General features: G+C 53.9%; 103 protein-coding genes and 1 pseudogene. 53 read left to right on the top strand and 51 right to left on the bottom strand.

What is annotated here, in order from left to right; all coding sequences use genetic code 11:
* Nucleotides 1-113: 113 nt before the first annotated feature.
* From KEHDKFFH_RS14350 to KEHDKFFH_RS14330, 5 genes are all read right to left on the bottom strand, one after another.
* Nucleotides 114-470, bottom strand: a complete 357-nt coding sequence (locus KEHDKFFH_RS14350) for a hypothetical protein (protein WP_104322531.1) — start codon at nucleotides 468-470, stop codon at nucleotides 114-116.
* A gap of 471 nt (nucleotides 471-941) precedes the next feature.
* Nucleotides 942-1547: a LysE family translocator gene (locus KEHDKFFH_RS14345; protein ID WP_104322530.1), complete on the bottom strand. Its 606-nt coding sequence runs from the start codon at nucleotides 1545-1547 to the stop codon at nucleotides 942-944.
* A gap of 55 nt (nucleotides 1548-1602) precedes the next feature.
* The gene (locus KEHDKFFH_RS14340; protein ID WP_104322529.1) at nucleotides 1603-2496 is read right to left on the bottom strand and encodes a dihydrodipicolinate synthase family protein; all 894 of its coding nucleotides are present in this window, start codon (nucleotides 2494-2496) and stop codon (nucleotides 1603-1605) included.
* A gap of 453 nt (nucleotides 2497-2949) precedes the next feature.
* Nucleotides 2950-3492 carry a cysteine hydrolase family protein gene (locus KEHDKFFH_RS14335; protein ID WP_104322528.1) on the bottom strand — a complete coding sequence of 181 codons (543 nt, stop codon included), beginning with the start codon at nucleotides 3490-3492 and terminating at the stop codon, nucleotides 2950-2952.
* A 43-nt stretch (nucleotides 3493-3535) separates the two neighbouring features.
* Nucleotides 3536-4414, bottom strand: a complete 879-nt coding sequence (locus KEHDKFFH_RS14330) for an MBL fold metallo-hydrolase (RefSeq protein ID WP_104322527.1) — start codon at nucleotides 4412-4414, stop codon at nucleotides 3536-3538.
* 144 nt (nucleotides 4415-4558) lie between these two features.
* Between KEHDKFFH_RS14330 and KEHDKFFH_RS14325 the strand changes: the two genes are divergently transcribed.
* Nucleotides 4559-5512, top strand: a complete 954-nt coding sequence (locus KEHDKFFH_RS14325; RefSeq protein ID WP_104322526.1) for a GlxA family transcriptional regulator — start codon at nucleotides 4559-4561, stop codon at nucleotides 5510-5512.
* Nucleotides 5513-5748: 236 nt separating this feature from the next.
* Here KEHDKFFH_RS14325 and KEHDKFFH_RS14320 read toward each other — a convergent pair whose 3' ends face one another.
* Nucleotides 5749-6306 (bottom strand): MSMEG_1061 family FMN-dependent PPOX-type flavoprotein, encoded by a 558-nt coding sequence (locus KEHDKFFH_RS14320; protein WP_104322525.1) that lies wholly within the window; start codon nucleotides 6304-6306, stop codon nucleotides 5749-5751.
* Between the two features lie 146 nt (nucleotides 6307-6452).
* Here KEHDKFFH_RS14320 and KEHDKFFH_RS14315 point away from each other — a divergent pair, with 146 nt between their 5' ends.
* The 5 genes from KEHDKFFH_RS14315 to KEHDKFFH_RS14295 all read left to right on the top strand — a co-directional run bounded on the left by KEHDKFFH_RS14315 (nucleotide 6453) and on the right by KEHDKFFH_RS14295 (nucleotide 12596).
* The gene (locus KEHDKFFH_RS14315; protein WP_241956517.1) at nucleotides 6453-7391 is read left to right on the top strand and encodes an iron-siderophore ABC transporter substrate-binding protein; all 939 of its coding nucleotides are present in this window, start codon (nucleotides 6453-6455) and stop codon (nucleotides 7389-7391) included.
* Complete coding sequence (locus tag KEHDKFFH_RS14310; RefSeq protein WP_104322523.1) at nucleotides 7388-8428, top strand: FecCD family ABC transporter permease; 1041 nt, start codon at nucleotides 7388-7390, stop codon at nucleotides 8426-8428. The genes KEHDKFFH_RS14315 and KEHDKFFH_RS14310 overlap by 4 nt, the downstream gene beginning before the upstream one ends.
* Nucleotides 8428-9468 (top strand): FecCD family ABC transporter permease, encoded by a 1041-nt coding sequence (locus tag KEHDKFFH_RS14305; protein ID WP_104322539.1) that lies wholly within the window; start codon nucleotides 8428-8430, stop codon nucleotides 9466-9468. The genes KEHDKFFH_RS14310 and KEHDKFFH_RS14305 overlap by 1 nt, the downstream gene beginning before the upstream one ends.
* Complete coding sequence (locus KEHDKFFH_RS14300) at nucleotides 9465-10292, top strand: ABC transporter ATP-binding protein (RefSeq protein ID WP_104322522.1); 828 nt, start codon at nucleotides 9465-9467, stop codon at nucleotides 10290-10292. Before KEHDKFFH_RS14305 ends, KEHDKFFH_RS14300 begins: the two co-directional genes overlap by 4 nt.
* 267 nt (nucleotides 10293-10559) lie before the next feature.
* Nucleotides 10560-12596: a TonB-dependent siderophore receptor gene (locus KEHDKFFH_RS14295; RefSeq protein ID WP_198412787.1), complete on the top strand. Its 2037-nt coding sequence runs from the start codon at nucleotides 10560-10562 to the stop codon at nucleotides 12594-12596.
* Between the two features lie 188 nt (nucleotides 12597-12784).
* Here KEHDKFFH_RS14295 and KEHDKFFH_RS14290 read toward each other — a convergent pair whose 3' ends face one another.
* On the bottom strand, nucleotides 12785-13276 hold the full coding sequence (locus KEHDKFFH_RS14290) for a winged helix-turn-helix transcriptional regulator (protein ID WP_104322520.1): 492 nt from the start codon (nucleotides 13274-13276) through the stop codon (nucleotides 12785-12787).
* A gap of 100 nt (nucleotides 13277-13376) precedes the next feature.
* Between KEHDKFFH_RS14290 and KEHDKFFH_RS14285 the strand changes: the two genes are divergently transcribed.
* The 4 genes from KEHDKFFH_RS14285 to KEHDKFFH_RS20590 all read left to right on the top strand — a co-directional run bounded on the left by KEHDKFFH_RS14285 (nucleotide 13377) and on the right by KEHDKFFH_RS20590 (nucleotide 15783).
* A complete protein-coding gene (locus KEHDKFFH_RS14285; protein ID WP_104322519.1) occupies nucleotides 13377-14117 on the top strand; it encodes an SDR family oxidoreductase in 741 nt (246 codons plus the stop codon).
* Between the two features lie 13 nt (nucleotides 14118-14130).
* Nucleotides 14131-14715, top strand: coding sequence for a 2-hydroxychromene-2-carboxylate isomerase (locus tag KEHDKFFH_RS14280; protein ID WP_104322518.1), 585 nt, complete (start codon nucleotides 14131-14133; stop codon nucleotides 14713-14715).
* A gap of 351 nt (nucleotides 14716-15066) precedes the next feature.
* On the top strand, nucleotides 15067-15519 hold the full coding sequence (locus KEHDKFFH_RS14275; RefSeq protein WP_104322517.1) for a PaaI family thioesterase: 453 nt from the start codon (nucleotides 15067-15069) through the stop codon (nucleotides 15517-15519).
* Nucleotides 15520-15624: 105 nt separating this feature from the next.
* On the top strand, nucleotides 15625-15783 hold the full coding sequence (locus KEHDKFFH_RS20590; RefSeq protein ID WP_422385695.1) for a hypothetical protein: 159 nt from the start codon (nucleotides 15625-15627) through the stop codon (nucleotides 15781-15783).
* On the opposite strand, the gene KEHDKFFH_RS20240 is transcribed toward KEHDKFFH_RS20590, so the two are convergent.
* Both KEHDKFFH_RS20240 and KEHDKFFH_RS14265 read right to left on the bottom strand, forming a co-directional pair.
* Nucleotides 15713-15931, bottom strand: coding sequence for a hypothetical protein (locus tag KEHDKFFH_RS20240; protein WP_192875790.1), 219 nt, complete (start codon nucleotides 15929-15931; stop codon nucleotides 15713-15715). The two genes, KEHDKFFH_RS20590 and KEHDKFFH_RS20240, sit on opposite strands and share 71 nt — an antisense overlap.
* 86 nt (nucleotides 15932-16017) lie before the next feature.
* Nucleotides 16018-16911, bottom strand: coding sequence for a LysR family transcriptional regulator (locus KEHDKFFH_RS14265; RefSeq protein WP_104322538.1), 894 nt, complete (start codon nucleotides 16909-16911; stop codon nucleotides 16018-16020).
* Between the two features lie 182 nt (nucleotides 16912-17093).
* Between KEHDKFFH_RS14265 and KEHDKFFH_RS14260 the strand changes: the two genes are divergently transcribed.
* Nucleotides 17094-18083, top strand: coding sequence for a zinc-dependent alcohol dehydrogenase family protein (locus KEHDKFFH_RS14260; RefSeq protein WP_104322516.1), 990 nt, complete (start codon nucleotides 17094-17096; stop codon nucleotides 18081-18083).
* 408 nt (nucleotides 18084-18491) lie between these two features.
* Here the strand turns inward: KEHDKFFH_RS14260 and KEHDKFFH_RS14255 are convergent, their stop codons facing one another.
* The 3 genes from KEHDKFFH_RS14255 to KEHDKFFH_RS20235 form a co-directional block, all read right to left on the bottom strand.
* Nucleotides 18492-18986, bottom strand: a complete 495-nt coding sequence (locus KEHDKFFH_RS14255; RefSeq protein ID WP_146084217.1) for a Mov34/MPN/PAD-1 family protein — start codon at nucleotides 18984-18986, stop codon at nucleotides 18492-18494.
* A gap of 12 nt (nucleotides 18987-18998) precedes the next feature.
* Nucleotides 18999-20732, bottom strand: a complete 1734-nt coding sequence (locus tag KEHDKFFH_RS14250; protein WP_104322515.1) for a ThiF family adenylyltransferase — start codon at nucleotides 20730-20732, stop codon at nucleotides 18999-19001.
* A gap of 416 nt (nucleotides 20733-21148) precedes the next feature.
* Nucleotides 21149-21298, bottom strand: coding sequence for a hypothetical protein (locus KEHDKFFH_RS20235; protein ID WP_192875788.1), 150 nt, complete (start codon nucleotides 21296-21298; stop codon nucleotides 21149-21151).
* A 510-nt stretch (nucleotides 21299-21808) separates the two neighbouring features.
* Between KEHDKFFH_RS20235 and KEHDKFFH_RS20080 the strand changes: the two genes are divergently transcribed.
* Nucleotides 21809-22189 carry a hypothetical protein gene (locus tag KEHDKFFH_RS20080; protein ID WP_146084216.1) on the top strand — a complete coding sequence of 127 codons (381 nt, stop codon included), beginning with the start codon at nucleotides 21809-21811 and terminating at the stop codon, nucleotides 22187-22189.
* On the opposite strand, the gene merA is transcribed toward KEHDKFFH_RS20080, so the two are convergent.
* Genes merA through merT form a run of 4 tightly spaced genes read right to left on the bottom strand, consistent with a single transcriptional unit; the run spans nucleotide 22149 to nucleotide 24476 of the window.
* Nucleotides 22149-23555, bottom strand: coding sequence for a mercury(II) reductase (gene merA / locus KEHDKFFH_RS14245; RefSeq protein WP_104322514.1), 1407 nt, complete (start codon nucleotides 23553-23555; stop codon nucleotides 22149-22151). The genes KEHDKFFH_RS20080 and merA overlap by 41 nt on opposite strands.
* Nucleotides 23545-23805, bottom strand: a complete 261-nt coding sequence (merF, locus tag KEHDKFFH_RS14240; RefSeq protein ID WP_104322513.1) for a mercury resistance system transport protein MerF — start codon at nucleotides 23803-23805, stop codon at nucleotides 23545-23547. The genes merA and merF overlap by 11 nt, the downstream gene beginning before the upstream one ends.
* Nucleotides 23802-24104 carry a mercury resistance system periplasmic binding protein MerP gene (gene merP, locus KEHDKFFH_RS14235; protein ID WP_104322512.1) on the bottom strand — a complete coding sequence of 101 codons (303 nt, stop codon included), beginning with the start codon at nucleotides 24102-24104 and terminating at the stop codon, nucleotides 23802-23804. Before merP ends, merF begins: the two co-directional genes overlap by 4 nt.
* Nucleotides 24105-24119: 15 nt before the next feature.
* Nucleotides 24120-24476 (bottom strand): mercuric ion transporter MerT, encoded by a 357-nt coding sequence (merT, locus tag KEHDKFFH_RS14230; protein ID WP_104322511.1) that lies wholly within the window; start codon nucleotides 24474-24476, stop codon nucleotides 24120-24122.
* 73 nt (nucleotides 24477-24549) lie between these two features.
* Here merT and merR point away from each other — a divergent pair, with 73 nt between their 5' ends.
* A complete protein-coding gene (gene merR / locus KEHDKFFH_RS14225) occupies nucleotides 24550-24984 on the top strand; it encodes an Hg(II)-responsive transcriptional regulator (RefSeq protein ID WP_104322510.1) in 435 nt (144 codons plus the stop codon).
* A gap of 195 nt (nucleotides 24985-25179) precedes the next feature.
* Here the strand turns inward: merR and KEHDKFFH_RS14220 are convergent, their stop codons facing one another.
* The 8 genes and pseudogenes from KEHDKFFH_RS14220 to KEHDKFFH_RS14180 form a co-directional block, all read right to left on the bottom strand.
* Nucleotides 25180-25902, bottom strand: coding sequence for a cytochrome c biogenesis CcdA family protein (locus tag KEHDKFFH_RS14220; RefSeq protein ID WP_104322509.1), 723 nt, complete (start codon nucleotides 25900-25902; stop codon nucleotides 25180-25182).
* Nucleotides 25903-25927: 25 nt separating this feature from the next.
* Nucleotides 25928-26404, bottom strand: a complete 477-nt coding sequence (locus KEHDKFFH_RS14215; protein ID WP_104322508.1) for a hypothetical protein — start codon at nucleotides 26402-26404, stop codon at nucleotides 25928-25930.
* Nucleotides 26405-26455: 51 nt separating this feature from the next.
* A complete protein-coding gene (locus tag KEHDKFFH_RS14210) occupies nucleotides 26456-26860 on the bottom strand; it encodes a c-type cytochrome (RefSeq protein WP_241956514.1) in 405 nt (134 codons plus the stop codon).
* 43 nt (nucleotides 26861-26903) lie between these two features.
* Entirely contained in the window at nucleotides 26904-27758 is an 855-nt protein-coding gene (locus KEHDKFFH_RS14205; RefSeq protein ID WP_104322506.1) for a WD40/YVTN/BNR-like repeat-containing protein, read from the bottom strand.
* Nucleotides 27759-27768: 10 nt separating this feature from the next.
* On the bottom strand, nucleotides 27769-28281 hold the full coding sequence (locus KEHDKFFH_RS14200; protein ID WP_104322505.1) for a DUF411 domain-containing protein: 513 nt from the start codon (nucleotides 28279-28281) through the stop codon (nucleotides 27769-27771).
* Between the two features lie 94 nt (nucleotides 28282-28375).
* Entirely contained in the window at nucleotides 28376-28681 is a 306-nt protein-coding gene (locus KEHDKFFH_RS14195) for a hypothetical protein (RefSeq protein ID WP_104322504.1), read from the bottom strand.
* 655 nt (nucleotides 28682-29336) lie between these two features.
* Nucleotides 29337-29471, bottom strand: a pseudogene (locus KEHDKFFH_RS14185) (transposase domain-containing protein); the annotation flags it as partial.
* A 164-nt stretch (nucleotides 29472-29635) separates the two neighbouring features.
* Nucleotides 29636-30523: a LysR family transcriptional regulator gene (locus KEHDKFFH_RS14180; protein ID WP_104322503.1), complete on the bottom strand. Its 888-nt coding sequence runs from the start codon at nucleotides 30521-30523 to the stop codon at nucleotides 29636-29638.
* 133 nt (nucleotides 30524-30656) lie between these two features.
* Between KEHDKFFH_RS14180 and KEHDKFFH_RS14175 the strand changes: the two genes are divergently transcribed.
* The 4 genes from KEHDKFFH_RS14175 (at nucleotide 30657) to KEHDKFFH_RS14160 (ending at nucleotide 36760) form a co-directional block, all read left to right on the top strand.
* The gene (locus tag KEHDKFFH_RS14175) at nucleotides 30657-32627 is read left to right on the top strand and encodes an alkyl/aryl-sulfatase (protein WP_104322502.1); all 1971 of its coding nucleotides are present in this window, start codon (nucleotides 30657-30659) and stop codon (nucleotides 32625-32627) included.
* Nucleotides 32628-34070: a coniferyl aldehyde dehydrogenase gene (locus KEHDKFFH_RS14170; RefSeq protein ID WP_104322501.1), complete on the top strand. Its 1443-nt coding sequence runs from the start codon at nucleotides 32628-32630 to the stop codon at nucleotides 34068-34070.
* A gap of 75 nt (nucleotides 34071-34145) precedes the next feature.
* The gene (locus tag KEHDKFFH_RS14165; RefSeq protein WP_104322500.1) at nucleotides 34146-35771 is read left to right on the top strand and encodes a GMC family oxidoreductase; all 1626 of its coding nucleotides are present in this window, start codon (nucleotides 34146-34148) and stop codon (nucleotides 35769-35771) included.
* Nucleotides 35772-36097: 326 nt separating this feature from the next.
* Nucleotides 36098-36760, top strand: coding sequence for an HAD family hydrolase (locus KEHDKFFH_RS14160; RefSeq protein WP_104322499.1), 663 nt, complete (start codon nucleotides 36098-36100; stop codon nucleotides 36758-36760).
* 66 nt (nucleotides 36761-36826) lie between these two features.
* Here the strand turns inward: KEHDKFFH_RS14160 and KEHDKFFH_RS14155 are convergent, their stop codons facing one another.
* From KEHDKFFH_RS14155 to KEHDKFFH_RS14115, 9 genes are all read right to left on the bottom strand, one after another.
* Nucleotides 36827-37732, bottom strand: coding sequence for an EamA family transporter (locus tag KEHDKFFH_RS14155; RefSeq protein WP_104322498.1), 906 nt, complete (start codon nucleotides 37730-37732; stop codon nucleotides 36827-36829).
* A gap of 19 nt (nucleotides 37733-37751) precedes the next feature.
* Nucleotides 37752-39512, bottom strand: coding sequence for a putative 2-aminoethylphosphonate ABC transporter permease subunit (locus KEHDKFFH_RS14150; RefSeq protein ID WP_241956513.1), 1761 nt, complete (start codon nucleotides 39510-39512; stop codon nucleotides 37752-37754).
* An 18-nt stretch (nucleotides 39513-39530) separates the two neighbouring features.
* A complete protein-coding gene (locus KEHDKFFH_RS14145) occupies nucleotides 39531-40601 on the bottom strand; it encodes a putative 2-aminoethylphosphonate ABC transporter ATP-binding protein (protein ID WP_104322497.1) in 1071 nt (356 codons plus the stop codon).
* A gap of 86 nt (nucleotides 40602-40687) precedes the next feature.
* On the bottom strand, nucleotides 40688-41701 hold the full coding sequence (locus KEHDKFFH_RS14140) for a putative 2-aminoethylphosphonate ABC transporter substrate-binding protein (RefSeq protein ID WP_104322496.1): 1014 nt from the start codon (nucleotides 41699-41701) through the stop codon (nucleotides 40688-40690).
* 130 nt (nucleotides 41702-41831) lie between these two features.
* Nucleotides 41832-42659 carry a phosphonoacetaldehyde hydrolase gene (gene phnX, locus KEHDKFFH_RS14135; RefSeq protein ID WP_104322495.1) on the bottom strand — a complete coding sequence of 276 codons (828 nt, stop codon included), beginning with the start codon at nucleotides 42657-42659 and terminating at the stop codon, nucleotides 41832-41834.
* Between the two features lie 19 nt (nucleotides 42660-42678).
* The gene (locus KEHDKFFH_RS14130) at nucleotides 42679-43827 is read right to left on the bottom strand and encodes a 2-aminoethylphosphonate--pyruvate transaminase (protein WP_241956519.1); all 1149 of its coding nucleotides are present in this window, start codon (nucleotides 43825-43827) and stop codon (nucleotides 42679-42681) included.
* Nucleotides 43828-43847: 20 nt separating this feature from the next.
* The gene (locus KEHDKFFH_RS14125; protein ID WP_104322493.1) at nucleotides 43848-45080 is read right to left on the bottom strand and encodes an NAD(P)/FAD-dependent oxidoreductase; all 1233 of its coding nucleotides are present in this window, start codon (nucleotides 45078-45080) and stop codon (nucleotides 43848-43850) included.
* 97 nt (nucleotides 45081-45177) lie between these two features.
* A complete protein-coding gene (locus KEHDKFFH_RS14120; protein WP_104322492.1) occupies nucleotides 45178-45906 on the bottom strand; it encodes a UTRA domain-containing protein in 729 nt (242 codons plus the stop codon).
* Nucleotides 45907-46366: 460 nt separating this feature from the next.
* The gene (locus KEHDKFFH_RS14115) at nucleotides 46367-48754 is read right to left on the bottom strand and encodes an EAL domain-containing protein (protein WP_104322491.1); all 2388 of its coding nucleotides are present in this window, start codon (nucleotides 48752-48754) and stop codon (nucleotides 46367-46369) included.
* A 484-nt stretch (nucleotides 48755-49238) separates the two neighbouring features.
* On the opposite strand from KEHDKFFH_RS14115, the gene KEHDKFFH_RS14110 reads away from it, so the two are divergent.
* The 4 genes from KEHDKFFH_RS14110 (at nucleotide 49239) to KEHDKFFH_RS14095 (ending at nucleotide 56562) form a co-directional block, all read left to right on the top strand.
* A complete protein-coding gene (locus KEHDKFFH_RS14110; RefSeq protein ID WP_104322490.1) occupies nucleotides 49239-50792 on the top strand; it encodes a methyl-accepting chemotaxis protein in 1554 nt (517 codons plus the stop codon).
* Nucleotides 50793-50794: 2 nt separating this feature from the next.
* On the top strand, nucleotides 50795-52849 hold the full coding sequence (locus KEHDKFFH_RS14105) for a putative bifunctional diguanylate cyclase/phosphodiesterase (protein ID WP_104322489.1): 2055 nt from the start codon (nucleotides 50795-50797) through the stop codon (nucleotides 52847-52849).
* A 21-nt stretch (nucleotides 52850-52870) separates the two neighbouring features.
* Nucleotides 52871-55225: a sensor domain-containing phosphodiesterase gene (locus tag KEHDKFFH_RS14100; protein WP_104322488.1), complete on the top strand. Its 2355-nt coding sequence runs from the start codon at nucleotides 52871-52873 to the stop codon at nucleotides 55223-55225.
* Nucleotides 55226-55287: 62 nt separating this feature from the next.
* Nucleotides 55288-56562 carry a sensor domain-containing diguanylate cyclase gene (locus KEHDKFFH_RS14095; protein WP_104322487.1) on the top strand — a complete coding sequence of 425 codons (1275 nt, stop codon included), beginning with the start codon at nucleotides 55288-55290 and terminating at the stop codon, nucleotides 56560-56562.
* A gap of 3 nt (nucleotides 56563-56565) precedes the next feature.
* Here the strand turns inward: KEHDKFFH_RS14095 and KEHDKFFH_RS14090 are convergent, their stop codons facing one another.
* From KEHDKFFH_RS14090 to KEHDKFFH_RS14080, 4 genes are all read right to left on the bottom strand, one after another.
* A complete protein-coding gene (locus tag KEHDKFFH_RS14090) occupies nucleotides 56566-56958 on the bottom strand; it encodes a globin family protein (RefSeq protein WP_104322486.1) in 393 nt (130 codons plus the stop codon).
* A 290-nt stretch (nucleotides 56959-57248) separates the two neighbouring features.
* Complete coding sequence (locus KEHDKFFH_RS20135; RefSeq protein ID WP_158253203.1) at nucleotides 57249-57431, bottom strand: hypothetical protein; 183 nt, start codon at nucleotides 57429-57431, stop codon at nucleotides 57249-57251.
* Between the two features lie 27 nt (nucleotides 57432-57458).
* On the bottom strand, nucleotides 57459-58139 hold the full coding sequence (locus KEHDKFFH_RS14085) for a hypothetical protein (protein WP_104322485.1): 681 nt from the start codon (nucleotides 58137-58139) through the stop codon (nucleotides 57459-57461).
* Complete coding sequence (locus KEHDKFFH_RS14080; RefSeq protein WP_146084215.1) at nucleotides 58136-58633, bottom strand: hypothetical protein; 498 nt, start codon at nucleotides 58631-58633, stop codon at nucleotides 58136-58138. The genes KEHDKFFH_RS14085 and KEHDKFFH_RS14080 overlap by 4 nt, the downstream gene beginning before the upstream one ends.
* A gap of 460 nt (nucleotides 58634-59093) precedes the next feature.
* Between KEHDKFFH_RS14080 and KEHDKFFH_RS14075 the strand changes: the two genes are divergently transcribed.
* The 4 genes from KEHDKFFH_RS14075 to tnpC all read left to right on the top strand — a co-directional run bounded on the left by KEHDKFFH_RS14075 (nucleotide 59094) and on the right by tnpC (nucleotide 63474).
* Nucleotides 59094-60596: a tetratricopeptide repeat protein gene (locus KEHDKFFH_RS14075; protein WP_104322483.1), complete on the top strand. Its 1503-nt coding sequence runs from the start codon at nucleotides 59094-59096 to the stop codon at nucleotides 60594-60596.
* Nucleotides 60597-61147: 551 nt separating this feature from the next.
* Nucleotides 61148-61522 (top strand): IS66-like element accessory protein TnpA, encoded by a 375-nt coding sequence (gene tnpA, locus KEHDKFFH_RS14070; RefSeq protein WP_104322482.1) that lies wholly within the window; start codon nucleotides 61148-61150, stop codon nucleotides 61520-61522.
* Nucleotides 61519-61854 carry an IS66 family insertion sequence element accessory protein TnpB gene (tnpB, locus tag KEHDKFFH_RS14065; RefSeq protein WP_146084214.1) on the top strand — a complete coding sequence of 112 codons (336 nt, stop codon included), beginning with the start codon at nucleotides 61519-61521 and terminating at the stop codon, nucleotides 61852-61854. The genes tnpA and tnpB overlap by 4 nt, the downstream gene beginning before the upstream one ends.
* A gap of 75 nt (nucleotides 61855-61929) precedes the next feature.
* The gene (gene tnpC, locus KEHDKFFH_RS14060) at nucleotides 61930-63474 is read left to right on the top strand and encodes an IS66 family transposase (RefSeq protein ID WP_104322481.1); all 1545 of its coding nucleotides are present in this window, start codon (nucleotides 61930-61932) and stop codon (nucleotides 63472-63474) included.
* Nucleotides 63475-63645: 171 nt separating this feature from the next.
* On the opposite strand, the gene KEHDKFFH_RS14055 is transcribed toward tnpC, so the two are convergent.
* The 4 genes from KEHDKFFH_RS14055 to KEHDKFFH_RS14040 all read right to left on the bottom strand — a co-directional run bounded on the left by KEHDKFFH_RS14055 (nucleotide 63646) and on the right by KEHDKFFH_RS14040 (nucleotide 70772).
* Nucleotides 63646-64548 carry a GGDEF domain-containing protein gene (locus tag KEHDKFFH_RS14055; protein WP_104322480.1) on the bottom strand — a complete coding sequence of 301 codons (903 nt, stop codon included), beginning with the start codon at nucleotides 64546-64548 and terminating at the stop codon, nucleotides 63646-63648.
* Between the two features lie 589 nt (nucleotides 64549-65137).
* The gene (locus KEHDKFFH_RS14050) at nucleotides 65138-66967 is read right to left on the bottom strand and encodes a GAF domain-containing protein (protein WP_104322479.1); all 1830 of its coding nucleotides are present in this window, start codon (nucleotides 66965-66967) and stop codon (nucleotides 65138-65140) included.
* Between the two features lie 16 nt (nucleotides 66968-66983).
* Nucleotides 66984-68687, bottom strand: a complete 1704-nt coding sequence (locus tag KEHDKFFH_RS14045; RefSeq protein ID WP_104322478.1) for a putative bifunctional diguanylate cyclase/phosphodiesterase — start codon at nucleotides 68685-68687, stop codon at nucleotides 66984-66986.
* Nucleotides 68688-68846: 159 nt separating this feature from the next.
* Entirely contained in the window at nucleotides 68847-70772 is a 1926-nt protein-coding gene (locus tag KEHDKFFH_RS14040; protein WP_104322477.1) for a methyl-accepting chemotaxis protein, read from the bottom strand.
* Between the two features lie 295 nt (nucleotides 70773-71067).
* Here KEHDKFFH_RS14040 and KEHDKFFH_RS14035 point away from each other — a divergent pair, with 295 nt between their 5' ends.
* From KEHDKFFH_RS14035 to KEHDKFFH_RS13995, 10 genes are all read left to right on the top strand, one after another.
* Entirely contained in the window at nucleotides 71068-72399 is a 1332-nt protein-coding gene (locus KEHDKFFH_RS14035) for a methyl-accepting chemotaxis protein (protein ID WP_241956512.1), read from the top strand.
* 12 nt (nucleotides 72400-72411) lie between these two features.
* On the top strand, nucleotides 72412-72633 hold the full coding sequence (locus KEHDKFFH_RS20395) for a methyl-accepting chemotaxis protein (RefSeq protein ID WP_146084213.1): 222 nt from the start codon (nucleotides 72412-72414) through the stop codon (nucleotides 72631-72633).
* Nucleotides 72634-72695: 62 nt separating this feature from the next.
* Nucleotides 72696-73523: an alpha/beta fold hydrolase gene (locus tag KEHDKFFH_RS14030; protein WP_104322476.1), complete on the top strand. Its 828-nt coding sequence runs from the start codon at nucleotides 72696-72698 to the stop codon at nucleotides 73521-73523.
* Nucleotides 73513-74475, top strand: coding sequence for a sensor domain-containing diguanylate cyclase (locus tag KEHDKFFH_RS14025; RefSeq protein ID WP_146084212.1), 963 nt, complete (start codon nucleotides 73513-73515; stop codon nucleotides 74473-74475). Before KEHDKFFH_RS14030 ends, KEHDKFFH_RS14025 begins: the two co-directional genes overlap by 11 nt.
* Before the next feature lie 171 nt (nucleotides 74476-74646).
* A complete protein-coding gene (locus KEHDKFFH_RS14020) occupies nucleotides 74647-77220 on the top strand; it encodes a bifunctional diguanylate cyclase/phosphodiesterase (protein WP_104322474.1) in 2574 nt (857 codons plus the stop codon).
* Nucleotides 77217-79184, top strand: a complete 1968-nt coding sequence (locus KEHDKFFH_RS14015; protein WP_104322473.1) for a sensor domain-containing diguanylate cyclase — start codon at nucleotides 77217-77219, stop codon at nucleotides 79182-79184. Before KEHDKFFH_RS14020 ends, KEHDKFFH_RS14015 begins: the two co-directional genes overlap by 4 nt.
* Before the next feature lie 24 nt (nucleotides 79185-79208).
* A complete protein-coding gene (locus KEHDKFFH_RS14010) occupies nucleotides 79209-80036 on the top strand; it encodes a type 2 periplasmic-binding domain-containing protein (protein WP_241956511.1) in 828 nt (275 codons plus the stop codon).
* Nucleotides 80037-80775: 739 nt separating this feature from the next.
* Nucleotides 80776-82785, top strand: a complete 2010-nt coding sequence (locus KEHDKFFH_RS14005) for an ATP-binding protein (protein ID WP_241956518.1) — start codon at nucleotides 80776-80778, stop codon at nucleotides 82783-82785.
* Nucleotides 82782-83453 carry a response regulator transcription factor gene (locus KEHDKFFH_RS14000; protein WP_158253201.1) on the top strand — a complete coding sequence of 224 codons (672 nt, stop codon included), beginning with the start codon at nucleotides 82782-82784 and terminating at the stop codon, nucleotides 83451-83453. Before KEHDKFFH_RS14005 ends, KEHDKFFH_RS14000 begins: the two co-directional genes overlap by 4 nt.
* 118 nt (nucleotides 83454-83571) lie before the next feature.
* Nucleotides 83572-85593 carry a hypothetical protein gene (locus KEHDKFFH_RS13995; protein WP_104322470.1) on the top strand — a complete coding sequence of 674 codons (2022 nt, stop codon included), beginning with the start codon at nucleotides 83572-83574 and terminating at the stop codon, nucleotides 85591-85593.
* Here KEHDKFFH_RS13995 and KEHDKFFH_RS20585 read toward each other — a convergent pair.
* Both KEHDKFFH_RS20585 and KEHDKFFH_RS20580 read right to left on the bottom strand, forming a co-directional pair.
* A complete protein-coding gene (locus KEHDKFFH_RS20585) occupies nucleotides 85540-85878 on the bottom strand; it encodes a nucleotidyl cyclase domain-containing protein (RefSeq protein WP_422385697.1) in 339 nt (112 codons plus the stop codon). The two genes, KEHDKFFH_RS13995 and KEHDKFFH_RS20585, sit on opposite strands and share 54 nt — an antisense overlap.
* Complete coding sequence (locus tag KEHDKFFH_RS20580; RefSeq protein WP_422385696.1) at nucleotides 85785-86171, bottom strand: GGDEF domain-containing protein; 387 nt, start codon at nucleotides 86169-86171, stop codon at nucleotides 85785-85787. The genes KEHDKFFH_RS20585 and KEHDKFFH_RS20580 overlap by 94 nt, the downstream gene beginning before the upstream one ends.
* 434 nt (nucleotides 86172-86605) lie before the next feature.
* Here KEHDKFFH_RS20580 and KEHDKFFH_RS13985 point away from each other — a divergent pair, with 434 nt between their 5' ends.
* The 18 genes from KEHDKFFH_RS13985 to mscL all read left to right on the top strand — a co-directional run bounded on the left by KEHDKFFH_RS13985 (nucleotide 86606) and on the right by mscL (nucleotide 106684).
* Nucleotides 86606-88249 (top strand): HAMP domain-containing sensor histidine kinase, encoded by a 1644-nt coding sequence (locus tag KEHDKFFH_RS13985; RefSeq protein ID WP_241956509.1) that lies wholly within the window; start codon nucleotides 86606-86608, stop codon nucleotides 88247-88249.
* The gene (locus tag KEHDKFFH_RS13980; RefSeq protein ID WP_104322467.1) at nucleotides 88249-89637 is read left to right on the top strand and encodes a sigma-54-dependent transcriptional regulator; all 1389 of its coding nucleotides are present in this window, start codon (nucleotides 88249-88251) and stop codon (nucleotides 89635-89637) included. Before KEHDKFFH_RS13985 ends, KEHDKFFH_RS13980 begins: the two co-directional genes overlap by 1 nt.
* The gene (locus tag KEHDKFFH_RS13975; protein ID WP_104322466.1) at nucleotides 89634-90923 is read left to right on the top strand and encodes an ABC transporter substrate-binding protein; all 1290 of its coding nucleotides are present in this window, start codon (nucleotides 89634-89636) and stop codon (nucleotides 90921-90923) included. Before KEHDKFFH_RS13980 ends, KEHDKFFH_RS13975 begins: the two co-directional genes overlap by 4 nt.
* Before the next feature lie 236 nt (nucleotides 90924-91159).
* Entirely contained in the window at nucleotides 91160-92440 is a 1281-nt protein-coding gene (locus KEHDKFFH_RS13970; RefSeq protein WP_092029950.1) for an ABC transporter substrate-binding protein, read from the top strand.
* Nucleotides 92441-92575: 135 nt separating this feature from the next.
* Nucleotides 92576-93472 (top strand): branched-chain amino acid ABC transporter permease, encoded by an 897-nt coding sequence (locus KEHDKFFH_RS13965; RefSeq protein WP_104322465.1) that lies wholly within the window; start codon nucleotides 92576-92578, stop codon nucleotides 93470-93472.
* On the top strand, nucleotides 93472-94422 hold the full coding sequence (locus KEHDKFFH_RS13960; protein WP_104322464.1) for a branched-chain amino acid ABC transporter permease: 951 nt from the start codon (nucleotides 93472-93474) through the stop codon (nucleotides 94420-94422). Before KEHDKFFH_RS13965 ends, KEHDKFFH_RS13960 begins: the two co-directional genes overlap by 1 nt.
* The gene (locus KEHDKFFH_RS13955) at nucleotides 94419-95222 is read left to right on the top strand and encodes an ABC transporter ATP-binding protein (protein ID WP_104322463.1); all 804 of its coding nucleotides are present in this window, start codon (nucleotides 94419-94421) and stop codon (nucleotides 95220-95222) included. Before KEHDKFFH_RS13960 ends, KEHDKFFH_RS13955 begins: the two co-directional genes overlap by 4 nt.
* Complete coding sequence (locus KEHDKFFH_RS13950; RefSeq protein WP_014577372.1) at nucleotides 95209-95865, top strand: ATP-binding cassette domain-containing protein; 657 nt, start codon at nucleotides 95209-95211, stop codon at nucleotides 95863-95865. Before KEHDKFFH_RS13955 ends, KEHDKFFH_RS13950 begins: the two co-directional genes overlap by 14 nt.
* Before the next feature lie 9 nt (nucleotides 95866-95874).
* The gene (locus tag KEHDKFFH_RS13945) at nucleotides 95875-97032 is read left to right on the top strand and encodes an iron-containing alcohol dehydrogenase (RefSeq protein ID WP_104322462.1); all 1158 of its coding nucleotides are present in this window, start codon (nucleotides 95875-95877) and stop codon (nucleotides 97030-97032) included.
* A gap of 33 nt (nucleotides 97033-97065) precedes the next feature.
* The gene (locus tag KEHDKFFH_RS13940; RefSeq protein WP_104322461.1) at nucleotides 97066-98535 is read left to right on the top strand and encodes an NAD-dependent succinate-semialdehyde dehydrogenase; all 1470 of its coding nucleotides are present in this window, start codon (nucleotides 97066-97068) and stop codon (nucleotides 98533-98535) included.
* 119 nt (nucleotides 98536-98654) lie between these two features.
* Complete coding sequence (locus KEHDKFFH_RS13935; RefSeq protein ID WP_104322460.1) at nucleotides 98655-99047, top strand: acyl-CoA thioesterase; 393 nt, start codon at nucleotides 98655-98657, stop codon at nucleotides 99045-99047.
* A gap of 20 nt (nucleotides 99048-99067) precedes the next feature.
* Nucleotides 99068-99532, top strand: coding sequence for a DMT family transporter (locus KEHDKFFH_RS13930; RefSeq protein ID WP_104322459.1), 465 nt, complete (start codon nucleotides 99068-99070; stop codon nucleotides 99530-99532).
* A 776-nt stretch (nucleotides 99533-100308) separates the two neighbouring features.
* Complete coding sequence (locus tag KEHDKFFH_RS13925) at nucleotides 100309-102252, top strand: TonB-dependent receptor family protein (protein WP_241956508.1); 1944 nt, start codon at nucleotides 100309-100311, stop codon at nucleotides 102250-102252.
* Nucleotides 102252-103175, top strand: coding sequence for an ABC transporter substrate-binding protein (locus KEHDKFFH_RS13920; RefSeq protein WP_241956507.1), 924 nt, complete (start codon nucleotides 102252-102254; stop codon nucleotides 103173-103175). The genes KEHDKFFH_RS13925 and KEHDKFFH_RS13920 overlap by 1 nt, the downstream gene beginning before the upstream one ends.
* A complete protein-coding gene (locus KEHDKFFH_RS13915; protein ID WP_104322457.1) occupies nucleotides 103172-104176 on the top strand; it encodes a FecCD family ABC transporter permease in 1005 nt (334 codons plus the stop codon). The genes KEHDKFFH_RS13920 and KEHDKFFH_RS13915 overlap by 4 nt, the downstream gene beginning before the upstream one ends.
* A gap of 1 nt (nucleotide 104177) precedes the next feature.
* On the top strand, nucleotides 104178-105254 hold the full coding sequence (locus KEHDKFFH_RS13910) for a FecCD family ABC transporter permease (RefSeq protein WP_104322456.1): 1077 nt from the start codon (nucleotides 104178-104180) through the stop codon (nucleotides 105252-105254).
* A 14-nt stretch (nucleotides 105255-105268) separates the two neighbouring features.
* Nucleotides 105269-106087, top strand: coding sequence for an ABC transporter ATP-binding protein (locus KEHDKFFH_RS13905; protein ID WP_104322455.1), 819 nt, complete (start codon nucleotides 105269-105271; stop codon nucleotides 106085-106087).
* A 126-nt stretch (nucleotides 106088-106213) separates the two neighbouring features.
* Complete coding sequence (gene mscL / locus KEHDKFFH_RS13900; RefSeq protein WP_241956506.1) at nucleotides 106214-106684, top strand: large conductance mechanosensitive channel protein MscL; 471 nt, start codon at nucleotides 106214-106216, stop codon at nucleotides 106682-106684.
* Nucleotides 106685-106805: 121 nt separating this feature from the next.
* Here mscL and KEHDKFFH_RS13895 read toward each other — a convergent pair whose 3' ends face one another.
* The 8 genes from KEHDKFFH_RS13895 to KEHDKFFH_RS13860 all read right to left on the bottom strand — a co-directional run bounded on the left by KEHDKFFH_RS13895 (nucleotide 106806) and on the right by KEHDKFFH_RS13860 (nucleotide 114453).
* Nucleotides 106806-107789 (bottom strand): sensor domain-containing diguanylate cyclase, encoded by a 984-nt coding sequence (locus tag KEHDKFFH_RS13895; protein WP_104322453.1) that lies wholly within the window; start codon nucleotides 107787-107789, stop codon nucleotides 106806-106808.
* A gap of 387 nt (nucleotides 107790-108176) precedes the next feature.
* Nucleotides 108177-108791, bottom strand: coding sequence for a tyrosine-type recombinase/integrase (locus KEHDKFFH_RS13890; RefSeq protein WP_104322452.1), 615 nt, complete (start codon nucleotides 108789-108791; stop codon nucleotides 108177-108179).
* Between the two features lie 272 nt (nucleotides 108792-109063).
* The gene (locus KEHDKFFH_RS13885) at nucleotides 109064-109396 is read right to left on the bottom strand and encodes a tRNA-binding protein (RefSeq protein WP_104322451.1); all 333 of its coding nucleotides are present in this window, start codon (nucleotides 109394-109396) and stop codon (nucleotides 109064-109066) included.
* Between the two features lie 21 nt (nucleotides 109397-109417).
* Entirely contained in the window at nucleotides 109418-110317 is a 900-nt protein-coding gene (yddG, locus tag KEHDKFFH_RS13880; protein WP_104322450.1) for an aromatic amino acid exporter YddG, read from the bottom strand.
* 85 nt (nucleotides 110318-110402) lie between these two features.
* Nucleotides 110403-111134, bottom strand: coding sequence for an AraC family transcriptional regulator (locus KEHDKFFH_RS13875; RefSeq protein ID WP_104270549.1), 732 nt, complete (start codon nucleotides 111132-111134; stop codon nucleotides 110403-110405).
* Nucleotides 111135-111556: 422 nt separating this feature from the next.
* The gene (locus KEHDKFFH_RS13870; protein WP_104322449.1) at nucleotides 111557-111868 is read right to left on the bottom strand and encodes a hypothetical protein; all 312 of its coding nucleotides are present in this window, start codon (nucleotides 111866-111868) and stop codon (nucleotides 111557-111559) included.
* A 102-nt stretch (nucleotides 111869-111970) separates the two neighbouring features.
* Nucleotides 111971-112594 (bottom strand): hypothetical protein, encoded by a 624-nt coding sequence (locus tag KEHDKFFH_RS13865; protein WP_146084210.1) that lies wholly within the window; start codon nucleotides 112592-112594, stop codon nucleotides 111971-111973.
* 158 nt (nucleotides 112595-112752) lie between these two features.
* Complete coding sequence (locus KEHDKFFH_RS13860; protein ID WP_104322447.1) at nucleotides 112753-114453, bottom strand: BMP family ABC transporter substrate-binding protein; 1701 nt, start codon at nucleotides 114451-114453, stop codon at nucleotides 112753-112755.
* Nucleotides 114454-114783 lie beyond the last annotated feature (330 nt).

The raw sequence follows: 114783 nt of genomic DNA, 5'->3' as shown, positions 1-114783 counted from the left end.
GTCCTTGGCCAGCTCGGCGGCCATAGCTTTAAGTTTTTCTTGGTCCAATTGCGTACCCACGATGGTATCCTTTTGAAAAGATTACTCAGTCGTGGGCAGTTACACAATTTGGTTTACAGCCTCACGTCAGAAAACTGGACCGTCAAATATAAGCGATTATTTGAAATTCTCATATCATTCCAAGCTGTATATTCATTCAACATCATCGGGAGGTTTGATATGAACTCAGCCTCGATTCTGTTCTCCAACTCTCGCTTGAATGCAGCTTCCTGCTGTTGCGACCAGCTTTGTATTTCTCTTTTTAGCATTTTTCGGGCTTCAGGATTGGCAAGTGCATTATACATTGCCTCCTCTTTTCTGACTGGCTGCGCTGAGCCCTCTTGTGGGGCCGAAATGAGCACGGCACCGATTAGGATCAAAACACCTCTAAATATTGTTCTGTATCGAAATCGTGCGTTCTCTTCACTCACTTCGATTTCCCTCAGCTTTCTCAAAAAGTTTGGGGGCATACTTTGATATTAGAAAGCTCACTATTAGCACTGCGATAAATCCCGCAGCGCCAATATCAACCCGGCCGCCTTGGGTAACCAACGCAAAGATTAAGAAGAGTGCGACGATAAAAATTAGTACTTGTTTCATAGAAAACGTCCGGGGAGTACTGAAGGCATTGTGGCGAATTGGCAGTTTAAGGTTGGCATCGCTCCTCATAATATAGTTCGCGTGAGAGATCTTTGCACAGGCGACTTTGTAAACATCCCTGTTTCAGTTGCACTGCTGATTCGCGTTTTCGGCGCGCTGGCGCTTTGCCAGGTATTCCTATGGTGCCAAGCGCCATAGTCGATCCTAGGCGGGCGAATGTTCGCTTTTGTTTAGCTGAGTTCGGAGTGTGCTCTGGTCGCAAAGCGGACATTCAGATCAAAGGCCGAAGGGCCCGCTTTGAGTTATGTTGATTTGGAAGCCAACACACCAGCTGCACCCAAATAGAACGACGCAACGATCTTATTGGCCCATTCGCTCCTCCGCAAATGCTTGCCCAGCTTGGATGCTCCCACTATGTAGGTCGCGTATATGGAAAAAGAAATCGCCATTGCGACTGTCATCAATGCTAACGCTTGAGAGATATAAGTGCCGGAAGACGTGATGAATAGCGGGTAGATCATCAGACTCGCCAACAGTGCTTTAGGATTTGTCAGTGAGACTGCCATTGCGCTTAGCATCATTTTGCTTACGGTCATTGTCTGAGAGGAAACGGTTACAATATTTACCCCGGACCTGAACGCCTGTAGGGCGAGATACACCAGATAAGCAACCCCACACCACTTCAGCAATACCAGTGCACCTGCACAGCGTTGTATCAGTACGCCCAGTCCGGATAACACGAGTATCCCGTGGACGCAGGTTGCAAGCATAAAACCCACTGCGACTGCCAGCGACTTTCGTGCGCCATACCTAAGGGACTGTCCTACGGCAAATGCAGCGTTCGGCCCAGGCAGAGCCAGGATTGACGCGAAGGTTGTAGCGAAAGTGATTAAAAGTCCCCAATCCACTCAAAACCCTCCGCTTTTACCCCGTTGTATTGACCGTCGTGGAGCGCCATTTGCCTCATGATAAATCCAGTTCATCAATCAAGTTAGCGAGTCGTCGACGCCCCTCTTTATCCAGGGTTTTGAGCGGCAGCGGTAAACACGGGGGCTCGGCAAGTCCCTGCAATTCTGCAGCAGCCGCAACAACCCGCAAGCTTCCTCCAGATTCGTTGAACAATTCCCATAAGGGCTGTAATCGTTTCGATAAACGTGTCGCTTCCTGCGCGTTCCCGGCCTGAGCTGCGCGGGTAATCGCAAGTGCTGTAGCGGGAAACACGCCCCCGATCACTGAGTACCAGGCGTCACATCCGGCATTCAGACCGGTCGCGGCGAAGGCATCTCCGCTTACCCCCAAATTGACATTTGATGGAATGCGTGCTCGAAGCGCTTCAACCCGCGACCTTGCTTCAGTCGGGTCCTCAGGCACTCCGGGAATCTTAATGGACGCCACGTTCGGAAGATGCGCGATTTGTCCGTGAAGCTCGTCGCTGAAAATAAACTGAGTAGTGCCGGGATTGTCGTAAACACAAAGCGGGACCGACAGTGCGTGCGTTACGGTTTTATAGAGCCCGAAAACTTCGTCTGGAAGCAGTTTCTGATAGGACATTGGCGCCAGCAGTACCCCGGAGGCACCAGCTACCTCGGCATCCTCGGCCAGCGTAAGTACATCGCGCGTACGCAGCGCACCGATACCTACCATCACAGGGACATCCCCTGCGTGTTCAATGGCAAGTCTTACGACACGTGCACGCCCGTCCATGGTCAGATAGGCATAGTTTCCAGTCGAGCCCAACACGCCTATTGAATCAACGTTGGCAGTAACGAGCTGTTCGATCAATCGAACAAATGCCGCCTCGTCTATACCTTGCTCACTCATAGGGGTTAAAGGAAATGCGCTGAGGCCCGAAAACATGATGAATCCTCCGAAATCATGGAACAGACGGATGTCTTACCCTTTAAAGCCAGCCTATCAGAACAGAGGCCGATTAGTGCCCATATGCTAATTCAAATGCCGCTTGCCAGAGACTGGACTACCAACGACTTACAGGCCTGGCTGGCGATTGAGTGTCATTCGACGAAAAATCTTTCCCATGAGGAGCAATGATAGGCATCCCAGATTGTCATCCTGAAGGTGCGCTACAAACTCAGATCGCTCTGAGTGGTTGGCATGTTTCGCCAAATCCAGAAAGCACTGGTGGTCGCGAAGCGAACGTGCAGATTTTTGGAATCTGCACTCAACAAATGAGGTCGTCCAGCAATAGATCCGGGCCGAACGATACCACTGAAACGACCGGCTGAAATGTTTCTAGCCGGTCGGCCTCAGTTTACGATAGCAACCACCCGACAGACCCGAAGAGCAGGATCTTCACAGGTAATCCCGGGTGGACTGGACACTCGCATAGGCAAATCCAAGAGCCGCCATAGCCGTGGCATGAACCTGGGCCGCAGGCACGGTCATACCGTTGAACTCCAGATCCATCGTGGCGCAGGCATCTTCCAGCACAGTAACCTTGTAGCCAAAGTCTGCAGCCGCGCGGCTGGTGGCTTCGATGCACATGTGGCTCATGGCACCGATCACCACCACTTCCTCAATATTGCTGGAATCCAGCAGCTCTTTCAGGTTGGTTTTCAGGAATGAGTTGGGATAATTCTTCAGAATAACCGGCTCATCGCCTTTCGGTGCCACGGATTCGTGGATGTTGATGCCGTCTGAACCCGGCGTGAACACAGGCGCGTTCGGGTCCGGGAACTCGTGGTGGACATGCACCAGTAGGTCTTTGTTCTGACGCGCTGCGTCTATCACTTGTGCAGCCTTGGAGGCAGCCTGTTCAATGTTCACCAGCGGCAGTTTGCCGGAGGCAAAGTACTCATTCTGGATATCGACAACAATAACGGCTCGCTTGCTCATCAGACTACTCCTCAATTTGGTCACATGTTTCTGGTGTGTAGGTTTAGAAAGAAAGAATCTCACCATCCGCCGGTATCAAAACCTGTCGGGCAATACCCTCGTTCTCGACGAACTCTGCCAGATCTTCGCGGCTCAGGGTCATATGGTTCACCGCTTCCATATGCACGGCGACAATGTCTGCATCCGGTAACGCGCGGTTTACTCGCAGGGTATCTTCTTTGCCCATGATGATCGGGTCGCCCTCAAAGCCGGTGAATTCTGCTGCACCGGCATTCAGCACAACAACATCTGGCTCGAAGCGCTCCAGCGACTGCACCACTTCATCACGCCATACGGTATCGCCTACCACGTAGGTGGTTTCCTGCCCCTCGGCCTCAAAAACCACGCCCATGATTTCACCCAGCGCCTTGGCCAGCTCAGGAATGGCATAGAGGGTATCGGAGCCGTGCTGCCCGCCGGTTTTGTGGAGTGTCACGCCGCCAAACTCAGCCTGACCATCCAGAATGCGCACATCCTTGAAGCCCTGCAAACGGATCATCTCGGCATCCGCCGCGTTCTGCACAAACAAGGGAAGGTCTTTCGGCAACAGCTTTTGCGCAGCATCGTCCCAGTGGTCCAGGTGGGTGTGGGTCACAATCACCGCATCAGTACCCTCGATGACCTCCTCTGCCGTTATGGGTAAGCCCACCCGCGGGTTGCGCAGCTCACTTCGATAAGTGTTCTGAAAGCCCGGGTAAGCCCCTTGATCCGCCAGCATAGGGTCGATCAGAAAAGTTGTTTCTCCGTAGCTGACCTTGATGGTGGCATTACGGATTTGCTGTATCTGGTGGCTGGATGCCTGAGTGCCAGGTTCCGCGAAAGCAGCGCCAGTAAAAACGGTCGAAGCCAGCACCAGAGCGCCAGCAAAGGTTTTAATCAACATGGTATTCATCCTCCAATAGAGTGTTCGTTGATGGAATAAGTCTACGGAGATCTGATCACCAGCAATATTGACCTGAAAGACAATGATCGAAAGAATTGGGCCAAGCAGTTATCATCAGGTTAAATGAACCTCAGGAGTGACATCGTGGCACTACCTAGAGTCGGCCTTATCCTTCACCCACAATTCAGCCCCTTCCATTTCTCCGTGCCCTACATGGTGTTCAGCATTGCCCTGCCCGAAGGCCCGTTGTTCGAGTTGCTGCTTATCACCCCGGACGGAAAGCCCCTGGCATCCGAGCGGGCCATGACCGTGCAGCCGGATGGTGGGCTGGAACTATTGGATGCGGTTGATATTGCGTTGGTACCCGGCTGGCATGATTTGAACGAAGCACCACCCCCTGAGTTGTCTGAAGCTCTTTTCCGCCGCCATGAGCGCGGTGCTCATGTGGTGGGCCTTTGCTACGGCACCTATGCATTGGCCTATGCGGGGTTGCTGGATAACAAACGGGCCTCAACCCACTGGTTGGCGGAGCAGGACTTCCTAAAGCGGTTTCCACAGGTGAATCTGGATACCAACGCGCTCTATGTGGAGGATGACCGGCTGGTCACCTCCGCTGGCACAGCGGCGGGGCTGGATTGCTGCCTGTTTCTGGTGCGGGAGTATTACGGTGCCAAGACCGCCAATACCCTTGCCCGCCTTATGGTGGTTCCGCCGCACCGGGAAGGCGGCCAGGCCCAGTTCATCGAACAGCCGGTCGCGATGTCCACCCAAGACGCGCACATCAACCGGCTGCTGGATTACCTGCGGGGACATCTGGCCGAAAACCACACAATCGGTGATCTGGCTGCCCGCACCAATATGAGCCGGCGAACCTTCACCCGCCACTTTCAGAAGGCAACGGGCATGACGGTGATGGAGTGGTTGGTGGGTGAACGGCTTCGACAAGGTCGGGAACTGCTGGAAACCACGTCACTGTCTGTGGAAGCTATCTCGGAAAGAATCGGGTTCCATACCGCAACTTCGTTCCGGCAGCATTTCAAGCAGCGTCACCACGTGAGCCCCCGGGACTGGCGCAGGACCTTCGGAGATGTGGCCTGATAATCCAGTCACCAGTTCAGCGATGTTACACTGAAGGGGAGCGACTAATGTCCGCTTTTGTTTAGCCGCAGTCTCAACTATGGCTCATATCCTTCCTGGTACGAGTTCGTTGAGAAAAGCGGTTACTGGCGACAAAAAAACAAGCGGATATCGTCCGTGTGGTTACCGCTGGAATTTGAAAATCTGTACTTCACACAGTTATCCAGTGTTTGGGAAATCAAGGAGTTGTCAATCCGTTACTCCGAGCCAACCTGGCTTTTAACGATCTCAGCTAGAGATGGGAGAAAAGAGCGTTCCACCCGATAGTCGTCCTCCCACAGCTTCCCAACAGTGAGCGCTTTCGGGCAGTGAAAGAAGACGCTTTCAATACAGACTTTGATAACCACCTTGGGTGCTTTTTCGCCGTCCGGGCACAGCCGGAAAAGTTCCTCATCCCGGTGAATACTCGCGCGCCCCTTGACTCGCACAACTTCATTTACGCCATTGACCATAAATAGCAGGCCCACTCCGGGATTACAGAGAATGTTCCTTAGGCTGTCCACCCGATTGTTGCCAGCGCCATCCGGGATAAGGAGTGTGCGATCGTCTGCCACTTTTATAAAACCTGGTACACCGCCTTTCGGGGATATGTCTGTGAAGCCATCGGAATCGATGGATGACAACAGGGCGAATGCGCTGTGTTCAATAAACCGGGTAGTGTAGGTGTCTAGAGTCGGCCTGACTTTTTGTCTGACAATATCCCGCGGTTGAGAATACACCTCATTCAACTGTTCTATCGACCGAATTTCACTCATAATGCGCCACTCTATTTGAGAAAAAGAGTCGTTTACATTAAGTTTCGAATCCCGTCAACCAATTCTGACCGATTACTATGCTAACCATCGCCCGATTCGTCCCGAGTTCTGTGCCGTTTTTGCTTTTCGTTTTGCTGCTCTTTCCCGTGTCGGGTTTTCCCCGCGACACTGGCCAATCCTTCCCGATTCGCATCGAACACGCGTTTGGTACCACCGTGATTAATGAAACGCCCGAACGCGTTGCCACGGTTGCCTGGGCCAACCATGAAGTACCGCTTGCTCTGGGAATCGTACCGGTTGGCTTTGCGTCGGCCGGATTCGGGGATGACGATGGTGATGGCGTGCTGCCCTGGGTCAGTGCACGGTTAAGGGAGTTGGGCGCGGAGACGCCAGTGCTCTTTGACGAAGGCGACGGCATTGATTTTGAAGCGGTCGCGGCAACCCGGCCTGACGTCATTCTTGCAGCCTACTCGGGGCTGAGTCAGGCGGATTACGACACACTCAGCCTCATTGCGCCGGTCGTCGCATATCCCGACTCACCGTGGTCAACAGGCTGGCGTGAGATGATCCGCATAAACAGTACTGGGCTGGGAATGGCTGCCGAAGGCGATGCTCTGATCGCAAGACTTGAGGCGCAGATCGCTGACAGCGTTGCGGAGTATCCCGAAATCCGGGGAAAGTCAGCCATGTTCATCACCCATCTTGACCCCACCGATCTAAGTATCATGCGTTTTTACTCGGCGAACGACACGCGGGTGAGTTTCTTTGAGGATCTCGGGATGCACACGCCGGACAGCGTCAAGCAGGTAACCGGTCAAGGCCAATATTCCGGTGAGGTCAGTATCGAGAAAATCGACTTATTCAACGATGTCGATATCTTTGTGACCTACGGCAGTGAACAACTTCTTGGACCCCTGAGGTCCAATCCGCTGACGTCGCGGATGCCTGCCATCAAGAGCGGAGCCATCGTTGTACTGGGCCGTGGGCCGGTTGCCACAGCCGCCAATCCGACTCCCCTGTCTATTCCCTGGGTGCTTGACGATTATGTCGCGGCGTTGGCAGAAGCTGCCCGCAAGTCTGAATGATGGGGCAGCCAGAATCCAAGAGCGGATTATCTGCGATTTACCGCAACAACCTTGTGAAATCCGCGTGGCTGGTTGCACTGGTCCTGCTTCTTGCAACACTTTGCCTTCTGTCTATCTCAGTTGGTACGCGCCAGGTGCCTTGGCAAGACGTTTTTACTGCTGTGCAGGGCCAGATTAACAGTGTTGATCAGGCGGCCGTGGCCATGCGGATTCCGCGTACCGTCCTGTCGGTTATTGCCGGCAGCGCATTAGGTCTTGCCGGAGCGGTCATGCAGGGCGTGACCCGTAATCCGTTAGCCGATCCCGGCATCCTGGGTGTGAATATCGGCGCCTCGCTGGCGGTAGTCATCGGCCTGGCCTGGTTTGGCATGAGTGTGGCGTATGCGTACGTCTGGACGGCCATCCTGGGTGCCGGTCTGACGGCTGTCTTTGTCTACACCATCGGATCGATGGGGCGTGGTGGGGCAACCCCGCTCAAACTTGCGCTGGCGGGGGCTGCGACGTCGGTTGCTTTGTCCAGCTTCACCATTGCAGTAGTTTTGCCCAGAAACGACATCGCCGGTGGAGTGAGATCCTGGCAAATCGGTGGGGTCGGCGGTGCGACCTTTGACACGATCCAGTTAGTCCTCCCGTTTCTGGCAGTGGGTTTTGTGATCAGCCTGCTATCAAGCCGAAAACTGAATACCCTGGCCCTCGGGGACGATCTGGCGGTGGGCCTGGGTGAAAAGGTTGCGCTGGCCCGGGGGATGGCGGGGCTGGGTGCGATCCTGTTGTGTGGCGCAACAACGGCGGCCTGCGGACCAATTGGCTTTGTCGGGCTTGTCGTGCCGCATCTGTGTCGCCTGTTGGTGGGTGTGGATCACCGCTGGCTGCTTCCATTTTCCGCGCTCAGTGGCGCCAGTCTGTTGCTGCTCGCCGATGTGGCCGGACGCCTCCTTGCCCGACCGAGTGAGCTTGAGGTCGGCGTGGTCACGGCCTTCATTGGCGCGCCTTTCTTTATCTGGATTGTCCGGCGGCAGAGGGTGCGAGAGCTATGATGGCAGGCGATAACCGAATCCTCAGCCAGGTCCAGGCGGGACGGCAGCGCCGAGCCCGAACCTGGTATAGCATCGTCGCCGTATTCGCATTGATTGTGATCGCCGTCGTTGCCCTGACACTGATGCTGGGCCAGTCCTTTACACCACCCCAGGATGTGCTGCGCGTTTTGATGGGAGAGAAGGTCCCCGGCGCCAGCTTTACGGTTGAGCATTTGCGTCTGCCCCGGGCGGTTTTGTCGGTGCTGGTGGGTATGAGTTTTGGGCTGGGTGGCGTGGCCTTCCAGATCATGCTGCGTAATCCGTTGGCAAGCCCGGATATTATAGGTGTCAGTTCCGGCGCAAGTGCCGCCGCCGTTTTTGCCATAGTAGTTCTGCAGATGAACGGTGCGGCGGTGTCGGTGTTTGCAGTGATTGCTGGGCTCGGAGTTGCTCTGCTGGTTTATGGGCTTTCCTTCAAGAACGGCGTGGCAGGCACACGACTCATCCTCATCGGCATTGGCGTAGCCGCGATGATCGAAAGTTTCATCGCTTATATCCTGGCCCGCGCTCCTGAATGGGATTTGCAGGAAGCCATGCGCTGGCTGACCGGCAGCGTCAACGCGGCGCAACTGGAACAAGCTGTGCCCGTGCTGGTGGCGCTCCTGTCTTTTGGTGGCATTTTGCTATCCCGGGGGCGCGACCTTGAAGCCCTTCGCATGGGTAATGACGCGGCTTCGGCGCTCGGTGTCCGGGTCAACCTGACTCGCATCACCATTATGGTTTGTGCAGTTGGCATGATTGCCGTTGCAACCGCAGTGACCGGCCCCATCGCTTTTGTCGCCTTTCTCTCAGGGCCAATCGCAGCGCGTATTGTCGGCACGAACGGGTCGCTTCTGATTCCTTCCGCACTGATCGGCGCGGCCCTGGTCCTGATCGGCGATTACATCGGGCAGTTCCTGTTGCCAAGCCGGTATCCGGTCGGTGTAATCACCGGCGCCCTCGGCGCCCCCTATCTGATCTATCTGATTATCCGGGTGAACCGAAAAGGAGGCTCACTGTGACCGACACACATCGTCTGATTGTTGAAAACCTGTCCGCCGGTTACGGCGATCGCACGATTCTCGATGGGCTTGATCTGGCCATTGTTCCCGGCCGCATCACCTCGATTGTCGGAGCCAATGCCTGTGGCAAGTCGACGCTACTGCGAACCATGTCCCGATTGTTGGCGCCCAGCAGGGGGCAAGTCTTGCTAGATGGTAAATCCGTGCATCAGTGCCCGACCCGCGAACTGGCCCGCACGCTGGGCCTGTTACCGCAGTCACCGGTGACCCCTGAAGGAATCACCGTTGCCGATCTGGTCAGCCGTGGTCGCCACCCTCATCACGGACTGATGTCTCGCTGGAGCCCGCGTGACGACGAAGCCGTAGCCAATGCGTTGGAAGTGACGAAAACCGCTGATCTGGCCGACAGGGAAGTGGATGAGCTCTCGGGCGGACAACGGCAGCGGGTCTGGATCGCGATGGCGCTGGCACAAGAAACGGATGTGTTGCTGCTGGATGAGCCAACCACTTTTCTGGATGTCAGCCATCAGGTGGAGGTGCTGGATCTGCTCACAGATCTGAACCACCGACGCAGTATCACCATCATTATGGTCCTTCATGATCTCAATCTGGCCGCGCGTTATTCCGACCACCTCGTTGCAATGGCAAAAGGACGATTGTATGCCCATGGTCAACCCGAGGATGTCCTCAATGAAGAGACCATTCTTTCCGTTTTTGGCCTGCGGAGCCAGGTTGTCCGGGATCCGATTTCGGGTTCACCCATGATGTTGCCAATTGGACGCCATCGGTTGGCGGAGGGTCGACCGGAATCTCATAAGGTCTGAGTCCATCAGGACGGCATTCACGCCAGATCTGCGCATAGTAAAATAAATGAGTTAGATTCGCATTGACATCAAGATTCTGCCAACAGAGAATATAAAATTCTTGTAACAACAACTCGTAACAAGAATAAGACGGCGAGTGGCTGAGACTTCTAACCATCAAGGATGTCAAATATGACTCATAGCAAGACCCCGGCTGGTGCGTCCCGCAAAGGGTGGCAGCGCGCAGCCGCCGCCTTTGTGTGCTGCGGCCCTCTGGTCGTTTTTCCAATGAGCGCGAATGCGCAAGATGAAAGTAATAAGACCAGTGAAGAGGAGGTGTTCCGGCTCACCCCTCTGATTGTAAATGCTCAGGCTCCCGCCGATGACGACGCCAACAGTGTTGTTGCGCAGGAACTCTGGGTGGGCGGTAAAGTGGCCACCAGCCTCCTTGATACGCCCGCTTCTGTCTCAGTCATTACAGAGAAAGAAATCGAGCAACGGAACGCGACGACCACTGAGGAAGTGTTGCAATACTCACCGGGGATAGTTACCGACTTTTACGGGACGGACGACCGTAATGATTATTTCAAGATTCGCGGGTTTCAGGCGACGACCTATCGTGACGGCCTGACACTTGGCTCCATGCGCGGCGTCCGCGAAGAGCCGTACGCCTATGAGCGAGTTGAAGTCCTGCGCGGCGCCAATTCTACACTGTTCGGCCCGGCAGACCCGGGCGGGTCGGTAAACTTCGTGAGCAAGCAGCCAAAGTTTGAGCGTTTCGGCGAAGGTTACGTGCGGTACGGCTCGTTTGATCATAAAGAGGCCGGCCTTGATACCGGGGGCGCTCTCAATGATCGCGAAACGCTTGCCTATCGCTTCACCGGTAAGGTCAAGGACAGCGAACGCGAGTACGATTATTCCAAAGATGACGACCAGTTTGTGATGGGTGGCCTGACCTGGGAGCCGACAGCCTATACATCGGCTACGCTGATCGTCGATTATCTGAACCGCGACAATACGCCGAACAGTGGTGGCTATCCTCTGGACCGGGAATACGATCGCAGCAGTTTCTTCGGTGAACCCAGCTTCAACTACCATGACGTGGAGCGCACCAGCGTGACCACACTCCTCACGCATGATTTCAACAATGGGCTGACCCTTCGGGGCAACCTGCGTTACAGTGATCTGAGTGACGACTTCGGTTACGTCTATCTGACGGACTTCGCCGGGCGAACAGGTACGGTTGTTGAGCGGGATTATTTCGGAACCAACAGCCAGGCCCGAGAGTTGATTGGTAATGCCATTGTGCAATACGACGCCCGTTTCGATCGTGTCGACAGCAGCACGTTGGTCGGTGTCGAATATCGCGATGCGTCAAGCGAGGACAGTTCGTTTTACGGAAATGCGAGTTCGATCGATGTGGCGAACCCTGTCTATAGCGGCGGCCCGAGCAACCTTAACGTCTACAGCGACAATGAGCAGGACTACAAGACCAAATCGGTCTTTCTGACACAGAACCTGGCGTTTTACGACCGCTATATCGTGACCGCCGGGCTTCGTAACGATTCACTGGACTTGTCCAGCACAAACATGAGCGGACTCACCGAATCAGACGACTTCTCAGAAACTTCGGCTCGGGGCGCATTGACCTTCAAAGTCAACGATGAGTTTTCGACCTACGTGAGCGTGGTTGAATCCGTTGCGCCGCCTTCGATCGGAGTGAAGCCTGAGCGCGGTGAACAGTATGAGCTGGGCGTGAAGTATTCTCCCATTGCTATCAACGCCCTCTTCTCAGCGGCCGTGTACGACTTGACCAAAAAGGATGTCAGCATCCGGGTTGTCCAATCTGATGGAACCATCGAAAGTGAAACCATTGGCGAGTCCCGGGTGCGTGGCCTGGATCTGGAAGCTAGGGCTGAGCTGACCGACAACTTGGATCTGACGGGCGGGTATTCCTATATGGATTCAGAGGTTGTTCGCAGTAATCCGCTAAGGGACGGCACGGTTATTGAAGGCAACGAATTCGCTGTCGCGCCGCAACATACGGCCTCACTCTGGAGTTACTATACCCTGGCGGACATGGGTATGAGCTTTGGGCTGGGCGCCCGGTATATCGGCTCCTATTACTTCAATGCCGCCAACACAGCCAAAAGTGAGGCTGCCACGCTCTTTGACGCAGCCTTCGCCTATCAGCTCGCAAAAGCGACCGAGCTTTCTGTAAACGTCAGCAATCTGCTTGACGAGCAGCACGTCGTCGGTTCTGGCACTGCTGATTATTACAATCCTGGCCGGAAAATCACTGCAACTCTGAGTTATAACTGGTAAGTAAAGATATCCCGAGTAACTCTAAGACGCAGCGCTTGTCCTTCGGTTACTCGGGATTCCGAAGGGTCGCAAAGCGGACAGTTAGGCGGATAGACCAACAGTTCCCTGGAGAAATTGAGCTTTATCCAATTGAGCTCTAACCCAGTAAATGTGAGGTTCCCCGAAAATACCAACGAAACCCGTCATGATTAGCAACAGTCTTTTTCAGGTATCAACTCACTCGAACGATCCTGCCACCCGGAGCCCACCTCAACCCGGATATCCCGTGCAGTCACCGGCTCGCCGCAACAGGAACACACAGTCACAGGCTGCATAAACTGACCACACTGCTTGTGCACGTGGACGATCGGCGCCCCGCGCTCATCTGCCATATGCTGGTCACCCCAATGAACCAACGCCATGACAACTGGGTGAAGTGCCAGCCCTTTCTCTGTTAGCCGGTATTCTTCCCGAACCGGTTTCTGCTGATAGGGAGTCTTGTACAGAACACCGTGCTCCACCAACTTCTTCAGGCGGTCTGCCAGCACATGGCGGGTAATACCCAGGCGTTTTTCAAGGTCATCGAAACGCCGCACACCCAGAAAGCAATCCCGCAGTATCACCAGGGTCCATCGGTCTCCAACCACGGACAGGGCTCGGGCCAACGAACATGGCTGTTTGTCCAGATCATCCCACTTCATAGCACTCACCTCCTCCATACGCCCGGGAAGAATAACTTGACAGGTTCCAAAAAGGAACTCAACCTATTCAGGTTCCAAAAAAGAACCCAGGAGAAGCGGCATGAACGAATCACAAAAGAGGCCCCCCGTAGCGGTCGTTATTGGTGCTGGCGATGCAACCGGCGGGGCCATTGCCCAGCGGTTTGCCCGGGAAGGTTATATCACCGTGGTTACACGCCGTCACCGGGAAGCACTGGACTCGCTGTTGGAGTCTATCGAAGCCGAGGGTGGGCAGGCTCACGGGTTTGGATGCGACGCCCGTGACGAAGATGCCATGGTTGAGCTGTTCAAGCATGTAGAGCAACAGATTGGCAACATTGAAGTCATGGTCTTCAACATCGGCGCCAATGTCCGTTATTCGATCACGGAGACTACCGAACGTGTATACAGGAAGGTCTGGGAAATGGCCGCTCTAGCCGGGTTTCTGGCCGGCCGAGAGGCCGCCAAAGCCATGCTGCCAAGAAACAAAGGCACCATCATTTTCACCGGCGCAACCGCTTCACTTCGCGGAGGCAGCGGTTTCAGCGCATTTTCAGGGGCCAAATTCGCCCTGCGCGCACTGGGACAGAGTATGGCCAGAGAACTTGGCCCTAAAGGCATTCACGTTGCCCACCCGATTATCGACGGTGCAATTGATACTGACTTCATCCGGGACAATTTCCCCGACATGTACGCCCGAAAGGAGCAGGACGGCATACTCAATCCCGAGCACATCGCAGAACAGTACTGGCAAATCCACTGCCAGCCCCGGGACGCCTGGACGCACGAGCTGGACCTGCGCCCCTGGATGGAAACTTTCTGAGAAGGACAAAATCATGAGCAAAACCATTGACGTATACTTCGACGTTGGCAGCCCTGCCAGCTACCTTGCCTGGACACAGTTGCCTGCTCTGGCAGACCGGCACAACGCCACGATCAACTGGAAGCCCATGCTTTTGGGCGGTGTATTCAAGGCGACTGGCAATCAGTCCCCGATGACTATTCCCGCCAAAGGGCGATACACAGCGGTGGATTTTGATCGCTTCGCCAAAGCATACGACGTCCGGTTTGAGTTCAATCCACACTTCCCGATCAATACCCTCCAACTGATGCGTGGAGCTACCTGTTACCTCCATAGCCCACGATTTCAGGACTACCTCTCCATCATCTTTGCCGCTCTCTGGGTGAACAAGAAGAATCTTAACGACCCGGAGGTTGTGTCTGAGGTGCTCAGTGATGCGGAGTTTGATCCATCCGAAGTGCTGACCCTCTGGAATAACCCGGAGGTGAAGGAACGCCTTAAGCAGACAACAGAGGAAGCGGTTTCTCGGGGCGTTTTTGGCGCACCTACCTGCTTTGTTGAGAACGAAATGTTCTTTGGTCAGGATCGGTTGGACTGGGTGGAAAAAGCCCTCCAGTAGCAGTCAGACACTGAAAAGGAAGGGTTAATGCGCGCCAGTTTTGAGCTTGTGAACTAAAATTTCGCGCGCAATCTTCTGCCGCGGGCCACGAGCGCCGACAGATCCGTGCACTTTCATGAAGGCATTCGTTATCGATCTCTACAAGAGAGCGACGACTCGATTCGCCCGATGTTCGATCGAACGTTTCTTTTCGCTTGGACCAAAGAGGCTTTCAACTGTGTCGAATCCGGTCACGCCAAAGGAAAGTTGTCATCAGCATGTTTTTAAGTCGCCTTTGTTGGAAACGCGCAGCATTCTGTTGCTCAAGCGCGTTAACAAATAGGCCTTTCATTGATTCAGGAGAGCGGTTCTATGAACGTAAATAATATCCATCCCAAGCTTAGCGGGCTCGAACAACTCCAGGCAATGCTGGCTAACGGGAACGGCGCCCCGATTGGCGAAACACTCAAGTTCCGTCTTGTCGAAGTTGATGACGGCCACGCTGTTTTCGAAGCCGAACCGGGCCCTCATGCCTATAACCCCATCGGCAGCATACACGGCGGATTTGCCGCAACGTTGCTCGACAGCGCTTGTGGCTGTGCCGTCCACTCAAAACTCAGAGCTGACCAGATTTACACGACCCTGGAACTTAAAACCGCCTACCACCGTGGCATGACGACCGAAACCGGTACGGTGCGAGCCATCGGATCCGTGGTCACGATGGGCCGGCGCACCGCCTTCGCGGAGGCGCGTCTTGTTGATGGCAATGACCGACTTCTGGCGTCCGCAACGTCGACCCTGCTCGTCATGGATCGCCAATCCTGAAATCTGGTTGTTGCCTGGAGTTGAACCGACACATGGAGAACCGACGGTATGAGAGATATAAAGTAATGGGCCCTCATCACAGGCACCTCAAGTGGTCTCGGCAAGGTGTTTGCCCAGGAATACGCGAAGAAAGGTGATAACCTTGTTTTAACGGCTCGGCGAATTGACGCCCTGAAAAAGCTGGCTGATGAGCTCAGCACATCGCATCGAATGTCACGTCGAGCCAGCGGATCTCACCACCGTTGGTGCGGCGGCCAAGCTTAAGAAAAACGCTTGGCGCCATCCCAATCAATGTCGACGTCCTGATCAACACCGTCTCCGTCTGCAATCGCACGCAGATCTGTTTTGGCCTCGCCAGATAATTCACCGTCATCGCCAGCGGAATCCACTTGCCATTGCCGGGGATGAACACATCCTCATCACTCCAACCATCGCTACGAATGTTCGCTTTTGTTTAGCCGAGTCGACCGCCCCAAGGAGAATCAAGCCAGATCAATATCATTTATTTCGATCTCCGAATGTCACTACGGAGAAATCCAGGAAGCTGCGTAGTTTAGGAGTCATCCGGCGGTCTGGGGTGTATAAAATGTGCAACGGCGACGCAGGCACAGAATATTGACCAAGTAGCCTCACAAGAGTCCCATTTCTCAGCGCCTCCCCGACTAATTCTAGTGGCTGCAGAATAACACCTAGTCCAGCTACGGCGGCCGCCAGTAAGGGGTCACCCTGATTAATGGTTAATCGGCTTGTAATTGGTACATCTATCCGTCCCTCAGGACCGTCAAAACTCCAGCTCGAACGACCATCGGAGTAGCCGAAGCCGAGGCATTCATGTTGCTGGAGATCCCATGGTGTGTTGATCGGGGGCCACCTCTCCAGATAGGACGGAGCGGCGCACAGAACGAGCTGATAGGGCACCAACGGAATTGCCTTTAGGCCACTGTCTTGCAGCACACCGATCCGAAACACGGCATCGTAACCGTCATCAACCACGTCGACCAGTTCGTTCGACAGTGTCAGGTCCAGTGACACCTGTGGGTATTTGACCATGTACTCAAGAAGACGCGGGGACAGGGCATGATTGCCAAAGGTGACGGGGGCGTTGATCCGCAAGCGGCCGCTGGGTGCACCACGGGCCTCAGCAGCTAAGCTCTCTGCAGCTTGCATATCTGCCAGGATCATCTTTGCGCGCTGGTAAAATGTCCGGCCGAAATCGGTGAGACTCTGCCTACGTGTCGTGCGATTCAGCAGAGAGACTCCCAGGTGCTGCTCAAGCATCTTCACCTGCTTGCCAACCAGTTGGGGGGACATTTTGAGGTCGTCAGCAGCGGCACTGAAAGATCCCAACTCCACGGCTTTGACAAACGTAGCCATTTGAGAGAGGCGATCCATTATAAAACCCATGTTTCTAATCTTGAGCCAACATAGGGCTTTATCCATTGCCTGGCAACCTCTAAATTGTCACTTGCATTATGAGAGCGTACGGAACCAGTGACGAATATATGAGAAATATTCTCACCACACTGCCCGATGTACCCTCTTGCCTGGCCTTAACGACGAAAGAGGTAACCTCAATGGCACGAATTGTAAGAATCCATGAATACGGTGACGCTAGCGTCCTCAAGTTGGAAGAATTGGACGTACATGCACCGGCAGCAGACGAGATCCAAATTGGTGTTAAAGCCATTGGCTTGAACCGCGCCGAAGTGATGTTTCGTAATCACGCTTACCTGCAAGAGGCCGACTTTCCAAGTCGTCTTGGCTACGAGGCCGCAGGCCTTGTAACGGCCGTTGGTAGCGAGGTAACGGATATCAAGGTGGGAGATTCCGTCGCCTTGATTCCCCCACTGGATATTGCCCGTTGGGGTACATACGGCGAATTGGCCAATGTGCCGGCTCACCTTGTGGTCAAGAACCCAGCGAACCTGTCCTTCGAAGAGGCCGCTGCATCCTGGATGCAGTACGTTACGGCCTGGGGCGCCCTTATTGAGCAGGCGCAACTGCAGGAAGGCGACTTTGTTCTGGTCACTGCCGCTTCCAGTAGCGTCGGCCTTGCTGCCTTCCAGATGGCTCGCATGGTCGGCGCTACACCAATAGCGATTACCCGCACTCGTGCAAAGAAACAAGCGCTTCTGGATGCTGGAGCAACTCATGTCATTGTCAGCGATGAAGAAGATATCGTAGAGCAAGTCATGGCGTTAACTAACGGGCAAGGTGCCCGCGTAGTATTCGATCCTGTTGGTGGCCCAGCTTTCGAGCCACTCACACAGAGCATGGCCCGAAGCGGCATTCTTCTGCAATATGGTGCGCTGAGCACCGAGCCAACCCCGTTCCCACTGTTTACCGTTTTGGGGAAGAGCCTGACTCTCAAGGGCTACCTTTATGCAGAAATCGTTGCAGACCCTGAAGCTCTCGCGCGAGGCAAAGCATTTATTCTAGAGGGTTTGAAATCTGGAGCTCTCCGTCCACTCATCGCAAAAACGTTTGCGCTGGACGAGATACAGGAAGCACATAGGTTTCTGGAAGCCAATCAGCAGATTGGAAAAATTGTAGTGACTGTTTGATCATTAAAATTGAGGCTGGCACCCGCTCCTAGCGAATGAGCGAGCTTTCAAGGCGAGGGCTGGGTGACCAGCGTCAAAGACCAGACCAGACAAGACGATGAACATGAAAAATGGCTGTAAGTGGGTGGCTCTGAAATGTTCGCTTTATTCCCAGGGATACGGGACAGTCGCAGAGCGAACATTCAGACCGAGCGATAACGCCGACGTATAGCGGTTTGGACTTCCCCTGTGGCGCTCATTCTAAGTCTCGACCCGATTGGCAGGGGTGTCGAATACTGAAAGAAGACTCGCCTATGAGCTGGATTCCACCGAATACCGGTGCTCTGGCGCTAGCAATTGGGGTAACTGCCATCGCTTCCGGCTCTAATCACTGCGGGCTAAGTGTGTCAAATATTTTCGCGTAGGTAATCACTTGAAGAAGCGAGGTTTCAGCGTTCTGCTTTTTCTCATAATCCTGAACACATTGGGACTCCAGGCGTGAATGTAAGCACCGTAATCGGCTGCTTCAATCTCTCCGCCAATGATCAGCATGAGAGAAAGGAATCCGAGATGATCAGACCGCCTGGCATTACGATAGAGGGTCACTTTATCCAAGACGCTTGGGAGACAAGAGCCATTCGGGTGTGTGTGCCAATCACCAATGTAATACTCATGGCCACCGGTTTGATAATAATGCCTTTTGGCCTCGTTGATATGGTGATCATCATCGGGCGTGAAGCGGTACCGGCCGTGTTCCGCAAATTTACCAGGTCCTGCTGCCGCGGTTATCACCCAATAACGTATATTATTGTTTTCATTGGTGTACCCCAGCAGGATTCCACCGGTTTCCAAGGGAAATACTTCCGTCCGATACCGTAGCAGGTCTGCTCGAACTGACTCCTGGATCCAGACCGTTTCGGTCACGTATCCGCCACTCTAGTTGCAGTCACAGCTCGGATGATAAGGCATAGTATACGGAGTGAATTCTGGCCCAATGTAGTCGCCCGTCTCACCTCTTAGATTCATGACCATGGCGTTCCAGTTGGGCGAGGGATACCCATTGTCATCCGGTGTCAGCAAGCCAATCGCCGCTCGCACCGTGTTCAATGCATAAATATCGGCATCAAATCCGTTCCCTGTGGTCGTGAGCTGGCTACATCCCCCGACTTGAAGGCCTCGATCCGCATCCCCGTTCGGCATCGGCAGGGACTCATCGTTATTGTGAGCCTCCAGACACGACCAGCATGGCCCCCCGGGCTGCATGATCCAGGTTTCCCCTCCCCACGACCCTGGTCGGGTAGTAACAGTCATCCAGGGCTTCCCTAACGAGAACAACAGATCATTCAGGTAGTAGCTGACGTTTTTTTCAGCGGCTGCATCAATGACAAGATCGGCTGCCTCGACAGCGGCAAGAAACTTCTTGTGATTATGACGTTCACCGGGGAACGGGACACCAAGCCGATACTGGATCGGATCTACCTGGACAAATAAATAGTTCTGTCGAATATAGTCTTGCAGGGCTTCGACTTTTGCTCTTCCTGCGTAGTCGGCCCCGAGGCCATAACGGATGATAGTGGCCAGCTCCACATAGTCTGGATCCACGATAGATAGTCGGCCGACACCCGCCCTAGCAAGCTGAAGTGCGATGGGGCTGCCGAGCATCCCCGCCCCCACGAGGCAAACATGCGTGTCTTCCAAGGCTTGTAGCTCGGGTGATCTCGCCCATCTAGTCTTCGTGTCGTATCGGGCCCCAAATACAAATTGACCTTGTTTATTAGACGATCCGCCCTTCTTTTTGCCTTTACCTCTACTGTGGTTAAAGACCGTTCTCAACTGAATTCCAAGCCAAGCATCCGCAAAAGTCCCCTGCTGTACTTCCTCCTGAAATAACGCAAGCAGAAGATCTTTCGAAGTTCGTTGCTGCCTCTCGAATGTATGCCACGTATGCCAGTCGATTTTTGCCGCCAGAGTGGAAAAATCCCTTTCATTCTTAGGAGCATTTTCTAACCCAATCTCCAAGCGCCTCCACTTCCCTCTCTGTATTGGGTAGCCTTTAAGGGATTGGATTAGTTTTTTAGAGGCCGTGATAGATTGGCCGTCCAGGGCATTGATGACTTTTGTGAGAGCGTAGCGTGATCCATTGCGGTCAGAGGCAAGGATGCTTGCCTCGAATGTACCGTGAGAGAAGTCTTCAGGGATCTCCATGTCCTCGATCAAAAGGAACGAGCCATTGTCTTTAGTAAAGTAGCCGGTCAATGGTTCGCCCTGCTCTACCTCCTGCTCCTTCGCGTATGGACCATGCGGGTCTTCGTGAATTTTCAGGATCTTAGGCAACATGGTGATAATCTCATCGCCCATCAAATGACTGGGCTGCCAACTTTGTCCCGCATTCAATAGGCACAGTTCACCAGTTGTCGGATTTTGATGTCGCCGTAGAAGCATCATGTTTGGATCAAGAAAGGCGAACGCCATGAAGAAAGGATACTCGGGAGGGAATTTGATCGAGACGGGAATCGGCTGGCCGTCCACAAACGGATAATCAATCACAATAGATCGATACCCAGCTTCCATTTCTTCAGCCGTGGAGGTGTCCACAGGACCAAGGCCATGGGCGCTCAGACACCTCATTTCATGGTCGAAGCGATCAGGCCAGCGTTCCCACCACTTCATGTTTAACCTACCTTTCTTCCCTTGCCGGGCGTAGGGGGATCTTTCGGCCCCTGCGGATCACCGGGATTCTCTGGCCGTCCGGGTGACTTATTTTGTCCAGGTGCGTCGTCTTTACCGCTCATAATTCCTCCTTGCTAGCTTTTACATTATTTACTATGCATCTTAAAGGCTAGATCAATATGTAGTTGTGCTCAATAATTTCGCGTCCATATATAGTGATTTGACTGCTTTTGAATACTACACCTTCCTAAAGACTTTCAGCATTTGAACTTGTGAGCGAACGCCTGTCGATGGACATTGCCATTAACCAAAAGAATCTGGAAATTACCTCCTGAATTGAATTGCTGGTTAACCTGGTTTGCCCCCCGTTTGACTTCATCTCAAGCTAACTGTATCAGGAGCAAACCATGTAAGAATCAATTTTTGCAGCCGTTTTTGCCGCAAGTGATCCTTTCATGCGATGAAACCCTGTGGCTTGGGTTGTCACGGGTATCGAAACCGCAACCAGTTTTACCGCCTTTGTTACCGCTGTGAACTTCACCTGTTGGTGTATGCTTGACAGCCATCTTGAAGTCTCCTCATGGGTAAGAACATTCTAGGATTCTGACCGATCAGTGTACATTTTCTGTACACGAAACCAGCCTACACCCTGACCTGAAACTGTTCAAGCATACAGGCTGTATAAATACACATATCACTTGAGCTTTGCGTTGCCCTGACAGTGCGTCCGGAACGAAAGAGACTTGCAACTGCCCACAAATTACTCCTTGTCTATGATTGGCAACAATCGCCCTGCCAGGGTTTTGGCAAAGCCATTGATTTGGGACAACCAGAAGCCGTCCTCAAAGTGAGGGTCTTGAATATTCGTCTTTGTTTAGGTATCGCCTGGGATGCGGGTCGATAGCAAGTATTTAATCAAACTGCTGACCTGTCCAGAATCGTTGAACCATTAGACTGGTTAGGTTCTAAACGAGTTGAAAACGAGTTCAAGTAGGTGAAGTATTAACAAAATCTGATGCATTCATCGTTTCATATGGTGTCGAATCAACTTGGACTGAAGGGATGCCACTCAATCCATGTTACTAAGACTGTGTGTTTTCACCCTGGTGATTATCGGGGCTGCTTGCAGCGTCCAATCGCAACCCGTGAACGCTCAAGAGAGCGAAGGCCTGACGGTTAATTTAACCAGCGAGGCCATTGAAGCTGCGGTTATCTCTGAGGGGGATATTTGGCTGAAACTTACACCAAGTGGAAGTAGCCAACTGGCTGCCACAGCAAAGGACAACCTGGGCAGTCAGGTAATGATCCACGTGCTCGGCCATGAGGCTCTTTCAATGATGGTCGTGCAAGATATGGCATCGGAACGATTGGTCATTAGGCACCCATCACCAGAGCTTAAAGCCGTGCTCACATCATTTATCCGGCACAGCAGGACAACTGTTTTACATCCTTGGTGAACGTTTGCGCACAGAGCTTGAGTCCTTCAACCATGGTCAGATAAGGGAACAAGTCATCGCCGATTTCCTGAACGGTCAAACCTGCTCGTAACGCCATCACTGCCGTTTGAATAATTTCACCACCTTCCGCTGCGACAACCTGCACCCCGAGCAAACGGCCTGTGCTGGGCTCTGCCACCATTTTAATAAATCCATGGGTGTCAAAGTTGACCAGTGCACGCGGCACGTTTGCCAAGTCGAGTAGTCGGGTGTCCACGCTATAGCCCTGTTTAAGAGCCTCAGCCTCGGTGAAACCAACAGTGGCGACCTGAGGATCGGTAAACATGACTCCCGGCATGGCACTGAGGTCGAGTTTGGCCTTGCCTTCCGTCATGTTGATGGCGGCCCGGCTGCCTCCGGCAGCGGCGACATAGACAAACTGCGGTTGGTTGGTGCAGTCTCCGGCAGCGTATATTTCGGGGACAGTGGTTTGCAGATGCTCATCCACCTGAATTGCGCCGTGTGAGGTTTCCACGCCAATGCTCGCCAGGTTCAGGGCCTCGGTATTAGGCGTTCGACCGGTCGCCACCAGCAGTTGGTCGGCTCGCAAGATGCCGGCAGGCGTCTCGACGATGAACTCGTTGTCGCTATAGTCCACGTTGCTGGGCAAGGTCTGGCGAAGCACCTCAATCCCTTCTCGTTTAAATGCTCCCGCTATGGCCTCGCTGATCGCTGGATCTTCACTGGACAACAAACGGCTCCGGGCCAAAACGGTAACCTTGCTGCCGAGTCTGGCGAACGCCTGAACCAATTCCAGGGCAACGAAACCGGCACCAATCACGATCAGCCGTTTGGGAACGGTATCCAGCGCTAAGGCACTGGTTGATGTCAGGTAAGGAGTGTCTGCCAGCCCCGTTATTGGCGGCTCTGCCGGTCTGGCTCCGGTTCCAATAAACGCGCGATCAAATTGAACCGGTTCTTCGCCGCCCTTAGCTAAGGTGACTAGCAGGCTATTTTTATCGACAAACCGGGCCTCACCGTTAACGACTGTGATGTCCTTGTGTTCTCGAAGTATCTTTTCGTACTTGGTGTCACGCAGCTCCTCCACTCGTGCCTGCTGTTGCTGAAGCAGTTTCGCTCGGTCTACCTCAGGAGCCGCAGCACTGATGCCCGCGTCAAACGGGCTTTCTTTTCGTAGGTGCGCGATATGTGCTGCACGAATCATAATCTTCGAGGGCACGCAGCCAACATTTACGCAGGTGCCGCCGACAGTTCCACGTTCAATCAGGGTGACGCGGGCACCGCGCTCTGTTGCCTTCAAGGCAGCCGCCATGGCGGCTCCGCCGCTACCGATTACCGCAATATGCAGTTTGTTGTCATTTTTCACTCGGGAAACTCCTTGGAGCTTTGGAATTGCTCTCGTAGCTGGCGTCATAGTGTTTTTTCCGCCAGAACGCATAGACCGTAAGGCCGATTAATACCGCCAGTGCCGGGAGAAGCACATAGTCGAGATAGCCCGTCAGAGCGGCCAGTCCCACGGTGGTCATCAGAATGACCAGAATCGGTGTGAAGCAGCATAGTGCAACCAGAATAGTCCCTGCTATGCCAACCCTGACCAGGTTCTTCGGATTCTTCATCGCCCCTCCGGGGTCGCCTCTGAAGCCGTGGGAGTGGAGGGGTAGCCAGCGTCGCTCGTGGCCTCGGTGAGTGCCTTTACGGAAGTGAGCGCATCGTCAAAGGTGACGACGGCTTCTCGATCTGGGTAGCTCACGGAAACTTGCGAGACCCCTTCCACCTTATTTAGAGCCAGCTTGACGGTGATCGGACACGCGGAACAGGTCATGCCAGGTACCTTAAGCGTCACTGTTTGAGACGCAGTCCAGGCGGGCAGGCTGAGCAACGCAAGAAACAAGGCAAGAACCAACCGTTTACGCATGAACAAGATCTCCTTTTAGTAGAATAGAGGCAAAACGTAGGGGAAAACTAAAGCGACCAGTATCAGTGCCGTAACTACCCAAAAGATCACTTTATAGGCCCTTCGCACTTGAGGAGTGGCACAGGTTTCTCCGGGCTCACACTGCTCCACAGGCCGATAAATTCGTCGCCAGGCGAAGAACATGGCGACGATGGCCGCGCCAATGAACAGCGGTCGATAGGGTTCCAAAGCTGTCAGGTTGCCGATCCAGACACCGGAAACCCCCAGCGTGATCAGTACCAGCGGCCCGAGGCAGCAGGCTGAGGCAAGAAGCGCCGCAATACCCCCGGCAGCGAGAGAAGCACTTCCAGATTTAGATTTGAATTTCGACATGACGCTGACACCTGTTACCCATGGACTCGATGCGATAAGGTTACTTCCGTAGTCAAGTACGGAGTCAAGCAGCATGTCGGTTAAAGCTAATGCAATGACTATTGGTGGCTTGGCCAGGGCGGCCAACGTAAATGTCGAGACGATCCGCTATTACCAGCGGCGAGGTCTGTTATCAGAACCCAAGCGGCCTCCGGGTGGCATTCGACACTACGGTTCTGCCGATATTGATCGGCTGACCTTTGTGAAAACGGCGCAGCAGCTGGGTTTCAGTCTCGACGAGATAAGCGACCTTCTTCGGCTGGAAGATGGCACCCACTGTGAAGAAGCCAGTGCGCTTGCCGAGCATAAGCTGAAGGATGTGCGTGAAAAGATCGAAAGGCTGGTAAAAATCGAGAAGGCTCTGAGTGAAATGGTCAGTCAATGCCACGCAAAGCCGGACAGCATCGCGTGCCCGCTCATTGCATCTCTGCATGAGGGAGGCATTGGCACAGGAAGCCCAAGGGGTTAGCTACTGAACCTATCCACCTTTTGAGAGCATATAAGGTTCTGGATTACAGGGATATCCCATCTACCACGTAATCCTGGACCCCGCCAGACTCGCTCAGCGCCCAGGGCCGGATAGGCTTTTTACACTCAGCTACCCTGGCTGAGTCAGGATAGCGTCCACTGAAACGATCCCCACGAATTAAAGAATTAGAGAGGATCAGCCAAGCCTTCCAAGAACTGGAAACGTCGACAACATCCATGACGCGAATAGAGTCATCTGACCGGTGAGCACCAACACGCCCATGACAACGAGTACCAAGCCTGCAAACGCTCTCAGCAGTCGACTCCAGCGACTGAACCCGCGCACTCGTTGGCGAAAGTGCTCAATGAATAGGGCAGTTCCCAGGAAGGGAAGAGCCAGCCCTAACGAATACGCAGCAAGATACAACATACCTGCCTCGGCATTGGCATGGGTGGAGCTGAGCGCCAATATAGCCCCGAGTATGGGACCTATACAGGGTGTCCAGCCGATGGCAAATGCTATCCCCAGAAGAAAGGCGGCAGTGGGACGTCCGCCTTCAAGTGACTGTCCAATGCGCCATTCGCGCTGCAACGCCGGCATGCTCCACCAACCCAGCATAAACAGACCCATTAGAACGATGAGCACGCCGGCCACCAGGTTGGCCTCTTCACGATAGGCCATCAACCATTGGCCTAAAGCACTTGCGCTTGCTCCCAGGGCAACAAAGATCAGACTGAACCCCATCACAAAACACAGGCTCAGCCAAAGGGCCTTCAACCGATTCGAAGTCTCGGTCAGGGCACCTCCGGTAACAACCGACAGGTAGCCGGGAACCAGAGGTAACGTGCAGGGTGAGAAAAACGACACGAGACCACCGGCAAACGCGGCGGCAGTTCCCCAAGTTGCAAGATCAGGCATTTAGCCCCCAAGTTTTGTAAGTCCGTCAAATTGCCCGGAAATCGAATTTGATGCCTTCACTGGACGTGCCGTTGTTTATGATGGCCCGTGCTCGCCATAGCATCTTGCCAGTACCACACTCCGGCAAGGTAATAGTTCCCTGGTAAACACCCGGGGCATTTGCTATCAGCTGGGTGCGAACCACGCCCATGTACATTTCAAGCCCTTCAAAATCCACGATCAGGGAGTCGGCCGTCATGTTGTCGAGACGCACGCGAATGGGGATTTCTGTCATCGATTCGATGGCTTCGTTACCCAGATCCACTGTGATGGTCTTATCGCCTTTTTGGCCGATACACTGACCTTGAAAAGGTGCGCATCCTTGCGTGGCGTAATAAGTGATACCGGTATCCAGATCAGGCTTAAAGTACTTCGGCAATACGAAGATTGCCGCAGCTACCGCACTGAAACTGGCGATACCAAATAACCATGACCACTTCTTGAAGTGCTGTTTCAATGACATCTTTGAGTTACCCGAGACCTAAAGTGACTGTTGTCTGTCATCCTTGAGAAATCAGGAAGGGTTTTCAGCCTGATTAGCATCCTGACTTTCACTCTGTTGGTAGCGCCGCTGGTCGTCCGTCCATAACGTTTTCAGGTACTCAATGACCGATTGAATTTCCTGGTCGGTGAGAATGTCCTTGAACGCTGGCATCGTCAGCCGGTTCGTTTTGTTGAAAGGATGCCGCCACCCCTCTGCGATCATCCTGAACAACATGGCATCGCTGTGACGCCAGGTATGTCCTGACTCATCGTGGGATGGTGGCGGCATTTCGCCTTTCTCATCCGGTTTGCTCCAGTCGGCAGTGGCTTCGCCCTGCCCTCCGTGGCAGGCGGCGCAGTATTGCTCATAGATCTGGCGGCCCTCGGTCACTTCGACCGGTATTCTTTCACTGGTTGTTGAACCAACCTTAGCCATCGCCAGCGCCGGGACAAGGACAAGGACCGCCGGGAAAAGGCACCTATTCATTAAGAGGCACCCATTTGCCAGAGACGTTCCGCGACAGCAGATCTCCGTTTTCAGTGCCCACCACGAGCCCTTCCGTGGATGAGAACGTCAGAGCGGTCACCGCCTGGGGTGTATCAAGGCCAGCCCAGGTTTCGCCACCGTCAGGACTGTGGTGAAGTTGTCCCTCAATCACGACGTAGACGTTTTCCGGTGCCGATGGGTCGTAATCAATGGCCGAGACAAGCCCTCGCAATTCCCCCGCATCGCCCCAGAAGCAAAAACAGTCCATCGAACGTGCAACGCCTCGGGTGGTGCCTGCGAACAGCCAGCCACTTTCCATGCTGCCGGGCATGTCCGAGTGCAGGAACGCCTGCACCGGCTCTCGGGGGCCACTGTCAACCTTCACCCATTCGGCACCGCCGTCCCTGGATCGGAGCATGCCAGCTTGGCTGTGATAGGCGTAGAGCGTGCCCGGCTCGGTTGCGTGTGCGGCAACGGCGGTGATTCCGAGATCTGGGAGGGTGTCGTTGAGGGATTGCCAACGCTCGCTGACATTGTCATAACGCCAGACACCTAAGCCAGGCCCCCCAATGTATAGCTGTCCGTCTGCGCCCTTAGTCAAAGAGCTAGGGCGGAACGCTGAAGCGGACTGGGGCAGTGGAATTGCGGTGGCACTATGACCGTCAAAGGCAAACAGCCCGCTGTTCCGAAGTACGAGTAGGACGCTTGAGGAGTTGGTCGTCATTGCCCTCACAGACTGGCCGCCATTCGCGGTCTCGGCTTGAAGCAGAGCAGGCATCACAGTGGCCAGCGTAAACAGCAAAAAACCTGACACGGCGGAGTTCAGGCGATAAGGAATCACTTTCATAGAGCTGACCTCAGTAATCCTTGTGTTCACGGAAAACACGTTGTTGGCCGTTGGTGTTGAAGGCGATGACCTGATAATCGTCCTTCCGGCCCGTTTCCATGCCGGGGGTACCATGGGGCATTCCGGGCACGGACAAGCCAACCGTGTTGAACTGCGGATCTGCGAGGTAGGCAAGGATGTCGTTGGCCGGCACATGTCCCTCAATCACGAAGTCACCAATCAGTGCGGTGTGGCAGGACGCCATATCGCGCGGCACCTCGTGCTGCTGCTTGATGGCATTAAGGTGGTCGGTTTCAACAATGCGGGTCTCAAAACCATTGGCCGCGAGGTGTTCGGCCCAGGACTGGCAGCAACCGCAATTGGGGCTCTTGTAGATGGTGATGGCTTGATCTATCTCTTTACTGGTGGTTAAAGCAGCTGATGTCTGAGCCGATTGGTCGGCCTGGATAGCCAATGTGGTGGCTCCAGCGCTGACAACGATAGCGGCTACACCCGCATACAGAGCGAGCTTCTTGGTCTTCATGAAAAATCCTCGAAACGAATCATTTTTGAGCAAGGTCAAGCCCGGGGTGTGGATCCCCGGGCCAGAGCTTCCGTTAGAAATGGTGCCCAAATGGCTATTTGGCGGTGGTACCTTTGTCTTTCGTACCATCGTGCATGCCGTCGTCACCATGAGCCTGCATCATTTTCATGCACGCCTCAGTCAGGGCTTTGCGGTCTTCGGGGGGCATATCGGACATCATGTTCATCATCCCCATCATGCCGCCCATACCCTCCATGCCGTGCGAGGACATCATGCCATTATGCTCGGAATGACCGGCCATCATGCCTTCGCCTTCGCCATGGGCAAAGGCAGAGAATAAGGCGACGCTACTGGCCAGAACGGCTGCGGTTACGGCGAGATTGAGTTTTGAATTACGCATGTGATTCACTCCAAGTAAAGCCCCGTTACGGATGAACCGAAGTACGAGACTTTGTTGCAAGAACTAACGTTAGTGAGCTTGCCGCGATGGGCAAAAACTCCGGTTAAGACTCAGGAGTGATGTTCTGGAGGGGGTGTAATGGAGGCCAGGAAGGGGTCCTGATAGAGGGCCGCCTGTGCGGCTAAAATCGGCTGGGAGCCAGTATCGGTAAAACCTGTGAAGTTCCCCGGCAATAGGACAAAGCTGACACTGACGCCGCATTTGACCAGCCCAGAGGCAGTTTGGCAGGCCCTTTCAGGGGCAGAAACGCAATCCGTTGCTGTGTCTGAGGAGGAAACAGTGCTTTCGGCCTGATCCATCATCATGGAGCCGCAATCCGCCATCGCAGACTCCGCCTGGCCGGCTGCTACTTTGGACAAAGCAAACGCCGGCCCACTGATCACCAAAAGCAGTGTCAGTAATACAACAATGATGGGGCGGTTCTTTGCGGACATCTTGCTTTCAAGCACCAAGCTGTGACGTTGGGAAGCTACGACATACGATCTACCGATCAGTTCCCTAAAGCCTACCACCATTTCGTTCCATTGTAAGCGCCCACAGTTGAGAGTTTTCCTAGGTACCCCATAACTCTCTGCGTTAAAAACGTATTTGACCATCACACCGTATCGAGTAGCGCCGGCTTCCAGTTGTGGGGCAATAGCTCGTCGAGGGCGTTGTTCTTCTGCGTCGGAAGGCGGGTTAGCACATCTCTCAGATAGGTATAAGAGGCATGCCCGTTCAGCTTCGCCGATGTACTCCAAGGGCTTGGCCGCCAGTTCGCTCTTGTTGAGATCTAGAGAAGGCTGCGAGGGTCGCAAAGCGAACATTCAGATCGACCACAAAGCGCATCTTTAAAGCTCATTTGCGAAGGCGTGTTTGAAAATATCTGTATTCATTGACAACCACGCCTCGCGTTCAAGCCTCATCGCGAATGATCGAGCGAAAGGCCGTTGCGGCTGGGGAAAGCGGGCGGCCATTGCGTTGCACCACACCATAGCGGGTGCGTAACGCCTCGACCCCTTTGACGTTCAGCGTGGCCACTTGTCTGCTGGTTAAAGCGGAGGCCACGACCCCTTTTGGCGCAATGCTGATCGCTCGGCTGCCAGCCACAATAGAGACGAGCATGGCTACGTTGTCGCACTCAATTCGCTTTTGAAGACCTCCTTGTGGGGCGCTCATTGTCTGGAACTGGCGCTCCATGTCTTCAGGTAACCGAGTCATGGCCATGGGGTAGTCAAGCAAATCAACCCATTCCAATTCATCCCTCTGCGTCAGAGGATGACCCTCCTGACAGAACACCACCACCTCAGGTTGAGGCAGATGGGTGATCTCAAGATCGGGATCGCCTGACAGGGCTCCGGTGTCGGCCACGAACAGCTCCAGTTCATGATCCAGCAATGCAAGGCGCAACCCCTGCCAGTTATCCGTGCGGATGTTCAGACGAATACTTGGATAACGTTCCACGAATCTGGCAGAAACCCGGTCCAATAATGACAGCGCGGGATATGGACCTGTACCAATACTGAGTTCCCCGGTCTCGAGATCATCAATTGCCTCGACTTCCTGACGTAATGACTCTGCCGCCGCCAGCAGGCCACGGACATGTGGCAAGGCTGCCCGGCCGTGAGCCGTCAGGATCGCGCCAAAGCGTCCGCGCTCGAACAGCGTGGCGCCGAGTTGGTGCTCAAGCTGCTTGATACTGCGGCTCAGCGCCGGCTGAGACAGGTGCACTATCTCGCAGGCGCGAGCAAAGCTGCCGGAGTCGACCAGTGCCAGGAAGTGTCGAATGTGTCGTGTATCCATCTCACCATTCATGCGCAATACGCATGGATTGTCAATAAAGAATGCATTTGAGTACTTCCTCGCGACGGCTCAGACTGTACTTCACAGGTAGTGAACCCCTGAACAACACACAACGACATTCCAGAGGTCCCGCATGCGATCCGCTATTCAGAAACTTGCGGTCAGCGCTTTCAGCGTAGCGCTAATTTTTCCCGTTTTGGCCCACGCTGACACTCCCAAACCGGCAAGCGACGTGACAGCGCAAGCCAATCAGGCGGTGCTCGATGAACTACCGTTTGCGGATACGCAGTCGTTTGACGATGCTCGGCGGGGTTTTGTGGGGTCCCTGCCGGACGGCAAAGTGCTGGACGATAATCGACATGTTGCCTGGGACATGTCGCCCTATACTTTCCTGGAAAAGGACGAGGCTCCCGACTCCGTCAATCCAAGCCTCTGGCGCATGGCACAACTCAATAACATGCACGGGCTGTTTGAGGTAGTCGAAGGCATGTACCAGGTCCGCAATATGGACCTGTCCAACATGACCATCATCGAGGGTGACAGCGGATTGATCATCATCGATCCCCTTCTTACTCCTGCCACGGCCCGGGCCAGTCTCGAACTTTACTACCAGCACCGGCCCGAGAAACCGGTCGTGGCCGTGCTCTATACCCATAATCACGCCGATCATTTTGGCGGCGTAAAAGGTGTGATCAGTGAGGAGGATGTGCGTGCCGGTAAGGTGCGGGTTTATGCACCGGAAGGTTTTATGGAACACGCAATCGCAGAGAACGTCGTCGCCGGCAACGCCATGACCCGGCGGGCTACCTACCAGTTTGGTGCCAGCCTGCCTCCGGGAGCTCGCGGACACGTTGACACCGGTCTAGGCAAGGCTCTGGGCAGTGGTCCGTTGAGCCTGATTGCGCCGACAGATACGGTTCCGGATAACGCTAACCTGACCATTGACGGCATTGAGATCGAATTCCAGATGGCTCACGGCACTGAAGCCGAGTCGGAAATGATGATGTACTTTCCGCAGTTCAGGGTTCTGAATACCGCGGAGATTACCAGCCAGCATTTGCACAATATCTACACTATCCGCGGCGCCGGCATCCGCGATGCCAGCGCATGGTCCAAATTTATCGACAAGGCGATGGTGCGCTTCGCCGATCGCGCGGAGATCCTGGTGGCCCAGCACCACTGGCCGATCTGGGAAAGGGAAGAAATCAAGCACTTCCTGGCCGTGCAGCGAGACCTGTACAAGCACATCCACGATCAGACCGTGCGCATGATGAACCAGGGCATGCTGCCAGGTGATATCGCTGAAAACCTGCAGCTACCAGAGAGCCTGAGCCAGGAATGGTCGGCTCGCGGCTACTATGGAACGGTGCGCCACAATTCCCGAGGTGTTTACCAGCGGTATATGGGCTGGTACGACGGTAACCCCGCTAATCTCAATCCGTTGCCGCCACGGGAAGAGGCAGGACGGGCGATTGATTACATGGGTGGAGAGGAAGAAGTCCTGCGGAAGGCGCGCAAGGACTTTGAAGCTGGCGACTATCGCTGGGTCGCCTCGGTGATGCGCCAGTTGATCTACGCGAACCCCGACAACCAGGCAGCCCGGGAACTGGCAGCGGACGCCCTTGAGCAACTGGGTTACCAGGCTGAGGCCGGTACATGGCGGAGCGCCTATCTGGTCGGCGCCCATGAATTGCGCAACGGCGTCGAGACTCCCAAACACGTCGGTTTGCAGCCGGATCTTATGCAGGCGCTGGAAACCAGCATGTTCTTCGATGCCATGGCGGTGAGGCTGAACCCGAGCAAAGCTGCTGGGAAGCATCTGGTGATTAACTGGTCGGTGACGGACCAGGAAGAGGACTATCGCCTGAATCTCCAGAACGCCACACTGACCTATCGCGCCGGAGAGCTGGACGACGAGGCCCACGCCAGTGTGCGCATGACCCGCGAAGTACTCGACAGCATTCTGCTGGAGACAACCACCTTTCCGGCGGCTGTGCAGGCAGGTCAGATTCAGATCGACGGATCCACGGAAGCCTTCTTTGACCTATTGCAGATGTTTGAAGAGCCGTCTGCCGACTTTCCTATTATCGAGCCGGTGAACTGAATGAACGCGAAAACACCGACCCCGCGCGAGCATACTGTTCGTACGTTGACGCAGAGTTTTGAGAGCCAGCGTCGCGCCTATCTGAACGACCCGGTACCGGGCCTTGCAGCCCGGATTCAGCACCTGCGGGCTCTGTCCCGTCTGGTGCAGGACCATCAGGACGCCATTATCAAGGCCATCAGCGATGACTTCGGTAACCGGTCGTCCACGGAAACGCTTTTCTGCGAGATCTTTCTGGTACTTGACGGCATCAAGGATACCATCAAGCACCTCAAACGCTGGATGAAGCCCCAGCGTCGCCACGTCAAACAGATGCTGTATCCCGGGTCGAAGAATAAGGTCATCCCACAGCCGCTGGGCGTCGTTGGCGTGATTGTGCCCTGGAACTTTCCGGCCAACCTGACCTTTGCGCCCCTCACCTCCATTTTCGCCGCCGGTAATCGGGCCGTGGTTAAGCTGTCCGACCGATCCGGTCACTTTGTCCGACTGCTCAAACGGGTGGCGGGCGATTACTTCCCACCGGAAAAACTGGTTTTCGTTGAGGATGAGCACGAAATCGGGCCGGACTTTTCGGCGCTGCCCTTTGATTACCTGTTGTTTACCGGATCAGGGCAAACCGGTCGGGCGGTGATGACTAGTGCCGCCGCCAATCTGACGCCGGTGACCCTGGAATTGGGCGGTAAGTCGCCGGCTATTGTGGCAGAGGACTTCCCGATCGAAATCGCAGCAGAGCGGCTGATGTACTGGAAGCTGCTGAATGCCGGTCAGATCTGTACCAGTGTCGACTACCTATTCCTGCCGGAAGCCCGGGTAAGTGCATTCGTCGACAAGGCAAAACAATTAGTCAATCAGCGTTACCCGGATCTTCAGAGCAATGATTACACCTCAATCATCGATGAACGCTCCTATCAGCGCCTGTGGGCCACCGTCGAGGATGCACGAGAAAAAGGAGCAACGGTGATTAACATGTCTGAGGGCGGTGAGGGTGATGGCTCACTACGGAAGTTCCCACCCCATATTCTGCTCAACGTCACCGACGACATGCTGGTGATGCAGAGGGAGATCTTCGGGCCATTATTGCCGATCAAAGCCTACCGGGAGCGGGAAGAGGTGGTGGAGTATATTAATGGACGAGACCGCCCCCTCGCCCTTTATCCCTTTACCAAAAATACGCAGACACGGGATTACTACATTGACCGGATCATTTCCGGCGGGGTTTCAGTGAATAACTGCATTCTCCATGTGGCCCAGCACGATATGCCATTTGGCGGGGTGGGTGCCAGTGGCATGGGCCATTATCACGGCTACGAGGGATTCACGACCTTCTCCAAACTCAGGCCGGTGTTCCAGCAGGGGTTCTTTGATGGTTTGAAGCCGTTGATGCCCCCCTATACGACGACAACATCGAAGATCCTGAATTTCATGATCAGGCTCGCGAAATAGCCAGTGGTATTAACGCAAGCTACGTCCCAAAACGCAGCCAGGCCTTCAATAAGCGGAGCCGTTTGAGGTGCAACGATGAATGAACAATATGACTACATTGTGGTTGGTGCCGGCTCGGCCGGAAGCGTACTGGCCAATCGACTGTCAGCAAATGGCCGATATTCTGTGTGCGTATTGGAAGCAGGTCCGGGCGGAGATTCGGTCACTGTCCGGACGCCCGGCGCCTTTGCAGCCCATATGTTCTTCACGAAATATAACTGGGCATTCAACGCCAAGCCTGACCAGAGATTGCGTGGTGGCCAGCCCCTTTTTACTCCAAGGGGAAGAGGGCTGGGTGGCAGTTCTGCCATTAACGGCATGCTCTATGTGCGTGGTCAGAAAGAGGATTACGACGGGTGGGAAGCCCTCGGCAACAAAGGCTGGGGCTATCAGGACCTATTGCCGTATTTCAAAAAATCGGAACATCACGAAAAGCTAGCCGACGACCCCTTTCACGGCCAAGGTGGCAATCTCCATATCAGCGCGCCTGAGACGGCTGAGTACCCGATGTCTGAAACGTTCGTTAAAGCGGCCGTCCAAGCTGGTTTTCCTTACAGCAACGATTTCAACGGCGCCAACCAGGAGGGCGTTGGGTATTATCATTTGAATATCAAAAACGGCCGTCGCTTCGGTGCCGCCGATGGGTACCTCAAGCCGGCCATGAATCGCACCAATCTGACAGTGCTGACGGGAGCACAGGTGAAAAAAGTGGTTCTCGACGGCACTCGGGCGGTGGCCGTAGCGCTGCGGTACAACGACAAAGACCTTGAGCTGAAAGCTAACCGGGAAATCATCCTGAGTGGTGGTGCCATCAATTCACCACAGCTGCTTCAGCTGTCTGGCATTGGAGGCCGCGAGGCACTTGAAAAGGTAGGGATTCGTTGTCTGCATGACTTACCGGGCGTAGGCCGGAACCTTCAGGAGCACGTGGACGCCTGTGTGCTGGTATCGAGCAAAAAGAATGATGGTTTCACCGCCTCGGTCGGCGGCATGCTGAAGATGCTGCCGGACACGATCAGGTACATCGCCAAAAAAGAGGGCAAGCTGGCCAAATCCGTTACCGAGGCCGGTGGTTTTATCCGGTCGAATGACAGCGTTGATCGCCCGGACGTTCAGCTCCACATGCTGCCGTTGCTGTTCGACGATAGCGGTCGTGATTTGAAACTCATGTCCAATCCGGGTTATTCGGTGCATGTCTGCGTGCTTCGGCCCAAGAGCACTGGCACCGTCACCATCACATCGCCCGACCCCTTTACTGTCCCTGAGATTGACTACAACTTCTTCGCCGACCCTGATGACTGCAAAGTGATGTTGGACGGTATTCGCCAGGCGCGCCGCATTCTGGGGGCGAAGGCGTTTGAAGATTACCGGGGTGATGAAATCCACCCGGGCGCAGATTGTCAGTCAGATGAGCAAATCATTGAAAAAGTGAGGGAGAAAGTGGGTCTCGTCTACCACCCGGTGGGCACCTGCAAAATGGGTATTGACGAAATGGCAGTGGTCGACCCGCAGCTCAGGGTTCATGGCCTGGAAGGTTTGCGGGTGGTGGACTCTTCCATCATGCCAAGGCTGACCAGTGGCAATACGAATGCGCCCACAATTGCCATCGCTGAAAAGGCCGCTGACATGATTCTTGAGGACGGCGTTGAGAACACGATGTGAAAAGGGCGCCCACTATGAAAACCGCAATGGCAACTTTTAGTCTGGGCGCGATCGCAATTTGGCGTGGCTTGAATACATAGAACATTTCATCAGCTGGAGCACACTCAGCCTTGCCTAATGGCCAACCTCGGTGAGGAAAAGGTTCGCTTTTGTTTAGCTGAGATCCTTGAGTCGCCTTGGTCGCAAAGCGGACATTCAGGCTGATAGACCAACACTTCCACTTGGAAAAGTTCAGCCTATTTTTCGGAATGAGTTTTGGACCCTATCCCGTAACAAACTCGTAACAGGCTTGAAGCACAATCTGGTGTATACCAAAGGAGTGCTACATGCTTGCGATTTTCGACCTAGATGAAACCCTGATTCGCGGAGACAGTTCACAGCTGTTCACTGAATTTCTCCGCACTGAAGCCATTGATGCCGCCCCCGATTCCGAGGCAAGGGATAGGGCGTTCATGAGTGCCTATACCAACGGCGATCTGGATCTCCAGGACTACATGGAATACAGCCTGGCTCCTATTCGGGGTTGGCAGAGGAGCCAGGTGGAAGCGCTGATTGATCGGTTCGTTAGGGCAGTGATTCCTCCCCGAGTGCTAACAACTGGCCGGGAACGTGTAGCTTGGCACAAGACCCAAGGGCACGATGTACTCGTTATCTCCGCAACGGGCGAGCATCTGGTCTCGCCCATCGCCCGACACCTCGGCATCAATGACGATATAGGCGTGCAGGTCGAATGGCAGGACGACACCCTCAAAGGCACCATCGGAACCCGACGCCCTTTCAGGGAAGGCAAAGTGGCTGCCTTTAAAGAGTGGGTCTCGGCGCGACGCGCCGTCCCGGAGAAAGTCTGGTTCTACTCAGACTCCCACAACGACCTTCCCCTTTTGAGATCTGTGGACTATCCCGTTGCCGTGAATCCGGATCCCATTCTGGAGCGCTACGCAAGGCGAAAAGGCTGGCGTGTACTCATTGACGAGGTGGCCCGGGCATGACCCTTCGCCACCTCAACCTCGCAAGAGCGAAACTTTGCCTCTTCTGCACGGAGTCAAGACGAACCATCACCCCAGAACCACCAGCAGCAAGCCCGCAAGAATGGTCAGCACGCCGAGTAATTTGGGCGCGTGCAGAGGTTCTTCAAGGAAATACCAGCCCAGTGCAACGCCGATAGGAATGCTGACTTGCCTGAAGGCTACCACGTAGCTGACGTCATCCGCATAGGCCATAGCCCAAACCACCAGCGCGTACGTTCCAAGAATCAGTACTCCCGCCGCCATCGTACTGCGCCAGTTAGAGATCAGTACCCATAAAAGCCGTCGTTCGGCTGCCTGCAAACTCAGACCAAGACTCAGCCATATCAGAGCCGACCAGGCCTGGAGGATGACAAAAACAAACGCCACCTCCCCATCCAACGCGATGCCATCAAGTAGCTCTCGCATCTGATTCGTGGCGTTATCGTCAATGAGCGAGTATCCGGCGGTACTGGCAGCAGCGAGAAGGGCGAACAGGGTGGCGAGGTTGCGGTAGTTAGTTAGACGGAAGTCCCGGAACCGGTGCATTGGCAAGATGATGCACCCCGCCACAATCAGAACGATACCGGCAACGGCCGCAACCGTGATGGTTTCAGCCGTGCCCAGGAAAAGAGTGCCGACCAACAGGATCAACAGGGGCGAGGAGCGCGCCAGGGGGTATACCACCGACAGTTCGCCATGGCGGTAGGCCGCAGCCAAGCAGCTGAGATAGGTCGCCTGGAAAAAACCGGTGGCAACCACCAACCACCAAATGCCCGAATCCAGTTCGCGCAACAGGGAGCGGTAATAAACCAGCACTGGCAAGGTCAGGAGCGCGCCCCACAGGGTGCTGTACCAAAAGAACGCGCCGCTGGGGCTGACTTTCTTGCCAAAAAGGTTCCAACCCGCATGGGCGAGCGCGGACACCAGAACAATAACAATCGCCGTAGAGGTCATAAGGTTTCAGGCTGTCGGCTCACTCCGTGCCCTGCCGCCACACCCTGGTTGAACGATCCACCCAGAAGCGCAGCAACCCCTGGATGAGCTTCGCCGTTGCACAGGTTACTGTGATCAGGATGGCCATTGCAGCCGCAGGGGCGATGTCACCGGCCTCGTCCATGTTCAGCACCGCCACCGACGCCAGCTGGGAGTCGTGGCCATAAAGAAACACAACCGCTGATACGGTGGTCATTGCGTTCACGAAAAGGTAAAGGGCAACATCCAGGATCGCAGGTAAACACAGGGGCAACGTGACTGTGAACAGCACTCGCCACCGAGAAGCATTGAGCGATTCCCCTACTGCCTCAAACTCCTGATCCAGTTGCTTCAGCGCCGTGACGGCCGTGAGATGGGAAACCGCGTAGAAATGGGTGACGGTACAAAGGATCAGGATGAACAAAGTACCGTAAATTCCGTTGATAGGGTTCTCCGGATGATTGAAGAAAAAAATGTAGGACAACCCCAGTACTAGACCTGGGACCGCCAGGGGCAGCAGCGAGAGAAACTGGAACACGCCTGTCAGCAGCTTCGGCTGCGGCGTCCGCTCCATCAGCCAGGCGTTGAAGAAAACCAGTACAGTTCCGAGTACCATGGTGCCCAGTGCCATCTGCAGGCTGTTGGTGTAAGCCCCCCAACCACCGCCATCCATACGGCCGAATTGGTAGTTGTTCAGGCTAAGGTCGAGGTTGTAGGGCCAGAAGGTAACGAATGATGCGTAGATAGCCATGCCGATGATGGCGAAGATGAACACCACGGTCGGTGTCAGCATCAGTGCTCCCAAGGCGTCTCGCTTGCGATCCTGGCGGGGCCTGTAGGGCACGGATCTGGCCGTAAAGCTTGCAGATTGTTTGCGCTGCACATAGCGGTCGGCGATGAACGCCAGCATGGCCGGCAACAGCAACAGCACGCTGACCACCGCGCCCATCTCAAATTTCTGCTGCCCGATCACCTGCTTGTAGATATCCGTGGCGAGTACATCGAACTGCCCTCCAATGACCTTGGGTACGCCGAAATCCGTAATCACTAGCGTAAACACAACAAACCCGGCACTTACCAGCCCATAGCGGGCACCGGGCACCGTTACTGTCCAGAAGGTTCGCCACGGGCTGGCCTTCAAGGCGGTAGCGGCTTCGTAATGGCGCCCATCGGCGTTGTCCATCGCCGTTAGCAAGATCATCAAGGCGTGGGGAAAGGTCCAGAAGCAGGAACCCATGATGATGCCAATGGGCCCATAGATTTCAGCGCCGAACAGCCAGCTTTTTAGTACGCCCTGGTTGCCGAACAGGTACACCAGGCTGATCGCTGGCAACAGCGACGGCGCCAGGATCGGTAATACCAAGACACCACGAATCCAGCCGGTGATTGGCAAACGCGTGCGGGTCAGCGCCCAGGCCGCCATGAAGGCCAGCGAAACCACAATGACGGTGCTGAGCCCGGCCACCCACAGGGAATTGAAGAACGCAGATTCGATGCCGCCGGTACTCAGGTAGTGGGCAAAGTTTTCCAGCCCGACAAAGTCACCGGCTTTGCTCTCGACGCTCTTTGAAAGCAGTGTGTATAGGGGCGCTAGCACCAGCAGGGTCAGAACCCCGCAACCGGTTACCAGAAGCAGTGCAAACACCCAACGGCCGGCAAGCCTCCGGCGTAATTCTGCCAAGGCTGGCCAGTTGCGTGTGGTCGGTGTCGAAAGCGCGGGAGAATCAATCATGGAGAACTTACCAGGGTCAGACTCAGACATTTGGAGCTCCGCAGCCCGTCATGCGGCGAAGCAATGCAGGGCGTCGGAAGGCAGGTTGAGGCAGACGCAGCCGCCAACGCGAAGATCAAGCCGACGCGCGGAACGTGGGTCCACATCCACCACCAAGTCCAGCTCAATATCACTCAAGCGAATGTGGGTGCGGATGAAAGCGCCCAGATAATCCAGGGCCTGGACCTCCCCTTCCCATTCACCATCGCCACTGGGTAACAGGTGAACATCCTCTGGCCGGATCGCCAGTTGGATACATCCCTCGGCTCTGGGCAACGGCCGAACCAGGTCCAGCTCGCGATTCCCGACCTTTACCCGTTGTCCATTAAGTGGGGCGCTGTCGATAAAGTTCATGGCACCGATGAAGGAAGCAACAAACGCCGACGCGGGTTGCTGGTAGATGTCCAGCGGCGTTCCCACCTGTTCGATAACGCCGTTGTTCATAACCACCACTCGATCGGCCATCGCCAGGGCTTCTTCCTGGTCGTGGGTGACCATGACGGTGGTGACACCCAGTTGCTTCTGGAGGCTACGGATTTCGCCACGCAGATGTTGGCGCACTTTGGCATCCAGCGCCGACAGCGGCTCGTCGAGTAGCAGCAGGCCTGGTGACGGCGCCAGGGCGCGGGCAAGGGCAACCCGTTGCTGTTGGCCACCGGATAACTGCGCGGGGTATTTGCTGGCCTGGTCTTCAAGCCCGACAAGGGCCAGTAGTTCGTCTACCCGGCTGTGAATCTGGGCCTTGGGCATGCCAATACTGCGTAATCCGTAGGCAATGTTGTCGATGACGGTCATGTTCGGGAACAGGGCGTAGGACTGGAACACAATGCCAAAATCCCGTTCCCTGGGCGGCTTCAGGGAGATGTCCGTCTCGCCCTGGTGGAGCAACCCTCCACTCTGGTGCTCAAGCCCCGCGATGATGCGAAGCAGGGTGGTCTTTCCACATCCGGATGGCCCGAGGAAACACACCAGCTCACCGGGTTCGATGGTGAGATTGATATCCTTCAGCGCGCAAAAATCGCCAAAGAGCTTGTTGACGCCCTGGATTTCCAGGCGGCTTCCCTGGGTTTTCTGGTTCATGGTACCCCCTACTCTTCAATAATCTGGCGCGGCGCCCAAAACGGGGCACCGCCTTGGCTTGACGGGCTAGCGCCCGACCCGCCAACTCACTTTGCTTCGGATTTGCCGTCGTAGCGACGCGCCCATTCAGCTAGGATGGCCTCACGGTTACCGGCCGCCCAACCAAAGTCATTGTCGATGATCAGATCGTCCGCGTTCTCCGGGAAATACTTCACCGGCTGAGCCACACCCGGCATGCCCACGATGGCGTAGCCCTCGTTGTACATTTCCATGGCCTTGCGGGTGATGGACCAGTCAACCAGCGTTTGAGCGGCTTCCATCTTGTCCGTCCCGTCGACAATTGCAGTCGCTTCCACTTCCCAACCCAGGCCTTCTTCAGGGAACACCAGCTCAAGCGGCGCGCCCTGTTCCTTCAGGCGGGCACCACGGAACGCGAAGGAAACGCCGATGGTGGTCTCTCCGGAAGCCGCCATCTTGCAGGGCTTGGAACCGGAGTGGGTATAGCGGCTGATGTTCTGGTGCAACCCGTCCATGAACTCCCAGCCTTTGTCGTCACCCATCATCTGAAGCCACGCAGAGACATCCAGGAAGCCGGTACCGGAGGAGTTCGGGTTTGGCATAACCACATGGCCCTGGTAAACCGGCTTGGTCAGATCATCCCAGCTGGAGGGCATTGGCAGGTTGTTTTTCTCAGCTTCGATGGTGTTCACACAGATGGCGGCCATCCACGCATCCATACCCACCCAGGAAGGTGTTTCATCGCGGTCGCGAAATTTCGGAGACAATTTTTCCAGCCCTTCCGGCGCATAGGGAACCAACATACCTTCATTTTTCAGCAGCAGAAGGCTGGTGCCTGCCAGCCCCCAGACCACATCCGCCTGGGAGTTCTGCTTTTCCGCCAGCAGGCGCGCGGTGACAACGCCGGTGGAATCGCGAACCCAGTTGATCTTGATGTCCGGATGGTCTTCGTTGAAACGCTCGGCGTACTTTTGGAGGTCCTCTGCTTCAACCGCTGTGTAAACGGTCAGTTCGGTCTGGGCATTGGCATTCATGGCGACAGCCAGTGTGGTCAGGGCAAGGGCTTTTTTGAGGTGTTTCACGCAAGTCTCCTTATTACGAGGTCAGATTGAGGCGCTCTCTTTCTGGTCTATACCAGTTTTGATCACCACTACCTTAGAGCTATTTGATTGCAAGGACGTGACAGCGATGTGACGTTTCCTTGGCCGTCGCTTACGGACGCTCACCGGCTTGCAACCGCCGTCCAATATCGGCGAGCACATTCGGCAAATCCATAATGGAGTCAATCACATAGTGGGCCGCTGACTGCGCCATCACACGATGCCCGCGGACTAGAATGTCCGCTCGTTCAACCTCGCCAAGGGCGGAAAGCTGCTCCTCGCTGAGCCCTACCGCATTCCCGGACGCCACAACCGCCACTGTCCACATGCCGGCGTTCAAGCCCTCTTCAATACCTGTAGTCGTGTCGTCAACTTTCACGCAGCCCTGCACGGCGGTGATTCCTAGTTCGAGCGCATTCTTAAAACTCATATGAGGCGCCGGCCTTCCCTGAGGTACTTCCGTTGCCACAACGACGCTTTCCGGCTCAAAGCCCTGCGCAGCCAGCCCTGGCAGCATTACGTTCACCATTTCGCGGCTGTATCCGGTATTCACACCGAGTTTGATGCCCTGTTCTCTGAGTTGCTCCTGCAGAGCCAGGGCCCCAGGGACCAACTTGGTGCGTTCAGCAATGGCCGCTGTCTGCAGCGGCAGGAAGGCGTCATAGAGTCGATCAATATCAATACTCTCAGGCTCACTGCCGAAGTTACTGCGCCACTGGTTACGGATTCGTGGCATCGCCAGCAGGCGACGGATGTGTTCGCGCTTTTCGGCACCCATGGGCTCACGGGCTTCCGCTTCGGACAGGTCGATGCCTTCTGCTTCAAACAGCTTCAGAAACGCCTGAATAGGCGCCAGTGATCCAAAGTCCACGCAGGTGCCGGCGAGGTCCATAATCACCGCCTGGAGCGGCCCACTGTAACGACGTGTATAGGTATGCATAACGTTCTCCCTTCAGAATTCAAACGGTTTCGAGGTTGTCGGGTGCAAGAGCGGGCACCGCAACGGGTATCGACAGGCCGAGCTCTTGGCAGGCCTCGGCAACTGCGGTAATAACGGCGTCAATCTGCTCATCGTGGAGCTGGCCAATGCAGCCCACCCGAAAACTGTCCGCAACGGTGAGTTTGCCGGGGTAGATGAGGAAACCACGAGCTTTGATCGCGTCATAGAAGCGACGGAATTCAAATGCCGGGCTGTTCGGAGACAGAAAGGTGGTGATGATCGGCGACAGCCACTCATCCGCCAGCAATGTCCGAAAGCCGATATCACGAAGGCCAGCCACCAGACGGTCCCGATTGCGGCTGTAGCGGGCCAGACGTCCGTCCACACCGCCCTCGGCTTCGTGTTCGCGCATGGCCTGGAGAAAGGCGGCCACCACATGGGTGGGCGGGGTGTAGCGCCACTGCCCGGTTTTCTCCATGTATTTCCACTGGTCATGGAGATCGAGGGACAAGCTATGGCACTGGCCGGCTGATGCCGATAGCAATTCCCGTTCAACAATGGCGAAGCCAAAACCTGGCACACCCTCGAAGCACTTGTTGGCTGACGACACGAGGGCCGCACAGGGCAGCTCGACCACATTGATTGGCAAGGCGCCAAATGCGCTCATGCTGTCGATGATCAGGCGCTTGCGTGCCTTTCGGCACGCTTCGGCAATCTCTTCGATCGGATTAAGAATGCCGGAGCTGGTTTCACAGTGAACCACCACAACCTGTTCAATCTCGGGATGCTCTTGCAAGGCAACGGCAACCTCGTCGCCGCGCGGCGGATGGTAATCCCCCTTATCAATGGCCAGATACGGGCGCCCCAGCGTGTCGAGAATCTTGCCGATCCGCTGTCCGTAGGCACCGTTCATCAACACCAGGGTTGTACTGGTTGGAGGAATTACCGTGCCAAGCGTGGCTTCCACCGCGAAGGTGCCGCTGCCCTGCATGGGCACGCAGACGTGGCTATTCCTGCCGCCAGCCACCTCAAGCAGCCGTTCACACACTTCAGCCGTTAGGCCATTGAAGTCGCCATCCCAGGAGCCCCAATCGCGCAACATGGCCTGTTTCACGGAGAGGCTGGTGGTCAATGGACCGGGAGTGAGCAGATACGGATCTTTCTGGATCATAGAGATCTCCATCGGATTTAGCCGGTGCGCTTGCGAGCGCGAGCCTCGGCGCAGCGGCGTATGAAATCGGGGCTATAGGAATCAATGGCCCCGAAGCGATCCGGGCGGAACGGTTCGGGGGTTACGAAGGGACTCTGATTGGTTGCCAGCTCAGCGACTAACCGGCCGATACCACCGGACATGCCGATACCCGCGCCGGAGCAGCCGGTGGCGGCAATGAAGCCCTCGACACCAGGCATTGGGCCCAGCAGGGCAAAACCATCCGGCGTGTAACTTGAGACATTGCTGACGTAATGAGCCAGTTGTAACTCGTCCAGCGCGGGAAGCTGTGAGCGAAGTGCCTCGTAGCCGCTTTCAAGGGCCAGGTCGCCCGTCGGGTCCGTATCGAAACGAAAACCATGGAGGTTGTCCGGTAAGGCATTTGGATGAGCCACGACCGATTGCGGGTCTCGCAGCCCGAATAACAATCCGCCCACTTCCGGGCGCGCGTATGCGCCGCTATCGGGCAGAATGGTCATCGGGCCGTTCGTGGTAATGCGTGGGTGCGGCGCTGATATCCAGTAGTGACTGCGAACCGGCGCCATGCCAAGGTGAATTCCCGCCTGCATTGCCAGCGCCGTACTCCAGGGACCGGCGGCATCAATGACAGTTCCGGCAGAGATCGTCTCGCCATTTTCGAGGCGCACGCCGGTGACCTTCGAACCTTTTCTCAGGAGTTCGCTGACCGTCCGTTTCAAAAGAATCCGGGCGCCATTGCGCCTGGCGTCAGCTGCATAAGCGAGGCAGAGGGTGTAGGGATCAATGTAGCCGTCATCTGGCACCCAAAGTGCAGAGGTGTCGGATGACAGCTCAAGCCAGGGGGCCAGTTGCATAGCTTCGTTGGTGCTGACCAACTCGGCGCAAACCCCGGACTCAGCCGCACGTTGCGCTGTTTGCTCGATCTGCCGCCATCCTTCCGCTTTCGCCGATACCTGCAGGCTACCTACTTTTTTCAGAGGCAGCGGCTCGCTCTGGGTGTCACCCAGCTCATCGATGACGCGAAACGTTTCCATCGCCATATCCGTGAGCGCACGGTGCGTGCGAACACGGGTCAGCAAAGCGGCTGCGTGGCTAGTAGTTTGCTCACCCAACCTATGACGTTCGACAACGACAACACCAAGGTCAGGCGTCTTGCTTAGATATCGCGCTATGGCGCACCCAAGGATGCCGCCTCCAATGATAACGACATCCGGATGATAGACTGTGGGCATAATTGCTCCTCGCTCATCTGGTATAGACCAGTTTGACGAGGAACTATGACGATTTCGTGAAAGCCTAATGACAGTCCAGCGGCGCGGTCGCCGCGGATCAGCTCACCTCGACCTGGATGCTCAACGCATCGTGCAACCAGAACTCTTCATCAAATTCAACGAAACAGCCGTCGGCATCCCGACTGCAACGGGTAACGTAGAGGCCTGCTGTACCCGCCGTCACCCCAATTGCACTGGCTTGAGGATCCACCAGCGCCGTCGGATACATTTCGATTTGCTTACCGCGTAACTCTACGCCGTACTGCTCCCGCAGCAACTTCCAAAGGGAGCGGTCGAAGTTGTAGGTTTCAATACCTGGCAGACGCTTGGGATTCAGGTAAATGTTCTCGACCAATACCGGCCGACCATCAATCTGCCGGCGGCGCCGAAGCCAGACAATCGGGTCACCAACCGCCATGCCAGTCCGGGTGGCCAACCAGCTGTTAGTTTGCGTGGACGTCACATCGAGTGTCTCGGTTGCAGGGACACGGCCCTGCGCTGTCACATTCTCCGAGAAGCTGTAGTCATGTGTGGGTTTGTAAATCAGTCTTGGCGGAGACACAAACCAGCCTCGCCGGTTCGAGCGGTAGATCCGGCCTTCCGCTTCTAACTGAGCCAACGCCAAGCGGGTCGTCACCCGAGTAGTATCGTGCTCCTCCGCGAGAATACGCTCCGAGGGCAACCGGGTATTCGGCGTTAGAAGCCCTTTTGCGATCTGGGCAGCCAAGTGATCTCGAACTCTCAGATAAAGAGGCGAAACGCTTTCCTCATCGACCCGCTCCTGCATGTTATGGCTCCTTAGCCTAACCAAACCGGCCAAAATAGACCAAAAACGTGACAAAATTGTGACAAATACCCGGTAACTTTCGCGCCACCGCTTCGCCCCGCCTACGAAGGTAGAGGTCTCTAGCTCAGTAGCTTCCTATTAGAAGTGTCCGGAAGCATTCGTTGTGGACTGTAGAAAGTTGGCTGTAGGTCAATGGCGGTAAACACCAGCTTAGCCCACCATCGTGATCGCGAGTTCTAACACGGAATTAATTGACGTTTGAAATTTGCTCCGCCAACCATACTAAATGAAAGGCCAGTGACTAGCCTGGAATTCTCAGGGTCGGCGGGAAAGCCTGACGCGAATGTTCGCTTTTGTTTAGCCGAGGTCCGTAATTGACTTTGGTCGCAAAGCGAACATTCAGACGATGAGATAACACTTTAGTTTATTAGTATGAGGGCACGTTAGAAGAGCCAATCGATTAGCTAACGATTTTCATGGCAGCTAAACAATCTCTGATTTGTTCTGGCGCTTGAGGGCGGCTAAATAAGAATCCTTGATATCGCTTGCAGCCAAGGTTTACGAGAGCCCTGAGTTGCGCCTCTTCTTCAATACCTTCAGCAACCACAGACAGGTTCAGGCTTTGAGCCAGTTGCAGAATAGCCCTTACAATGGAGTAGCCCTCTTCGTACAGCAGCAATGTATCCACGAAACTCTTGTCAATTTTCAGCTCGTCAATGGGCAACTGTCTGAGATAGGAAAGCGAGGAGTAGCCGGTTCCGAAATCGTCTAATGAGAAGCTAACACCGAGGCGGCGCAGGCGATTCATTTGCGCGATACAGCCATCAATATTCTCAGCAACGACGCTTTCGGTTATCTCCAGCTGAAGGCAGTGAGCCGGAAGATTTGTTTTGGTCAGCACCTCTTCGACTTTGGCCGGAAAATCGTCCATGGCCAGCTGGCTTTGACTTACGTTAACTGCCAGGGTCCAATTCTGAATTGGATACTGTCGGCGCCAGGCGCTCATCAATTTGCAGGCGTGCACCAAGACGGCCTCGCCAAGCGCCGGCATCAGATTCTGACCTTCTGCAATGTCGATAAACTGCCCTGGATTCAACACGCCCCTCTTGGGGTGATTCCAACGGACGAGTGCTTCGAAACCAACCCATCGACCACCGGGGTCTACTTTGGGCTGAAACCACGGAGCAATTTCCTCTGTACGGTTCAGTGCAAGGATCAAATCACGCGTCAGATCATGCTCATCGATGAGCTTTTTCTGCATGGCATCATCGAAAACGCTGAGGCAGTTCTTGCCCTTCTTTTTTGAATCGTACATGGCAATGTCGGCCATGCGCATCAGTTCACTGGCGGGAATGCTGTCTCCATCGAACAGCACGATCCCGAGGCTCGTGGAAACAGACTTGGTATCTCCCAAGATTTTGGTCGGTGATGAAGCGGCTTGTAAAAGCGCTTGACCAATCGCCAGGGACTTCTCTTTTGCTTTCTCAGTGGTTTCGCCAAGCCCGCTCAAGATAAACAGGAATTCATCGCCACCCAATCGTGAGAGGTCGCCGGAATGCGGTAAAACTCGCTTGAATCGACCAGCAATCTCCACGAGGAGATCGTCGCCAAACCTGTGCCCGAGTGTGTCGTTAACGGATTTGAAGTCGTCGAGATCAGACAAAAGCACCGCTCCGAACTGTCCAGTGCTCGCGCAGGATGCCATTGCATGATCGAGTTTTGTTCGGATAAGGCGCCGATTAGGCAGTTTGGTCAACGGATCGAAGTATGCCAACTGCTCGATGGCTTGAGTTTGGTTCTTTTGCTCGGTGATATCTCGAACAATGGCAACGAATCGGGGCTCGTCGCCTTCAAGTTCTATATACTGGAGGAAAACCTCTACTGGGATATCAGAGCCGTTTTCCCGCCTGTGAACAGTCTCAAAATTGAATCGTGGTATTCTTCGCTCGACCAACGGCCGAACCAGCTCTCTGAACTCGGTTTCATCATAACGTGGCTTGATGTCGTAAGGGTGCATTCCCAGCAATTCAGCTTCTGAATACCCGAGCTGGTCAAGGGCGCCTTGATTAACATAGAAAAACCTCAGGGTTGCCGCATCAAACATGAATACACAGTCCAGTGTGCTGTCGAGTGTTTGCCGAAAGCGTTCTAGCTTTTCCTTACTCCGTTTCTCAGCGTCAATATCGGTCTGAATGGCCATGAAGCCGGAGATTTGATCTCCACCTAATCTCAGTGGCTCACAGTGAATACGAACCCAATAGGGTCTGCCGCTTCGGTGGTAATTGATCAGCTCTACCTCAAAATCCTGGTACTCACTGAGCCGCTGACGCATGCGCGCAACGGTTTCAGGGTCCGTTTGCTTGCCTTGCAGGAAGGATCCGGGTTTCCGGCCGGTCACTTCTTCAAGACTGAAACCCGTGACTTTCTGAAATCCATCGTTGACCCAGTTGATTCGGCCTTCCAGATCAGTAACCACTACACCGTTACTGGTTTGGCGTGCGACTTCTGAGAGCAGAGCAATCTGAGCGTTCTTGTCATGAAGGCTGGTTTGGAGCTCTTCTAAAATTTTTATGTCCAAATGATCCCGAACAAGTCGGGCTAAACGCTCTACTGCATCACGGCGGCCTTCCGTCAGCGCGTTTCCATCTGGCCACTCAACCAAGAGGCTTCCTACGGCTGCGCCGGCACGATTGATGAGATCGATCGTCAGAGATTCCTGGGCAGGAGGCTCAAAATGATTACCGAAAGAAACTGGCTCCGAACCGCCAAGATTAAGTAAGACTCGGCATGGGCCATGCCGAAACTCAAATAGGTCGATCAAATCATGCAGAACATTATTGGCGTGCATGCTCAAACTTCATCAGGGTAAAGCATGAAAATCCTTTTCGACCGACTCGATTCACGAAGAACGTTCCGTAGGTTTAGTTGACATATAACAACTACGCCAGAGCTAGTCAGTCCGATCAGGTGCTTTTGGGAGCGAGGCAACCCGCATTTCGAAACAGAAAACGGAGTGTACGCAATTCAAGCGCCAGACGCTGCGTTATCGTTCTAAGCCGTTAGTCTATAAGGGTATTTTCGGTCGATGCCCAAGAGGCTCTTTTTTAATACAAGAAATGCTAATTCCTGGTTCAATAATAAAACATAACTAACTGAATGAATTGTCATTTTTAAATTTTTCGAAAGGATAAAAATTGCCCTACTTTGTTGCTGACATCCTGTTACTTTCTAAATGACTTCAATACGTTACAAAAAACCATTGGAGTTGTGCGAATACGTGCCGATACTAACTACATACAAGCTCGTTCCGATACAACTTAAGGAAAAGCCCTGTGCGTAAGAACCTGCCGGTTACTGACACGGAAAAGACATTCTCGAAAACCCAGAAATTGATCTCAGCGACGGACCTCAGAGGTAAGATCCTTCACTGCAACGACGCATTCGTTGACGTGAGTGGGTTCAGTCGAGATGAGTTGATTGGCCAGCCCCATAACATCGTTCGGCATCCAGACATGCCGCCTGAAGCCTACGAAAACATGTGGTCCCATCTGAAAGCAGGGCGTCCGTGGATGGGGTTGGTGAAAAATCGTTGTAAAAACGGTGATTTTTACTGGGTAAGTGCCTACGTTACACCTGTCACGTCAAATGGTGATGTAGTCGGGTACGAATCAGTGCGCTCTTGTCCAGAGCGTGACGACGTAAAGCGTGCCGAAAAACTCTATGCAAACATTCGTAGTGGCAGGACAGGCAATCCCATTTCGAAGCGATTCGCCCCCAGCACGGTGTTTTTGAATGCGGTATTCATCGCTGCACTGATTTTATTTCTCGTTGGACAACAGATGGTATCTGAGATCATCTTGGCGGTTGGCGTGGTCGCGTATGCAATTTGGGTCAATATTTCGAAGCGACAGCTGATACAGTCAATTACGGATCTCATGGGTAAGACTTTTACCGACGATCTGGCGGCTCGCAGTTACACAGACGATGATTTGCAGCTTGGCAGAATAAAGGTAGCGGTAAAGGCGCAGCAGGCGCACTTGGACGCGGTGCTTACGCGAATTGAAGATTCCGCCGGCAGTGTTCGGGCCGGCGCCATGCAGGGCCTGGAGATCACCTACGAGGCGCAGGAAACCCTCCGCAAGCAACAGGCAGAGACCGAGCAGGTTGCGGCAGCCGTGCATGAGATGTCCCAGACCATCGCAGAAGTCTCCGCGAATGTTCAGCAAACGGCAGAGAAAGCTGAAAGTGCCAGTGAGTTTGCTGACCGTGGCACCGCTGTTGTGGCGCAAACCCGCGAATCTATCCAGAACCTCAAGACAACCGTTCATGGTATCAGCGAATCGGTGGGTGAGCTGTCCGCCGAGAGCGGAAAAATTGCCGGCGCCGCGAAAATCATCGAGGACATTGCCGAGCAAACCAATCTGTTGGCATTGAATGCCGCGATTGAAGCCGCAAGGGCTGGAGAGCACGGCAGAGGGTTTGCCGTCGTTGCGGACGAAGTCCGAAGTTTGGCAAAACGTACCCAGGATTCCACCCGAGAAATTCACGGCATCATTGAAATGCTACTAAGGCGGTCTTCCGAATCGGTGAAGGTAGCAGAGCAAGGCAACGAGGCTGCCGACGAGGGCCTCGAACGAATGCTTGAAGCCGAAGAAACGCTTAACCAAATAACCGAGTCCGTGGGTACGATCGCAGACATGGCGGGCCAGATGGCGGCAGCTGTTGAAGAACAGGCGCAAGTCTCTGATCAAATCAACGAGCAGGTAGAACACATTTCCGTGCTGGCGTCCGACAACCTCGACAAAGGTGAGCAATCAACGGCCAGTGTCCAGAAGATGGAAAAGATTGCCGGAGAGCTTCATGAGTTAGTCGTGAGGTTCAAATAACGATGTCTAACGATCTCCAGCCGGGATTCGAACGGCGCACTCTGATTTCTGCGCTGTTGGACGCCGCAGTCGACGCAGTGATCGTGATCGACCAGCAAGGCGTGATTAGAGAATGCTCTCACTCCACCTCTGCTCTTTTTGGCTATCTCCATGAAGAAATGCTGGGAAAAAATGTCTCGATCTTAATGCCAGAACCCGATTCGTCATCCCATGATAAATACATCAGCAATTACCTGAATTCGGGGCGTGCCCAGATTATTGGTGTCGGACGCGACGTGCGAGGAAAGAAAAAAACGGGCGAAACCTTTCCAATGCATTTGTCGGTCGGGGAGTCCGTCCTGGACGGCGAGCGGCTCTTCGTTGGTATCTGCCATGACTTGACGTCCTATCATGACGCGCTGCAACAACTGGCGATTGCGGAGCAACGTTACAGTGAAATCCTTCACAGTCAGAAGCAGTTCATCTGCCGGCTGGACAGTAACCTGAGAATCACATTTGCCAACGCCTCTCTTATGCAGGCGCTGGGCGTAAAAGACGAAGCTCTTCTGGGCCGCCCTATCATGATTTTCACGGAAGAACAGGGAGAGGCTGCACGAGAAATACTTTCCGCACTTTTCTCGGGCGAAAATCAGGCCGAAGAAATTTCAGTAAAAATTTCCATGCGCTCAAACTCCGGCGGTCGGGCACTGGTTGACTGGACTTTCCGTCGAGCTGTTGAAACCTCGATCGGCGGAGTGGAATTACAGGGCTTTGGTATCGACATTTCTGACCAGGAAAAAGCACTCCGGCAGGCACGATATTTTCGACGGCACGACCCTCTGACAGGCTTTCTGAACAAACGAAGCTTTGTAGAAGCCTGTCAGCATTGGGTAGCTGACAAACCTCGTGTTGGGTTCTTTCACATGGATTGTGCTCGCTTTGGCCTAATTAACCAGCGCTATGGCTATGAGGTGGGAGATGCCGTCCTGATTGAGACGGCGGCACGGATCAAACACCATATCGACCGTCCAAATGTCTGCGCAAGAATTGGAGCAGATGATTTTCTCATCGCCGTGGAGCTCGGAGAATCTGAGGATCCACTCTCTTTTGCGGAAGGTCTTCTCGCCCACGTGACCAGACCATTCTTGATTGATAATCATCGACTTCAGCTGGAAGGACGGATTGGCGTCGCCATTTTCCCGGAGCATTCAACAGTCGTTGAGAATCTGCCTGAATTGGCCGAATCCGCTGTTCTGATTGCAGGGAAACGACGCGGCACCGGGGTCGCATTTTTTGATCCTGAGCACCAGAGAGCCATGCAGAGGCGTCTAGACATCGAACAACGTCTGAAAGATGCACTGCAAAATGACAATATCGAAATCTTTCTTCAGCCAAAATACACCGTCGAGGATAGCCGCCTTTCTGGATTTGAGGCTCTAGTGCGTTGGACCGACTCTGACCTGGGACGGGTCTTTCCGGATGAGTTTGTCGCCGTTGCCGAGCAGTCTTCCCTTGGCTTTGAACTCGACAAGTACGTGATAGGCGTTTTCTTGAACATCGTTCAAGAAAACGCCGCGAACAACAGGAAGGTGCTGCCGATTGCCGTCAACATCACCGCCAATCATTTTGCCGATACCGGTTTCGGGGTTTTCTTGCTCAACGAGCTGACCAAACGTGATTTACATCCTTCTGCCATTGAACTTGAAATTACGGAAGGCGTGATCATGGAGCGTTCCCGGACCGCTTACGAGAACCTGGCGCTGCTTCGTGAGAACGGAATTCGAATTGCCATCGACGATTTTGGAACCGGATACTCATCGTTAAGTTATCTGAGAAACCTTGAAGTTGACGAGTTGAAGATTGATCGTTCTTTCATAGAGGAAGTACTGACAGCTCATGGTTCAGCGCTTGTTCAGTCGGTTATTCAGATAGCGAAAGCGTTCGGCATTACCGTTGTAGCTGAGGGCGTTGAAACTGAGGATCAACTGAATGCTCTCCGCAGCATGGGTTGCGACTATTGCCAGGGCTACCTTCTTGCCAGGCCTATGCCAGCCGCCCAGGCCCTGAGCCTACTTTAAGAAAAGCAATCGAGTGTTTTTATGTCCGGTTCGTGGTTGGAAAAGCAACGACTAAAGGCATTGCGCAATCTTGGCATCCTAGACACGCCTCCTGAGGAGCGTTTTGAAAAGCTCACCAAGATCGCCCGACGTTTTTACAACGTTGAAATCGCAATGTTCACGCTCGTCGATGAGCACCGTCAGTGGTTCAAGTCCAAGCAGGGTCTGGATGTTGATGAGACTCCCAGAAACATGGCGTTCTGCGATCACACCATTCAGCAGGACAAGATTCTAATCGTCGAAGATGCGCAAAACGATCCACGGTTTCATGATAACCCGCTAGTTACAGGCGCCCCCTATATCCGATTCTATGCCGGGATGCCGGTCAGAGAGCCCAGTGGCTTCAAAATAGGGACTCTCTGCATTATTGATCCCGAGCCCCGGGCAGTCGCTGAGTTCGAGTTGGATGTACTCAGAACTCTAGCCAGTCTGGTGGAAGATGAACTCGAAAATGCCTATGTTCGGGGCGAAGATCATGAGTACGTCAAAATATCCGAGCTGAGCCGCTCTATTCACCGTGCCCAGAACATTTTTCTGACACATGAAGATCAGGGCGCTGCCTTTGAGTTGATGTTGAACGATCTGTTGGTTTTAACCAGCAGCCAGTTCGGCTTTATCGGGGAAGTACTTCATCACGCCAATGGTGACCCTTACCTGAAAGTTGGTGCCATTACCAATCTCGCCTGGAATGCGGAAACGGAGGCTCTCTACCAACAGGTGCAGAGGCGGGGGATGACCTTCGAGAACCTTGATAACCTGATTGGCTCGTCCCTCTTATCCGGAGAGATCGTGGTTTCCAATGAATTTTCTGCGGATCCACGCAGAGGCGGCCTACCAGATGGCCATCCGACAATATCCTCGTACATAGGCGTGCCCATCTTCTCGGGGGATGCGCACATAGGCCTCGTAGGTTTGGCCAATCGGCCCACCCCCTATTCCGACAAAATTGCGCACGAACTGGAGCCGTTGCTTCAAACGGTTGGTCAGCTGATCGAACGTAAGCGCCTGTTTCAGGAAAAAATGGAGCATGCCAGAAAGCTTGAGCGGGCTGCCAACTATGATGCGCTTACTGGCTTGCCCAACCGCAGCCGGCTGACCGAGCTTTTCGAGCAAGAGTTATTAGAGGCAGACAAGCGGAGTGGGTCTGTTTCCGTCTGCTTCCTGGATCTTGATGGCTTCAAGGATATCAATGATAACCACGGGCACTCTGTGGGTGACTATGCCCTTAAAACCATTGCAGACAGACTGAGCAACTCAATCAGGGAACACGACATCGTGTCGCGCCTGGGTGGCGATGAGTTCGTGGCTATCCTCCGTGATGTCGATAGTCATCAGGTGTATGAGCGTATGCTGAAGGCAATTCGCGAACCCATCCAGTTCGGACAATTCCGATTCGAGTTGTCCGGTAGTATGGGAGTGACCGTTTACCCGGGCGACGATGCAGACAGCGACATGCTGATGCGCCATGCCGATCAAGCCATGTACGCCGCGAAAGAATCTGGCAAAAATCAGTTCCAGATATTTGATCTGGAGACACACGTTACCCGGAAAGAGCGCGTCAAGATCCTTGAGCAGATACCTGAAGCCCTCCAGAAGCGTCAATTGGAGCTATTCCTTCAGCCCAAGATCAATATTGAGCAACAATCTATCCTTGGCTTCGAGGCACTGATTCGATGGAATCATCCTGAGGAAGGACTTTTAACACCCATTCAGTTTTTGCCGCACCTGGAATATACCGAATATGCCATTGCCGTCGGAAGGTTTGTACTCAATGAAGCCGTCAGGTTTTTAAGGTATTGGCAAGACCATGGAGTCTCTTGTTCCATCAGTGTAAACCTCAGTCCTTCTCACTTTCTGAGTGACCACTTCCTGGGCGATTTGGCAGGCAGCATCGCTGGTCTTGATGAAGCCATGAGGCCTCGTTTGATTCTAGAGATTTTAGAAACGACGGCACTTGATGATGCCCGTAGCGTGATACGCCTGCTAACAGAGTGCCGTGCATTGGGAGTCGAAGTTTCGATGGACGATTTCGGAACGGGCTATTCGTCCTTGGATTATTTCCGGAAACTGCCTGCGGATGAAATCAAAATCGATCGTTCTTTTGTGACGGATATGCTCCAAGATCCAGACGACGAAATGATTGTTGGGGCGATCATCGGGCTGTCGAAGCACTTCCGCAGACGGGTAATTGCAGAGGGTATAGAAAATAAGGCGACGGCGGATAAACTTCTTCAATTGGGATGTGTCATAGGTCAGGGATACCATTTTGCGCGACCTATGCCGTTTTCTGAGGCGATGGCTTGGGCCGAAGACTTTAATACTCGAAAGTCGGTTTAGTTGATTTTTACCAAGAAGCCAGCACGGCAGAGTGCAGAGAGAGGGACAGGGAAAGAAAAATTATGAAAGTTTCTGCTGAGACCCGCCTGACGGCGATACTGGAGGGTACACGCGCTGGTACTTGGGAATGGCATGTCCAATCCGGCGAATTGGTTATCAATGAACGTTGGGCCCAGATGCTGGGATACGAGCCCTCTGATTTGGAACCCATTTCCATCAAGACCTGGGAAAACCTCACTCATCCGCATGACAGAAGGGCCGCGCAAGCGAAAATTGAGAGGGTGCTTCAGGCAGAAGATGAAAGTTACGAGTCTGTGCTCCGTATGCGACACAAGGATGGAAGTTGGCGGTTTATTCACGCCAGGGGCATGGTTTTCAGAGATGAAGATTTGGATGGCCCATGGATTGTTGGTACCCACCTCGACGTTACCCAGCAGAAGCAAACTCAGCATCAACTGTCGCAGTTAGCCGAATCCTTGCCAGGTATCATCTACTCGTTCGTGATGGAGCCGGATGGAACCTACTACTATCCATATATCAGCCGTAAAACAGAGGATTTTTACGGCTTCCCACCTGAAGTCGGAATGGAGCGTCCTGAGAGTATTTTCGAAGTGATCCATCCTGATGATCTTGAGGTGGTCAAGGATACGATCGAGTACTCCTACGAGTCACTTTGCCAATGGGTCTGCGATTATCGAGTGCTCGTGGATGGTACATCCAAATGGATGAGAGGCATTGCTCAGCCTGAACGTGAAACGGATGGAACGGTCACCTGGCACGGGATGGTAATCAGTATTGACGATCAGAAAAAACTGGAAGAAGAGCTTCAACGGCTCTCGACGATTGATGAGCTCACGGGGGCATATAACCGTCGCTATGTGCTTGCAGAGCTTGAGTCACAGCTCGCCAATCATGCCCGACATGGCAGCGCCTTCTCTCTGATCTCAATGGATATTGATCACTTTAAAGCCGTGAATGACACCTACGGTCATCTAATCGGAGATGACGTACTTAAACGGTTTTCCGACATTGTTTCGGCCCGTATCAGAAAAACGGATATCTTTGCCAGAACCGGTGGGGAAGAATTCTTGATTTTGATGCCGCACACGGAAATTTCAGATGCTCATATTCTCGCAGAAGGGCTCAGAGAAACGCTGGAAGCCCTACGATTCAGAGCGTCTGATAAAGAACATATCCAGATAACCATCAGTGCCGGAATTGTAGGTTGCCACAGTCGACAAGTCTCGGATATATCAGAATTGCTGGCGCAGTGTGATCAATCTCTTTACGAGGCGAAGAGGTCAGGTCGCAATAGATTGATGCTCAGGGAGTTGTGAAGCTCAATAAGCGCCCTTGATCAACTGAATACCGGGGGTCAGGACCTCAACCCAGGCGCTTTCAAGTGTTTGCGTATGCTCGGGATCATGCTTGCGAACGGTTTTAAGCAAAGAGCTCAACCAGAGGTCGTACCATTCCGGCTTGATGTCGTAGTGATTCCTGTTATGACTCTCGCCCAAAGCGCGTAACTTGCGGTCTGACATGCCTCTGGCATGGAGGATCAGTTGCATGATTCCATTACGAAGCAGATGTCTTTGCGCTGCCATGTCAGTGTTGATGAAACGATTTTTGATTACTTCCGAACTGGACATGAAGTAATCATAGAAATCGATGAAGAAGGCGTCATTACGGCAGCAGCGTCCGTAGCTTTGAAAAACAAGGTCTGTATTATTCATGGTGTAATTTCATCCCTGAGGCAGAGTTCCAAAACCCGGGGACAATATACTCATTCAAAAAGGCCTTTTCCGTCAGGATTTGTAACGGTTTTCTAATTAAAAGCCTTCTGTAGGCGATGCACACTTCTCGAACTCTCCCATAAGTGCCCGCCATACTTCACTTGGTGTTCGTGATTGTTGAGCCTTCCTGCACGTGTCGCACACCTGGTACTAGGGGCTAGAACCGGTTTGAGTTTCCTGTGCTAAGTTTTTCTACCATCAGATTCCGATTTTCCATAATCGATCGGCGATCACTCAGACCTCTCGACGGCTGAAAATAGACCAAAACGCGTGAGATCCGAATGTTCGCTTTTGTTTAGGGTATTGCCTTGGATGCGGGCGTTCGCAAAGCCAATATTCAGATGGTGCGGTAACGCCTGCAGCGCATCGCTCAGCCGCCTAGATAAGACAGTCGGATTTACAATCCGCGACATGTTTACTCCTATTCAACCGAGATCTACTTAAATCGGCCAATTGGCAATTCTATCTCCGACTACCATCAGAAACAGCGGCAACGGTGAAATCGCAACCGCCACAACCAGTATGAAGCGGTGAATGGGAAACATCCTGCTCATTCCGGCCGCTAACGCCAGCCCACCACCCCCTCCCAGAACTATGTTGCCCGGGAGGTTGATGGCGAGCATCAGAGTGATGTAACGGTGCTTCAAGAGCCACGGCACCCATCTCTGAGGTGATTTTTCAGTCAGACGAGCCAGTCTTTGTCCGGTATCGAGCCCGTGGAAAGTCTCCAAAAACGTAGCCGCCCGGACGAGATGCACTTCTCGCAAAAACCGGGTGAGACTCTTTTCCGGTAAAAACCGTCCAACGAGAAAGGCCAGACAAAGAGAAGTCAGAGTGCATCCATACACCAAGGGCACGATCTCAGGCCCGAGGATCATCATCAATGCCAGCCCGATCTCAACACCAGGCACGAACGGCAGCGCCATCAAAAGAATGTAAGCGGCCATGGAGGTCATGATGAGGTTATGCAGCATGGGCTCGTTTGATGGCCGAATATCCACGTCCAGGCCATCAATAACGCCCCGCGTCAGCAGGTTGCCCCCGACAATAATTCCGATCAGAATCGAAAGCTTCAGTAGCCCTGCCAAACGTCGCTCGGCTGACATGGCCGGCCGGATCATGGATTGTCGGTCTCCACCAACCGACCCTTGAACCAGAACTCTTTTTCAAAGTCCCAGTACCAACGCTTGTTTACCCACGTAAAGGAGCCTTCGATATTGTCCTCGCGCACGGTACCCCGCCAGTGCATCATCGCGTCAGACTCGGTGCACGGCACGTCTGCTCGCATCTCAATAGCGCCATCCTGAGCCCTTCTCACCCAGTAATCGACCTTTGCATAGCCGCAGCGCCTCTCGCACTCCTTAGATACGAACTGGCCGTCTTCGAAAACTAGGATGTCGTCGACGTCCATGGGCTTCCCCACCGGCCCGAGCTTGCTCTTGAAGGCTTTCCCATCCAACGACGCCATAGGCACTGGAGTCAGGTCCTCAGCGAGCGAGTAATGCGATATGGCGAAAAAAAACAGCGGAATCACGAGCCAAACAAACGCGTGACTTGAAACTGGAGATGAAAAACTTTCAGAGAGGCTTGGTTTTAAATCAGAAGCATGTTCCATAGTCTCACCCTCTGATTATAAGCTTGGTTAATTTTTACCCACCTCACCGACATAATAAAGCAGTTCCAACAACCAGAGAAGATGTAGCTAAAAGCACTAGTACCCGCAAAAAAGGCCGCACCCGTTGAATACATGTGCCCTGCTTGTCGTAAGTCTATGTTGAGTCGTATTTTTCTGATAGTGAGTAGTACTAAGAAGAGGTAGGTGTAGTAGGGCCATACGAGCCCAATGCGCTTTCCTTGGAGCCCTCAGCACAACTCCAGAATCAAATGCTGTGCTCGACGTTAAAATTTGCTTTGTCGTTTTCTCGGAAGGTTCCGCTGGTTAAGCAACCAGAATGAGCGTAGCTTAAAAGATTCAAGCTGCGCATGCAGAACCAGTCCCTGGTATTCTGTAGTCAGTTCCTGATCGCCTTACGTCATGCCGGCTCCACCAGCAATATGGATACTGGAGTCTCGCTATGAAATCTTCACTTCGCTTTGCTGTTCTTTTCTCCTCCCTAGGCCTAGCTTTTCCCGCAATCGCGGACCAGGAAACCATGAACGATGCGGATACGGCCAGCGCTGGCAACTCCATCGGTACCGTCAACTTTCAGGTCAACTGTGCAGAGGCGGTGCGTGCGGATGTGGATCATGCGCTGGGGATGATGCATCACATGATGTACACCCAGGCCCGATCCGAATTTGAGGCGGTTGTTCAGACTGAGCCCGGCTGTGCCATGGCCCACTGGGGAATCGCTACCACGCTGTTCCAGCCCTTGTGGGGCACCATCCCTGGAGCCGCCGATATTGCTCGTGGCCGGGAGGCCATTCAGAAAGCCCGTGCAGCTGCAAAAGATCCGCGCGAAAAATCGCTGATTGAGGCCACGGGAGCCTTCTTCGATCCTGAAACCGATATGGTCAGTGAGCGCTTAGCGGGTTGGACCAAAGGCATGGAGGAAACCTATCGGGCGTATCCTGACGATCTAGACGTTGCCTCGCTTTACGCGTTGTCGCGGATGACACCGTCGCTGTCTCCCAATGACCCGAAGGCGGTGCTCGACGAAGCCGAACAGGTATTGCGTGAAGCCTGGAAAACCGAGCCTACTCATCCCGGAGCGGTTCATTACACGATCCATTCCACGGATGCGGATGGCCGAGCAGGCAATGCCACTGAAATCGTTGCTTCGTATGGGGCGATTGCCCCAGATGTGCCTCATGCGCTGCATATGCCTTCCCACATCTATGTCCGGCTCGGAGATTGGCCCAAAGTAATTGAATGGAATCGCCGCTCGGCTGAGGTAGCAGTGAACCACGTCGCAGACGGTGCCAAATCATTCCACTACATCCATGCGCTGGATTATCTGGTTTATGGTCATCTCCAACGGGGTGAAGACAGCGCAGCACGGAGCGTATGGGCGGAAGCGCAGGCCAATGGCCCTCATCAGGCGAACTTTCCTGGGGTGTTTCATCAAGCCTCCATTCCGGCAAGGCTGGCTGTTGAAGCCCATGACTGGGAAGCGGCTGCGGCACTCTCTCCCTATCAGTCAGAAGCGATCAACTGGGAGCGGTTTCCCTGGCCGGCTGGTTTGATTACGTTTGCGCGGGGCCTGGGCGCTGTGCACACGGATGACCTGAAAGGCGCACGCGAAGCAGAACAGCGGTTGGCGACTCTGGTGGAAAAGGCGAAATCCGGTGCAGACCAACGTTTCTCAACCTACGTTGAAGTAGACCGCCGGATTCTGGCTGGCTGGATCGCTAAGGCCGAGGGTAATCCCGAGATGGCCATCAAGCTTATGCGGTCGGCTGGAGAGTTGGAGGCCAGCGTTGAGAAGCATCCGGTTACCCCCGGTGCGTTACTGCCACCGTACGAGGCTCTTGGAGGTCTGTTGGTTGCCCTTGATCGTCCGGTTGAGGCGCTGCTTGCCTACGGAAGTTCGGATCGCACCTGGCCGCAACGTTATAACACGCGCCCAAGCGGCTGAGGCTGCGGGCGATGAGGAGTCAGCTGAGCTCTGGGTTCGTCGGTTGCGGGAGACGGCACCGCGGACCGAGCGTGTATCGACACGGTCACAAGGTTCGGTAGCCAGGAGTTATTAGTCGGCGGTATTCGAGTTGCCAGAAGAGCAACGACATTGATGAATGTATTACTCCAATATTGGAGGCCGACCGTTCCTGACAAGGAGTGATGGCCGGACGCTTACTCTGTTCTTTGCACCAAGCGTTGCTCATCTGATTGCCGGAGGCCTCTCCCGGCTTTTTTCTTGAATGGGTTCTACCCCGTTTCCACGGATGGCTTTAAAATGCCTGTGGACTTACCCTAGGGCAGTAATTGGAAACCAGAGAAACGTTTGCGACGCGGGACGGTCGCAAAGCGAACGTTCAGATTCTAGAATAATGCCGATGTTCAGCTGCACTTGAGGCTGACATGGTTCTGGAGATAGCCAGGGCATCGTAAGCGGCCGGTAATCCCGTCTTGAGTCAGGCGCTGCCGTCGTCAGGATAGTGTCCACTTATTTTCTAGTGGACACTTAACATGAACGAACTAAGCGTAACCAAGCCCTACCAACGCCGTCGCCGGTTTTCCCGCAAATTCAAAGCCGAGATTGTCGCCCAATGCCAGGAACCTGGTGCATCCGTTTCCCGAATCTCACTGGATAACGGTCTCAACGCCAACATGGTCCGGCGCTGGATGAGTGAAGCGCAGCGAGCGAATAAAGCACCAGCAACACCGGGATTTGTTCCGGTTAGTCTGCCAGCGGCAACCTCTGCACCGAACAACCAATCGGTCTCGGATAAGCGTAGCACCATCCGCATCGAGATTCCCCGCGCCGGTGGCGCGGTTGTGGTGGAGTGGCCTGCTGATCAGGCGCACCAGTGTGCTGCTTTGCTTCGGGAACTGTTGAGGTGATCCGCATTGACGAGATCTGGCTGGCCACCGAACCGCTGGATATGCGGGCCGGGCCCGATAAAGCTCTGGCGCGGGTTGTTCAGGTCTTTGGTTCGGCCAGGCCGCATTGCGCCTATCTGTTCGCCAACAAGCGTGGCAACCGGATGAAGGTCCTGATCCACGATGGCCTGGGCATCTGGTTGTGTGCCCGTAGGCTGAATCGGGGTAAGTTCCACTGGGGCGAATCCTGGCGCGGTAACCAGCTGCGTTTAACCGAAGAACAGTTGTCCGCCCTGGTTCAGGGTTTACCATGGCAACGCCTTGGGGCAGACGGCGTCATCTCCATCCTGTAACCACAAGTACCGTGATATCGCTATAGCCAGAACTGCGAATCGCTTGCAGCACAGGGACTTGGCATACTAAGGGGCATGACTCAGCGCCCCGATCTCGACCAATTCTCTGCCGAACAGCTCCGTGCTCTCGCGACGGAACTGTTCGATCGTGTCGAGAACAAGGAACGGGCACTTGTGCACCGTGATGCGGTCATCGAGAAGCTGACCCATGAAGTGGCCATCCTCAAGCGCCACAAGTTCGCACGTCGCAGTGAGCAACTGGACGCCGTCCAGGGAAAACTGCTGGACGAGCTAGTCGACAGTGACCTTGCTGCTATCGAAGCCGAGCTGGACCAGGCGATGACCGAGGAGCAGAAAGCCGCTCGACCAAAGCAGCAACCCAAGCGTACACCGCTACCGCCAGAACTGCCCCGCACCCTGATCCACCACGAGCCCGAAAACACCCAGTGCCGCTGCGGTTGCCAACTCAAGCGCATTGGCGAGGACGTCAGTGAAAAGCTGGATTACGTGCCTGGCGAGTTCACCGTGGAGCGGCACATCCGGGGCAAGTGGGCCTGCAACGAATGCGAGACCTTGATCCAGGCACCGGTACCACCGCAGGTGATCGACAAGGGCATCCCCACCGCCGGTCTGCTGGTTCAGGTGCTAGTGGCCAAGTACGCGGACCATCTGCCGCTGTACCGTCAGGAACGCATCTTCGGTCGTGCCGGATTAGAAATCCCGCGCTCCACCCTGGCCGAATGGGTGGGTGCCTGCGGTGTGCAGTTGCAGCCCCTGGTGGATGCACTGAGAAATGCCCTGTTGGAGCACAGCGTTCTGCATGCCGATGAAACGCCGGTCAGCATGCTGGCTCCGGGCAAGAAGAAAACCCACAAAGCCTACGTCTGGGCCTACTGCACCACGCCGTTCTCGGACCTCAAGGCCACCGTTTATGACTTCGCTCCCAGCCGAGCAGGCGAACACGCCCGCACCTTCCTGGGTGACTGGCAGGGCAAGCTGGTCTGTGATGATTATGCTGGTTACAAGGCAGGGTTCGGCAACGGCATCACCGAAATGGGCTGCATGGCCCACGCCCGTCGCAAGTTCTACGACCTGCACGAAGCCAACAAGAGCGAACTGGCAGCCAGAGCACTGGAATACATCGGTAGCCTCTACGAGATCGAACGGGACACCAAAGACCTGCCGCCGGATAAGCGCCGGGAAATCCGACAAACCAGAGCCAAACCACTTGCCGATACGCTGCATCAGTGGATGCTGGCACACCGACAGAAAGTGCCAGATGGCTCCGGCACGGCCAAAGCGTTGGATTACAGCCTCAAACGTTGGGAAGCGCTGACGCGCTACCTGGACGATGGTGCTGTGCCCATCGATAACAACTGGGTGGAAAACCAGATCCGGCCCTGGGCGTTGGGCCGCTCCAACTGGCTGTTCGCGGGGTCACTACGGAGTGGTCAACGTGCCGCTGCGGTGATGACACTGATCCAGTCAGCAAAGCTAAACGGGCACGATCCCTATGCCTACCTGAAGGATGTGCTGACCCGACTGCCGACGCAGAAGAACAACGCCATCGACCAGCTATTGCCCCACAACTGGAAGCCGACTATACCTGACAAGGTGTGATGCCCGGACGCTTACAGGGCATCGGCAGGATCACGTGTCAGCTGCAATGTCTTGTTAATGGCAACATGCTACTTCACGTAGATTTTCTCAACTAAGCATAACTCGAAGGTCCGCTATCGTTGGGAAAGATGACGTACCCATGCAGAACTGATTTTCTGAGACAGGATTCTGTCACGCAGTTACAATCTTGTCTTTGCCGAGACGTTTAGCTTCGTAGAGGGCGCCGTCGGCGCGCTTGAGAGTGTCTTCATATGAACGATCTTCAGAGGTTATGTTGGCGGCACCCAAGCTGATTGTTGCAGCAATATCGCCCACCGAAAAATCACTCAATGCCTGCCTCAAGTTCCGCTGTAAACGCTCCGCAAACTTTAATGCCCGGTCTGGCTCGGTGTTGGGTAGGCAAACCACAAACTCATCCCCTCCAAAGCGACATGCGATGTCAGTTTTTCGAAGCTCTGGCCGACAAGTATTAGCCACTGCAAGGAGAACTTCATCCCCAACATGGTGCCCCTCGGAGTCATTTATTTTTTTGAGGTTATCCACGTCAAATATCAAAATTGCAGTTGGCACGGCATGACGGGTGAACGTTTCAAAATGTAGCGCGAGGTCGTGCTCCAGCTTCCGCCGGTTGAAAAGCCCTGTAAGCTGATCCGTATCGCTTAGCTCCCGCAGTCTGATTTCAATTTCGTGTCGCTCTGAAATATTACTTGCGACCCAAAGCACCAACGACTCCCCATCGACCTTAAAATCAAGGGCCTGGATGCGGCCTTCAAACCAGATGGGATCTTCCGGCCCCTCATCCGGCAGGCCTTTCACGTCCTTATTGCTTAACTCGTACTCTTCAACCAATAACTTTCGAGATTCAAGCGCCAAGCCTATCCGTTCAAGAAACCATTCAGCTTTGTCGGGTTTGACCAGATCTGAAATATACATCCCGATAAGCCCGGTGCCATCGTGGTAATACCGCGCATCTCGGCCGCCAAACACCGCTACATATTTACCACTGCGCGACAAGATGAACGCGGGGTCTGGCAGGGCTTCTAGAACTGCAGTCATTTGCTGAAGATCGATCATGAAAGATGTCTTTTAAATATCGCGCAACAATGCATATTATGAGGAGCGAGTATGCACTTGAAAAGAATGGCCAAACAAAAACTGAGAAAAGCTGTAACGGTGGTAGCTTCGTTGAGGTATTGAATTAATTCGTTCGATGAATGCTCTTCCTCACACTATCGTTTTCAAAACCAAAGTTGATTCGGTGGTTGCAAAGCGGACATTTTGGTCAACTCGTCAAGCTCGTTTTTACCCAACTGCTGACTTGTTCCTGTCGACCTCGGGTCGAAAGGTCTTAATGCCAATGCTGCGGCTGCGCTAACTCTGTGTGCAGCCTGTAAGGCTTACTCAGAATGTTTTGAAAGTATCTGATCACGCTTAAGATCCTTCTTGGTTGCGCCCATTTATTTGAGTCACCGCCCCACCTTTCCTTTTTGATGAGGATCTCTTTGGGGAGCTCTTCCCTGCTTCCAGTGGAGAAACTGCCTACTCCACAACTTTTTGGGGCCTATGTCGCGGATTCGGACACCAAACGGCGCCATCGGAGTTTTGAACTCGGAAACTCTTAAAACGGTGCTCTATCAGACCAGGCGGGCGGTTGCGCTTATCGTTATTTTCTTATCCTAGCTTGACCATCCGATAACAGCATCCGACCCACTGTAGCAATCTCATCGAGTATATTTTGGCCGGTGGTCGCTTCTTTAAAGACAACCCGGACGCAAGCTTGATGGCTCCCTCCCGGCATGAGGCGATCCAGAGCCAATGCGTCGGACAATGAGTTGGTTTTGCCGGCCAGCTCATGAGATCCATGGCCTCTGCAGAGACAATACCAAGTGTCTTGCTTTAACCTGAAGATATCTACGCCGTCTCCTAGGTGCACAGCAATGATTTCTTCAATATAGCTCGGTGAGATATCCGCAAGAAAGAGTTCTGATAAGTCTAACGCAACCAGATAGCATTGTTCGTTCTCCGTACATAGGTCGGAAAGCCCCTTGAGCCTAGCAGCCATGTGTTTAGCCGAAAGATTCTGTCTGCGGGGCTCGGGGTTGGTTCCAGGCGATCCAGAAAAAAGCAGGAGGCCTACCCATTCCCCTAGTTCATCCAAGGCCTGCATGTCGGCTTTGTCGGGGGCGCCGGGTTCGCGTCTGAAGACGGTGACCACCGCTATAATCAACCCCGCATCATCTAACACTGGGGCACACCACACGGAGCGAATGTCGTGAGTAAAGAAAAGCCAATCATAGTTTGGCCACCGCGTCTCATCCAACGTGTCATTGCAAGAAAAGAATTGGCGTGCTTCTGCTGTGGTGGCACAAATACTGACGGCAGGATTAAATTCGTGATGCCCTCGAAGATCCTGTATGAATGACGCAGATTGAGGGCTCGCGTGAATTTCTCTCTGACCCGGACCGGTAATCGTTGAGATGATTGCCAGGTTTTCACAACCACGCACCTGGCTCTCGACCAAACGAATCATTTTTTCAACCAGCTGCTCCCGGGGTGCGCCATGACGCATTCCCTGAAGAAGATTGGCACGTAACGAGATGCCTCGACTCGTCGCACTCACCTGGGAAGCCGGAAGAAGCCGGATTCCGAAGGACGAAACTGCTCCCTCCGGATTACTCTCCGGGTAGACTTTAATGTCAACGATTTGCCGCTGCTGCCCTTTGCTTCGCAGACGCCCAGTACATTGAAGCGAGCTACCTGTTTCCGCGGCCTGGGTAAGGGCTTCACTAATTGTGAGGGGTGCGGTGGCCTCCAGGAGATTTCCTAAGCTCAATCCGATAAGATCATCTTGCCGTCGCCCGACAAGCTCTGTGAACGGCGTTGTAACGTACTGAATCCGACCACTGCGATCGACCATAATTGCGGCGTACTTAAAAATCCCTTCCAGCGACTGTTGAAGTTGCAGTTGCTCTTCAAGTCGTGCTCGTTCTCTCGCTTTCTTGCCAAGGGAGCGACTTGCGTCAACCAATGCACTGATCAGTTGGGCACTCGTAGTCAATAAGCTCCCGACATCGTTCGGAACGCGGCTCCCCGGCTCTTTCCCCCATGCGCACAGAACTCCAAGCTTTTGCCCCCCACTGGAATAAACTGGCGTGCCCGCGTAAAAACGAGTGCCCGCATTTTTGATAACTGGGTAATCCTTTAAGGTCGGATCCTGCGATGCGTCCAGAGTCACGATCATTCTGCCTTCATTAAAGGTCACATCGCAGATCATTTCAGATCTAATCGCCCGGCTCGGAGGCTTTCCATGCGTCACCAAGTAATGTGCATACCGGTCATCAAAAAGGCTGAGCGCCGCGAACGGTTGATTAAGTTGCCGTGCGACAAGATCAATAACGACCTGTATTTGCTCTAATGCGTCGGAATTTCGACGAAGTCGTTCTAGTTCATCGTTTGGACGAGCGATCGTCGAAAGCTGTTCTGGTAAGGCCATGACGGTAATCCGTCCTCTAAAATTGACTGGCAAACTGCCCGCCGTTTGTTTCCCGCAACGATTCCAATGCTTTATCCAGCGGTATCGGACGACCGAGCCCGAACCCTTGGGCAAAATCGCACCCAACTTGCGAAAGCCAACCCAAAAGTTCAGCGTCTTCGACGCCTTCTACCAAGGATTCCAGGCCCAAAGCTGAAGCCATTCGCAGAATGCCAATGATGATCTCTTCGTATCGCGGATTTTGATCTTTGCCCAGCAAAAACTTCTTGTCAATTTTGAGTCGGCTGATCGGAAGCTCCGGTAATACGCCCAGCGATGAATAGCCCACACCGAAATCATCGATCGCAATGTGCACTCCCATTCGACCTAACGCATCAACGGATGCCCTTGCCTCATCAGGACGCGCGATAATCCGCTCAGTGATTTCTATACCCAATTGACCAGGGAGTCTGTCATGAGTTTCCAAGAGCGCTTCCACAAAGGGGACGAATGTTTCCGAATACAAGGTTGGCGCTGCCAAATTGACGGAGATTGGCAGTCGAACGCCTCGCGCCGCCGCCAAAGCCTTGGACATGACATAGCGATCGAGCCGTTCGCTGAGCCCAATGTTCTCCGCCACACTTACAAATGTCTCTGGTGATACTGGACCGTGCCCGGGTAGAGTCCAGCGGAGTAGGATTTCAAGCTCTGTTATCTCGCCGGAATACACATTGAATATCGGCTGTGCAGCCAACTCAAACCCATCCTGTTCAATCGCACGCTCAAGGTGACTTTCGATCAGTAGCTGCTCAGAAAAGTCCATATCCACTTGGCCGGAATACAAACATGTACCCTGCTGGTTGCGTTTGGCATCGGCCATGGCCACCCGGGCTCCCCGAAGGAGTTCGGCGGGCCTGAGCGATGTACCGGGACAAAGGGTTATTCCGATGCTGGCTGAGCATCGAATTGGCCGGCCAGCTATCGTTAACCTCTGCGCAAGCGCTGAGTGAATCTGGTCAGCCAAGACGCGCGCGAGTTGCTCGTCGGCTCCTTCTCGAATCAAGACAAACTCATCGCCATTAATACGGGCAATGTGATCCATCGAGTCAATCAACTCCGACAGGCGATTGGCCACTCGAACTAAAACGTCATCACCGGCTTCAGGACCCAGAACATCGTTAATGCGACTGAAACGGTCCAGATTCACAATAAACAATGTAAAACTGGTTAGACTCTCACATCGCTTCCGCAACTCTTTCTGAAAACTTCGGCGGTTGTTAACGAGAGTCAATGGGTCAGCCATCTCCAAGTGATCCAATTGATCCCGGCGCGCATGACCTTCCAACAAGACACTGAACTGCTTCATTAGAAGTTCGACATAGGACTGCAACTGCTCTGGCCAGCCCGATACGTTCGCCAGCATTAATGACAGACAGGGTACGCTGCTCTCTTCAACTGATATTTGAATGTGAAGAGAGGTATCTTCATCTGGCACTTCATCAACCCGTAACGCCAGAGGCGAACCATAGGGTACTGATGCAAAGTCAGGCTTTTGACGAATTGTCGCTTGCAAGCCGCTGACCACTAGTTCGAGCCCAGTCAGCAAATGCCGCATAAAAAGTGATTGAAGCGCCTCGACAGACGTTATGGTTTCTGCTTCCCGATGAAAACGAAGGAGCTGCTCTACTAAGAAAGCGGGAGCGCGACCGTCGTTTACCTGATTTTCGACGCTATCGTCCATAAACAAATATCCTCGTGTCTCTCGAAACCTAGGCGATTTCGGGGACACTGTCGAGGCGGGATCGGATCTCAACCTATAAACCTTTTCTACCACCCAACAAATGATTTAGTTCATTTTTCGTACAAAACTGTTACTCGAATCGGACTTACAAACTGTGTTTCACGTTCGATATGCATTCAATTGCAATTGCAGCTGTTCCGCAAGATCTTTGAGCGTTTCTGCCGCATCGTTGGTCGAGGCAGCGTTGTTTTGGCTGTTACCTGCCATCTGCCGAATGTGTTCCAGGCGCTGATTGATATCCTCGGACACCTGACTTTGCTCCTCGGCCGCACTAGCCATCTCTATGTTGGTGTCACGAATGCCCCGAACACTTTCCCGTAACGATTCAATCGCCTCTCCGGTTTCCCGAATCATTTCATTGGTTTCTGTCGCAAGCCGACTTCCAACCTCAATAACCTTGGTAACACTGCTGACACCATCCTGAAGATGATGGATTTGATCTTGTATTTCTTTTACTGATTCCTGGGTACGAAGTGCGAGGTTTCGGACTTCCTCCGAGACCACGGCAAAACCTCGGCCGTGCTCTCCGGCTCTTGCCGCTTCGATAGCGGCGTTGAGGGCGAGCAGATTGGTCTGTTCGGAAATGTTCTCAATGACTGAAAGGATGTTTCCGATATTGTCAGAGGCCTCCCTCAGAGAGGCACTGGTGTGAACGGAGGTCTGATTGTTATCAAGCTGGCTTTGAATTGTCTGTGTCGTTTTTGCAATAAGTGATTGCCCATTCTCGGCCAGCGCGTCGGCTTCCCTGGCAATGTTCTCGGCCCTGGCAGCGCTCTCAGCGACGGTCTGCGCGGTCGCTGTCATTTCGTTCATGGCCGTTGCCACCTGCTCGGTTTCATCGGTTTGCTGTGACACCACAGAGGCAGAGTCTGCGGCTATGCCTTTAAGCTCACCAGAGGCAACAAGCAGACTCTCGGAGGATTTTTTGGTGTCGGCGATCGTCGCCTGAAGCCGATCGAGCAAGCGATCAAAGCCTTGCGCCATCAATCCCAGCTCGTTTTTGCTCTTCGAATTGAATCGGACAGTCAGATCGCCCTCGCCGCCGGCGATGTCATTGATTGCCGCAATCATGCGTTCTAAGGGTCTGGCAACGACGAGTTGAGCAAGGATGCTCAGGCACGCAATGATAATGAGCCCAGCAATCAAAATGGCGACGATAGCGACCACTGTCTGATCACGGACCAATGCTGCCACTTCGTCTGTGGAATAACCGGTCACAATCTGATAGCCCCAAGCATCAAATGCCATTCTATCGAGCTGCCATTGCTCGGGGTTAGACTCCAATATGCTCTCCAACTGCTCCGTGGCAATGGTGTCTGAGTGCATCCGAATCCTGTTTTTATCATCGAGAAGGGCGACAAAACCGTCTTCCAGCAGCCTGGCCGACGTGATCGCTTTCTGAAGTTCTTCAAGATCCGCAGAGTAGCCCACATACCAGATGCCGATAACCTGGTTATCCGCGTCGCGTATGGGGCTGTAAGCAGTCAGATAGGGATTTCCGAGGATATCAACCTGCCCGAAATACGATTCTCCGCGACTAATCGCCCTTCCGGCCGCCCCGCTCATATTCAATGTTGTGCCAATCGCGCGGGAACCATCACCCTTCTTAACATTGGTAGAGACCCGGACAAAATCTTGCCCATCACGCACGAAAAGCGTCGCCGTTCCGCCCATAACAGCGGTTACGCCGTCAACGAGATCAAAGTTGTTGTTAACCAGGGTGTCACCCAGAAAAAGCGCTGGCGTCGATTCTCCGGCAACAGGCTCCTGACCTTGAACGTATGCGGCACCCAGGTCGCTACCTCTCTCGACTAGAAGGCTCAGGGAATTCTCAACCCGCTTTGACATAACGTCGTCGGTGATCGACAGCATGCCTCTAACTTCCTCCGTCAGGTCGACCCTGCTGTCGAGAACATCAGCAGTAATGACATTTTTAGTGTTGAAAGCAATAAACACACTTGCAATCAATGCGATAGCAAAGAGAACAGTGGAAATCGAAACAATGAATAGCTTGCGGATGGACATGTCAGCTCCTTGCCTGGTCGCGATTACGCAACATCTCAAATGCCTTGTGGCTAAAAAAATTGTGTGGCGGGCACAACTGTTCTAACGGCAAGGGTGTAGCTTTCATTAGTCGCGACCTCGTATTCCCGACCATAAATTTACATTCTTTTTCATGATGTGGGTCAAATTCGCGCCATTCCTGCCGAAAAAATATTAGACTTCGCTCACCAAAGATGTGAAGAAAAGTTGTATTTGCGCGAACCTGCGCCGCTTTGACAAAACGATGATTTGAAGAGGCCCTTTACGGATGAAAACTATGAGCCTGAATGATGTTTCGGTCGGGAAAAAACTGAGCGCCGGGTTCGGCCTTGTCGTGATTCTAGCGGGGGTGCTCCTACTTCTCGGTCTTAATGCCATGGACGACTACCATCGAAGGTCAGTGATCGTGGGCGAAGTAAGCTCCGCGGAGTCATTTTTATTGGATGCTCGGGTGGAGGAGAAAAACTTTCAAATTCGACAAGAATCCGATTACATCCGACGGGCGAAAGAGCTGGCCGATCAAGCTGCACAAACAGTAGTGCCCTTGAAAGAGGTACTTGTCGTTCCGGCCGATGATCAGCGCGTGGACGACATCGTGTCTGGCGTCGATGACTACAAAAAGCTTCTGGATCAGCTAGAAGCCAATCAGGTCGCTGGTAATCAGCGAGCACTCACAGCCTCACTGGATCAATTGGTGTCTGTTGCACGGGCAATGGTCGATACGACCGTGGAGTTACAGGAGGTGCAACTTGGCAGGATGGCAGAAGACTATGAAACGCTGGTCGGAAGTTTTCTTTCTGTTGGCGCAGCCATTCTCGCCCTGTCCGTGGCAATCGCCTGGTGGCTGGTGCGGTCTGTGACCCGGCCCATCCGTGAAATGGTGACAGTTGCAAACCGCGTGGCCTCAAGCGATTTGACGGTTCAGATCGACAGCAATCGAGGCGATGAGTTTGGCCAATTGCAAGCAGCGTTCGCAACCATGGTCACCAACTTACGTGACCTTATCCGGCAGATAGACGAGGGGGCCACTAATATTGCTTCGTCCTCCGAGGAACTGGCGACCGTCACTCAGCAGACAAGCGAAGGTGTTCAACAACAAAGCGACGGAACCGACCAGGTAGCGACGGCCATGAACGAAATGGTCGCCACCGTGACCGACGTTGCCAAAAGCGCTCAAGCAGCGTTTGAGGCGGCCCGGCGAGCGGACGAAAAAGCATCGGAGGGAGAGAACGCTGTCAATGAGGCAGTCTCCTACGTGTCGCGCCTTGATGATCAGAACAATGAAGTGATGGAACAGTTGCAATCTCTGCAGAAGGATACCGACAACATCGGCTCGATTCTGGAGGTGATTAAGTCCGTCGCCGATCAAACCAATTTGCTGGCACTGAATGCCGCGATCGAAGCCGCGAGAGCCGGGGAACACGGACGTGGATTTTCTGTCGTAGCTGACGAGGTGCGCTCGTTAGCAAGACGAACTCAGGATTCCACGTCAGAAATCGAACAGCTTATTAGCAACTTGGTGGCCAGCGCTAATAACTCGGTTTCAAAAATGGAGTCCGGCACTGAGCTCTCAGAAGAGACCTTGAAAACCTCACGTCGTGCTGGTTAAACCATCCGTGAAATGGCTGAAGCGGTCGAGGAAATTCGTCAGTACAACAGTCAGATTGCCACTGCTGCGGAGCAACAAACCTCAGTGGCAGAAGAAATCAACCAAAATGTGACCCGGATTCGTGACATAGCGGATCAGTCTGCAGCATCCACAGAGCAGGTGTCCGCGTCCAGCGATGAGCTGGCTCGCTTGGCGGAAGGGTTAAGTTCTCAGGTCAGCCGTTTTAGGTTGTAGGGTGTGCTGTACGCGAAGCCGACGCAGCCTGCGCAGACTCAACGGGAGAGGATTCCTATTTAATGCCACGCAACCAACTCGCGAAGCAACATCATGTGCGTCAGTTAGGACCTCCTCCTGAAGCCACCGAGCGCCCGACGCTCGTTTTGGCTCATGGTTTTGGCTGCGACCAACACATCTGGGCACCGGTGGCTGACATGCTTGCCGAAGAGCACCCGGTAGTGCTCTTTGACCATATGGGCTGCGGCCGCTCTGATATGACAGCCTACGACCCCAAGCGCTACACCAACCTCTTTGCCTACGCAGAGGATCTGGCCAACTTAGTGAAAGAGCTAGAACTGGATCGGCCAATTCTCGTGGGGCACTCGGTCAGTGGCGCTATTGGGTGGCTGGCCTCTATCGGAGCACCAGATCTGTTTCGTCAGGTGATTGCTATTGGCCCCTCTCCTCGCTATATCAACGACCCGCCCGACTATATAGGAGGCTTTGAGGAACAAGACATCCATGAAATGCTCGACCTGATGGAACGCAATCATTTCGAGTGGGCGGGTTACCTGGCCCCCATTGTGATGGCCGCCGAGGATCGACCAGAGAAGTCTGAAGACCTTCGTCAGACTTTCCTCAATGCCGATCCCGTCGTTTCGAGGCGCTTTGCCGAATCAATCTTCATGAGTGACATCCGTGAATACTTGCATCAGGTCACCGTTCCGAGCCTGATTCTCTATAGCGATCAGGATGTGATCGTTCCGATCGAAGTGATTGAATATCTGCATCGCACCATACCAAACTGCGACATCCGCAAGCTTCAGGCCACGGGGCATTACCCTCACATGAGCAACCCTGAGGCGGTCGCCGACGCGATTCTTGAGGGCCTCAGAATTGAAGCATGATGTGGACCACATACCAGGCGGCCTGATTCTGCTGGATGGATCCAACACCATAACCGCGGTTAATCAGACATTGTGTGATTGGCTGGGGCTTTCCAAGCAAGACTTTTTAGGCCACGCGCCGGAAACCCGTATGACCCGTGCCTCGGGCATGTATTACTTGGGCCATGTACTCCCCTCGCTTCGCTTGCATGGTCGTGTTGAGGAGGTATTGCTTTCTTTTTCCAATGCGGCTGGCAAAGATCTGTCCGTGATGTTGAGCGCGACAAGCTGCCCAAAGCCAGAAGACGGTTTTCAAGTATTGGTTATTCCCATGCAGCGCCGCAATCTGGTCGAAGAGCAACTGCAGCAGGCACGGAAGACTGCAGAACAAGCGGTAGCTGCCAAGGAAGAGGCCCTTCAAGAAGTTCGGGCGATGGCTCATGAACTCGAAGAACGCCATAAAGAATTGGCGAGGCTCAATTCACAACTTGAACAGCTGGCCACCCAGGATGCGCTCACTGGTCTGAACAACCGTCGGGTGTATGAACGGGAAATCGAAATACATCTGGCGCTATTCCGACGTAGCAAACTCCCGTTTGCCTTGATCTTGGCCGATATTGATTGGTTCAAGCAGTTTAATGATCGTTTCGGACACGATACCGGCGACCAGGTATTAAAAGAGGTCGGGCAGTGCCTCAGTGCGGGAATGCGAGATGTTGACACACTAGTCCGTATGGGGGGAGAAGAATTCGCTTTGATTCTGCCAAATACCACGCTAGAAGATGCTGCCCTTGTCGCAGAACGTAAGCGAGGAGAAATCGAAAAGCTCAATAGTCGGCATGGCACTGTGACCCTGAGTCTTGGTGTCGCCGCTGCTCGCAACGGAGATACCAAGAGTGATATCTACGGCCGAGCCGATCGGTCACTCTACAAAGCGAAAAGCCAGGGCAGAAATCAGGTATGTATGAGTTAGCTTCTCCGCAACCGCAGGTGGTCGTCATGTTGTGGTTAGATCGACTTGATTATCCGTGGTGGCTAAACCTGACACGACATATTCAAAGCCCTCGACTGCTTGCGTCACGGTTACCTGAAGTAAAGGTTTATCGGCAAATATCCAGATCAGTAAACAGAGCGCCGTATTACCATGAGTGACTTTGACTACTCGACTCTTGAAGCCCAACAGAGCATCCATGAGCTGATTGCTCAACAGCACCCGCTTGAACAAACCCTCGATGCCATTGCTGCTTGGATTGCAAGCATGATGCCCGGAGCGCTGGTTTCCATCATGCGGTATCACCCGGATTCCAACACGCTACGTTTGATCCCCAACGACCAGTTCTCAGATCGTTTTTGTCAAGCCATGCAGAATATTCCGGTTGACGAGAACACTGGGACCTGCGGTACAGCAGCTTGCACGAAACATCCCGTCATTACTGAAGACATTCAAAAAGACAAGCGCTGGAATGGCTACCGAGATACTGCCGATGCCGAGGGTGTTCAAGCCTGCTGGTCTGTGCCGATTCTCACTTCAGGAAAAGAGCTTCTGGGTACGTTCGCTGTATATTACCGTGTCGCGGCTTCTCCGACCGCAGGTGCTCAGCGTAACCTGGCCCGAGGAGCGGCGCTGGTTGCTCTGGCGATCTTGAGACACCGTGATTTCCAGGATCATTTGGCGCTCTCTGAGTGGCACCGTACGCTTTTCGATAATCACCCGGATGGCGTTTTTACCCTCAATCTCGAAGGACACTTTGAGAGCTTTAATGAAGCCTTGGCGCGAATCTCCGGTTACCCGCCCCAAAGCCTCCAAGGCCAGCACTTTAACCGATTTGTGGTATCAGATTTCCAGGCTCAGACTCTGGCTGCCTTCCGACGGGCGAGCAACGGTGAAACGGTTAGCTACGAAACCAAGGGTATCCACGCAATTGGGCCGCCTTATTGGCTAGAGGTGACTAACTTCCCGGTCAACATTGAGAATGAGATTGTTGGGGTGTACGGAATCTGCAGGGACGTTACTGCCCGGAAAAGCCAGGAGGCGGAACTGCATCTGCTCAAACGAGGTATTGATGCCAGCCCCAGCGGTATGGTGATGGTGGATGCTCTGAGTCCTGACATGCCCATGGTTTATGCTAATCCAGCCTTCCTGGAGATATCCGGTTACGACCATGACGAAGTCATAGGGCGAAACTGCCGTTTTCTCCAGGGTGAAAACACAGCACCCGAGGCCCTCGAAGCGATACGCCATGGGCTGCATCATCTCAGTGAAGTCAATGTTGAGCTGGTGAATCATCGAAAGGATGGAACGCCTTTCTGGAACCACCTGCGCATCAGCCCTGTGTTTGACCAGCAGGGATCGTGCACCCACTTTATTGGGACTCAGCAGGATATTACGCAGCAAAAAGAGCAGGAAGCCAAAGTGGCCTACCAGGCAACCCATGATCTGCTCACGGGTTTGCCGAACGAAGCCTCTTTTCACGAAATGGTGCGACAGGCGGTCGTTCCCGGCGAATCCGGGTCGGTGGTTGTTCTATACCTGGATCTGGACGGGTTCAAACCCATAAATGACGAGCTTGGCCATCCTATTGGCAACCAAGTACTGAAGACAATTGCGCACCGCCTGACCGACCTGGTCGTTCAGCCGGCGACCGTTGCTAGGCTGGTTGGTGACGAATTCGCCCTGTTAGTTTCCACGTATACAAACCGTAGCGAGATCATTCAACTGGCTGAACGGATTCTGACGCACCTTGCCAAGCCCATCGATGTTCTTGGTCAAATGGTTCATATCAGTGCCAGTATCGGGATTGCAGAGAACTCCATACCCGTGGACGCCCCCCATGAGTTGCTTCAACACGCTGATATTGCAAGAGAGCGAGCGAAGCGCGGTGGCAAAAACACCTGGCACTGGTACAGGGGCCATAAAACCCAACGTTCCCGGAATAGCGTCCGCCTCAGGCACGATCTCCACACTGCATTAATGGAAGACCAGTTTGAAGTGCACTATCAACCGCTCGTGGACGCTGTCACTGGACGCATGCGAAGCCTTGAGGCCCTGGTGAGATGGCGACACCCTACCCGTGGACTGGTTTCTCCCGCAGAGTTCATTCCTTTGGCCGAACAGACGGGCCAGATCGTGCCACTCGGTCTCTGGGTACTGAGGCGGGCCTGTCAGGAGATTGCACATTTCAACGCTGACAGGGAGAGAGGACTGCGCGTTGCTGTGAATATTTCGTCACTGCAGTTTGTTCGTGACGGTTTTCTCGATGACGTGAAGCAAGTGCTGGAAGAAACGGGACTCTCACCGAAGCTCCTGGAATTGGAGGTTACAGAAAGCGTACTGCTGGACGGAGCGGAGCCCGTGATCGAGCTAATGGAAACCCTTAAAACACTCGGAATACGCGTAGCCTTGGATGATTTCGGAACCGGTTTTTCAAGTCTGAGTTACCTCCGTGACTTGCCTACTCACAAAGTGAAGCTAGATCGGAGTTTCGTGAAGGACACCACGACGGATCACCGTATTGCAGCAATCGTGCAGGGAGTGATCACCATGGCTCATCACATGGACATGATCGTTGTTGCTGAGGGCATAGAGACCCTGGAACAACAGGAAGACCTCGCGCGGCGGCACTGCGATATTTTACAGGGTTATCTGTTTGCCCGTCCGATGCCTTTGGCCGAGCTGAAAAAGTTGCCAGACCTTTTGCCAGTGGAGCAACCGCAATGAAGCACCTGGGTGTGCGCTTGGTCTTGGCCACACTTTTACCAACAGTCTTAATTACGATAACGTTGGCGCCATTTGTCTGGTCAAACATCCAAAATCGGCTAGACCATGCAAGAACTTCGGCTCAAGCACAGCTAGAGGCCGAATACGATGTCCTGTTACAGGATATGAACGAAAGCATAAATCACGCATTGGCTGTTGCCGAATTTCCAAATATCGAGCACTACCTTCAGTCGGCGCAGCAAACCCATTCACCGTATGAGGAGGGCCAGCTTAAGCAGAATCGCGAGCAGTTGGACGACATGTTCAAGACGTTGTTAACCCACTTTGGGCGATACACACGTCTCGCGCTAATTGGTAAGGATGGAGACGAACATTTCTCCACTCAGCATTCTGGGGCACGTACGACAAAGCGCAATCATTCCGAAACACGTTATTTTATGGAGGCTATGACACTTGAGCCACGAAGCCTTTATGTTTCGCCGCCCCATCTTGCCCCGGGCATTGCCGGCCCCGAAATTACCACGGGAGTAATGGACATTGCGACGCCTGTTTTTGGCCGTGATGGACAGCGCTTGGGAGTTCTGTTGCTCACACTCGATTGGGGCTCTTTAGCTGACCGATTTCTGCGCGCCATTGACGCACAATCGGGGGCCGTGGCATTGCTTGTGGATGCCAACGGATCGTGGCTATTACCCACAGAAACAAGTGCGATGCCCTTCGGTGGTCTCCTTCAGACACGGTGGCCGGATGCTTGGCAAGCGATGCAGGTCGCTAATCGAGGTTCAGCGTCTGTCGGCGACAACCTGCTATTTTTCCGGACTCACGACATCCGCACTCACCATTTCCGCAGCCAGGCTGAGCAAGTCTTTGGTCTTCAGAACTCTCAGCCTTGGCGACTGGGCCTCATTACTCCCAGACCAGGGCTCGCTTCATTGTTGGCCGAAAGCCCTTGGAAAAGCGCTTTGGTGATACTCGTTTACGGTCTTGCAATCGCCTTTGGTCTTGGCTGGGTGCTGACCAATCATCGCCAGAGAACGTTGAAAGCCGAGGCTCAACAATTGTCCGCAGAAGCAAGAGATTACGCCCGGGAACTTGCGGACCTTTATGAGAACGCGCCTTGTGGTTATCACTCTCTCAATGAAGACGGAGTGATCATGAAAATGAACCGGACCGAACAACAATGGCTCGGGCGACGCGCAGACGAGCTGATCGGAAAACAGAAGTACCGGGAGCTTGTCACGCCAGAAACTCGGGCCGCTTTTGATAAAGCGTTCCAGGAGGTTCTGAGAGACGGTCACGAGGGCTCAGCTGAATGCGAATTGATCTGTCAGGATGGCAGTACACTCCCCGTGGCCATCGAAGCAACTGCACGAACAAACGCAGATGGATTTCAGTACAGTCGGGCCATGGTCTTTGATCTGACAGAACGCAAACAGCTGGAAGATCTGCTTACCAGACAGGCCATGACCGACCCCTTGACCGAATTAGGTAACAGGCGATATCTCGAAACTCAGGCCGCGATGGAAATGGCCAAAGCTCGACGCAATGGCATGCCACTGTGTCTACTCGCGATTGATTTAGATCGCTTTAAAAACATCAACGATCTATACGGGCATGACGTTGGCGATATGGTTCTCCAGGCGTTCGCGCGAACAGCCAAATCGCAGTTGCGAGAGGGAGATGTTTTGTGCCGGATGGGAGGAGAAGAATTTTCTATACTGCTTCCTGACACCAATCCGGTTAGAGCGGAGGCGATTGCTGAACGGCTTCGCTTATCAATAGAAGCAGCCACCGTCACTATTGGAGAGGATCTGATCGACGGAGGAAATTTGACCTACACGGCGTCGTTTGGTGTAACCGAAGTTAAGCCAGATGAGACGTCGCTGAAACCAGCTATCAAGCGCGCCGACCAAGGCCTCTATGAGGCAAAGGAAACCGGCCGAAACTGCATTGTGGTCGCTTGATACTTTGGCAAAGGGAGAATGCAGTTGCGAAACCTGGGCATTCGTGTGGACAGTGAATCTTTAACGCTATTGAGAAGACCATCCGTTCGCAGCGGCCAACAAACGCCAGCCTGCAAACATCGGCTTTTCACATCGGCGCTACTCATCGCTATTTTTGCAATGGCGTCAGCGCTCTCCTATGCCAGTAGTAACAAAAGCGATCTTCGCCTTGCCGTCATTAATGATGTTCCTAGTACTCAATTGGCTATCCAGATACTCAGTGCCGCCTATGAAAAACTGGGTATACGCATTGAGACCTCCGTATTTCCCTCACGAAGAGCACTACTCATGGCCGATCAAGGCAGAGTGGACGGGGACCTTTTCAGAGTCGAAGAAGTAGCCAGCCAATACCCGAATTTGATTCAAGTTCCTTACCCACTGATGCAAGGGCATTTACTGGCGATCGTTTCAGCTCCCCACGGAGATCATCTTCCCGAGGTAGTCAGCCGGCCCCTGGTCGCGGCCGTTCGTAGAGGCGTCATTATTGCCGAGACGACAGCAAATAGGCTGGGTATGAAACCCATTTTGGCCAACAGCTACCGACAAATGAAGGACCTGTTGGAGCAGGGTCGAGTAGATCTAATGCTTGTATCCGATATTGAGGGCCTTTCCCCGGCGAACAACAGTGACTGGCGCTCGCTGGTCATTCTATCCGAACCCATAACACGCTTTTCACTTTTTCATTACTTACATCGTCATCACTTGGAACTTGCACTGCCTTTGGCGGATGTGCTCAGACGGATGGACCATAGCGGCGAAAGATCGCGAATAGTTGAAGAAGCTCGGGGCAATATCACGTCCGAAAGCTGTTAGGCTGGGCAGGTACATTCCTGATTTAAGTTTCTTTGTTTTTCTAACCCAGAACTTCTGCGCTACATGATCTTCTACTCTCGGCCTTCCTGTTTGTTTTCACGCGACGACGACGCTTCTTCACGAAAGCTCTGGATAAAACCTCGTTTGCGGCTCCCGGGTTATCGCAACTGGTCGTCAAAGCGGCGAAAGATTCGCTGTTTAAGATGATTGCCCTTCTCGCATTGGAAGAAAAAGGTTGCGGGGCGAGGTCCACGGCCTCCAGCAAGCCGTGATGGATAGGGCGTTTTACTCGATTGTTCATAAATCAAGTCTCCTGCTAACGCATCCCCGAAGTCTAGGCAGTAGAAGACCTCGAAGCGCTGTTGCCCTCGAATGTGGAATTGGCAAGCGCCTGAGATCCGACGTCAAAATGCGCTTAATGCGAGTAGAGGCCGATTTGAAGGCGCAAACGTCCCTAGAATTGAATCTGGGTTGCATCGCGCTTCATCTGTATCTTTACTAGGTATGTCAGAAACGCTTCACGCAAGCTGCCTTTTACAACGTCAAGGAGTCTTTCCTCACAATGTCTAGACAGTGGCCACCTTCGCGAATTCTGTCTGCAGGCATTGTTATTGGGCTAGCTCTTCTGCTTACTGCCGTTTACCTAGCCACTAGCGCTCCTTACCTTGAAATTGGAACCGAGCCTGGACACGAGGGGGTACGAATAACCCGCGTCCATAAGTCATCTCCCTTGGCAGGCATGGTTGAACCCGGTGACGAAATTATTGCCATCAGCCGGGATAACCTTGAACTTCAGCTGGAACCGTTTGATGCTGTGCTCGAACCAGACGACAGCAGCCACTTCGGTCCCTACAACCGTTTTTTTGAACGCCAGGGCGTGATCTGGTCCATCATTAGTCAGGGCAATTTCTCATTCGCTGTCCAGCGGAACTATGATGAAAGGCTAATCAATTACGAGCCAGAGTGGATCACTGTTTCGGTACCTCGGAACACCCGCCCTAGCGATTTGCCAGTAAGCTTCTGGTACCAAACGATGTGTGGTCTTGCCATCCTCTGGATGGGGATCGCTGCATGGGCCTTTGCCAGACATGAGCGAGGTCCTTTCTTTTACACCATGGCTGGCCTTGGGATCGCTATTGCCATCATTGCCAGTGCTATCTACACCACGCGCTCACTGGCGTTCCCCGCTGACCTTTTCCTGAGTTTATCTCGCGCGAACCAGTTCGGCGCCATGCTTTTTGCGGGCGCCGGTACGACGTTACTTTGGTATTATCCAACCCGGATCAGTGCCTTTCGTTTCGAGCGTCTTATGTACGCTTTGGTCGCCCTGATTCTCGCTGCCAATTGGGGCCAATGGCTGGACAGCCTAGACCTACTGGCCCGCGTGACACTGTTGGCATGGGCCGTCACTGATATCGTTCTGGCGGTCATCCAATGGCGGCGTACCCGCTTTGAACCGGTTGAACGGGCGAGATTGAAATGGTTTGTCTATGCCTGGTTCAGCGGCGTCATCGGATACCTGGGACTGGTGATTGCCCCGCAACTGGTGAGCAAACCTTCGCTAATTCACCAACAGTATGCCTGGGGCCTATTTGTTCTTACCTACCTGGGTATTGCGCTCGGCATTGTCCGCTATCGACTGTTCGATCTGGACCGCTGGATTCTTATGGCCTGGTTCTGGTTTGCTTGCGGGATACTGATACTGCTTCTGGATGGCATTCTGCTGGTCTGGCTGAATTTGCAGCACGCTTTGAGTCTGGTTATCAGCGTGATTATCGTTGGCTGGATCTACTTTCCACTACGCCAGGTGCTCCTCAGCAAACTACTGCCATCGTCACGTCGGGAAGACCTCTGGGAACAGTTGTCGAGGATGATCAGTCACGCTTTCGATGCCCATCACAGTGTGGAGCAACAGTGGAAATCCGCGATGCAGCGTTCCTTCAACCCGCTACATACCCGCCGAAAAAGTCTGTTCTGTAAAGATCCCTGCCTTCTGGATGATGGCCTGCGTCTTCGAGTGCCTTTAATTGGAGAGGGATCCAGCCTGGAGCTGAGCTACGCGAATCACGGGCACCGGCTGTTCGACCGTGAAGACGTCCAGTTTACCAGGCAGGCGATGACTCTGTTCAGCTATGTTCAACAATACCGGGAATCTTTTCGGCAAGGAGTCCGGACGGAAAGGGAAAGGGTTGCTCGTGACCTCCACGATGATGTGGGAGCGCGCCTACTTTCGATCATTTACCGTACGGAGGATTCGGAACTAGCTATCCTTGCTAGGGAGTGTCTTCACGAATTAAGAGATGTTATCCAAGGTCTGCAAAAACAGACGGTAACGCTGGATCAAAGTTTTTCACGGTGGCACAGCGAAGCCAGAGAGCGCTGTGAACTGTTCGGGGTAGAACTGGATATGTCCCTTTCACCGCAAGCATCCAACATGATTTTTACACCCCGTACTGACCGGAATCTAACGAGCATCGTCCGCGAATTTCTCAGTAACACATTACGCCATGCTAAAGCATCTCGCATCACGATCAGGCTGGACAAGTTCACAGAATACTTAGTGCTCGATACATCAGATGATGGCATTGGCTGGCCGCCCGATATGACTTACTCGCATCTGGGGATTGGTCTGTACAGTATCCGGGAGCGCTGTGAGGAGTTGAGAGGCCAGATGGCACTTTATAGTCCGATCAACGGTGGGGCTGGTGTCAGATGCCTGATCCCGGAGCAAGGAGAGGCGCAACCGTGAGACATGTACTGATAATTGAAGATCTAAAAGACGCACAGCGATGGTTGCGTGAGGCCGTACTGTTGGCATTCCCTGACGCTGAGGTTAGCTGCTGTAACACGCTGGACAACTCGCTTCACTGGATAGCTAAGCACGCGCCGGACCTTTGCCTCGTGGACCTGAAGCTTCCGGACGGCACAGGTGTTGACTTCATACGCAGTTGCCACAGTCGCCATCCCTCGGCTTATCAGGTTGTCACAACTATTTATGACGACGATATTCACCTATTCCCTGCTATTCACGCCGGAGCAAGTGGTTACCTTTTGAAAGATGAGCCCAAGGCCTCCATAGCTCAGGCTCTCAAAACTGGGGTTAATGAAGGCTCGCCACCGCTTTCCGCTCAGGTTGCTCGTCGTATGATCCGCTACTTCAAGCATAACGGCGTCGGCAATGAACCAGAAAAGGTCCCGAGCTCTTCTGCTGTGCATCTGCTCAGCCCTCGTGAGCAGGAAACCCTGACCCGAATTGCGGCCGGTCACACTATTGCCCAAACCGCGCAGATCTTAGGCGTCAGTTACCACACTGCTGCTCGGCATGTGAAAAACCTGTATGCCAAGCTCGGAATTAGTGCCCGAGCCGAGGCGGTTCGGGAAGCCATCCGCCTCGGGCTTTACGATCCGAACTCCTAATTGGGCCCGATCTTTGTTCCAAATATCCCGGTCTATCCCCAGTTCAGGGGATTCCGCTACCGGCCAGCTTTGCCATAGTAACCCTGCACCAAACCAATAACATCAAAGGTTAATCGATATGCATTCATTCAAGCAGTTAGGTTTGCTCTCGGCGATTACGGCCAGTCTGACTCTGGCCGGCTGTGGTGGTTCATCGAGCAGTGGTTCCTCAACCGACGTAACACCGGAAACAGAGGGGACAGAAGTAGGCGGAACGGTCTCAGCTCCCGGCGGCATGGTGGCACAGTTTGAACCTGTGTCCCCATTTCAGTTAGCGGCCGAGTTTTTCATTCCTTCTGCTGCGGCTTCCATTACTGGCTTGGAGCCAGTTGAGGGAGCCGATGTCGAGCTGATTCGTGTCGACAACGACGGTAATCAGGTTGGCGAAGTGCTGGCGCGCACAACCACCTCGATTACGGGGGACTACACGTTAAACGTCCCCGCGGGAACGAGTCTGGCAGGCAACCTGATTGTCCGGATTACGGGCAGTAACAATAACCAGTTGCGAGCACAGGTTGTTGAGCAGGATGTGGACATTGACCCGATTTCCGAATTTATCCTGCAGAAATTTATCGAGCAGGGGGCAAATCTTGAAACCCTGGAGACCGACAAGGTTGTCAAACTGCAGGGGCAGGCAGAGCAATTCGACCTGACTGCAGAAGCCGATCTGACGAACATGTTGGCTACACTGGATTCCCAGCTGGGTGACTTTGTGGAAGGTCAGGTGGACTTGATCTCGACGCCGGAAGGTGACGTGACCGAGATCGCTGGGGATTTCCGAAGTTCTGCACTCAACCTGGGGCTGCATGATTCCGACGGCCAGGGCTATGGCACATTCGCCATGGATATTTATGGAGATAGCTTTTCTTTCTCGGATAATGGAGAGGGAGAAGTCGGGGTAACACTCGACGTTGGATACTCTGCTTACGCCAACTTTGTCGGAGCCGATGACGGTACTCCATGGGTTAATTACTTCCCGGAGCCAGATGTCAACGAATCCGAATCTTTCGTTGCGACATATACCAACAATGGCGTTCTCACATTAGAGGGCGAATTCGAAGAAGAAATCGATGGCGATTTTGGTTTCCGCTTTCCGCCAGTTACCTATCGTCTGCAAAAGAACACGTCGAATAATCTGTTCTTCCTGCTGGCGCAGGAAGCGGTCGTCCGTTACCGCACCGTCGACACCAACAACGACGGTCAAAAAGACGCCATTGACCCTAACCAGAAGGACGGCGACGAAATTCTGCGATCACTGGAGTACTTCGCCCGACTCCCCGAGAATGCCACAGCCAGTGATCTAAGTGGTGACTTCGGCCTGGTCAGCCTGCTCACATATCTCGGAGAAGGATCTGGTATCCGCGTGGAAAGTGAGACCAGCACAGTCAATTTTGACGGTTCGGGCAACTTTGTTGTCACCGGTGGCTCTCTGTTCGAAATTTTCCGTGATGCAACCGGTAACATGACCAATCTTGAGGGCACAGCCGGTGACGACTCGGGCAGTGTAACGCTGGAGGCCGACGGCACCATCAGCGCCATTGGTGGCGGTGCGGCCAATGGCTTTGTCAACGACACCTTTGATTTTGTAGCGGTGCCCAATTTCAATGGAACCAACCCGGATGATGGAACCGACTTTGCCGAGTTCAACCACTCTCTGATGGTCAAGCTCCCAAACGGAACAGCTCCTGACCTGACAGACCGGACGTATCGGGTCTTCTTGCTGTCAGTAACCTTCGAAAATGACGGAAGTATCTATCTGAATTACACCGGTTTCGACTCCACGCTGAGCTTTGCCAGTAATGAATCGGCCAGTATTGACGCCAAGTACAGTTCTGTCGTCAAGTCAGGAAGCCTGGCCTCCGAGGTGGGGGTAGAAAACTTCCCTCTGGAAAACGATCTGACGGTGAGTCTTGACGGTACTGGCTCGTTGAACCTGACCGCTCCGCAAGCCAGTGGCGGCGACGGTGTAACTTCCATGGACGGCTTCATGAGCGCAGATGGCTCACTGGGACTGCTACGCACCTCATTTGACGCAGATGGCGCTGGTTCAGGAGCTTCGTTTAATGAACTGGGGCTGGTCGTTCTTGTAGAGCTGCCCTGAGAGCACCTCTAGCGAGGGAGGTGGCATTGACCACCTCCCCTCAATACACCACGCCAGTTTGTCAAGATGATTTGTCACAGATTTCGACCTCGTCAGATTATGAGGTCGACCTGCCCTCTTCGCCTCGTAAAGAGATTGATCGCACAGCGCCAGCAACTCAGATATTTCTGAAACTTCTCGACTGTGGCAACCTACAATTCCGGCGCTGATAGTAATCTGGATATGTTCGTTATCGGCAGCTTCGAACCTGAGGGCCTCCAGCGTTTCTCCAAGTCCCTCTGCCAGAATATGAGCATCTGAAATTGCCGTGTCGTGTGCGGCATCAAAATCAAGAACTCTTCCCCGCCGGTTCTTGCAAAAATATCTGTTCTCCTGATCCGTTCCGAAACGATTTCCGAGAAGCGCTTCAGAACGTCATCTCCCACAAGATGTCCATAGCTATCGTTTACGGCCTTAAAGTGATCAATATCCATGGAGATCAGGGAGAAGGCGCTGCCATATCGGATATAATTGGCCAGGTGGGGCTCAAACTCCGCAAGAACATGCCGGCGATTGTCTGCGCCCGTGAGCTCATCAATGGTCGAGAGATGTTGGAGCTCTTGTTCCAGTTTTTCTGATCGTCAATACTGATTACCATTTCGTTCCAGGTGACCGCTCCATCCGCTTCACGTTCAGGCTGAGTAATACCCCTCATCCACTTCGATTTCCCGTCTATTGGTACCCGATAATCACAGCCCCATTCGCAAAGTGATTCATTGGAGTACTCGATCGTATCCCTGACCACTTCAAGATCGTCAGGATGGATCACGTCGAAAATACTCTCAAGGCGCTCCACTCGGGTTCTACCCGTCCCCTAAAGACTCAATCTTAGATAGGAAATATTCCATGGCCAACCAACTCCCTATATGATCGCCCCATGAAAAGCATAATAAAACATGATGCCTCTACCCCACCTCGATTGAAGGTCCTCCGTCGGAATGGTCTAGCAAGGCGATATCTGTTCAGTGCACTTTTGATCGCTCTGGTGCCGCTTGTTGTCCTGGCGTTCATGTATGACACACAATATGTGAAAGCACTGGAAAAAGTGACAGAAAGCCGGACGAACGCTCGACTTGCTGGTGCGGAGAATCTCTTAAGAACTTTTCTTCAAGAACGAATCTATGAGCTTGAGGCTCTTGCCGACATACCTGAGGTTTTCGAATGGTTAACTACGGCCAGCCCCAATGAGGAGCCAAGTGCGGAGGTAATGGCACAGCTTCGCCAGGCTCTCGATAGTCCTCATCTGTATGGGGTTGTGGTCAAACCATCTAGATTCGAGTTGCCTCTATGGTACCTAACCCAGACGTTGCTGGATCAAGTGGAGTTAGACGGGCTGCCTCTCACTCCATTTGCCACCGGAGAGATAATAGGTCCTGCCCTCCCAACCGATAGTCGGCCCGGTTGGTTTATTCTCAGACTGAGTCCCACAGGGCTTAATCCGGCCCCAGATGCCTGGGTCGGCCTGGTTGTCCGCCTGGCGAGCCTTACCGATCAGGTGAAGGACCTAAGCCTCACAGGCTTGCAAAGTCCTCTTGTCGTTACGCCCCAAAAAGTACCGATTACTGCCGTAGGAAACATACCTGGAAACACCTCCCAATCGGCCAAGGACATCAACTCAAATGATTTCATCGAGGGCTGGCATATACGCCTTCAATGGCTCGGCGACCCTCTGCTAGGCCCCTTGGAGTCGGCGAGATTCGGGTTAATCCTTCTGGCCTCTGCAGCAGCTTTGGCCGTTATTCTGCTGTCCCGTCACCTCTCTAAAAGATTGGAAAAACAGGTTACGCCTTTGATTGAGGGAGCTGACAGGGTTGCTGGAGGAGATTTTGATACACCGCTACACACGGAGGGTACCGCAGAAATCGGCTATCTGGCTTTCGCCCTTGAACGTATGCGTCTTCGTCTTAGGCGGCTAGTGAAGAGCATGGTCGACGTTGAGCGTCGTGCCATACTCGGGCAATTCTCTGCGGGCGTTGCACACGAGATTAGAAATCCTCTCGCAACCATAAAGACTACAATTCAGGCCCTATCTCGGAAGGAGACGGATCCCAAACGCCAAAAATTAATGGAATCAGTTGACCATGAGATCGACCGAGTAAACGACGTTGTCCAACTGCTCTTGGATTACGCTCGCCCGAGAGAAGCCAAGGCCAGCAAGGTCAATATTATCGACGTTGTCGAAACAGTGAAGATTCTCGCGGATGCAGTGGCGCATCGCCATGGAATTGAGTTGGTGCAAGTTGAGCACGAACCTGTTTACGCCTGGGCCGACTCTTCACAGGTCCGCCAGATCGTTATGAATCTGGTGATGAACGCGATTCAGGCAATGGAAGGTATTGGCGGTCGGGTTACCATACGAACCAGGCAGCAAGGCTTGGCAGTTTATGTTTCCGTCAGCGATAACGGCCCCGGCGTAAGCGCGGACCACCTGAGCCATCTGACAGAGCCTTTCTTCACAACGAAAACCAACGGCACCGGCCTCGGTTTGGCCATTTGCAGGCAGCTCGCGCAAGCCAATCAAGGTAACCTTCGTTTCCAAAGCGTTTCTGGCGAGGGCCTAAAAGTAACTCTGAAACTACCACTTTATTTGAACAACGAGAGCCGAGGATCAGTTTAATGAGACAGCCAACCGTCCTCATCATCGATGACGAGAAGAATCTTGTTACCAGTCTGATGTTTTCGCTCGAAGAAGAAGAAATGACGGTTTTTGCCGCCTATGATGGTAATAGCGGACTCGCCGAGATCGAAAAACGAACACCCGACGTAGTCTTGCTCGATCTGAAATTACCTGACCAGTCTGGTTTTGAGGTTCTCGACAAACTCCAGGCACTCCCGGCTCCACCCATCACGATCATGATTTCGGCCCATGGCGATACTCGTGCAGCTGTCGAGGCAGTGAAAAAAGGCGCACAAGATTACATCACTAAGCCGTTCGACCTGGACGAACTGATTCTTTTAATTCAACGCAATCACAAGCATCGCCAGCTCACAGAGGAAGTGGTCTATCGGAGAGAGCGGGAAGCTAACGTCCACGGCCTAGTTGGCCGCTCCTCCGCCATGCGCAAGCTACTCGATCAGGTCGAGCGCATCGGGAAAAGCTCAGCGCGCACCATACTTCTCCAGGGACCATCAGGCAGCGGGAAAACTCTCATTGCTAAAGCTTTGCACGCCACGAAAGACAAAGCCGCGCCTTTCGTGTCGGTAAATTGCGCTTCGCTACCAGAAAACCTGCTAGAAGCCGAACTGTTTGGCGCGGAAAAAGGAGCATACACTGGTGCCGATAAGCGCCGAACTGGCTTAGTTGAGCTAGCCAACGGGGGCACTCTGTTCCTGGATGAGATTGGCGAGTTGCCGTTACCTCTCCAGGCAAAGCTATTAACCTTCCTCGAAACCCACCGTTTCCGCGCGGTCGGCGGTCAGAAAGAAATTGATGCCGATCTACGTGTTATAGCTGCCAGCAACAGGGATTTGCAGACTGAGGCTCAAGCAGGAACATTTCGTGAGGACCTGTTCTACCGTCTAAACGTTATGCCACTGACCATTCCGTCTCTCGATGAGCGCAAGGATGATATCCCCGTTCTCGCATCGAATTTCGCGACAGAACTTGCAGCGCAAGAAGGCTGCAAGCCGATCAACCTTACACCGGAAACTCTCACCAAACTCTGTAATTACGATTGGCCGGGAAATATCAGGGAACTCCGCAATACCATCGAGAGACTGACCATATTGCATGCTGGTGAGAGCATCAGTGTCGATCGGCTACCCCCTGAAATTATCGAGGCGGCTCCTCAAATAGAAACTTCCATTGCGGATAATGATTCTGAGCGCAACGAAAGACATGGTTCGTTGACCAGTGAAATCGCAAAACGGGAAGCTCAGTGTATTTTGGACGCATTGGCTCAGTCCAACGGCCGAAAAGGCGATGCCGCAAATTCTCTCGGAATATCAAGACATGCATTGAAAAGAAGGATGCAGAAACTGGGGCTCACCGGAGACGAACTGTGATCCCGATTTCCCGCAACCGATTTATCGGTATCCTGATTGTGATCTGTCAGGTGGCTCTTGTTGCATTTGCAATGCCTTCCAAAGCGCTGGAGTCTTTGGGGGCAAGCGAGGATACAGCGGATATTGTTGTTGGGTGTCTTTACCCCATGTCCGGACGAGCTGGTGTCCTGGGTCGAGATTCGGTGGTGGGTATACGGCTCGCGCTTCAATACATTGAGCAGCAAGAATTGCCGACACTACCACGTCTCAGGGTTTTACTTGGGGACACAAAATCCAAACGCTCAACCGCCGTTACGATTGCAAAACGGTTTGTCGAAGAAGAGCGAGCCACATTCCTGTGTGGCGTTGTTAACTCATCGGTTGCTATTCAAGTCACCGAAATCGCAGCTTCCGCAGGTGCGTTTTTCGTGGGTACCGACCACGCCTCCTCCAGGCTCACCGATGAATTTTTCCACGATCGCTATTTCCGTGTCACGAACGATACCCGCCAATCGATGACTGCTGGAGCACTCTTTATCCGGGACTACTTTGATGAACACTTGAAGAAAAAACCGCTTCGAATTTCCTACCTGGGACCTGACTACGAGTACGGTTATCAGGTGTGGGCCGATTTTCGCGAGGCTCTGAATAAATTGAGTGTGGATTACGAAATTACCGGTACGCTCTGGCCTCGGTTAAGTGAGCCAGACTACAGCCACTACATCAATGAGCTGATCCGACAAAAACCGGACTTGGTCGTGAATAGCCTGTGGGGTGGGGATTTCGTCGCTTTCGTCACCCAGGCTACTGACACCCGGCTGTTTGATGTTTCCCGCTTCGCAAACTTTGAAAAAGGCGGCGATTACGAGATTTTTGCTCACTTAGGTGATCGCATGCCTCTTGGATTGTTACTCGCATCCCGGCATCACAACAACTGGCCGGAGACTGATTTCAATCGGTGGTTTGTTCAGGAGTTTCAGCGACAAGCCGGTTACTATCCATCTTCAGGGGCGCAAGGCGCGTTCACCGGCATACTCGCAATTGCCGAAGCAGCCCGCCAGGCAGGCGGCGACTACGGAGACCTAGAAGGCATCGAGCGAGCTTTTGAACAATTGAGCCTGACTACGCCAGAGGATCCGCCAGGTTTCCAATCCTCGATGGATCCAGTTACTCATCAAATCCGCCAAGTAATGGCGATTGGTGAGACGGTAGAGGACCCTCGCTACCCTCCAGCGAAGGTAATGCTCGGTAATTGGCAAATCTATTACCCGTCTGATTACGAGCAAGTCCACTCTGTAACAGAATGAGCGAAAACCGCTCATTCACGCTCGCCCAACATGAGCGGATTTCGCTCATCTATTTCTGAAAATCCCTACTCTGAACTCTATCTCTATAAAAAACAGAAGCTTAGGAATATAGAATTTCTGGCATAGGGTGTGCAATCAGACACAGGCCGGCTTGAAAAACGTCGGGCAGGACACCGGAAAAAACAATACTGGTTGTCCAACCAAACGACACAAGAATAACAGTCTGGAGATCTGATATGAAACGTCCCCTGCTTACCGCAGCGACGGTCGCCTGTGCCATGACTACAGGTGCCATGAGCCTCAACGTTTACGCTAATGAAGAATACAAACTGGGCCTTGTAACCTTTCTCTCAGGCGCCGCTTCCGGGCCTTTCGGAATTCCCGCCAAGAACGCTGCCGACCTGGTAATCGATGCCATCAACGACGGCACCCTGCCCGCACCTATTGAGGGTAAGGGAATTGATGGTCGAATGATTACACCTGTCTATGTTGACGAGGCTGGCGGTGCAACGAAACAAACCTCAGAGTTTCGAAACCTCGTTGAACGCGATGGCGTCGATGCAGTCGTAGGCTACATCTCTTCCGGCGACTGTCTCGCCATCCCAGCGGTCGCTGAAGAACTCAAAATGCTGACCGTATTGTTCGACTGCGGCACGCCCCGAGTTTTCGAGGAAGCTGACTACGAGTATGTTTTCCGCACCCACTCTACCGCCAGCATGGACAACATCGGGGCGGCTCGCTACGTGCACGAAAACGTTCCCGACTTGGAATCTGTCGCAGGCATAAACCAGAACTACTCTTGGGGTCACGACAGCTGGCGCGATTTCACCGAGACTCTAAAGGTCCTGCGTGGCGGCGATCTTGAGATCACGACAGAACAGTTCCCCAAACTGTTTGCGGGCCAGTACGGCGCCGAAATCTCCGCTCTGCAAGTAAACTCCGCAGATGTTATCCACACTTCTTTCTGGGGTGGTGACACAGACGCATTCGTGCTTCAGGCGGCCGCTCGTGGTCTGCTCGCGGACAACCAGGTTATCTTCACTGCTGGCGAAACTGCTCTGAACAGCCTTGGCGACCACCTGCCGGACGGCGCCATCATTGGTGCCCGTGGCCCCTTCGGTCCGTTCGCCCCGGAAAGCGAACTAAATACTTGGTTCCAAACAGAGTTCACTGAGCGTTTCGGCACACCGCCGACGTTCCCTGCCTACCACATGGCCCATGCGCTGATTGGCCTCAAGCTGGCTCAAGATAAGGCTGGAGTTGGTGCCTCTACCGAAGAAGTGATCACTGCCTTTGAAGGTCTCGAATTTGACGGCCCAGGCGGCCGGGTTGAGATGAGCCGTGGTAAGGGCCATCAGGCTGCAACGGAGATGGTCTACGGCCGCCTCAAGCGAGTAGACGGTGAAATCACCTTTACCGACATTACCCGCTACCCGGCAGATTGCGTCAACCCGCCGGAAGGCGCAGAGACCGTAGAGTGGATCAAGGCCGGCATGCCAGGTGCCGAGTGTAACTGAGTCCACTGACCTAGCAACATGCTCATCGGGACCACCCGGTCCCGATGAGGCTTTCCAACGATCTTTCACTCCTCCCCGACCGGAAGATGGCCCGGACGGCAGGCGAGGTCTGTGCGAAGCATCGGGAGTCTTACAATGAAACAACTTCTTGCAATACTGGTGGATGGTTCAGTCTATGCCTCATGGCTGTTCATCATTTCTGCCGGTCTTACCCTGATTTACGGGGTCATGCGAATACTCAATATGTCTCATGGCAGCTTTTACGCCCTTGGTGCGTACTCGGGTGCTGCCATGGTTGGCTGGTATTTTTCTACCGGCTCTGTTCCCTGGTTCAGCTTCGTCGCGCTGATCGCCGCCGCCCTTGTAGCCGGCATTTCCGTGGGGCTCTTGGTTGAACGAGGCCTTCTGCGATTCATGTACGGCAGGGACGAGGTCGTCATGATCCTGGTCACCTATGGCGTCCTGCTCATTATGGAAGATGCCATCAAGCTAATATGGGGTGTCGAGCCCTACTTTGCTTACCAACCCTACACCCTACTGGGTCGAACCAAGTTCGCCGGATTATCCTTCGCCAATTACGATTTCATGCTTATCGGCGTGAGCATCCTGATCGGGCTCGCTCTCTGGTATGGCCTGAACCGCACCCGCAACGGGAAACTGCTTCGAGTAGTCATTCACGATCGTGAGATAGCCAGCGCACTCGGCATTAACGTCGCCCGGATTTTCACAATCACTTTCCTGATCGGCGCGGGTATCGGATCTTTAGCCGGTGCTCTCACTGCTCCCGGTCTCTCCGTCGTGCCTGGTATGGGCATAGAGGTGATCGTGCTCGCATTCGCTGTGGTAGTGATTGGCGGTCTTGGCAGTATCACTGGCGCCCTTGTGGGTGCTCTGATCGTGGGCATGGCCCGAGCTGCGGCTGTACATCTTTATCCCGATGTTGAATTGTTCGTTATCTACGCGGTCATGGGGCTCGTGTTGGCATTTCGCCCACAAGGCCTGTTTGCCGTTGCCAACGCGAGGAAAATCTGATGAAAACAAGATCCCTAGCGCTTTTATTCGTACTCGGGTTGGTAGTCATTGCAGGCGGCCTCCTGCTACCGCAGTGGATGTCCTACCTTTTTACCATCGCGATGGGCAAAGGCCTCGTAGTACTCGGCCTGGTGCTTCTCATGCGCGCTGGCCTGGTTTCCTTTGGCCAAGGCCTCTACTACTGCGTAGGCGCCTACGTTGCCGGCATGCTGACCCAGTTCGTGGGAGTCACTGACATTCTGGTCATCATGCTTGCGTCTGTTGCCGTCAGCGTTGCCATAGCAGCCATCATCGGCCTGCTACTATGCCGGTATCGAGAGATCTTCTTCGCCATGTTTTCGATGGCATTCTCGATGATTCTGTATGGCTTGCTGGTGCGCAATCAGTTCCTTGGGTCTACTGATGGTTTTAACGTTGCCAATCCCAGCCTATTGGGTTGGACTCCGGGTGCTGAAGCTTCATCAGACCTGGTTCTGATTGTCGCAGTATGCCTCGTAATCGTTCTTGGAGCTGTCGCATGGCGGTACCTGAAATCTCTATCGGGTTACGCCGGTGAGGCCGTTCGAGAAAACGAAATTCGGTTGGAATATCTGGGCGGCTCTGTGTTCCGTGTGGTGTATGTAAAGTACATAATCGCGGCGGCCCTGGCTGCTATTGGTGGCACTATTACCGCTCTGGTAAGCGGTCACGTAGATCCAGAGATGGCGTATTGGACCACTTCAGGCGAGTTTGTATTTATAGCGCTGATGGGCGGGACTGCTCATGTTGCAGCCCCGATCGTTGCAGCCGTTCTGTTTGAGGCCCTGCGCACTTATGCGTTCGCCGTGTCGCCTTACACCTGGCAAATGATTCTGGGCTTTGCCCTGCTGGCAATCATCCTGTTCATGCCATCCGGTCTGTGGTCTCTGGTTGAACGATTCCAAAACAAGAAAGCGAGGAAAACGTCATGAGCGCTTTGTTGAAAACGGTCAATCTGGAGCGAACGTTTGGCGCAGTCACTGCTGCCACCGACATCAATGTTGAACTGAATACAGGCGAGGTAGTTGGAGTTATCGGCTCCAACGGGGCTGGCAAAACCACCTTCATCAATATGGTGACGGGCTATATCCAGCCGTCCGGTGGCGACATTCTCGTGCGCGGTAAATCCATCATCGGGAAGTCACCCAGGGACGTCTCGTTGGCGGGCGTTGGTCGCTCCTTTCAGGTGCCTCAACTATTCCAGGAACTGACGGTTTTGGAGAATATGCTGATTGCATTCGGTTTCTCCGTCGACCGCAAATTGAGCTTTCTTAAGCCTCTCAGATCCAAGGAAAAAGTCGAAAAGGCCCTTTCTGTACTGCGCGAGTATGAAATCGAGCAGTACGCGGAGGAGGTTGTATCTACTCTGCCCCAAGGAGTTCGCAAGCTGTTGGACATTGCAATGGCAATGCTCGCCGAGCCCGGGCTGATGCTGCTGGATGAACCAACCTCAGGCGTTGCCATCGAGGATAAATTCCTGCTGATGGACACGGTTATGGCAGCTGTCCGGAAAAGTGATGCTGCAACGATGTTCGTGGAGCACGATATGGAAGTCGTTCTGCGTTACGCTGACCGAGTTCTCGCGTTTTACGACGGCCGGGTTCTCGCGGATGGTCCCACCCAAACCGTTTTGTCTGACGCCAAAGTCCAAGAATTGGTGGTTGGGCATCACCTCGATCTGAGCGAAAACGAGGCCAGCACCAGCAAGGAGTCTGCCCATGTTAGAACTTAAGAATGTCACTACGGAGATTGCCGGTACCACTATTCTCCGTGACGTCAGCTTTTCCGTCAGCAAGGGTTCTATGGTCGGGCTGATTGGGCGCAACGGCGCCGGAAAGACGACCTCACTCCGATCAATTATGGGCCTCATCAAGCCGAAAGCGGGCCAGGTACTGATCAATGGCGAGGACATGACCAATCAGGGTTCTTATGAGCGCGCGGGCATGTCCATTGGCTATATGCCAGAGGATCGTCGTCTCGTACCTGATCTGACGGTCGAAGAAAACATCATGGCACCAGCATGGGCCTGCCAACTCGTCAACGCAGAAGCCAGACTTGCCTGGATCTACGAAATGATGCCAGAGGTAGAGTCCTTCTCTGATCGACGAGCGCTCCAATTATCTGGCGGCCAGCAAAAGCTCGTTGCCCTGGCCCGAGCAATGATGACTGGAACCAACTTGCTGCTACTGGACGAACCATTCGAGGGCGTGGCACCGGCACTATCCAGACGACTCGCAAGTGTCTTGAGCACTCTCAAAGATGAAGGCCTAACCGTGTTGCTGTCTGAATCGGATCAATCACATTCCGCAGATCTAGTCGACAAAGCCTTTCAGATCGAACGTGGAAGCGTCGAACCGATTGCGTCGCTGACTTAGGAGGAACAAATGACTGCATTTACGTTTAACACAACCAAAAGCGTTATTTGCGAACCCGGCGCGATCAAGCGCCTCGGGCAAATCGTCAAAGAGCACATGGGCAAAAAGGTACTGCTAGTTACAGATCCCGGGCTGATCAAAGCGGGACTGCTCGACGTGGCTACAACGTCCCTCAACGAGGCAGGCGTGCGATATGAGCTATTCGATGGAGTGGTTGCCGACCCGCCTGTATCTGTCGTAGAGGCAGCGCTAGCTGACGCGCTGGAAGCAGGGGTAGATGGTGTTATTGGATTTGGTGGCGGCTCATCCATGGATGTTGCCAAACTAATTGCGCTTCTTATTGGCGGCGGAGAAAAGCTTGACGACGTGTATGGTGTTGGACAGGCCAAAGGCCAACGTTTACCACTGATTCAAATTCCAACCACAGCAGGAACAGGCTCAGAGGTCACCCCGATCTCAATAATTACTGTTGGTGAAACTGAGAAAAAAGGCGTTGTTGCGCCTCAGCTGCTTCCTGACATCGCTCTTCTGGATGCAGAGTTGACACTCGGGCTTCCGGCTCACGTGACCGCGGCTACCGGAATCGATGCCATGGTTCATTCAATCGAAAGCTATACGTCAGCTTCAGCAAACAACAATCCAGTTTCCAAGGCGCTCGCTCGCGAAGCCCTCCGCTTGCTCGGAGCCAATATCGAGACAGCCGTGAAGGATGGCAGCAATGTCAAGGCTCGCTCTGACATGCTGCTCGGAGCGATGCTTGCCGGCCAAGCTTTTGCGAACTCGCCCGTAGCTGCAGTGCATGCTCTGGCCTACCCTATCGGCGGAATTTTCCATGTACCCCATGGCCTTTCCAACGCACTGGTGCTGCCTCACGTCATGCGTTTTAACGCGGAGACTTGTGACAAAGCCTATGCAATTCTGGCGACCGATGTCTTTCCGGATCTGGCAACTGCACCTGTCGATCAGAGGGTTAATCAGTTCATCGACCGTCTTGAGGCTCTAAGCGCTGATCTGGGGCTAGAGCAAACTCTGCGTGAGGTCGGGATTGGGGAGTCAGATCTGGCCACCTTGGCTTCAGATGCCATGAAGCAAACTCGGCTGCTTGTGAACAACCCCAGGGAAGTGTCTGAAACTGATGCCTTGGCAATCTACAAGGCCGCTTTCTGATTCGGTCAAATTTTTAATTGATTGAGGTTACTCATGTCTCTTGAATTAAAGAATCGCGAACTTCTGCGCGAACAGGCATATATCAATGGCCAATGGATAATGGCTAAATCGGGGAAGACTTTTGCCGTGACCAATCCGGCCAACGGTGATCAGTTGGCAACGGTGCCGGACATGGATGATACCGACACTCGTGTAGCGATTGAGGCGGCAGAAGCCGCCTGGCCGGCATGGCGTTCCACCCCGGCTAAAGAACGAGCCAACATACTGCGCAAATGGTTCAATCTACTCATGGCCAACCAAGAGGATCTTGCTCGTCTGATGACCGCTGAGCAAGGAAAGCCTCTGGCGGAATCCCGAGGCGAAGTTGGTTACGGTGCAAGCTTTATCGAATGGTTCGCCGAGGAAGCGAAACGGGCTTACGGCGATGTCATACCAGGGCATGGAAAGGACAAACGCATTGTTGTCATCAAACAACCGGTTGGTGTAGTAGCGGCTATCACTCCGTGGAACTTTCCGATAGCGATGATTACTCGTAAAGTTGCGCCAGCTCTCGCTGCGGGCTGCCCTGTAGTGGTGAAGCCCGCCGAGGATACACCTCTCTCCGCATTGGCCATCACCGCACTGGCGGAAGAAGCCGGTGTACCGGCCGGTCTGATCAACATCATCACATGTTCCAAACCTAATGCAGTCTCTGTAGGTAGCGAGCTGACAGGTAATCCTATTGTGCGCAAGGTTTCGTTTACCGGATCTACGCCGGTCGGAAAGCTCCTGATGCGACAAGCGAGCGACACCGTCAAAAAGGTCAGCTTGGAACTTGGTGGCAATGCCCCCTTCATTGTTTTCGATGATGCCGATTTGGATGCGGCTGTTGCAGGCCTTATGGCCTCGAAATACCGCAACACAGGACAGACCTGCGTCTGCGCAAACCGAGTTTACGTTCAGGCCGGCGTTTACAACGCCTTTACCGAGAAACTAAAGACTGCGGTCAGTAAAATGGTGGTGGGTCCCGGCCTCGAAGGCGAAACGCAGCAGGGCCCACTCATCAACGATGCCGCGCTTACTAAGGTCAAACGACACATTGAAGACGCTAAATCGAAGGGGGCAAAGGTTGTTATGGGTGGCCAAGCTCATGCCCTCGGCGGTACCTTCTTTGAACCCACAATCCTCACCGATGCCACGCAGGAAATGCTGATCGCCCGAGAGGAGACTTTCGGGCCCGTTGCGCCGTTGTTCAGGTTTGGAACCGACGACGAGGCAATCTCCATGGCAAATGATTCCGAGTTCGGCTTATCAGCCTATTTTTACAGCCGGGATATCCATCGTGTATGGCGCATGGCGGAAGAACTGGAATCAGGAATGATTGGCGTCAACGAAGGCATTATCTCTACAGAAGTGGCTCCATTTGGCGGGGTAAAGGAAAGCGGCCTTGGCCGGGAAGGCTCCCACTACGGTCTGGATGAGTACATGGAGCTTAAATACCTGTGCCTGGGCGGAATGAAATAAATCCCAAATAAACCAGGGTGCCCCGATGTCAGGAATCGAGGCGCCCAAAGTTATACTCTTGGAGGGCCAAGGTGAATCGACAGGATTTCTCGGTTTTCTACCCCGTCTACACCCGCTGGATGGACAACGATGTATACGGACACGTGAACAACGTTACCTATTACTCCTATTTCGACTCAACGATTAATCGATACCTAATCGAGCAAGGTGGCCTCGATATTCACTCGGCCAAAATAGTGGGCTATGTCGTTAGCTCATCCTGCCAATTCCGACGCCCCGTTGCATATCCAGATTCAATTTCAGTCGGTCTCAGGGTCTCGAAGCTTGGGAACAGTTCCGTTACTTATGAGTTAGGTATTTTCAGAGAATCGGAAGAAGAAGCCGCAGCCCATGGTCAAGTGGTGCACGTTTTCGTGGACCGTGACCAAAATTGCTCTGTACCCATGCCTGCACAAATTCGCCACTGCCTTAAGGAAATCTTGGCCGCCCAAGTTAGTGCAGAAGAAATTTGAAAATCTCCTGAGGATAGAAAATGAACAGTTCAATCGCCTATGCCCTGCTCATGCTGGTCGCGGGGATAGGAATACCTGTGATGGCAACGCTAAACGGTGGACTCGGCGCGAGACTTCAGAGCCCGGCCCTTGCCGCAACGATTCTCTTTTTCGTTGCCCTGGTCTTAGCGATTTCTTATTTGATCACCACAGAGGGTTTTCCTGAGAAAATTTTCCCTGCCAATGTTCCCGTGTACTTTTACTTTGGCGGTTTCTTTGTCCTCTTCTATATTCTGACAATCACCTGGGTAGCGCCTCGCTTCGGCATATCCAATGCAATAGCTTTCGTATTGCTGGGACAGCTCATCGCAATGAGCCTCATCGATCATTTCGGATTGATGGGCGTTCAGAAGTTCACCATGAGCCTAAAGAGGCTTACTGGGTTGGGCGTGATGACAATCGGTGTTTTCCTGGTACTGAATAAGGTCCCGGGCGGAGCAAGATGAATAGCAAGCAGCGCTCTTTAAGGGGTCGGTTTCTACCCCGGGGTTAATTCCATTGCTCAGATTACCTGATTGTATCAATATCATGACTGCAGCAGCATGGTAATCACAGAGCAGCGAGTCCGCGAACAGGCAGTTTGATCGGCCCCGGGGCGGGGTTTAGTTTTTGACCTAGCTGTTATTAGCGGGTAAGCGATGCCCTATGTTTGCGGCTGTAATCAGTGGCTTTGGCCCTTCCAGATCTGTCCGGCACTCTCTAACGATGCGCAAGCGTCCATTGATGAAGTACGTTAGCAATTGGTTCGACGTTGGTTTCCAGTTTCCTGGCACTGATCCAACGACAAATCTTCGGAGTCCGGCTAAATCCTATGAGGTCCTCCGAGGCACACCAGTAGATGCAGCTCAATGTGAAAATGAGATTACGAGTGTAAATCTGCAATTGTGTGGCCAACTACCCCCATTAATTTGATTGAGATCAAAATGAGGTGAGGAGTTCGAAGACGATAAATGATGGTCTTTGCCGCCCCCGTCTTCTTTCGGCATTGTAATGCGAATTATTATCAGTATGATGCGCATACATAATCATACCACTGCTGGAGATCCCAATGCCAACACCCGGTCAATCATCATCGCCAAATCGACGTCCTCGCGTGAGCCGTTCCGCTGGCTCAACCTTTCTATCGGTTTCTTTTCTTGCGACGGTTGCCTCCCCCGCGATTGTACAAGCCCAAGAACAAACGCCCGCCCTGCTCCCTGGCCTTGAGGTTACCGCTGATTGGTTGGGACCGCCGACGGAAGAATCTGAAAGAACCTACACGGGTGCCCGCACAGTGGTGGAGGAAGAAGAACTCCAGGACACCGGAGCTCTGAATCTGGAAGACGCCCTGCGTCCGGTACCCGGTGTCACGGTCCTGGACGAAACCGGCACGGGCATCCTGCCCAACATTGGCGTGCGCGGCCTGAACCCGCTACGTAGTGAACGGCTTCAGATTCTGGTGGATGGTTATCCCATTGCCATCGGTCCCTACAGCAACGTGGGCGTATCACTGTTCCCCGTTACCCTTCCAAGCCTGGAAGCCGTGGATATTGTCCGGGGCGGTGCCTCCGTTCATTACGGCCCCAATAACGTGGGCGGCGTGGTGAATTTCGTCACCAAACCGATTCCGGCGGAAACCTCCCATACCCTTCGTGAGCGGGTGACCATCGCGGAAGAAACCGGCAATGTCTTTACCGATACCTATTACCGGGTCGGAGGCCGGGCGACCGACAAGCTTGACCTGCAGTTCCAGGCCAACGTCCAGCGCGGGGACGGCTTTCGCGACCACTCCGACACCGAAGTGGATAACCTGATCCTGGACGCCCGCTACTACCTGAACGACCAGAACGAACTCGCCTCGCAGCTGCAGTATTACCGTGTCGATGCCGAACTTCCCGGCGCCCTGACCCCGCAAGCCTATGAGCAGAACCGTACCCAGAGCCAGCGCCCATACGATGGCTACGAAGCGGACATGAGTCGCGCTACTTTCACCTGGACGTACACGCCTGCGGACAACGTGGAATTCCAGTGGCGCAATTTCGTGCATGATGCCGACCGCACCTTTTTCTTCGGCCAGAACCTCAGCGGCACCGGCCATTGGGCGGACCCGGGGCTGGACTCCACCCACGTTGCGGATTCGCCCCGGCTGTTCACCGTGTTGAGCACGGAGCCCCGGCTCGCCATCCGCCATGGCCGGCACGACATTACCCTGGGCGCGCGATTTGTCAGCGAGGATGTGGAATTCGACGTCAATCGGCTGGAGTTTTCCTCCGGTAACCGTTCTGTGGCACGGGACTGGCACCTGGACACCCGGGCCGCGGCATTTTACGTCAGTGATACCGTGTCGTTTCTGGATGACCGTCTGACGGTGACGCCGGGCCTGCGCTACGAAGACGTTGATATGGATTTCCGCGACAACCTCAGTGGCAACACCGAGGAAAACAGCGCTGAGGAGTTTTTGCCGGGCCTGACCGTCGGCTATCAGGCGTCTGATGATCTGTTTGTCTTTGCCAACAGCCAGCGCTCTCTGGTACCGGTCCAGATTGCCCAGACCACCCGTGAAGGCGCAGTCGCCAATGAAACTGCGTGGAACCATGAGCTGGGCGCACGCCTGCAGGTCGCTCCGGACCTGTTCTCTTCAGCCACGATGTTCCGCATCGATTATGAGGACCAGATTCAGTTCAACCGTTCGACCAGCCGTTTCGAGAACCTGGGAGAAACCCGCCATCAGGGTGTCGAGCTGGCAAACCGCTGGAACGTCGGCAGCCAGTGGGAACTGGGCCTGGGCTATACCTTCCTGGATACCGAACAGCTTTCCGGCGATAACGAAGGCAATGAACTGCCCAACGCGCCAACTCACAAGGTCAGCGCTGATGCGGTTTACCGCTACCAGGCCTGGGACGCCAGCCTGAACTGGGTGTACGTCAGCGAAAGCTACAGCGATGCGGACAACACTGAAGAAGAAACCAGCAATGGCAGTGCCGGTGAGTTGCCGGATTACCATCTGGTTACGGCCAGAGTCGGTCGCGATTTCGCGGTTGGCGGTGATCGTGTGCTGAACCTTGGCGTGGCCGTCAACAACCTGCTGGATGAGGACTACTACTTCCGGGGCGTGGACGTCAGCCCGGTCGGCCGCGTGCCCCAGCCGGGCCGAAGCTTCATCCTTGAGGCGCAACTCGATTTCTGATGGCCTCTTTAAGGAAGCGGATTGCAACGATCCTGCTGGTTGTCCTGCTTTCACCTGTTTCAGGGTGGGCGGACAACCACGATATCCGGCTGACGGATGACCGCGGGGAAACCCTGCGGTTGTCCGCACCGGCAACCCAACCTGCGGCGATTTCGACCTTCGGGGCCGATGTTGCAATGGCGCTGGGTACTGTGCCGGTGGCGGTCACTGACTATGGACTCCAGGGGGTACCCGAGTACCTGGCGTCGCAGTTACGCGGTGTTCGCAGCCTCGGGCCGAGGCACCAGCCCAACCTGGAAGTTCTGTCGTCGGTCCGGCCGGATCTTGTCATCGCCATTCGCCGTTATACCGAGAAAGACGGTGACCAGATCCAGGCCATTGCCCCACTCCTGGCACTGGACCTGATCACGATTCAGGACAGCCTTCGGGCAGTGACGCTGGCGGGTCAGGCGCTCGGTAAGCCAACCAAAGCCGCCGCACTCAACGATCGGTTTCTGGAGCGCGTTCAATCGCTCGCGGAGCGCAACAAGGGGAAGCCCACCTATACCGTGGCGCTGCTGACCAGCGGCAGTGAAACCCCGTTTGTCTATTACGACCACTTTCTGCCCACAGCCCTGCTGGAGCGCTTGGGCTTTGACAATGTCGGTGGCCAGCCGCCCAATCCCGACAGCGGCATCCCGCTGGGCTACCGGATCAGTCTTGAGGCACTGCTGAAACTCAATCCGGACAGCATCCTCCTGTTACCCACCAGTCGTCAGCGCGCATTCACGATGAATCCCATCTGGCCCTACCTCAAGGCCGTGCGCACGGGCCAGGTCTACGAAGTGCCGCACTACTGGAAAGAAGGTGCCGGCCCGATTGCCCGGGAGCGGATCCTGGACGACATTCAGCGTCTGCTGCTGACGTCGGAACCCGGCAAATGACGGGTGACGATTCAGCCAAACGCTCGATGGGCCTCTATGGAGCAACGGTATTTCTCCTCGTGCTGCTGTTCTTCGTTGGCCTGATGGCGGGCTCCCAATGGGTGTCGCCGACCTCGTTGCTGTCAGCCATCGACGGCAGCAGCGATCTGCTGACGCGCATCACCGTGCTGGAGCTGCGGCTGCCGCGCAACCTGCTCGGTATTCTTGGTGGTGCGGCGCTAGGGGTTGCAGGTGCCGTGATGCAGGGCGTTACGCGGAACTCGCTGGCATCCCCAGGACTGACCGGCGTGATTGCATCTGCTGCCCTGGCGGTGGTGTCGCTTCGAACCCTGAGTTCGCCGGGCGCACTGTGGCTGCCGCTGATGGCCCTTGCCGGAGGCCTGCTCGGTGGTGCTCTGACGTTTGCCATCGCTGGCCGCCGTCAGCTTCAGCCCGAGCGCATTGTACTTGCCGGCATAGCCGTCACGTCACTGGCTACTGCACTCACCACGGGCCTTCTGCTGGTATCGGGTGCGGAGGCGGCGGAGCTGTATTATTGGCTGGCGGGCAGCCTGATGGGACGGGGCTGGCTCCAGCTCCAGATGGTGCTGCCCTGGCTGCTGCTTCCGCTCGGCGCCCTGTTTGTCATGCAGAGACCCTTCCGCTTACTGCAGCTGGATGACGATCTGGCGCTGGCCATGGGGCTGGCTGTCGGCCGCTGGCGTCTGACGTTTCTGCTGCTGGCCTTGCTGCTGGCCGCCGCGCTGGTCGCCTTCACCGGTCCGATCGTGTTCATTGGCCTGGTGGCACCGCACATTGCCCGGCGGCTGGCCGGCAACCAGATCCAGCACTGGCTGCCCCTAAGTGCTCTGTTTGGAGGGCTGTTATTGCTGGCAGCCGATATCATGGCACGACAGCTGGCCTTCCCGCAGGAGTTGCCCGTCGGCATGCTGACCGCCCTGATCGGGGCCCCCTGGCTGATTTACCTTCTCAATTCGCGAACCTCGCCCAGGAGCGCTTAAGGTGACCAATCCGGTTACGACACGTCCCCCAGCAGGTGCCCACGGCGTCCAATCCCCAGGCACCGGCCCAGTTAGCAGACTACTTCTGACTGGCGGACTCAGCCTGGTTGTTGTCATCATCGCCGGCGTCCAGCTGGGGGCAGTGGACCTGACCTGGTCCCAGGTGTGGGCCGGGCTGACCGGAGACAGCTCGCAACACGTGCAGCGAGTGGTCTTCGAACTACGGTTGCCCCGTACCCTGACCGGCGCCCTCATCGGTATTCACTTCGCCCTCTCAGGGTGGCTGTTACAGTTGCTTAGCCGCAATCCGTTGGCAGAAGCCGGCATTCTCGGCATCTCCGCTGGCGCCAGTCTTGTAGCCGTCATCGCTTTCATCATTGGCGATTGGCTGGTTTCCAGCGAGAACCCCTACAGCAATACCTCGTTTGCCCTTCAGTATTTGCCACTCTTTGCCATGGCAGGCGGGCTGGTGACGGCGCTCGCGGTGTACTTCCTTGGCATGCGACATGGCCATCTGTCGCCGGTCAAGATGACCCTGACTGGCGCGGTCGTCGCCGGCATGCTGCACGCACTGACCACCGGTGTCCTGGCCTTCTGGGGCCACGCCCACACCGAGCTGGTTGCCCAGTGGCTGGCCGGCTCTCTTTACGGTGCCGAATGGCAGCACCTGCATGCACTGTTGCCCTGGACACTCATCGGGATGATCGGTGTGGTTTTGCTCATGCGCCCACTGAGCGTGATGCAACTCGATGACCAACACTCACGCACTTTGGGCCTGGGCCTGAACCGCTGGCGTGCCTTTGCGCTGCTGATAGCCACCCTGCTGGCGGCCAGCGCCGTCGGAGTGGTGGGGCCCGTTGGCTTCATAGGCCTGCTGATCCCCCACATCAGCCGCCGACTGGCAGGCGCCAACCTTCCGGTCCAGTTGGTGTTATGTGTTCTTTTGGGGGCGGTACTGGCTGTTCTGGCGGATTTACTCGGCCGAACAGTGTTTACGCCCTATGAGGTACCCGTGGGCGTGGTTTCCGCCGTCCTTGGCGTACCGTTTTTCCTTTATCTGCTTTCGCGTCAAACCTGAGGTCGGGATCCGCCATGTTACGAACCGAGCAGCTCTCACTTGCCTACGGCGACAAACCGGTTGTGAACAAGGTTTCGCTAGCGATTCCTGAAGGCGGGATCACCTGCCTGCTGGGCCCTAATGGGTCGGGTAAAAGTACCTTGCTGAAAAGTTTCGCGGGCCTGCTACCGGCCCGGTCCGGTCAGGTTTACCTGGACGACCAGCCGGTGGAGCAGTGGGACCGGCGCAAATTAGCCCTCAGGCTTGCCATGCTGCCACAGAAGCCGATTGTGCCAGATGGTATCCGGGCTCGGGATCTGGTAGCTCTGGGGCGTTTCCCGCACCGGAAATGGTGGCAACGAAACCTCATCACCGACGACAACGCGATTCTTGAGGCCATGGCAATGACCGGGGTCTCGGATCTGGCGGAGCGGCCGGTGGAAGCGCTTTCCGGAGGGCAACAACAGCGGGTATGGATCGCCATGGCCCTGGCCCAGGAAACCGATATTCTGCTGCTGGATGAACCTACCACGTTCCTGGACTGGGGATACCAGCTGGAAGTACTGGAACTGCTGTCCAAGCTGAATCGGGAGCACGGCTTAACCGTGGTGATGTCGCTCCACGATCTCAACCAGGCTGCACAATTTGCGGACCGGATTGCCGTGCTGGCCGGCGGCCAGCTCGACACAATCGGTAGCCCCAGGGAGGTTATTACCGAGCCCCTGATCAACCGGGTATTTCGGGTGTATACCCGCGTTACCAACGGACCGGACGGTCGTCCGTCTTGTTCTGGATTTGCCGAATCGGCAAAGAGCCTACCCCAGCATAGCCCTCATTGTTCCGCTCACCCTTAGTTCAGGGCTGCTGGCCAACCGCTACTGCCATCGTTCCGCGATCATCGGCTAGACTTCATTGGCACGACAGTGTCGGGGGGAGAGAGGAATGCGCGGCTCGTCGATTAGCAGTAAAAAGGGAGAGGGATGATGAAGAAAATCATACAGGAATATAAGGCCTTCGCTCTGAAAGGCAATGTTCTTGATATGGCGGTTGGTATCGTAGTTGGTGGGGCGTTCGCGACCATTGCAAGCAGCCTTGTGGCTAATGTGATCGCTCCGATATTGGGGATGATCACCAGCGATGTGGATCTGGCTGACTTGTTTATCGTGTTGAAGGAGGGCAAAACAGCTGGACCATATCTAACGCTGGAACAAGCCAATAAGGCAGGTGCTGTCACGCTAAGCTATGGGGTGTTTCTGAACAGCTTTATCAGCTTTTTGATCGTTTCCTGGATCGCGTTCCTGCTGGTAAAAGGGATTAATAGAGTCAGGCAGAAAGAGGTGATTAAAGAGGAAATAAAAACCAAAGACTGTCCGTTTTGTTTCTCGAAGGTGCATAAAGACGCTGCGAGATGCCCCTATTGCACATCGGAGATTAAATCTGGGGCCGCATGATGCTTGGCCAACTAACTGACTCCCCGTCAATGCCCGATCCCAAAGCCAGACAATATCCCAATGAGCGCTTGCAAGCCATCGCAAGAATTCGATCATACCCTCAAGCAAACGCTGAAAGTAATTATCCAAACAACTGAACCTGATCCCGCCCCGCGGCCTTCGCTAAATACAGCGCCCTATCAGTGGCGTTAATCAATTCGTCCGACGATGCCCCATTCTCCGGCGCGGTAGCCAAGCCGGATGAGAAACGAATAGAAACGCTTTGGTCTGCCACTCTGAAAACCATCGGGCTATTGGCTTCCCGCCACTGGATCATGCGTTTGTATGCGTCTTCCTGCGATAACCCAGGCATCATGATCAGAAATTCTTCGCCGCCCCAGCGGCAGACTACATCGGCTTTGCGCATCCCCTCCAGCAGCCTCTGGCTGAACTCAATCAGCACCTGATCACCAACAGCGTGGCCATATTCGTCGTTGAGTGATTTGAAATAATCAATGTCCAGCATCATTAGGGTAACGGAGTGTTGTTCTCGTTGCGCCCGATTCAGTTCACGGCTTAGGCTTTCCAGGAAGTAGCGCCGGTTGAAAAGATTGGTCAGAGGGTCGCGCATGGCTTCCTCGTGGAGCTTTTCGTGCAAACGATGGTTTTCAGCAAGCTGCTGGGCCAGTTTTTCATTGGTTTTTTGAAGGGCTGTTTCAGCATCACGGCGGGCAGTGATGTCCCTGGAAATACCACATATATACACCGAACTGCCGTCACGCCCACGCAAGGGTGAAACACTGGTTTCAAAGATGGTGACGGGTGCCGAATCGAACCCCTCGGTGCTCTCCTCGTAACAAATCACATGGCCCGCAGCAATGGCGCGCTGGTAATTACCTGCAATCTTCCCGTAAAGAACTGAGTCGGAGACTATGTCATCGAGAAAAAGTCCGCACAACAGGGTGTCCGACTGGTTCATGAACCGCTCCATGGCCTGGTTGCAGTAGACCAGGCGGTACCGTCCCGCTTCGATACGTAGTAGAAATACATGGTCCGTCATGGTGTCCAGCATGCCGGTCAACAGATGGATATCGGCCGGTTCAATGTCGTTCAGCGCAGACGTCACGGTGATGAACTCCTGTGGATCAACACAGTCCTGATCCTATCCGCGCAAATGCTTGGATAGACGATCTGGCGATTATCTCTAACATGCTATCGGAACCGGGGCTTTTTTCCACTATTAACGCCAACGAGCGCGGCAGATATTGCCCCTTTTCACTATTTCATAAATTTCATAGGCTTTTAAGCCCTGAGAGTTTACTCAACGAATTTTTGCGACAACTGTCGGTGATCTCCGCGAGACAGGAAGGCTCACAATAAATGCGCTAAGAGCCACATCTCAATGTTCGCTTTTGTTTACGACTGAAGGAGCCTGATCGAAACCCGAAGGTGATCATCGACCGGACCTGGCAGCGTCTGCAACATCCAGCGACCAAGGAGCCAAGTTACGCATTTAGATCTCAATACTCTCAGCTATCTCCAGAGCATCCTCGACTTCGACGCCAAGGTATCGCACGGTGCTCGACATGTTCGTGTGTCCTAACAGCAACTGTACAGCTCGCAGATTTTTGGTCTTCTTGTAGATCAATGTAGCTTTGCTACGTCTCATCGAATGGGTTGCGTAGACTGAAGGATCAAGTCCAATGCTGGTTATCCATTTTTTGACGAGACGGGCATATTGATGGGTAGTGATGTGGTCGAACTTTCTCATCCGACTCGGCCACAAATAATCCATACCTGAGAGTCCGCGCAATTCGATCCACGCTTCGACCGATTCGCGCGTCTTTTTCGTTATCTCAAATTGAACAGGTTGACTGGTTTTCTGCTGAGTGACTTGCGCCCGATCCAGAACCTCTCCGTTTCTGGAAATATCTCGAACCAAGAGCTTTACCAAATCGCAGGACCGGAGCTTGCAATCAATTGCCATGTTGAACATCGCCAGCTCTCGGATGTTCTTAGCAATCTCCAACCGAATACGGATAGCCCATATTTGTTCGAGTTTGAGCGGTAGTTTCTGGCCAACAAGCTTTCCCTTGTTCCAGGGAGCTTTGCTGATAGGAAATGTCATGGTGTGGCCCTCTTCGGAGGGTAAGGGCCATTAAGTATGGCTCAAAAAATTGTTTCCTGTTGTCCAACCTGGTCGCAAAGCGGAGATTTGGATTTGACGATTACGCGGAGCTTTGCGGCTATTTTGGAGCCGCGAATCGGAGGGAAGTGCATTGGAGCGCTGCAACGGTGAGCTTTCCGCTCACCATTGCCAGCACACGAGACTTTGTCCCATGCATCACCCTCGCTTGAACTTGAATACCGGTTGGCCTGTGATGTGTAAGCCGCCGAAACTCAGAACAAGCGTTCCCCGTTATCCACCTGCGCATCCGGTCTTACCAAGGTAACTGCGCCCTTCTGCGTCTGCACGCCAGTGACCAGGCACTCCGACAAAAAAGGGCCGATCTGTTTGGGCGGGAAATTGGTGACGGCAAGAACCTGCTTGCCGATTAGATCATCCTTGCCATATAGGTCCGTAAGCTGTGCACTCGATTTACGAATACCAATGTCCGACCCGAAATCCACTCGCAATTTATATGCAGGCTTGCGCGCCTCGGGAAAATCCGTCACTTCAATGATGGTCCCGATCCGCAGTTCAACCTTCTCGAAATCGTCCCAAGTAATCATCTCACTGCTCCTTCGACGTAGTTAGTCTGTTAACAATTCTGGCTCGGCGACCGTCCGGCTTTTCGCACGACCCGCGATCAAAGAACCAATGACGATCAGAATGCTGGCACTCAACACCGCAACCGTAGCCTCGCCGAATCCGGCAAGGATCAAAAGGATCACTGAAATGAGTGGCGCACTGTATGCCAGGGTTCCCAGTAACTGGATGTTTCCGTGTTTTACACCATGGTCCCAGGTGAAGAAGGCTACGCCCACCGGTCCGAGGCCCAGTCCGACCAGGCCAATCCATTGAAGTACGCCTTCTGGCCATACCGTTTCCTCCCACAAAAGGTGGCAAATCAACGCCAGAATGGCCGTAACACCGCAGAACCAGCCCACTGCATCGGTCGGTACCGAGCGAACCAGTCTGCTGAGAACGGAATAAGATGACCAGATCAGAGCACAGGACAGAGCCACCAGGTAACCCGGCAGGTTCTCCCATGCAAATCCGTCGGCATTACGGCTGATCAACAACCAACAACCTGCCAGGGCAACCAGGGCCCCAACGATGTACTGAGCTCGTAGCTTCTCGCCCGGCAGGAAGGCCGACAGCAGGACGATCAGCAGCGGCCAGAGGTAAGCCAGAAGGCTGACTTCAACGGCCGGGGCCAGTGTCATGGCCTTGAAGTAGGCAAAGTGATAACCGAACAAACCAACGATACCGATGCACCATGCAAGCGGCGATTGCCGTAAATAATGCACACCGGAATGTCCCGAGAAGACCCAACGGCTGCACATCAACAGGAAAGCGATGCCGAAGGTCATGGCCATGAGCTGGAACTCTGGAATCTCGCCACCGGAAAGCTTGGTCAGCAATGCCAAAGTGCCCCATAACAGAACGGAAATCGACCCGATCCAGGTTGCGGCGTTAACGGATGCCATGAAACTCTCCCCGAAATTCTCACGTTTGAATGATTTCAGAAGGGTATCCAGTGCGAAGGACAGGAACTTTCAAATCCTGGCGGAACTATTTCGAAATACGGCGGAAGTGGCTGGGCGCTTTGCCAAAGTGGGCTCTGAACCGGTCGCTAAAGGCCGATAACGATGAATAGCCAACAGCGTCGGCAACTCGCTGGACGCTGCGCCCCGACTGCTCCAAAAGCCGCCAAGCTTCTTTCATTCGTAATTCCGTGAGGTATTGATGCGGCGTCATGCCGACCTGGCGCCGAAACAGATCGTTCAACTGCCGAATGCTCAGATGTGCCACGGCAGCCGCCTCGGCCAAGGACAGCGGTCGGCTGAAGTGTTCGTCCAGAAATTGTTTCGCGGCGTGGACTCTGCGGTCCAGCTTCAGCTGACTTCCATGGCGCTCCTGAAGCAACTGAATCAGCAGGAGCAGCATTTGATGCTGGGTAAAATCCGACTCAGTCCCATTTTGGAGCTGTGCGTGAAGGAACTGGACGTAATGGAGCAATGCTGGATCGAGGTCTACGAAACAAGGTAGCTTGTCTAGCGCCGGGGCCAAGCCTTCGGGGACGTCTGCAACCAAAAACCGATTATCGTCGGTCGCAGCATATCCATGGCCAATTCCCGCAGGAATAATTGCCGCTCGATGCTGCGCAACCTCCCCTTCCTTGGCATCTACTGACAGAGATAACGTTCCCACCAACGGCAATACCAGTTGGTGATGGTCGTGGGAGTGGCTTTTTCCCTCGTCCTCGTAGGTTCGTATATGCAAGCCGATCTCAGAGTGCTTCATGCGACCAGTATAATCAGAAACACATGATAGTCATCACAGAACCACTCTTTCATCCATCTCTCATCCGGGATCCGACCGGTTCATAGTGAAAACGCGGGAAATTGGCAGTGGCGAAGTATCTCGTGAACCACGCCTAAACGATTTATGGCTAGAATGTCCGCTTTTTTTAGGTATTGCCTGAGATGCGGGACGGTCGCAAAGCGAACATTCAGATTGGGATAATGCTATGCGGCTGATTCCGGACATTGGGGAATCACAAGAGCCAGCCAGAGAGATAATCATCCAGCCCGAGACTGGCGAGGACAACACCAAGAACAAGACCTGCAGGCAGGCTAAGACGCCGCAACAGCGGTGTTTCACGCACCCTCTCAGGTCTACGTGCTGGCCGTATCCCACTCGGAAAAAGCTTTTTACCCAAGCGGTCATGCAAGAAAACGATAAAAAAACAGCGCAGCGGATAAAACTGCAATGTTGAACACCGCAGCCCAAGCCCCAGTAAACATCAATTGAACCAGGCCATTGATTACCACCCCGAGCAAAATACCAATCACGACGTTGACAGCTAAGCTTGCCCAATGGCCAGCCTGTTCAAAAAATTCGGCGGCCCGCTGAGCGCGAACCTCAGAATCCTGTCTGTCGGGCTTTGCATCTGGTTTGACTCGCGACCAGACGACCGCAGCCATGACAAAGCAGATGAAGGTTGAAGCTATGAAAAGATCAATTGTGGTAAACATCCGGTCACATCCCTTACAGCCTGGGCATGGACTATAAAAATTTCGCGCTCTTCATCTCTGCTTCGGACCCATAGCAGTTAATTCGGCCGAAGCGCGCTGAAATTATCTATTGGGTGCAATAGCCACCAGCTCACCAGAGCTCTGAAGCATGTAGCGTTCGGTAAAAGGTTCCGAATCATCAGTGCGTACACTGATTACCTTTGAATCAGCACTCACTCTCATATACACCTTTTCACCGGGCGCACGAGAGAGCATACCCGGAATCCGATCTATATCCTCTGGACGCCCAGTGACCGTTTTAGGCTCCGCGTTGGGACTGAGTGCGAAATGGTGAAACCGCAAAAGATCGCCGTAACATTCAGACCCCGGGCAACCGGATAACTGCAAGAATACCGAATCCCCTCTCCAACCCGTCAGCCAAGCCCTATACCCCGTCTTTAACAGGTCAGGCGCTTCAATTCTGGCGAGCTCCACAATTTGATCCGTCGATACATCGACAAGATGCACGATGGCTGTCTTTTCCAGATAGTTCGGTACCCCTCCATTCGGAAATGCTGTAAGACCGGTTGCAGGCTGAAATCGCACGTAGCGAACCGCTACAGCGAACTGGAGGGAATCAGGCCGAACTGCCAGATTTTCAATTTGCGCCAGTTCCTCTTGAGGCCCATAGGTACAGCCTGAAACAAGCATCACGACGGCAACTCCAACAACCTTGACCCAAATCATCCAAACGAACCCCATTACATCCAGCGCTGCACCTACCGACGGCAGGAAGGTGTGATCCGGCGGCCATTGGCTGCGTGCCACCCCGACCGATCAAGCGATTCAAATATTGTAGAGCGGCCCGACCTTGCACGAGGGCAGCCGCTATCAAAGAATAAAACTTATTGGAAATAACGATCTACCCCATCCCAAAGCTCGACAGACTCCCGAATCGCCGACAGCCTGTTCCACAAGATCTCGCTGAATTCAGGATATTGCTGGTAAAAAGCCTTCGATAAAACCAAGTAGCTTGATTCCTTGGACACTGATGCCGCCACTTTTTGGATTCTTCCGGCAAACTCGGGCCGATTATCTATAAGGTGATCCGCGTGCAACGCGTCTGCCAGTGCCGTTTTCGCATGCCTGCGGAGCAACATATTCAACTGCCGCTCTACACTACCGATAACGTGGCTTTCGAGGCCCTGGAGTTCTTTCAGATTGTCTGTTCCCGATCCCGGAGGTATCGTTATAGGCGGTTGCAGTATGGAAGCATCGGCGAGGTCTTGATTGATCAGTTGAAAAGCCGCCAGATCCCAGGTCATTAAGGCTCGGTCTTCATCAACGTCACCGCCCCGCCTCGGGAAAACGCCACGCTTTTCAGCATCTTCACTGTGCGAGATTGCGATAAAACCGTCCACCGATTCCCCAAGCGAATAGGCGCCTCGTCGAGTCGGCATAGCCCGGTACTCGAATTCTACGCCCAATTGCCGACTAAGCATGCCCAGAGCATCTATGGCAATTCCAGTGATCCCGGAGTCATCAGCTTGAATAAAGGGAAATCGAACCTCCTCAGGAACTGCCACTGTCAGAGACTGCGGCTTTTCAATGTCTTGATCGACACCGTTGGTGACGCCCACCATGCCGGTCGATTCCGCTAAAAGCCGGCCCCGATTCTTCTGGAGTTCCACGAGCATGGCTTGGGATAAGAGCGGCTGATTGTTTTCATCAATACTTATGGACACACCACCCTGAGCCAGTCCCAGTCTTTTGACAGGCGAACGCCAGAGTTGCCAGCGTTCACTGATCAACGCCACGTATACAGCTCTATCCAGATGCTTCACAACGGATGTCAGGACGTGGCCCGGATACATGCCGTTTTGATTCTGGTCCACTCCAATCGCAAGCTTGTCAGCTTCAGCGGCTGCCGCTAATGCTCCCTTGCCACTGCTACCTGCAGCAGCAAACACGATGTCATGCTCACTGCTGAACAGTTGCCTCCCGAGCTCTTTGGCCTTGCTCTCGTCGTCCCATGGGCGATCGGAATATTCAGACAAATAAAGACTGGTGATCTGACCATCCGGCAGGATACGGTTAAATCCTGCGCGGAATCCAGCCTCCAGCTCTTTTACCGAACGAACCGGAAGCCCGCCCATAAACGCGACTTTCCGGTTCGGACTACGGTAGGCAGCCAGAACTCCGGCAAGATAAGCACCGTCCCACTCCCTGAAAAGGATTGACCGTACGTTCGGCGCATCCGTCTGATAACCAATCGAAATAAAGGTAGTTTCGGGGAATGATGGCGCGATGGCTTCAACAATTGCCTGTGTGCCACCGCCGGGCACGATTATTGGCGAATGTCCCGCCATTGCCAGGGATTCCAGAGACTGGCGGTAAAGAATCGGGTCAGCAGTCGCCATCTGAGTGAAAGGAAGGCCTTTCTGTTGCTCAAACTGTTCCATTCCAGCCAGAAGACTCTCGTTGTAAGAGCCGTCAAGAACAATCGCGGAATTAAACAAAATGGCAGGTGCGAACGAATTCGAAGGCAAGACATCCGCTGAAAGGCCGGGCGTCGCAAGCCACAACAGTAAGATCCATTTCCTCATCTGTCTTACCTCCAACACGACTTTTGCAGACCTAAGCCATGCAGCAATGCCCAGGCGACAATTTACATGCCTAACTCAGACTTAATTTCCTTCCACAGCTTTCTGTAGCTTGCGGCCGGATTGGATCGGGGACTCAAGATTTCCAGGGGTAAGCCTTCCTCGCCCATTCGCTCAACAGCGCTTGAATAAGGGATCATCGCTTCCATGTGTAGTGGTCAACTAATCCCGGACAGTATTTTAAGGTTTTCCTCTGCTGCAACGGGAGAAATGCCACCGTTGAACGTATGAGGTCTTTGCCGGTTGTAGTAGTCCATCAGATAGCCACCAACA

Source organism: Marinobacter maroccanus (genome assembly GCF_002933275.1).
Classification (GTDB): Bacteria; Pseudomonadota; Gammaproteobacteria; order Pseudomonadales; family Oleiphilaceae; genus Marinobacter; species Marinobacter maroccanus.
Note: the sequence above shows the minus strand (reverse complement) of the source record. Positions and strands in the feature narration are given on the sequence as shown.

Excerpts from the sequence above, each read along its gene's own strand:
- KEHDKFFH_RS14020 (WP_104322474.1), top strand. The coding sequence starts at position 74,647 with ATGAGTGACTTTGACTACTCGACTCTTGAAGCCCAACAGAGCATCCAT.
- KEHDKFFH_RS14165 (WP_104322500.1), top strand. The coding sequence starts at position 34,146 with ATGAATGAACAATATGACTACATTGTGGTTGGTGCCGGCTCGGCCGGA.
- KEHDKFFH_RS13890 (WP_104322452.1), bottom strand. The coding sequence starts at position 108,791 with ATGACATTTCCTATCAGCAAAGCTCCCTGGAACAAGGGAAAGCTTGTT.
- phnX (WP_104322495.1), bottom strand. The coding sequence starts at position 42,659 with ATGCATACCTATACACGTCGTTACAGTGGGCCGCTCCAGGCGGTGATT.
- KEHDKFFH_RS13920 (WP_241956507.1), top strand. The coding sequence starts at position 102,252 with ATGGCCTCTTTAAGGAAGCGGATTGCAACGATCCTGCTGGTTGTCCTG.
- KEHDKFFH_RS13955 (WP_104322463.1), top strand. The coding sequence starts at position 94,419 with ATGAGCGCTTTGTTGAAAACGGTCAATCTGGAGCGAACGTTTGGCGCA.
- KEHDKFFH_RS14180 (WP_104322503.1), bottom strand. The coding sequence starts at position 30,523 with ATGGATACACGACACATTCGACACTTCCTGGCACTGGTCGACTCCGGC.
- KEHDKFFH_RS14250 (WP_104322515.1), bottom strand. The coding sequence starts at position 20,732 with ATGAAGTGGTGGGAACGCTGGCCTGATCGCTTCGACCATGAAATGAGG.
- KEHDKFFH_RS14005 (WP_241956518.1), top strand. The coding sequence starts at position 80,776 with ATGGTTGAACCCGGTGACGAAATTATTGCCATCAGCCGGGATAACCTT.
- KEHDKFFH_RS13940 (WP_104322461.1), top strand. The coding sequence starts at position 97,066 with ATGTCTCTTGAATTAAAGAATCGCGAACTTCTGCGCGAACAGGCATAT.
- merF (WP_104322513.1), bottom strand. The coding sequence starts at position 23,805 with ATGAAGAATCCGAAGAACCTGGTCAGGGTTGGCATAGCAGGGACTATT.
- KEHDKFFH_RS14170 (WP_104322501.1), top strand. The coding sequence starts at position 32,628 with ATGAACGCGAAAACACCGACCCCGCGCGAGCATACTGTTCGTACGTTG.
- KEHDKFFH_RS14195 (WP_104322504.1), bottom strand. The coding sequence starts at position 28,681 with ATGCGTAATTCAAAACTCAATCTCGCCGTAACCGCAGCCGTTCTGGCC.
- KEHDKFFH_RS13865 (WP_146084210.1), bottom strand. The coding sequence starts at position 112,594 with ATGATTTGGGTCAAGGTTGTTGGAGTTGCCGTCGTGATGCTTGTTTCA.
- KEHDKFFH_RS14150 (WP_241956513.1), bottom strand. The coding sequence starts at position 39,512 with ATGTCTGAGTCTGACCCTGGTAAGTTCTCCATGATTGATTCTCCCGCG.
- KEHDKFFH_RS14265 (WP_104322538.1), bottom strand. The coding sequence starts at position 16,911 with ATGGATCGCCTCTCTCAAATGGCTACGTTTGTCAAAGCCGTGGAGTTG.
- KEHDKFFH_RS14330 (WP_104322527.1), bottom strand. The coding sequence starts at position 4,414 with ATGTTGATTAAAACCTTTGCTGGCGCTCTGGTGCTGGCTTCGACCGTT.
- KEHDKFFH_RS14015 (WP_104322473.1), top strand. The coding sequence starts at position 77,217 with ATGAAGCACCTGGGTGTGCGCTTGGTCTTGGCCACACTTTTACCAACA.
- KEHDKFFH_RS20080 (WP_146084216.1), top strand. The coding sequence starts at position 21,809 with ATGTTACTAAGACTGTGTGTTTTCACCCTGGTGATTATCGGGGCTGCT.
- KEHDKFFH_RS13875 (WP_104270549.1), bottom strand. The coding sequence starts at position 111,134 with ATGAAGCACTCTGAGATCGGCTTGCATATACGAACCTACGAGGACGAG.
- KEHDKFFH_RS13960 (WP_104322464.1), top strand. The coding sequence starts at position 93,472 with ATGAAAACAAGATCCCTAGCGCTTTTATTCGTACTCGGGTTGGTAGTC.
- KEHDKFFH_RS13860 (WP_104322447.1), bottom strand. The coding sequence starts at position 114,453 with ATGAGGAAATGGATCTTACTGTTGTGGCTTGCGACGCCCGGCCTTTCA.
- KEHDKFFH_RS14050 (WP_104322479.1), bottom strand. The coding sequence starts at position 66,967 with ATGGCCTTACCAGAACAGCTTTCGACGATCGCTCGTCCAAACGATGAA.
- KEHDKFFH_RS13870 (WP_104322449.1), bottom strand. The coding sequence starts at position 111,868 with ATGTTTACCACAATTGATCTTTTCATAGCTTCAACCTTCATCTGCTTT.
- KEHDKFFH_RS14260 (WP_104322516.1), top strand. The coding sequence starts at position 17,094 with ATGGCACGAATTGTAAGAATCCATGAATACGGTGACGCTAGCGTCCTC.
- KEHDKFFH_RS14215 (WP_104322508.1), bottom strand. The coding sequence starts at position 26,404 with ATGTCATTGAAACAGCACTTCAAGAAGTGGTCATGGTTATTTGGTATC.
- KEHDKFFH_RS13970 (WP_092029950.1), top strand. The coding sequence starts at position 91,160 with ATGAAACGTCCCCTGCTTACCGCAGCGACGGTCGCCTGTGCCATGACT.
- yddG (WP_104322450.1), bottom strand. The coding sequence starts at position 110,317 with ATGGCATCCGTTAACGCCGCAACCTGGATCGGGTCGATTTCCGTTCTG.
- KEHDKFFH_RS14075 (WP_104322483.1), top strand. The coding sequence starts at position 59,094 with ATGAAATCTTCACTTCGCTTTGCTGTTCTTTTCTCCTCCCTAGGCCTA.
- KEHDKFFH_RS14045 (WP_104322478.1), bottom strand. The coding sequence starts at position 68,687 with ATGGACGATAGCGTCGAAAATCAGGTAAACGACGGTCGCGCTCCCGCT.
- KEHDKFFH_RS14100 (WP_104322488.1), top strand. The coding sequence starts at position 52,871 with ATGTCCGGTTCGTGGTTGGAAAAGCAACGACTAAAGGCATTGCGCAAT.
- KEHDKFFH_RS14220 (WP_104322509.1), bottom strand. The coding sequence starts at position 25,902 with ATGCCTGATCTTGCAACTTGGGGAACTGCCGCCGCGTTTGCCGGTGGT.
- KEHDKFFH_RS14125 (WP_104322493.1), bottom strand. The coding sequence starts at position 45,080 with ATGCCCACAGTCTATCATCCGGATGTCGTTATCATTGGAGGCGGCATC.
- KEHDKFFH_RS14290 (WP_104322520.1), bottom strand. The coding sequence starts at position 13,276 with ATGAAGTGGGATGATCTGGACAAACAGCCATGTTCGTTGGCCCGAGCC.
- KEHDKFFH_RS13965 (WP_104322465.1), top strand. The coding sequence starts at position 92,576 with ATGAAACAACTTCTTGCAATACTGGTGGATGGTTCAGTCTATGCCTCA.
- KEHDKFFH_RS14310 (WP_104322523.1), top strand. The coding sequence starts at position 7,388 with ATGATGGGGCAGCCAGAATCCAAGAGCGGATTATCTGCGATTTACCGC.
- KEHDKFFH_RS14210 (WP_241956514.1), bottom strand. The coding sequence starts at position 26,860 with ATGGCTAAGGTTGGTTCAACAACCAGTGAAAGAATACCGGTCGAAGTG.
- tnpA (WP_104322482.1), top strand. The coding sequence starts at position 61,148 with ATGAACGAACTAAGCGTAACCAAGCCCTACCAACGCCGTCGCCGGTTT.
- KEHDKFFH_RS14200 (WP_104322505.1), bottom strand. The coding sequence starts at position 28,281 with ATGAAGACCAAGAAGCTCGCTCTGTATGCGGGTGTAGCCGCTATCGTT.
- KEHDKFFH_RS14340 (WP_104322529.1), bottom strand. The coding sequence starts at position 2,496 with ATGTTTTCGGGCCTCAGCGCATTTCCTTTAACCCCTATGAGTGAGCAA.
- KEHDKFFH_RS14090 (WP_104322486.1), bottom strand. The coding sequence starts at position 56,958 with ATGAATAATACAGACCTTGTTTTTCAAAGCTACGGACGCTGCTGCCGT.
- tnpC (WP_104322481.1), top strand. The coding sequence starts at position 61,930 with ATGACTCAGCGCCCCGATCTCGACCAATTCTCTGCCGAACAGCTCCGT.
- KEHDKFFH_RS20395 (WP_146084213.1), top strand. The coding sequence starts at position 72,412 with ATGGCTGAAGCGGTCGAGGAAATTCGTCAGTACAACAGTCAGATTGCC.
- KEHDKFFH_RS14085 (WP_104322485.1), bottom strand. The coding sequence starts at position 58,139 with ATGATCCGGCCGGCCATGTCAGCCGAGCGACGTTTGGCAGGGCTACTG.
- KEHDKFFH_RS14115 (WP_104322491.1), bottom strand. The coding sequence starts at position 48,754 with ATGCACGCCAATAATGTTCTGCATGATTTGATCGACCTATTTGAGTTT.
- KEHDKFFH_RS13935 (WP_104322460.1), top strand. The coding sequence starts at position 98,655 with ATGGACAACGATGTATACGGACACGTGAACAACGTTACCTATTACTCC.
- KEHDKFFH_RS13915 (WP_104322457.1), top strand. The coding sequence starts at position 103,172 with ATGACGGGTGACGATTCAGCCAAACGCTCGATGGGCCTCTATGGAGCA.
- KEHDKFFH_RS14160 (WP_104322499.1), top strand. The coding sequence starts at position 36,098 with ATGCTTGCGATTTTCGACCTAGATGAAACCCTGATTCGCGGAGACAGT.
- KEHDKFFH_RS14175 (WP_104322502.1), top strand. The coding sequence starts at position 30,657 with ATGCGATCCGCTATTCAGAAACTTGCGGTCAGCGCTTTCAGCGTAGCG.
- merT (WP_104322511.1), bottom strand. The coding sequence starts at position 24,476 with ATGTCGAAATTCAAATCTAAATCTGGAAGTGCTTCTCTCGCTGCCGGG.
- merR (WP_104322510.1), top strand. The coding sequence starts at position 24,550 with ATGTCGGTTAAAGCTAATGCAATGACTATTGGTGGCTTGGCCAGGGCG.
- KEHDKFFH_RS14155 (WP_104322498.1), bottom strand. The coding sequence starts at position 37,732 with ATGACCTCTACGGCGATTGTTATTGTTCTGGTGTCCGCGCTCGCCCAT.
- KEHDKFFH_RS13930 (WP_104322459.1), top strand. The coding sequence starts at position 99,068 with ATGAACAGTTCAATCGCCTATGCCCTGCTCATGCTGGTCGCGGGGATA.
- KEHDKFFH_RS20235 (WP_192875788.1), bottom strand. The coding sequence starts at position 21,298 with ATGGCTGTCAAGCATACACCAACAGGTGAAGTTCACAGCGGTAACAAA.
- KEHDKFFH_RS14040 (WP_104322477.1), bottom strand. The coding sequence starts at position 70,772 with ATGTCCATCCGCAAGCTATTCATTGTTTCGATTTCCACTGTTCTCTTT.
- mscL (WP_241956506.1), top strand. The coding sequence starts at position 106,214 with ATGATGAAGAAAATCATACAGGAATATAAGGCCTTCGCTCTGAAAGGC.
- KEHDKFFH_RS20135 (WP_158253203.1), bottom strand. The coding sequence starts at position 57,431 with ATGTCGCGGATTGTAAATCCGACTGTCTTATCTAGGCGGCTGAGCGAT.
- KEHDKFFH_RS14305 (WP_104322539.1), top strand. The coding sequence starts at position 8,428 with ATGGCAGGCGATAACCGAATCCTCAGCCAGGTCCAGGCGGGACGGCAG.
- KEHDKFFH_RS13945 (WP_104322462.1), top strand. The coding sequence starts at position 95,875 with ATGACTGCATTTACGTTTAACACAACCAAAAGCGTTATTTGCGAACCC.
- KEHDKFFH_RS14280 (WP_104322518.1), top strand. The coding sequence starts at position 14,131 with ATGAGCAAAACCATTGACGTATACTTCGACGTTGGCAGCCCTGCCAGC.
- KEHDKFFH_RS14205 (WP_104322506.1), bottom strand. The coding sequence starts at position 27,758 with ATGAAAGTGATTCCTTATCGCCTGAACTCCGCCGTGTCAGGTTTTTTG.
- KEHDKFFH_RS14320 (WP_104322525.1), bottom strand. The coding sequence starts at position 6,306 with ATGAGTGAAATTCGGTCGATAGAACAGTTGAATGAGGTGTATTCTCAA.
- KEHDKFFH_RS13995 (WP_104322470.1), top strand. The coding sequence starts at position 83,572 with ATGCATTCATTCAAGCAGTTAGGTTTGCTCTCGGCGATTACGGCCAGT.
- KEHDKFFH_RS14095 (WP_104322487.1), top strand. The coding sequence starts at position 55,288 with ATGAAAGTTTCTGCTGAGACCCGCCTGACGGCGATACTGGAGGGTACA.
- KEHDKFFH_RS13980 (WP_104322467.1), top strand. The coding sequence starts at position 88,249 with ATGAGACAGCCAACCGTCCTCATCATCGATGACGAGAAGAATCTTGTT.
- KEHDKFFH_RS14035 (WP_241956512.1), top strand. The coding sequence starts at position 71,068 with ATGAGCCTGAATGATGTTTCGGTCGGGAAAAAACTGAGCGCCGGGTTC.
- KEHDKFFH_RS14055 (WP_104322480.1), bottom strand. The coding sequence starts at position 64,548 with ATGATCGATCTTCAGCAAATGACTGCAGTTCTAGAAGCCCTGCCAGAC.
- KEHDKFFH_RS14145 (WP_104322497.1), bottom strand. The coding sequence starts at position 40,601 with ATGAACCAGAAAACCCAGGGAAGCCGCCTGGAAATCCAGGGCGTCAAC.
- KEHDKFFH_RS14285 (WP_104322519.1), top strand. The coding sequence starts at position 13,377 with ATGAACGAATCACAAAAGAGGCCCCCCGTAGCGGTCGTTATTGGTGCT.
- KEHDKFFH_RS14030 (WP_104322476.1), top strand. The coding sequence starts at position 72,696 with ATGCCACGCAACCAACTCGCGAAGCAACATCATGTGCGTCAGTTAGGA.
- KEHDKFFH_RS14080 (WP_146084215.1), bottom strand. The coding sequence starts at position 58,633 with ATGGAACATGCTTCTGATTTAAAACCAAGCCTCTCTGAAAGTTTTTCA.
- KEHDKFFH_RS13950 (WP_014577372.1), top strand. The coding sequence starts at position 95,209 with ATGTTAGAACTTAAGAATGTCACTACGGAGATTGCCGGTACCACTATT.
- KEHDKFFH_RS14335 (WP_104322528.1), bottom strand. The coding sequence starts at position 3,492 with ATGAGCAAGCGAGCCGTTATTGTTGTCGATATCCAGAATGAGTACTTT.
- KEHDKFFH_RS13905 (WP_104322455.1), top strand. The coding sequence starts at position 105,269 with ATGTTACGAACCGAGCAGCTCTCACTTGCCTACGGCGACAAACCGGTT.
- KEHDKFFH_RS14105 (WP_104322489.1), top strand. The coding sequence starts at position 50,795 with ATGTCTAACGATCTCCAGCCGGGATTCGAACGGCGCACTCTGATTTCT.
- KEHDKFFH_RS14295 (WP_198412787.1), top strand. The coding sequence starts at position 10,560 with ATGAGCGCGAATGCGCAAGATGAAAGTAATAAGACCAGTGAAGAGGAG.
- KEHDKFFH_RS13885 (WP_104322451.1), bottom strand. The coding sequence starts at position 109,396 with ATGATTACTTGGGACGATTTCGAGAAGGTTGAACTGCGGATCGGGACC.
- KEHDKFFH_RS14275 (WP_104322517.1), top strand. The coding sequence starts at position 15,067 with ATGAACGTAAATAATATCCATCCCAAGCTTAGCGGGCTCGAACAACTC.
- KEHDKFFH_RS14120 (WP_104322492.1), bottom strand. The coding sequence starts at position 45,906 with ATGCAGGAGCGGGTCGATGAGGAAAGCGTTTCGCCTCTTTATCTGAGA.
- merP (WP_104322512.1), bottom strand. The coding sequence starts at position 24,104 with ATGCGTAAACGGTTGGTTCTTGCCTTGTTTCTTGCGTTGCTCAGCCTG.